Source organism: Streptosporangium sp. NPDC087985 (assembly GCF_044741965.1).
Lineage (GTDB): Bacteria > Actinomycetota > Actinomycetes > Streptosporangiales > Streptosporangiaceae > Streptosporangium.
Window position 1 is genome coordinate 1 of sequence record NZ_JBIUTQ010000017.1, and the last position, 115343, is coordinate 115343.

105 protein-coding genes, 6 pseudogenes and 1 riboswitch (1 of these 112 running past the window's edge) are annotated in these 115343 nt (G+C 69.2%); of the genes and pseudogenes, 58 read left to right on the forward strand and 53 right to left on the reverse strand.

All coding sequences use genetic code 11. The annotated features are described in order from the left end of the window. Positions 1-914: 914 nt before the first annotated feature. Positions 915-2660 (forward strand): annotated as a pseudogene (locus tag ACIN94_RS25265) (Tn3 family transposase). Between the two features lie 618 nt (positions 2661-3278). Further along, positions 3279-4703, forward strand: a complete 1425-nt coding sequence (gene rox / locus ACIN94_RS25270) for a rifampin monooxygenase (protein ID WP_400710994.1) — start codon at positions 3279-3281, stop codon at positions 4701-4703. Positions 4704-4987: 284 nt separating this feature from the next. On the opposite strand, the gene ACIN94_RS25275 is transcribed toward rox, so the two are convergent. Continuing rightward, the gene (locus ACIN94_RS25275) at positions 4988-5641 is read right to left on the reverse strand and encodes a recombinase family protein (protein ID WP_400710618.1); all 654 of its coding nucleotides are present in this window, start codon (positions 5639-5641) and stop codon (positions 4988-4990) included. Between the two features lie 1117 nt (positions 5642-6758). Between ACIN94_RS25275 and ACIN94_RS25280 the strand changes: the two genes are divergently transcribed. The 4 genes from ACIN94_RS25280 to ACIN94_RS25295 all read left to right on the forward strand — a co-directional run bounded on the left by ACIN94_RS25280 (position 6759) and on the right by ACIN94_RS25295 (position 12161). Further along, on the forward strand, positions 6759-8579 hold the full coding sequence (locus ACIN94_RS25280; RefSeq protein ID WP_400710621.1) for an ABC transporter ATP-binding protein: 1821 nt from the start codon (positions 6759-6761) through the stop codon (positions 8577-8579). After that, positions 8576-10291: an ABC transporter ATP-binding protein gene (locus tag ACIN94_RS25285; protein ID WP_400710624.1), complete on the forward strand. Its 1716-nt coding sequence runs from the start codon at positions 8576-8578 to the stop codon at positions 10289-10291. Before ACIN94_RS25280 ends, ACIN94_RS25285 begins: the two co-directional genes overlap by 4 nt. A gap of 126 nt (positions 10292-10417) precedes the next feature. Then, positions 10418-11245 carry an alpha/beta fold hydrolase gene (locus tag ACIN94_RS25290; RefSeq protein ID WP_400710627.1) on the forward strand — a complete coding sequence of 276 codons (828 nt, stop codon included), beginning with the start codon at positions 10418-10420 and terminating at the stop codon, positions 11243-11245. 31 nt (positions 11246-11276) lie between these two features. Continuing rightward, positions 11277-12161 carry a helix-turn-helix domain-containing protein gene (locus ACIN94_RS25295; protein WP_400710630.1) on the forward strand — a complete coding sequence of 295 codons (885 nt, stop codon included), beginning with the start codon at positions 11277-11279 and terminating at the stop codon, positions 12159-12161. Positions 12162-12897: 736 nt separating this feature from the next. On the opposite strand, the gene ACIN94_RS25300 is transcribed toward ACIN94_RS25295, so the two are convergent. Together ACIN94_RS25300 and ACIN94_RS25305 are read right to left on the reverse strand one after the other, a co-directional pair. Continuing rightward, positions 12898-13131, reverse strand: a complete 234-nt coding sequence (locus tag ACIN94_RS25300) for a hypothetical protein (RefSeq protein WP_400710633.1) — start codon at positions 13129-13131, stop codon at positions 12898-12900. A 240-nt stretch (positions 13132-13371) separates the two neighbouring features. Beyond that, positions 13372-13854: a hypothetical protein gene (locus ACIN94_RS25305; RefSeq protein ID WP_400711018.1), complete on the reverse strand. Its 483-nt coding sequence runs from the start codon at positions 13852-13854 to the stop codon at positions 13372-13374. Between ACIN94_RS25305 and ACIN94_RS25310 the strand changes: the two genes are divergently transcribed. Then, complete coding sequence (locus ACIN94_RS25310) at positions 13795-13986, forward strand: hypothetical protein (protein WP_400710997.1); 192 nt, start codon at positions 13795-13797, stop codon at positions 13984-13986. The two genes, ACIN94_RS25305 and ACIN94_RS25310, sit on opposite strands and share 60 nt — an antisense overlap. A 361-nt stretch (positions 13987-14347) precedes the next feature. On the opposite strand, the gene ACIN94_RS25315 is transcribed toward ACIN94_RS25310, so the two are convergent. Beyond that, on the reverse strand, positions 14348-16453 hold the full coding sequence (locus tag ACIN94_RS25315) for a prolyl oligopeptidase family serine peptidase (protein WP_400710636.1): 2106 nt from the start codon (positions 16451-16453) through the stop codon (positions 14348-14350). Between the two features lie 41 nt (positions 16454-16494). Here ACIN94_RS25315 and ACIN94_RS25320 point away from each other — a divergent pair, with 41 nt between their 5' ends. Further along, positions 16495-16791: a hypothetical protein gene (locus ACIN94_RS25320; RefSeq protein WP_400710639.1), complete on the forward strand. Its 297-nt coding sequence runs from the start codon at positions 16495-16497 to the stop codon at positions 16789-16791. Then, a complete protein-coding gene (locus ACIN94_RS25325) occupies positions 16788-17162 on the forward strand; it encodes a hypothetical protein (protein WP_400710642.1) in 375 nt (124 codons plus the stop codon). Before ACIN94_RS25320 ends, ACIN94_RS25325 begins: the two co-directional genes overlap by 4 nt. Positions 17163-17282: 120 nt before the next feature. Here ACIN94_RS25325 and ACIN94_RS25330 read toward each other — a convergent pair whose 3' ends face one another. Together ACIN94_RS25330 and ACIN94_RS25335 are read right to left on the reverse strand one after the other, a co-directional pair. Next, the gene (locus ACIN94_RS25330) at positions 17283-17687 is read right to left on the reverse strand and encodes a Tn3 family transposase (RefSeq protein ID WP_400710645.1); all 405 of its coding nucleotides are present in this window, start codon (positions 17685-17687) and stop codon (positions 17283-17285) included. Further along, entirely contained in the window at positions 17638-19743 is a 2106-nt protein-coding gene (locus ACIN94_RS25335; RefSeq protein ID WP_400710648.1) for a DUF4158 domain-containing protein, read from the reverse strand. The genes ACIN94_RS25330 and ACIN94_RS25335 overlap by 50 nt, the downstream gene beginning before the upstream one ends. Before the next feature lie 226 nt (positions 19744-19969). Between ACIN94_RS25335 and ACIN94_RS25340 the strand changes: the two genes are divergently transcribed. The 4 genes from ACIN94_RS25340 (at position 19970) to ACIN94_RS25355 (ending at position 25587) form a co-directional block, all read left to right on the forward strand. Continuing rightward, the gene (locus ACIN94_RS25340; RefSeq protein ID WP_400710651.1) at positions 19970-23026 is read left to right on the forward strand and encodes a Tn3 family transposase; all 3057 of its coding nucleotides are present in this window, start codon (positions 19970-19972) and stop codon (positions 23024-23026) included. A gap of 339 nt (positions 23027-23365) precedes the next feature. After that, the gene (locus ACIN94_RS25345; RefSeq protein ID WP_400710654.1) at positions 23366-23773 is read left to right on the forward strand and encodes a VOC family protein; all 408 of its coding nucleotides are present in this window, start codon (positions 23366-23368) and stop codon (positions 23771-23773) included. A gap of 252 nt (positions 23774-24025) precedes the next feature. Then, complete coding sequence (locus tag ACIN94_RS25350) at positions 24026-24682, forward strand: CatB-related O-acetyltransferase (protein ID WP_202282908.1); 657 nt, start codon at positions 24026-24028, stop codon at positions 24680-24682. Next, on the forward strand, positions 24679-25587 hold the full coding sequence (locus ACIN94_RS25355; protein ID WP_400710657.1) for a virginiamycin B lyase: 909 nt from the start codon (positions 24679-24681) through the stop codon (positions 25585-25587). The genes ACIN94_RS25350 and ACIN94_RS25355 overlap by 4 nt, the downstream gene beginning before the upstream one ends. A 225-nt stretch (positions 25588-25812) precedes the next feature. On the opposite strand, the gene ACIN94_RS25360 is transcribed toward ACIN94_RS25355, so the two are convergent. Continuing rightward, entirely contained in the window at positions 25813-26787 is a 975-nt protein-coding gene (locus ACIN94_RS25360) for a tyrosine-type recombinase/integrase (protein WP_400710660.1), read from the reverse strand. 669 nt (positions 26788-27456) lie between these two features. Here ACIN94_RS25360 and ACIN94_RS25365 point away from each other — a divergent pair. After that, positions 27457-28188, forward strand: coding sequence for a transposase (locus ACIN94_RS25365; protein WP_400710663.1), 732 nt, complete (start codon positions 27457-27459; stop codon positions 28186-28188). Between the two features lie 73 nt (positions 28189-28261). Here the strand turns inward: ACIN94_RS25365 and ACIN94_RS25370 are convergent, their stop codons facing one another. Together ACIN94_RS25370 and ACIN94_RS25375 are read right to left on the reverse strand one after the other, a co-directional pair. Then, a complete protein-coding gene (locus ACIN94_RS25370; RefSeq protein ID WP_400710666.1) occupies positions 28262-30652 on the reverse strand; it encodes an ATP-binding cassette domain-containing protein in 2391 nt (796 codons plus the stop codon). A gap of 66 nt (positions 30653-30718) precedes the next feature. Further along, positions 30719-31045: a hypothetical protein gene (locus ACIN94_RS25375; RefSeq protein WP_400710669.1), complete on the reverse strand. Its 327-nt coding sequence runs from the start codon at positions 31043-31045 to the stop codon at positions 30719-30721. Between the two features lie 3 nt (positions 31046-31048). Here ACIN94_RS25375 and ACIN94_RS25380 point away from each other — a divergent pair, with 3 nt between their 5' ends. The 3 genes from ACIN94_RS25380 to ACIN94_RS25390 all read left to right on the forward strand — a co-directional run bounded on the left by ACIN94_RS25380 (position 31049) and on the right by ACIN94_RS25390 (position 32060). Beyond that, entirely contained in the window at positions 31049-31297 is a 249-nt protein-coding gene (locus ACIN94_RS25380) for an ATP-binding protein (RefSeq protein ID WP_400710672.1), read from the forward strand. After that, positions 31290-31424 carry an ATP-binding protein gene (locus tag ACIN94_RS25385; RefSeq protein ID WP_400711000.1) on the forward strand — a complete coding sequence of 45 codons (135 nt, stop codon included), beginning with the start codon at positions 31290-31292 and terminating at the stop codon, positions 31422-31424. The genes ACIN94_RS25380 and ACIN94_RS25385 overlap by 8 nt, the downstream gene beginning before the upstream one ends. Before the next feature lie 159 nt (positions 31425-31583). Further along, positions 31584-32060 carry a hypothetical protein gene (locus ACIN94_RS25390; protein ID WP_400710675.1) on the forward strand — a complete coding sequence of 159 codons (477 nt, stop codon included), beginning with the start codon at positions 31584-31586 and terminating at the stop codon, positions 32058-32060. Here ACIN94_RS25390 and ACIN94_RS25395 read toward each other — a convergent pair. The 4 genes and pseudogenes from ACIN94_RS25395 to ACIN94_RS25410 all read right to left on the reverse strand — a co-directional run bounded on the left by ACIN94_RS25395 (position 31992) and on the right by ACIN94_RS25410 (position 35514). Further along, positions 31992-32996: a HEAT repeat domain-containing protein gene (locus ACIN94_RS25395; protein ID WP_400710678.1), complete on the reverse strand. Its 1005-nt coding sequence runs from the start codon at positions 32994-32996 to the stop codon at positions 31992-31994. The genes ACIN94_RS25390 and ACIN94_RS25395 overlap by 69 nt on opposite strands. A gap of 6 nt (positions 32997-33002) precedes the next feature. After that, entirely contained in the window at positions 33003-33671 is a 669-nt protein-coding gene (locus ACIN94_RS25400; RefSeq protein WP_400710681.1) for a HEAT repeat domain-containing protein, read from the reverse strand. Between the two features lie 164 nt (positions 33672-33835). Further along, positions 33836-35039 (reverse strand): annotated as a pseudogene (locus ACIN94_RS25405) (Tn3 family transposase); the annotation flags it as partial. 115 nt (positions 35040-35154) lie between these two features. After that, positions 35155-35514: an ArsR/SmtB family transcription factor gene (locus tag ACIN94_RS25410; RefSeq protein WP_400710684.1), complete on the reverse strand. Its 360-nt coding sequence runs from the start codon at positions 35512-35514 to the stop codon at positions 35155-35157. A 135-nt stretch (positions 35515-35649) separates the two neighbouring features. Between ACIN94_RS25410 and ACIN94_RS25415 the strand changes: the two genes are divergently transcribed. Continuing rightward, a complete protein-coding gene (locus ACIN94_RS25415) occupies positions 35650-36612 on the forward strand; it encodes a cation diffusion facilitator family transporter (protein ID WP_400710687.1) in 963 nt (320 codons plus the stop codon). Positions 36613-36643: 31 nt separating this feature from the next. On the opposite strand, the gene ACIN94_RS25420 is transcribed toward ACIN94_RS25415, so the two are convergent. Together ACIN94_RS25420 and ACIN94_RS25425 are read right to left on the reverse strand one after the other, a co-directional pair. Beyond that, the gene (locus tag ACIN94_RS25420) at positions 36644-36772 is read right to left on the reverse strand and encodes a hypothetical protein (protein ID WP_400710690.1); all 129 of its coding nucleotides are present in this window, start codon (positions 36770-36772) and stop codon (positions 36644-36646) included. A gap of 77 nt (positions 36773-36849) precedes the next feature. After that, positions 36850-37698 (reverse strand): putative protein N(5)-glutamine methyltransferase, encoded by an 849-nt coding sequence (locus ACIN94_RS25425; RefSeq protein ID WP_400710693.1) that lies wholly within the window; start codon positions 37696-37698, stop codon positions 36850-36852. Between the two features lie 376 nt (positions 37699-38074). Between ACIN94_RS25425 and ACIN94_RS25430 the strand changes: the two genes are divergently transcribed. From ACIN94_RS25430 to ACIN94_RS25440, 3 genes are all read left to right on the forward strand, one after another. Beyond that, entirely contained in the window at positions 38075-39139 is a 1065-nt protein-coding gene (locus ACIN94_RS25430) for a sulfite oxidase (protein WP_400710696.1), read from the forward strand. Positions 39140-39564: 425 nt separating this feature from the next. Beyond that, positions 39565-40896, forward strand: coding sequence for an MFS transporter (locus ACIN94_RS25435; RefSeq protein ID WP_400711003.1), 1332 nt, complete (start codon positions 39565-39567; stop codon positions 40894-40896). Between the two features lie 194 nt (positions 40897-41090). Then, positions 41091-41990 (forward strand): hypothetical protein, encoded by a 900-nt coding sequence (locus ACIN94_RS25440; protein WP_400710699.1) that lies wholly within the window; start codon positions 41091-41093, stop codon positions 41988-41990. Positions 41991-42023: 33 nt separating this feature from the next. Here the strand turns inward: ACIN94_RS25440 and ACIN94_RS25445 are convergent, their stop codons facing one another. Further along, complete coding sequence (locus ACIN94_RS25445; RefSeq protein ID WP_400710702.1) at positions 42024-43379, reverse strand: serine hydrolase domain-containing protein; 1356 nt, start codon at positions 43377-43379, stop codon at positions 42024-42026. A gap of 521 nt (positions 43380-43900) precedes the next feature. On the opposite strand from ACIN94_RS25445, the pseudogene ACIN94_RS25450 reads away from it, so the two are divergent. The 7 genes and pseudogenes from ACIN94_RS25450 to ACIN94_RS25480 form a co-directional block, all read left to right on the forward strand. Then, positions 43901-44224, forward strand: a pseudogene (locus ACIN94_RS25450) (DUF4180 domain-containing protein); the annotation flags it as partial. Between the two features lie 132 nt (positions 44225-44356). After that, positions 44357-45040 carry a formylglycine-generating enzyme family protein gene (locus tag ACIN94_RS25455; protein WP_400711006.1) on the forward strand — a complete coding sequence of 228 codons (684 nt, stop codon included), beginning with the start codon at positions 44357-44359 and terminating at the stop codon, positions 45038-45040. Between the two features lie 7 nt (positions 45041-45047). Next, positions 45048-45209: a hypothetical protein gene (locus ACIN94_RS25460; RefSeq protein ID WP_400710705.1), complete on the forward strand. Its 162-nt coding sequence runs from the start codon at positions 45048-45050 to the stop codon at positions 45207-45209. Positions 45210-45358: 149 nt separating this feature from the next. Beyond that, the gene (locus ACIN94_RS25465; protein WP_400710708.1) at positions 45359-46096 is read left to right on the forward strand and encodes a sulfite exporter TauE/SafE family protein; all 738 of its coding nucleotides are present in this window, start codon (positions 45359-45361) and stop codon (positions 46094-46096) included. A 350-nt stretch (positions 46097-46446) separates the two neighbouring features. Then, positions 46447-46947, forward strand: coding sequence for a M15 family metallopeptidase (locus ACIN94_RS25470; protein WP_400710711.1), 501 nt, complete (start codon positions 46447-46449; stop codon positions 46945-46947). A 128-nt stretch (positions 46948-47075) separates the two neighbouring features. Beyond that, positions 47076-47732, forward strand: coding sequence for a L,D-transpeptidase (locus ACIN94_RS25475; RefSeq protein WP_400710714.1), 657 nt, complete (start codon positions 47076-47078; stop codon positions 47730-47732). 311 nt (positions 47733-48043) lie between these two features. Beyond that, complete coding sequence (locus ACIN94_RS25480) at positions 48044-48730, forward strand: phosphatase PAP2 family protein (RefSeq protein ID WP_400710717.1); 687 nt, start codon at positions 48044-48046, stop codon at positions 48728-48730. A gap of 133 nt (positions 48731-48863) precedes the next feature. On the opposite strand, the gene ACIN94_RS25485 is transcribed toward ACIN94_RS25480, so the two are convergent. The 3 genes from ACIN94_RS25485 to ACIN94_RS25495 form a co-directional block, all read right to left on the reverse strand. Continuing rightward, positions 48864-49742 carry an ABC transporter substrate-binding protein gene (locus ACIN94_RS25485; RefSeq protein ID WP_400710720.1) on the reverse strand — a complete coding sequence of 293 codons (879 nt, stop codon included), beginning with the start codon at positions 49740-49742 and terminating at the stop codon, positions 48864-48866. A 156-nt stretch (positions 49743-49898) separates the two neighbouring features. After that, positions 49899-50654: an SDR family NAD(P)-dependent oxidoreductase gene (locus ACIN94_RS25490; protein WP_400710723.1), complete on the reverse strand. Its 756-nt coding sequence runs from the start codon at positions 50652-50654 to the stop codon at positions 49899-49901. Further along, the gene (locus tag ACIN94_RS25495) at positions 50651-50971 is read right to left on the reverse strand and encodes a hypothetical protein (protein ID WP_400710726.1); all 321 of its coding nucleotides are present in this window, start codon (positions 50969-50971) and stop codon (positions 50651-50653) included. The genes ACIN94_RS25490 and ACIN94_RS25495 overlap by 4 nt, the downstream gene beginning before the upstream one ends. A gap of 382 nt (positions 50972-51353) precedes the next feature. On the opposite strand from ACIN94_RS25495, the gene ACIN94_RS25500 reads away from it, so the two are divergent. The 3 genes and pseudogenes from ACIN94_RS25500 to ACIN94_RS25510 all read left to right on the forward strand — a co-directional run bounded on the left by ACIN94_RS25500 (position 51354) and on the right by ACIN94_RS25510 (position 53412). Continuing rightward, positions 51354-51860: a carboxymuconolactone decarboxylase family protein gene (locus ACIN94_RS25500; RefSeq protein WP_400710729.1), complete on the forward strand. Its 507-nt coding sequence runs from the start codon at positions 51354-51356 to the stop codon at positions 51858-51860. Positions 51861-52430: 570 nt separating this feature from the next. After that, positions 52431-52973 (forward strand): annotated as a pseudogene (locus tag ACIN94_RS25505) (DPP IV N-terminal domain-containing protein); the annotation flags it as partial. A 118-nt stretch (positions 52974-53091) separates the two neighbouring features. Next, on the forward strand, positions 53092-53412 hold the full coding sequence (locus ACIN94_RS25510) for an alpha/beta hydrolase family protein (protein WP_400710732.1): 321 nt from the start codon (positions 53092-53094) through the stop codon (positions 53410-53412). Positions 53413-53566: 154 nt separating this feature from the next. Here ACIN94_RS25510 and ACIN94_RS25515 read toward each other — a convergent pair whose 3' ends face one another. After that, positions 53567-54049, reverse strand: coding sequence for an RICIN domain-containing protein (locus ACIN94_RS25515; protein WP_400710735.1), 483 nt, complete (start codon positions 54047-54049; stop codon positions 53567-53569). A 230-nt stretch (positions 54050-54279) separates the two neighbouring features. Between ACIN94_RS25515 and ACIN94_RS25520 the strand changes: the two genes are divergently transcribed. The 3 genes from ACIN94_RS25520 (at position 54280) to ACIN94_RS25530 (ending at position 58889) form a co-directional block, all read left to right on the forward strand. Then, positions 54280-55026 carry a Clp protease N-terminal domain-containing protein gene (locus tag ACIN94_RS25520; protein ID WP_400710738.1) on the forward strand — a complete coding sequence of 249 codons (747 nt, stop codon included), beginning with the start codon at positions 54280-54282 and terminating at the stop codon, positions 55024-55026. 165 nt (positions 55027-55191) lie between these two features. Next, complete coding sequence (locus ACIN94_RS25525) at positions 55192-57408, forward strand: ATP-dependent RecD-like DNA helicase (protein WP_400710741.1); 2217 nt, start codon at positions 55192-55194, stop codon at positions 57406-57408. Positions 57409-57719: 311 nt separating this feature from the next. Beyond that, positions 57720-58889 carry an Ig-like domain-containing protein gene (locus ACIN94_RS25530; RefSeq protein WP_400710744.1) on the forward strand — a complete coding sequence of 390 codons (1170 nt, stop codon included), beginning with the start codon at positions 57720-57722 and terminating at the stop codon, positions 58887-58889. Between the two features lie 65 nt (positions 58890-58954). On the opposite strand, the gene ACIN94_RS25535 is transcribed toward ACIN94_RS25530, so the two are convergent. Further along, complete coding sequence (locus tag ACIN94_RS25535) at positions 58955-59917, reverse strand: radical SAM protein (protein ID WP_400710747.1); 963 nt, start codon at positions 59915-59917, stop codon at positions 58955-58957. A gap of 136 nt (positions 59918-60053) precedes the next feature. Here ACIN94_RS25535 and ACIN94_RS25540 point away from each other — a divergent pair, with 136 nt between their 5' ends. Beyond that, positions 60054-60614 (forward strand): GNAT family N-acetyltransferase, encoded by a 561-nt coding sequence (locus ACIN94_RS25540; protein WP_400710750.1) that lies wholly within the window; start codon positions 60054-60056, stop codon positions 60612-60614. Between the two features lie 60 nt (positions 60615-60674). Here the strand turns inward: ACIN94_RS25540 and ACIN94_RS25545 are convergent, their stop codons facing one another. The 6 genes from ACIN94_RS25545 to ACIN94_RS25570 form a co-directional block, all read right to left on the reverse strand. After that, complete coding sequence (locus tag ACIN94_RS25545) at positions 60675-61802, reverse strand: alpha/beta hydrolase family protein (RefSeq protein ID WP_400710754.1); 1128 nt, start codon at positions 61800-61802, stop codon at positions 60675-60677. A gap of 32 nt (positions 61803-61834) precedes the next feature. Further along, positions 61835-61990, reverse strand: coding sequence for a hypothetical protein (locus ACIN94_RS25550; RefSeq protein ID WP_400710757.1), 156 nt, complete (start codon positions 61988-61990; stop codon positions 61835-61837). A 111-nt stretch (positions 61991-62101) separates the two neighbouring features. Continuing rightward, entirely contained in the window at positions 62102-62962 is an 861-nt protein-coding gene (locus ACIN94_RS25555; protein ID WP_400710760.1) for an aminoglycoside phosphotransferase family protein, read from the reverse strand. Positions 62963-63231: 269 nt separating this feature from the next. Further along, positions 63232-64035, reverse strand: a complete 804-nt coding sequence (locus tag ACIN94_RS25560; RefSeq protein WP_400710763.1) for an ABC transporter permease — start codon at positions 64033-64035, stop codon at positions 63232-63234. 3 nt (positions 64036-64038) lie between these two features. Continuing rightward, entirely contained in the window at positions 64039-64782 is a 744-nt protein-coding gene (locus ACIN94_RS25565) for an ABC transporter permease (RefSeq protein WP_400710766.1), read from the reverse strand. A 16-nt stretch (positions 64783-64798) separates the two neighbouring features. After that, positions 64799-65719 (reverse strand): ABC transporter ATP-binding protein, encoded by a 921-nt coding sequence (locus tag ACIN94_RS25570; RefSeq protein ID WP_400710769.1) that lies wholly within the window; start codon positions 65717-65719, stop codon positions 64799-64801. Between the two features lie 163 nt (positions 65720-65882). On the opposite strand from ACIN94_RS25570, the gene ACIN94_RS25575 reads away from it, so the two are divergent. Then, positions 65883-66431 (forward strand): NUDIX domain-containing protein, encoded by a 549-nt coding sequence (locus ACIN94_RS25575; RefSeq protein WP_400710772.1) that lies wholly within the window; start codon positions 65883-65885, stop codon positions 66429-66431. A gap of 142 nt (positions 66432-66573) precedes the next feature. On the opposite strand, the gene ACIN94_RS25580 is transcribed toward ACIN94_RS25575, so the two are convergent. From ACIN94_RS25580 to ACIN94_RS25610, 7 genes and pseudogenes are all read right to left on the reverse strand, one after another. Next, positions 66574-67173: an HIT family protein gene (locus tag ACIN94_RS25580; RefSeq protein WP_400710775.1), complete on the reverse strand. Its 600-nt coding sequence runs from the start codon at positions 67171-67173 to the stop codon at positions 66574-66576. Positions 67174-67401: 228 nt separating this feature from the next. Beyond that, positions 67402-67941: a GNAT family N-acetyltransferase gene (locus ACIN94_RS25585; RefSeq protein WP_400711009.1), complete on the reverse strand. Its 540-nt coding sequence runs from the start codon at positions 67939-67941 to the stop codon at positions 67402-67404. Positions 67942-68151: 210 nt separating this feature from the next. Then, positions 68152-68388, reverse strand: a pseudogene (locus ACIN94_RS25590) (DUF4158 domain-containing protein); the annotation flags it as partial. A gap of 739 nt (positions 68389-69127) precedes the next feature. Next, positions 69128-70309, reverse strand: coding sequence for an ABC transporter permease (locus tag ACIN94_RS25595; RefSeq protein WP_400710778.1), 1182 nt, complete (start codon positions 70307-70309; stop codon positions 69128-69130). Further along, the gene (locus ACIN94_RS25600; RefSeq protein WP_400710781.1) at positions 70306-70965 is read right to left on the reverse strand and encodes an ABC transporter ATP-binding protein; all 660 of its coding nucleotides are present in this window, start codon (positions 70963-70965) and stop codon (positions 70306-70308) included. Before ACIN94_RS25600 ends, ACIN94_RS25595 begins: the two co-directional genes overlap by 4 nt. Further along, on the reverse strand, positions 70962-72008 hold the full coding sequence (locus tag ACIN94_RS25605) for a peptidoglycan-binding protein (protein WP_400710784.1): 1047 nt from the start codon (positions 72006-72008) through the stop codon (positions 70962-70964). Before ACIN94_RS25605 ends, ACIN94_RS25600 begins: the two co-directional genes overlap by 4 nt. Next, the gene (locus ACIN94_RS25610; RefSeq protein ID WP_400710787.1) at positions 72005-72511 is read right to left on the reverse strand and encodes a hypothetical protein; all 507 of its coding nucleotides are present in this window, start codon (positions 72509-72511) and stop codon (positions 72005-72007) included. The genes ACIN94_RS25605 and ACIN94_RS25610 overlap by 4 nt, the downstream gene beginning before the upstream one ends. 186 nt (positions 72512-72697) lie before the next feature. On the opposite strand from ACIN94_RS25610, the gene ACIN94_RS25615 reads away from it, so the two are divergent. From ACIN94_RS25615 to ACIN94_RS25640, 6 genes are all read left to right on the forward strand, one after another. Continuing rightward, positions 72698-73885, forward strand: coding sequence for a sensor histidine kinase (locus ACIN94_RS25615; protein ID WP_400710790.1), 1188 nt, complete (start codon positions 72698-72700; stop codon positions 73883-73885). A gap of 273 nt (positions 73886-74158) precedes the next feature. Then, positions 74159-74626, forward strand: coding sequence for a hypothetical protein (locus ACIN94_RS25620; RefSeq protein ID WP_400710793.1), 468 nt, complete (start codon positions 74159-74161; stop codon positions 74624-74626). A gap of 92 nt (positions 74627-74718) precedes the next feature. Next, positions 74719-74946: a hypothetical protein gene (locus ACIN94_RS25625; RefSeq protein ID WP_400710796.1), complete on the forward strand. Its 228-nt coding sequence runs from the start codon at positions 74719-74721 to the stop codon at positions 74944-74946. A gap of 504 nt (positions 74947-75450) precedes the next feature. After that, the gene (locus ACIN94_RS25630; RefSeq protein WP_400710799.1) at positions 75451-75693 is read left to right on the forward strand and encodes a hypothetical protein; all 243 of its coding nucleotides are present in this window, start codon (positions 75451-75453) and stop codon (positions 75691-75693) included. A 24-nt stretch (positions 75694-75717) separates the two neighbouring features. Further along, positions 75718-76206 carry a cytochrome P450 gene (locus ACIN94_RS25635; protein ID WP_400711012.1) on the forward strand — a complete coding sequence of 163 codons (489 nt, stop codon included), beginning with the start codon at positions 75718-75720 and terminating at the stop codon, positions 76204-76206. Between the two features lie 374 nt (positions 76207-76580). Beyond that, complete coding sequence (locus ACIN94_RS25640) at positions 76581-77048, forward strand: hypothetical protein (RefSeq protein ID WP_400710802.1); 468 nt, start codon at positions 76581-76583, stop codon at positions 77046-77048. Between the two features lie 49 nt (positions 77049-77097). Here the strand turns inward: ACIN94_RS25640 and ACIN94_RS25645 are convergent, their stop codons facing one another. Beyond that, on the reverse strand, positions 77098-77361 hold the full coding sequence (locus ACIN94_RS25645; RefSeq protein WP_400710805.1) for a hypothetical protein: 264 nt from the start codon (positions 77359-77361) through the stop codon (positions 77098-77100). A 190-nt stretch (positions 77362-77551) separates the two neighbouring features. Here ACIN94_RS25645 and ACIN94_RS25650 point away from each other — a divergent pair, with 190 nt between their 5' ends. Further along, entirely contained in the window at positions 77552-78640 is a 1089-nt protein-coding gene (locus ACIN94_RS25650; protein WP_400710808.1) for a tyrosine-type recombinase/integrase, read from the forward strand. Positions 78641-78751: 111 nt separating this feature from the next. After that, complete coding sequence (locus ACIN94_RS25655) at positions 78752-79057, forward strand: DUF3817 domain-containing protein (RefSeq protein WP_400710811.1); 306 nt, start codon at positions 78752-78754, stop codon at positions 79055-79057. 97 nt (positions 79058-79154) lie between these two features. Here ACIN94_RS25655 and ACIN94_RS25660 read toward each other — a convergent pair whose 3' ends face one another. The 4 genes from ACIN94_RS25660 to ACIN94_RS25675 all read right to left on the reverse strand — a co-directional run bounded on the left by ACIN94_RS25660 (position 79155) and on the right by ACIN94_RS25675 (position 85868). Continuing rightward, on the reverse strand, positions 79155-80204 hold the full coding sequence (locus tag ACIN94_RS25660; RefSeq protein ID WP_400710814.1) for a DUF4037 domain-containing protein: 1050 nt from the start codon (positions 80202-80204) through the stop codon (positions 79155-79157). A 69-nt stretch (positions 80205-80273) separates the two neighbouring features. Further along, a complete protein-coding gene (locus tag ACIN94_RS25665) occupies positions 80274-81026 on the reverse strand; it encodes a GNAT family N-acetyltransferase (RefSeq protein WP_400710817.1) in 753 nt (250 codons plus the stop codon). Further along, the gene (purB, locus tag ACIN94_RS25670) at positions 81023-82453 is read right to left on the reverse strand and encodes an adenylosuccinate lyase (RefSeq protein ID WP_400710820.1); all 1431 of its coding nucleotides are present in this window, start codon (positions 82451-82453) and stop codon (positions 81023-81025) included. The genes ACIN94_RS25665 and purB overlap by 4 nt, the downstream gene beginning before the upstream one ends. A gap of 166 nt (positions 82454-82619) precedes the next feature. Continuing rightward, a complete protein-coding gene (locus tag ACIN94_RS25675; RefSeq protein WP_400710823.1) occupies positions 82620-85868 on the reverse strand; it encodes an efflux RND transporter permease subunit in 3249 nt (1082 codons plus the stop codon). Positions 85869-85982: 114 nt separating this feature from the next. On the opposite strand from ACIN94_RS25675, the gene ACIN94_RS25680 reads away from it, so the two are divergent. Genes ACIN94_RS25680 through ACIN94_RS25690 form a run of 3 tightly spaced genes read left to right on the forward strand, consistent with a single transcriptional unit; the run spans position 85983 to position 88475 of the window. Then, the gene (locus ACIN94_RS25680; protein WP_400710826.1) at positions 85983-86456 is read left to right on the forward strand and encodes a MarR family winged helix-turn-helix transcriptional regulator; all 474 of its coding nucleotides are present in this window, start codon (positions 85983-85985) and stop codon (positions 86454-86456) included. A 19-nt stretch (positions 86457-86475) separates the two neighbouring features. Further along, positions 86476-87249, forward strand: a complete 774-nt coding sequence (locus ACIN94_RS25685; RefSeq protein ID WP_400710829.1) for an SDR family NAD(P)-dependent oxidoreductase — start codon at positions 86476-86478, stop codon at positions 87247-87249. 50 nt (positions 87250-87299) lie between these two features. Beyond that, on the forward strand, positions 87300-88475 hold the full coding sequence (locus tag ACIN94_RS25690) for an MFS transporter (protein WP_400710832.1): 1176 nt from the start codon (positions 87300-87302) through the stop codon (positions 88473-88475). A 572-nt stretch (positions 88476-89047) separates the two neighbouring features. Here ACIN94_RS25690 and ACIN94_RS25695 read toward each other — a convergent pair. The 5 genes from ACIN94_RS25695 to ACIN94_RS25715 all read right to left on the reverse strand — a co-directional run bounded on the left by ACIN94_RS25695 (position 89048) and on the right by ACIN94_RS25715 (position 94040). After that, a complete protein-coding gene (locus tag ACIN94_RS25695) occupies positions 89048-90055 on the reverse strand; it encodes an NADPH:quinone reductase (protein WP_400710835.1) in 1008 nt (335 codons plus the stop codon). Beyond that, positions 90048-90488, reverse strand: coding sequence for a pyridoxamine 5'-phosphate oxidase family protein (locus ACIN94_RS25700; RefSeq protein WP_400710838.1), 441 nt, complete (start codon positions 90486-90488; stop codon positions 90048-90050). The genes ACIN94_RS25695 and ACIN94_RS25700 overlap by 8 nt, the downstream gene beginning before the upstream one ends. A gap of 785 nt (positions 90489-91273) precedes the next feature. Then, on the reverse strand, positions 91274-91828 hold the full coding sequence (locus ACIN94_RS25705; RefSeq protein WP_400710841.1) for a DUF302 domain-containing protein: 555 nt from the start codon (positions 91826-91828) through the stop codon (positions 91274-91276). Beyond that, positions 91825-93213, reverse strand: a complete 1389-nt coding sequence (locus ACIN94_RS25710) for a CaiB/BaiF CoA transferase family protein (protein WP_400710844.1) — start codon at positions 93211-93213, stop codon at positions 91825-91827. Before ACIN94_RS25710 ends, ACIN94_RS25705 begins: the two co-directional genes overlap by 4 nt. 2 nt (positions 93214-93215) lie before the next feature. Further along, positions 93216-94040 carry an enoyl-CoA hydratase/isomerase family protein gene (locus tag ACIN94_RS25715; protein ID WP_400710847.1) on the reverse strand — a complete coding sequence of 275 codons (825 nt, stop codon included), beginning with the start codon at positions 94038-94040 and terminating at the stop codon, positions 93216-93218. Positions 94041-94333: 293 nt separating this feature from the next. On the opposite strand from ACIN94_RS25715, the gene ACIN94_RS25720 reads away from it, so the two are divergent. Both ACIN94_RS25720 and ACIN94_RS25725 read left to right on the forward strand, forming a co-directional pair. Continuing rightward, positions 94334-94828 carry a winged helix-turn-helix transcriptional regulator gene (locus tag ACIN94_RS25720; RefSeq protein ID WP_400710850.1) on the forward strand — a complete coding sequence of 165 codons (495 nt, stop codon included), beginning with the start codon at positions 94334-94336 and terminating at the stop codon, positions 94826-94828. 451 nt (positions 94829-95279) lie between these two features. After that, positions 95280-95780: pseudogene (locus ACIN94_RS25725) on the forward strand (TCP-1/cpn60 chaperonin family protein); the annotation flags it as partial. Between the two features lie 456 nt (positions 95781-96236). Here ACIN94_RS25725 and ACIN94_RS25730 read toward each other — a convergent pair. From ACIN94_RS25730 to ACIN94_RS25740, 3 genes are all read right to left on the reverse strand, one after another. Then, positions 96237-97046 carry an ArsR/SmtB family transcription factor gene (locus ACIN94_RS25730; RefSeq protein WP_400710853.1) on the reverse strand — a complete coding sequence of 270 codons (810 nt, stop codon included), beginning with the start codon at positions 97044-97046 and terminating at the stop codon, positions 96237-96239. 81 nt (positions 97047-97127) lie between these two features. Further along, positions 97128-98339 carry an RNA polymerase sigma factor gene (locus ACIN94_RS25735; RefSeq protein ID WP_400710856.1) on the reverse strand — a complete coding sequence of 404 codons (1212 nt, stop codon included), beginning with the start codon at positions 98337-98339 and terminating at the stop codon, positions 97128-97130. Further along, positions 98336-98707, reverse strand: a complete 372-nt coding sequence (locus tag ACIN94_RS25740) for a YciI family protein (protein ID WP_400710859.1) — start codon at positions 98705-98707, stop codon at positions 98336-98338. Before ACIN94_RS25740 ends, ACIN94_RS25735 begins: the two co-directional genes overlap by 4 nt. 170 nt (positions 98708-98877) lie before the next feature. Here ACIN94_RS25740 and ACIN94_RS25745 point away from each other — a divergent pair, with 170 nt between their 5' ends. Both ACIN94_RS25745 and sigJ read left to right on the forward strand, forming a co-directional pair. Next, positions 98878-99066, forward strand: a complete 189-nt coding sequence (locus ACIN94_RS25745) for a hypothetical protein (RefSeq protein WP_400710862.1) — start codon at positions 98878-98880, stop codon at positions 99064-99066. Positions 99067-99356: 290 nt separating this feature from the next. Beyond that, complete coding sequence (gene sigJ, locus ACIN94_RS25750; protein ID WP_400710865.1) at positions 99357-100280, forward strand: RNA polymerase sigma factor SigJ; 924 nt, start codon at positions 99357-99359, stop codon at positions 100278-100280. 356 nt (positions 100281-100636) lie between these two features. Here sigJ and ACIN94_RS25755 read toward each other — a convergent pair whose 3' ends face one another. Then, positions 100637-101461 (reverse strand): hypothetical protein, encoded by an 825-nt coding sequence (locus ACIN94_RS25755; RefSeq protein WP_400710868.1) that lies wholly within the window; start codon positions 101459-101461, stop codon positions 100637-100639. Then, positions 101458-102240, reverse strand: a complete 783-nt coding sequence (locus ACIN94_RS25760) for a MerR family transcriptional regulator (protein WP_400710871.1) — start codon at positions 102238-102240, stop codon at positions 101458-101460. The genes ACIN94_RS25755 and ACIN94_RS25760 overlap by 4 nt, the downstream gene beginning before the upstream one ends. 385 nt (positions 102241-102625) lie before the next feature. Between ACIN94_RS25760 and ACIN94_RS25765 the strand changes: the two genes are divergently transcribed. The 5 genes from ACIN94_RS25765 to ACIN94_RS25785 all read left to right on the forward strand — a co-directional run bounded on the left by ACIN94_RS25765 (position 102626) and on the right by ACIN94_RS25785 (position 107982). Further along, the gene (locus ACIN94_RS25765) at positions 102626-103027 is read left to right on the forward strand and encodes a hypothetical protein (RefSeq protein WP_400710874.1); all 402 of its coding nucleotides are present in this window, start codon (positions 102626-102628) and stop codon (positions 103025-103027) included. 81 nt (positions 103028-103108) lie between these two features. After that, positions 103109-103540 carry an ArsR/SmtB family transcription factor gene (locus ACIN94_RS25770; protein WP_400710877.1) on the forward strand — a complete coding sequence of 144 codons (432 nt, stop codon included), beginning with the start codon at positions 103109-103111 and terminating at the stop codon, positions 103538-103540. 460 nt (positions 103541-104000) lie between these two features. Then, complete coding sequence (locus tag ACIN94_RS25775; RefSeq protein ID WP_400710879.1) at positions 104001-105755, forward strand: ABC transporter permease; 1755 nt, start codon at positions 104001-104003, stop codon at positions 105753-105755. A gap of 32 nt (positions 105756-105787) precedes the next feature. After that, positions 105788-107167, forward strand: a complete 1380-nt coding sequence (locus tag ACIN94_RS25780; RefSeq protein ID WP_400710882.1) for a nitrate/sulfonate/bicarbonate ABC transporter ATP-binding protein — start codon at positions 105788-105790, stop codon at positions 107165-107167. A gap of 196 nt (positions 107168-107363) precedes the next feature. After that, positions 107364-107533: riboswitch (M-box (ykoK) riboswitch) on the forward strand. A 263-nt stretch (positions 107534-107796) separates the two neighbouring features. After that, the gene (locus ACIN94_RS25785; RefSeq protein ID WP_400710885.1) at positions 107797-107982 is read left to right on the forward strand and encodes a hypothetical protein; all 186 of its coding nucleotides are present in this window, start codon (positions 107797-107799) and stop codon (positions 107980-107982) included. Between the two features lie 37 nt (positions 107983-108019). On the opposite strand, the gene ACIN94_RS25790 is transcribed toward ACIN94_RS25785, so the two are convergent. After that, complete coding sequence (locus tag ACIN94_RS25790) at positions 108020-109009, reverse strand: helix-turn-helix transcriptional regulator (RefSeq protein WP_400710888.1); 990 nt, start codon at positions 109007-109009, stop codon at positions 108020-108022. A gap of 57 nt (positions 109010-109066) precedes the next feature. Here ACIN94_RS25790 and ACIN94_RS25795 point away from each other — a divergent pair, with 57 nt between their 5' ends. Together ACIN94_RS25795 and ACIN94_RS25800 are read left to right on the forward strand one after the other, a co-directional pair. After that, on the forward strand, positions 109067-109825 hold the full coding sequence (locus tag ACIN94_RS25795; protein ID WP_400710890.1) for a DeoR/GlpR family DNA-binding transcription regulator: 759 nt from the start codon (positions 109067-109069) through the stop codon (positions 109823-109825). Between the two features lie 16 nt (positions 109826-109841). Next, entirely contained in the window at positions 109842-111023 is a 1182-nt protein-coding gene (locus ACIN94_RS25800; protein ID WP_400710892.1) for an MFS transporter, read from the forward strand. A 31-nt stretch (positions 111024-111054) separates the two neighbouring features. On the opposite strand, the gene ACIN94_RS25805 is transcribed toward ACIN94_RS25800, so the two are convergent. The 3 genes from ACIN94_RS25805 to ACIN94_RS25815 all read right to left on the reverse strand — a co-directional run. Beyond that, positions 111055-111813, reverse strand: a complete 759-nt coding sequence (locus ACIN94_RS25805; RefSeq protein ID WP_400710894.1) for a TSUP family transporter — start codon at positions 111811-111813, stop codon at positions 111055-111057. A 129-nt stretch (positions 111814-111942) separates the two neighbouring features. After that, the gene (locus ACIN94_RS25810) at positions 111943-113628 is read right to left on the reverse strand and encodes a SulP family inorganic anion transporter (RefSeq protein ID WP_400710896.1); all 1686 of its coding nucleotides are present in this window, start codon (positions 113626-113628) and stop codon (positions 111943-111945) included. Positions 113629-113867: 239 nt separating this feature from the next. Beyond that, positions 113868-115343, reverse strand: the 3' portion of a protein-coding gene (locus ACIN94_RS25815) for a glycoside hydrolase family 13 protein (protein WP_400710899.1). The gene runs 126 nt beyond the window's last position; the window shows 1476 of its 1602 coding nt (coding positions 127-1602); its start codon lies off the right edge, out of view; it ends in the stop codon at positions 113868-113870.

The window sequence follows — 115343 nt, forward strand, 5'->3', positions numbered from 1 at the left end:
CAGGATGCTGCACGTGTTCCTCGTGCCGTCCCTAGGACGGCACCGCGCAGACGAATCCGCAACCTCAGTGATCTGAACCTCGAACAGACCCTAGATGAGGTGGAAAGGCGATGGACTCGTCGTAGGTTCGGCGCGCTTTGAGGCAGTGGCGGAGGCAGCCGATCAGACGGGTGGACCGGATCGTGGGCGCGGGCCGGGCGCGGTTCGAGCGGGAGTTCTGCCTGCACGTGCTGAACGGGTTGTCGGCGGACTCGGCGCGGTCGCTGTGGGAGCTGGCCACGGGCGAGGACGGGTTCCTGCTGGAGCTGAAGTCCGACCCCGGACGGCTGGGGCTGGAGACGCTACTGGAGGAGATCGTCAAGCTCCGGCGGGCGAAGGCGCTCGGCCTGCCGGCGGATCTGTTCGGCGGCTACTCCGACCGGCTGGTGGCCTCGTGGCGGGCGCGGGCGATGGCCTCGCATCCGTCGGACTTTGCGGCGAATCAGCCGCCGGTCCGCCTGACGTTGGTCGCGGCGCTGGCGTGGTCGCGGACGACGGAGATCACCGATGCGCTGGTCGATCTGTTCATCGGTCTGGTGTCGAAGATCAACACGCAGGCGGAGCGGAAGGTCGAGAAGGCGATCGAGGCCGAGGCCAAGAAGGTGCACCGCAAGACCGAAAAGCTGTTCTCGATCGCCGAGGCGTCGCTGGCGGCGCCGGAGGGCACGGTCCGGCAGGTCGTGTTCCCTGCGGTCCCGGGCGGGGAGACAACGCTGCAGGCGCTGGTCGCCGAGGCGAAAGCGGACGCCAAGGCCTACAAGGCCCGGGTCCGCACGGTGCTGACCAGCTCGTATTCGAACTACTACCGGCGGATGCTGCCCAAGCTGCTGGCCGCGATCGAGTTCAAGTGCAACAACACTGCCTACCGGCCCGTGATGGATGCCCTGGACCTTCTGCAGCGGTACGCCGACATCCCCAACACCACCCGCCACTACGACGGTTGCGAGAACGTCCCGATCAAGGGCGTGGTGCCCGACGGCTGGCTGGAAGCGGTCGTCGACGCCGACGGCATCATCGAGCAGGCCTCCTACGAGCTGTGCGTGATCGTGTCGTTGAAGGACGCGCTGCGCCGCCGCGAGATCTACGTCGCCGGCGCCCGCCGCTGGCGCAACCCCGAGGAGGACCTGCCGACCGACTTCGAGGACAACCGCGACGTCCACTACGAGAACCTGCGCCAACCACTGGACGCCAGCGTGTTCATCGAGACGACGAAGGAGGCGATGCGCGCGGCGATGGCGGCGTGCGGGGAGGCGGTCCGCAGGAACAAGTCCGGCGGCACGAAGGTGAAGACGCACCGCGGTGAGTCGCGCTGGCACATCCCCGATCTGGGCAAGCTGAAGGTGCCGGAGAACCTTCGGGCGCTGCACACCGAGGTCGCCGCCCGCTGGGGGATCATCGACCTGCTGGACTTCCTGAAGGAGTTGGACTTCGTCACCGACTTCACCGACGCGTTCACCACGGTCGCGACCAGGGAGGCGACTCCGCGGGAGGTGATCCGCAAACGGCTGCTGCTGGTGCTGTACGCGCTCGGCACGAACGTGGGGATCAAACGCGTCGCCGACGGCGGCCGTCACGGCGAGACCGAGGCCGCGCTGCGCGCCACGAGGCACCTGTTCGTCAACCGCGACAACCTCCGCGCGGCGATCGCGACGCTGGTGAACGCCACCTTGAAGATGCGGGACCCGCTGTGGTGGGGCAACGGCACCGCGTGCGCGTCGGACTCGAAGAAGTTCGGGTCGTGGTCGTCGAACCTGATGACGGAGTACCACGCCCGGTACGGCGGCCACGGCGTCATGATCTACTGGCACGTGGACCGGAAATCGGTGTGCGTCTACTCCCAGCTGTGATCCTGCAACGCCTCCGAGGTCGCCGCGATGATGGAGGGCGTGCTGCGGCACTGCACCGACGCGACCATCGACCGCCAGTACACCGACACCCACGGCCAGTCCCTGGTCGGGTTTGCGTTCTCCCACCTGCTGGGATTCAAGCTGCTGCCGCGAATGAGGAACATCGCCCGGCAGAAACTGGTGAAAGCCGACGCCGGCGACCAGGTCCCGTCCTGCCTGACCGGCATGGTCGCCGACAAGCCGATCGACTGGGAGATCATCGCCCAGCAGTACGACCAGATCGTCAAGTACGCCACTGCGCTCAGGTTGGGAACGGCCGAGGCCGAGCAGGTGCTGCGGCGCTTCACCCGCGGCGGCCCCAAGCACCCCACCTACAAGGCCATCGAGGAACTCGGCAAGGCGGTCAAGAGCATCTTCGTCGCCGAGTACATCTCCTCCCAGGAGCTGCGCCGGGAGATCCACGAGGGCCTGCAGGTCGTGGAGAACTGGAACTCCGCCAACACCGACCTGTTCTACGGCAGCGCCGGCACCATCCCCGGCAGCGACAAGGAGCACCAGGAGGTCTCCATGCTCAGCCTGCACCTGCTGCAGTCCGCACTGGTGTTCATCAACACCCTGCTCGTCCAGTCCGTCCTCACTGACCCCGCCTGGCAGCAGAAGATGACCGACGCCGACAAGCGGGGCCTGTCGCCGCTGTTCTGGTCCAACGCCAACCTCTACGGCACCATCGACATCGACATGGGCCGCCGCCTCGACCTCGGCCTCGCAGCCTGACCATCAGGGCCAGGCCAGTTCGGCCAGGCCGCCGTCGTCCTGTTCGCTCGATCATCGCGTCCGGGCGGGCGGGATGATTTGCTCGGCGTCTTGCTGTGCGTCGTCATCGCGCTGGTCGTCAAGCTTGCCTACGACCAGTTCGCGTAGTGGCCACGAGCGAACCTCATCAGGGCAGCGCCTACCGAGATCCGGTCCGCCTCGGGGCAGCCAGGATCAGACCGTCGGCCGTGACCGGGACCAGCCGGGCCGCCACGCCGGATTCGCCCTGCAACCGCACGGGCCCGTTTGGAGTCGTGATCACGTGGCCGGGAAAGGAGTTGGACGGGATGGTGCTCGGGCTTGTAGCTTGCAGTTGACCGTGACACCGCCCGAGGAGGTGAGACCCATGAACGCTGTATCGATGTGGGTGCTCCCCCTTCCCGTCACGATCGGGCGATTGACGTAGGTGTCGCCGGGAGCGCCTCGCCAACCAGGCACTCCCGAAAGGCAACACCTATGCACTCTCTGCAGGTCACCGCCGAGCCGCCGTCGAACGACAGGGTCGAGCGTGACTCCACGGTGGGCGACGTCCCCGGAGTTCCCTGGTCGCCGGCCTCCGGCGCCGATCGCGCGCCCCTCATCTTCGATGTGATCATTGCCGGGTGCGGGCCGACCGGTGCGATGCTGGCCGCCGAACTGCGGCTGCACAATGTGCGGGTACTCGTTCTGGAGAAGGAAACCGAGCCCGCGTCGTTCGTCCGCATAGTCAGTCTGCATATTCGCAGTCTCGAGCTGATGGCGATGCGCGGACTGCTGGATCGCATTCTCCAGCATGGAAGACAGCGTCCGGCCGGCGGTTTCTTCGCCGCCATCCCCAAACCCGCGCCCAAGGGCCTGGATTCCGCGTACGCCTATCTGCTGGGCATCCCACAGCCGGTCATCGTACATCTGCTCGAAGAACATGCGATCGAACTGGGTGCGCAGGTCCGGCGCGGTTGCGCGGTCGCCGGTTTCGAGCAGGACGACGAGGGTGTGACCGTCGAGCTGGCCGACGGGGAACAGCTGCGTTCGCGCTACCTCGTCGGCTGTGACGGCGGGCGCAGTACGGTGCGTAAACTGCTCGGTGTCGGCTTCCCCGGCGAGCCCTCACGGACCGAGACGCTGATGGGCGAGATGGAAGTGGGCGTGCCGCAGGAGGAGATCGCCGCCAAGGTGACCGAAATCCGCGAGACCCATCAGCGATTCTGGCTCCGGCCCTTCGGCGAAGGGGTCTATAGCGTCGTAGTCCCCGCCGCGGGAGTCAGCGACCGCGCGGAACCGCCCACCCTCGAGGATTTCAAACAACAGTTGCGCACCATCGCCGGAACCGATTTCGGCATGCACTCCCCGCGCTGGATGTCCCGCTTCGGGGATGCCACCCGGCTAGCCGAACGTTATCGGGTCGGGCGGGTGCTACTGGCCGGCGATGCGGCACACATCCATCCACCCACCGGCGGACAGGGCCTCAACCTGGGCGTTCAGGACGCATTCAACCTCGGCTGGAAACTGGCCGCACAGATCCGCGGCTGGGCCCCGGAAACACTGCTGGACACCTACCAGGCCGAACGTCATCCGGTCGCCGAGGACGTGCTGGACAACACCCGCGCCCAGATGGAACTGCTGTCCACCGAACCGGGCCCGCAGGCCGTGCGCAGGCTGCTCACCGAACTGATGGACTTCGACGAGGTGAACCGCTATCTGATCGAGAAGATCACCGCGATCGGCATCCGCTACGACTTCGGCGAAGGCCCCGACCTGCTCGGCCGCCGCCTGCACGACATCGACGTGAAACAGGGCCACCTCTACGGTCTGCTGCATCGCGGCTGCGGCCTGCTGCTGGACCGCACCGAACGCCTGACCGTCGGCGGCTGGTCAGACCGGGTCGATTACCTCGCGGATCCCACTGCGGAACTGGATGTCCCGTGCGTCCTGCTACGCCCCGACGGCCACGTCGCCTGGATCGGCGACGATCAGCAGGACCTGGACGACCACCTCTCCCGCTGGTTCGGCAAGCCCGCCAAGTGATTTCGCCTGAGCAACCGAAAAGGCCCGTGAGAAGGATCGGAACGGCCAGTAGCGACTGACCATCGGAAGACTGGAAGCAGCATCTGCCGTGGTGCTCTGGCGCCAGGGTCGGCCTGCGAGGAGGGTTAGCCTCCGAGTGACGACCGGAAGACGGCGGAAGAGCACCGCTGGGTGGATCGGCGCAGGCGTCCGCGCGTTTCATATAAGGGGGATGACCGAGATACGTCGGAAAGCGGCCATAGCGATCTTGGCTGACGGCGCGGACCCTTGAATGGGCGGAAGTCTCAGTCGATCGGGCTGGGCTGGTCGGGTAGCAGGCCGGTCAACGCGGTCCGCACGGCGGCCCGGCTCACTCCGTGGGCGCGGGCCAGGGCCGCGATTGAGGCGCCGTCTTCTTGGAAGGCCGTCCTCGCTTCTTCGCGCTGGTCGCCGTCCAGCGCGGGCGGTCGTCCTCGATAGCGCCCTTCGGCTTCGGCGGCGGCGATCCCTTCGGCGGTGAGTTCGTTCTGCAGGTCGCGCTGAAACTGCCCGACTGCTGTGATCACGTTGATGAGCAGTGCCGTGGTGGCGTCGTTGGCGGCGAGGTCGTGGAAGTTCGACAGGGGTCCGGACAGGACGCGCAGGGCGACGCCGCGGGCCTGGCACCAGTCGCGCACGTTGTGGATGTCGACCAGGTCGCGGCAGAGCCGGAACAGCTCCGACACCGTGAGGACGTCGCCGGGATGTGCGGCGGCGGCGACCTTGGCGAACGCGGGCCGCTCCAGCGCCGGGATCTTCGACGTGGTCGCCGGGTCCTCGAACAGCAGCACCCCGTCGGCGGGGTGGAACCCCTCCGCGACACCTTCGGTCCGGACCAGGAGGCCAGCCTCGGTGAGGATGTGCCGTTGCCGCAGCAGCGACTGGGTCGCGGTGGACGAGCGGGAGTAGACGATCCGCACCGGCACTCCTCGGGAAGGGTCGGAACCCCCTTCTATCTGTCGGGAAATCCTGTCGTCAATTCAACCCCGAGAACGACCATCCGGGTCGATGTTTTGTCATCTGGTGTCTGGTTTTCCGGGCCTCCGAGAGGCTCGTCGGATGCCTGTCGGGAAACCTTCTAATCCCGACAGGGCCAAGTTTGGCGCCTTGGAACGCCTGACGATCTTCGGTTCCTAATTCGTCGGCCGACCAAGCGGTCACTGACCCGCTACGACCACTGAACACCGGCAAGACCGCTTGGACGCAAGCATCTAGTCAGCACCCTGGCTCATACGGTGCGCTGGGCGCATACTGTGACCACTCCTCCCTGGTCAAAGGTGGTCTCCCGCCAGTCGTGCATGCCGTCGATAGAAGATCGTTCGGCTCACCCCGAACACGCGGCCCTGGTGGCCAGCGAGCGAGGCGCCGATCTGGCTATAGGTGGCCCTGTCCCACCCAATCCGGTACGCAGGTCGGCCCTTCAGAAGACGAGTCCACCCGCCGGGATTCTCCTGGCCGTCTGCCTGCACCCATGGCCGTCCGCCAGGGTCGTCATGGCCGCCAATCCGGGTTTCCCGATGACCGCTAACGCACGGCAACCCCGATCCAGACGATGGTGGCGGACGGTCGGCCTTCGACTCCGCGGGAACATTTGTCCAAGACTGATAGTCGACCGCCCGTGCACAGTCTCCGCATGAATGAGTACGACATCGAGCCGCGTGGTGAAGGCCGCGGTCGAAAGAGCCGCCGACTGGAGAGGGCGGGGTCTTCGTAGACGGGGGCGCCTGCGGCCAGTAGGGCGGTGAGGGCGTGCCGCTGGCGGGCGTCAGTCTGCATGTCTGTGGAGTGCCACAGGCAGACCCGGTCAGCCACGTCCGGCATCCGTGACGGGTGGGTGCGGGTGAAGGCCTGGGCGGTGGGCAGGGCGATGCCCGCGCTGGTAGGGGCGTAGTCACGCCGCTCCTGGGTGTCGGCCTGCCAGGCCAGCTCGACCGGGTCCTCGCCCCCTCATACGCCGACCCCGTATACGCCGCCCCTTATCCACCATCGGCTCGGCCACGGGCCGGGTCGTGACGAGATCGACGAGACCGGAGAACGATGACCACCACCAGCGACCTCGCTCGGGCGACCAAGCAATCGCATGCCGATTCCGCGGCGGGACAGAGCATGACCCGGCTGTTGCGTCCCCATCTGCGAAGCTTCGCGGCCGTGGTGATCTTGCAGGTCATCGGCGCGCTCACGGGTCTGGCCCCGTTGCTGGCGGTCGTCGAACTGGGCCGTGCCCTGCTGTCGCCCGGCCCGATCGATCACGCTCACGTCTGGACTGTGGTGATCGCGGGTGCGGCCGGCCTGTTCGTCCGGCTGCTGTTCACCGCCGCATCGTCGGGGATCGGGCATGTTCTCGACAGCCGGGTGCAACTGACGTTCCGCCGGCAGTTGGCCGCGTCGCTGGGACGCGTCCCGATCGGCTGGTTCTCCCGGCGCCGCACCGGTGAGCTGGCCAAGGTGGTGGGCGAGGACGTGAGTGCCGTGCATCCGTTCATCGCCCACGCCCCCGGCGAGCTCGTCGCCGCGTTCGTGGTGCCGCTGGTGTCGCTGATCTACTTGCTCACCGTCGACTGGCGGCTCACGCTGATCACGTTGATCCCGGTGGTGCTGGCGATAGCGCTGGTCCCGCTGCTGATGCTGCCGGCCAGGACACGCGAGCAGGAGGCCTACGACGCGGCCATGGGACGGATCGCCAGTTCCGTCGTCGAGTTCGTGCAAGGCATCTCGGTGGTCAAGGCATTCGGCGGAGGCGAGCGCGCCCACCGCACGTTCCTGACAGCCGCCGACGACTTCGTCAGCATCTTCTCCCGCTGGGTGCGCGGCATGTCCGTGATCGCCGCCGGGATGCAGCTGGCGCTGTCGCCGCCGTTCGTGCTGCTCATCGCGCTGACCGGCGGCACGGCGCTGATCACCTCCGGCGGCCTGGCCCCGGCGGACCTGCTGCCGTTCCTGCTGCTCGGCCTGGGGCTGACCGCTCCGGTGGCGGCGCTCGGCCACGGCTTCGACGACCTGCAGAGCGCTGGCCGCGCGGTCGGCCGGATCAAAGACGTGCTCGCGGTCCGGCCACTGCCCGAACCCGCCCACCCGCGTCCGCCGCGGGGACACCGGGTGGAACTGCGTGACGTCCGCTTCGCCTACGACGCCGACCACGAGGTGCTGCGCGGCATCGACCTGGTGCTGGAGCCAGGGACGGTCACCGCGGTCGTCGGACCGTCGGGAAGCGGCAAGTCCACGCTGGTCCAGCTGCTGCCGCGGTTCTTCGACCCCACCCACGGCTCGGTCCTCCTCGGCGGCGTCGATCTGCGCGAGATCGGCAGCCGGGAGCTGCATCGGCAGGTGTCCTTCGTCTTCCAGGACGTCCGTCTGCTGCGCGTCTCGGTCGCCGACAACATCGCGCTGGCGGTGCCGCGGGCCAGCCGCGACGACGTGGTCCGCGTCGCCCGGCTGGCCGCCATCCACGACCGCATCCTCCAGCTGCCGCACGGATACGACACGGTGCTCGGTGAAGAGGCCAAGCTGTCCGGAGGCGAGGCGCAGCGGATCTCGATCGCCCGCGCGCTGCTTGCCGACGCTCCCGTGCTGGTGCTGGACGAAGCGACCTCCTTCGCCGACCCGCAGACCGAACAGGCGGTCCGCCGGGCTCTGGCGACGCTGAGCGGCGACCGCACGATCGTCGTCATCGCCCACCGGCTGGAGACGGTCGCCGACGCTGACACTGTCGTGGTGCTGGAGGACGGAGCGATCGTCGAACGCGGCAGGCCCGCCGACCTGCTGACACGAGGCGGAAGGTTCGCCGCGTTCTGGCGATCCCACCAATCCGACGAGATCAAAACCCACGGTGGCGTACTGCGAGGAGACGAGCCCCGATGATCCGAATGCTGCTGCGTGTGCTCGGAGATGAGTACGCCTGGGCGATGCGCCGCACCGTGATCCTGATGACGATCACCGCAGTGGTCGAAGGTTTGTCCTACGCGCTGCTGGTCCCGGTGCTGCGGGCGCTGCTCGGCAGCACACCCGCGGATGCCGTGCCCTGGCTGGTCGCGTTCGGGGCCGCGGTCGCCCTCTACGCCGTGCTGCGCTACATCAGCGACTTGTCCGGCATGCGGGTCGGGACCACCATGTTGCGCGGCATGTATCACCGGCTCGGCGAGCACCTGGCCCGCCTCCCCCTCGGCTGGTACAACGCCGGTCGCATCGGCGAGGTGTCCGCCCTGGCCGGCCGCGGCCTCCTGCAAGCCATGGGCGTGGCCGCGCATCTGCTGGCACCGTTCATCTCCGCCCTGGTCACGCCCCTGACCATCGTGGCCGTGATGACCGCCTTCAACTGGCGGATGGGGCTGGCCGCGCTGCTGGCCGCACCCGTCGTGGCGGCGATCCAGGCCTGGACGGCACGCGCGACGGCCGCCGCCGACGTTGAGCGTCACGAACGCGACCAGGAGGCCGGCGCGCGTGTGATCGAGTTCCTCCAGGCCCAGCCAGTGCTGCGGACCGGCGGACGGACCGGCGAACGCTTCCAGCTGCTCGACGACTCACTGCTGGATGCCCAGCGCGCCTCCCGCCGTACCGTGCTGGCGACGCTGCCCAGCGCCGTGGGGCTGACGCTCACCGTGCAGGCGATCTTCACCGGGCTACTGGTCCTGGGCGCCTACCTCGCGCTCGGCGGGAACATCGGCGCGGCGGAGATCCTTGCGATCCTGGTGCTGGCCGCCCGCTGCGCCGACCCGCTGCTGTCGCTGTCGGACATCGGCGGCAAACTCCGCGGCGCGCGTTCGGAGCTGGCCAGACTCGAGACGGTGCTGCGCACCGAGCCGCTGCGGGAACCCCGCGAGCCGATCCAGCCGGCGCACCACGGCCTGGAGTTCGACGCCGTCGCCTTCCGGCACGGAGCGCTCACGGTGTTCGACGAGGTGTCGCTCACCGTCCCTGAAGGACAGCGGCTCGCGGTCGTCGGACCGTCCGGCGCGGGCAAGAGCACTCTGCTGCAGCTGCTGGCGCGCTTCTACGACGTGGACGCCGGCGCGGTGCGCGTGGGAGGCGTGGACGTGCGCGCGATCAGCACCGAGGCGCTGATGGCGCGGATCGCCATCGTCTTCCAGGATGTCTATCTCTTCGACGGCACGATCGAGGAAAACGTGCGCCTGGGCCGTCCCGGCGCAGGCGTGGCCGAGGTGCGGGCGGCGGCGACCGCGGCGCGGTTGGACGAAGTGATCGACCGACTGCCCGGAGGATGGGCGGCGAAGGTCGGCGAGGGCGGCGCACTGCTGTCAGGTGGTGAGCGCCAGCGTGTCTCGATCGCGCGGGCGCTGCTGAAGAACGCGCCCATCGTGCTGCTGGACGAGGTGACCTCGGCGCTGGACCCGGTCGACGAGGCGGCCATCCACGAAGGCATCGAGCGCCTGATGGCGGGGCGGACGGTGGTGATGGTGGCGCATAGGATGCGGACCGTCCGGCGCGCCGACCGCATCGTCTTTCTGGACGGCGGCCGGATCGTGGAGGAAGGCAGCCACGACGAACTGCTCGACCATGGCGGCCGCTACGCCGGCTTCTGGAACATCTCCATGGCTCCCGCCGCGCGGGAATGAGCCCGCCGGGCCCGTGTTCCGGCCTTGGGACCTCGGTACGGCCGTTATGGTGATGGCCGCCGGTCTTCGACTGCGCGGGAACATATGTCCAAGACTGGCGGCCGGCCGCGCGTGCATAGTCTCCGCATGAGTGAATACGACATTGAACGTTCGCATGGGATGCACGTGGTCCATGACGGCCCGCGGCAGGCGCCACCGTTGTTGCTCATCCACGGGTCGGGGGCCTCGGGCGGTTTCTGGGGTCCGGTGGTCCCGGCGCTGGCCGGTCACCATCACGTCATCCGGGTCGACCTCCCGGGTTGCGGCCAGTCCCCGCCCGCGCCGTCGTATGACGTGCCCGCGCAGGCGGGTCAGGTGGCGGCGCTGCTGGACGACCTCGGGCTTCGTCACGTCGCCGTGGCCGGGCACTCCAGCGGCGGCTACGTCGCCACCGCGCTGGCCGAGCAACGTCCCGACCTCGTGGGTTCGCTTACGTTGATCAGTAGTGGCCCGAGTCCGGATGCGCTCCTCCGGCAGCCGTTCATCCTTCGGGTGCTGCTGGCCCCGCCGCTGGGCCCGCTCATGTGGCCGAGGCGTTCGGATGCGATGATCCGCAAGGGGATCAGCGCGACGGCCGTTCGCCCCGTGGACCTCCCGGACGACGTGGTCGCCGATGTACGGGGCATCACCTACCGCGTGATGAGGACGGTGCTGCGCCAGAACACCGCCTACATCGCCGAACGGAGCGTGCCCGAGCGGCTCGCCGCCCTCGGGGTCCCCGTGCAGGTGATCTTCGGTGCTGCCGATCCCCGTTGGGAGCCTTCGTCGGCGCGCCGATACGATGCGGTGCCGGGCGCGCGGGTCGAGCTGCTACCCGGTGTCGGGCACCTACCCATGCTGGAAGCGCCCGAGACGATCGGCAAACTGCTGCTGGACTTCACGGCGGCGGGGCCGACGACGACCCGTGATCCCTGATGCCTAGACTGGCCATGTGTTGCCTGCCGGAATGCCATCTGACCAGGCGTGGGTGGACATCGCAGTCCCACGCCCGTCGGTTCGGCTGCCGGGGGTCAGCATGGCCGGGTTCTGCCATCGTGCCCCGGCCTCGGTGGACATCTCCATGATCGCCTGCCCGTCCGTCACCCTGTTCGTCGATCTGGGCGAGGGAGAAGGTGTCGTCTACGAAGCCCCTGGCCGGCACGAGCGCGGCAGCGTCGTCGCCGGGCTACTCCCCGGCGATCTCCGGGCAACTGGCCGGGGAGCCGGACAGTTGCTCCAGATCCGGCTGGATCCGGTCGCGGCGGCTGCGTTGCTGGGCGGCGCATCGGCCGAGCTCAGCGGGACGGTGGCAGCCCTTGAGGACGTCTGGGGCCGCGACGCCGGGCAGGCCGAGGACAGGCTGCGCACCGCCACGTCGTGGGACGAACGCTTCACGATAGCGGTGGACATCCTGGGCCGGCGGCTGGGCGACCACCCGCCGGTCGACCCCCAGGTCGCCCACGCCTGGCGGCGGACGCTGTCCAGCCGGGGCCGGGTGCGGGTCGACGGCCTGGCGGACGAGGTCGGCTGGAGTCGCAAGCGCCTGTGGTCCCGCTTCCGGTCCCAGCTCGGCATCACCCCCAAACGCGCCGCCCGGCTGGTGCGCTTCGACCACGCCGCCCACCTTCTCGCGGCGGGTCACGCCGCCGCCCGCGTAGCCGCCGAGAACGGCTACGTCGACCAGTCCCACCTTCACCGCGAGGTCGCGACGTTCGCCGGGCTCACGCCCACGGCTCTGGCGGTCGCGCCGTGGCTCGCGGTCGACGATGTCGCATGGCCGGCTTCATCGCCCGCCGGCGCAGCACGCCTTCCTGCGATGAGCCACACGCGCAAAGCTCCCGCCTCGGAATGACCCTCCCACACCGGCCATCATCAACCCCATGCCCACCAACCAGAACTCCCGTCTCTTCCGCTCGATCTCCGCGGTTCACCCTGACAGCAGCGTCGCTTCGTGGTCCTTGATCGCTGCTGTGACCAGGCTGCGTGCGGCCCCAGATGATGGCCCCCTGTTCGGCCTGGGGGTCCAGGCCGCGGACGTCACGCAGGGCGATCTGCGCCTCCCAGCCGACCGCGACGGTCAGGGCCGAGATCAGGCGCTGAAACGACTCCTCGCTCAGGGTGCCGCGGAGCGGTTCGCAGGGCTCGCTCCAGCCATTCCACCCGGCGGGGGCTGCGTCGCTGGCCGGTCGGCTCTACACCGTCACGACCCTTTCAAGATCATCCCAATGTGGGTTTTGGGCTTATGTGGGCTGTTACCTGACAGGCCAATCCGGCTACGACAAACGCCCCCACAGGGCCCTGCCCCTCCTCAAACGAGCGATCCGAGCCCTGGCGCAAGACACCGCCTGCGGACCAACTCCATATGGGTCGCCGACTCCCACCCCCGTCGAGTGGATCCGACCCCGCCCTCCGCCCGGCCGTCTCCGACCCGAACACGATCAAGTATAAACCCCACCCAGCCACATTCACCGCTCCCAAACGATCACGAACCGCAATTGCGATCGATCACTCCGCTACCTGGCGGCTGGGGACACGTTCGGGAGTGGAAGGCCGAGTCGGTGGCTGGCCAGCTACTTGCCTAACATGCCTTACTCGGCATCAATCCACTGACCAGCAAGAACGCTCAAAGACCCGAGATAACGATCGTGCCGCTCGGCCGCTGTGGTCGAGCGGCACTCAACGGCGTGGTCCTGGCCGAAGAACTCGGCCACGGTGAGCTGAGCGGTTTCCTCAGTCACCTCGATCGGCAGTCGGTCGGGGACGACGAGCCAGCGGTCGCGGGCAGGCAACCACAGAGCAGGCGATACGGGGATGGTGGTCAAGGTGCGGGCGTTCCATCCATGTCGTGGGGGGCGGGCGCCGTCTCGGACGCCCGGCACCAGCCTATGCCCGGCCGGTAGGGTCGCCTTCGACACCGCGTTCCCATCGGAGGCGTGGGACCTTCCTCGTGACGCCTATGGCGGAGACCGCATCGGAGTGGTGGAGCTCGAATGTCAGCCCGGTCGGCGTGGGAGACTCCCCGGATGCGGCGTCGAAGGAGCTGAAGGCCATGCTGTGCTGACCTACATCAGGGCGCGCACGTTCCATCCCTCATCGGCTAGGCGCTCCAGCAGCTCCGCCTGCTGGACTTCGTTCTCGCAGGTCACGACGACTCCCCACACGGTGGCGCGTTCGGACTCCTCGGCGTCTCCGGGCTCCGGCAGCTCCTCGGCGTTCCCGCCGGCGGGCTCGTTGAGGATGTCGCCGGCGAGCGCCGCGTCGAGTCCGGCAAGGTCGTGCAGTGTCCACCCGGTGCCTTGCAGGTCGGGCAGCGCGGTCAGCAGCTCCGCCTGCTCTCCGGCCGCACCAGCGGGCCGGTCTTCCTCACCGACCGGCGGCCCGGCCCGGCCCGCACTCCGGCGGCCGTCGACTTGTGCCCGCTCACCGGACGCGCCCGCCTGTCCTATGAGCGTGCCGAGTACCTGTTCAAGCAGGCCACCAAGAACATCGATCCGACCGGTGCCGGCTACACCCTCCATCAGCTGCGCCACTCCCGGCTGACTCACCTGGGCGAGGATGGCTGGTCATCCTCCATGCTCATGGCTCTGTCCGGCCACCGGAACCTGCGCTCCCTTTGTAGTCCTGCAGGGGGCCGACGGACACTCCGGCCAACGCTTAGTGCCTGTCTTCGAACCTGATCCCTCGCGAGTGGCGGTGGTGCGAGCTCGTATCAAGCGGGTGGCTCGCCGGGATCGGCAGTGCGCCAGCTGGCGATGCGGCAGTAGTCGGCCGAGCGCCTCAAACGACCTTGAGAAGTGGAACCCCGGGCCGGGGGTTCGGTCGTGCGGAGAGCCCGCTTGGTCACGGCTCATAAGGACGAGTTCGTCAGGTGTCCTGAGGACGGAACCTGTCGATGCCAGCCGCGACCGGGCACGAGGTACTCAGCGACGGCACGGCGGCACCAGGCGGTCTTCGGGGGCGTCATCCGCAGGCCGGGATCGAGCGGCCCGCCGGACGACAGCGACGCGACATGACGAAGGGCCCGCTGCTCAGTCGTACTCATCGTGACCCCTCGAAAGAGTGCAACAGGAAGGCCAGCACATCAGCGAGCAGGGCATGTTCCTGCTCTCGGGTCGAGCCGGCGCCGTGACCGCCGTGCTCCTCGACACGCAGCAGCACCGGCCGGCCGGAGGCCGTGGCCGCCTGTAGGCGGGCGGCCAGCTTCGCCGGCTGCCACGGCGGCACCCGCGCGTCGCGCCGTCCGGTGGTCAGCAGCACCGCCGGGTACGGCACGCCGTCCTCAACCCGCAGGTAGGCATCGGCGATCAGCAGGCCGCGCAGGCCGTCCGAGGTGGCGACGCTGCCGAACTCCGGCACGTTGATCGGCCCGTTCTCGCTGAACTCGGTCCGTGTGGCGTTGACCGTCGGCACCTGCATCGCCATGGCAGCCCACAGCTCCGGCCGGCGCACCAGCGCGCCGCCGGTGGGGATGCCGCCGGCGCTGGCGCCCTCGCCCGCCAGCCGTCCCGGCCGGGTGTAGCCCAGGGCGATGAGGTGCTCGGCGCAGTCGATGAAGTCCGTGATGGTGGCCTCCTTGCGCGGGCCGCGCCCGGCCTCGTGCCACTCCCGGCCGTAGGCGCCGCCACCGCGCAGGTGCGCCACGGCGTAGACGCCGCCGCGCTCGTACCAGGCGAGCATCTCGGGACGGAACTCCGGCAGGTCGGCGATGCCATGGGAGCCGTAGCCGGTGAGCAGGGCCGGGTTGTCGCCGTCCAGCTCCAGGTCCTTGTGGTGGATGACGGTGAGCGGGATCTGTGTTCCGTCCCTCGCGGGCACGTGCAGGGTGCGGGCGTGCACGTCGCCGAAGTCGACCAGTGAGCGGGGCGCCGGCCCGGTGTCCTCGAGGGTTTCGCCGTCGTAGCGGTAGAGCCGCGGCGCGTCTGTCCAACCGGCCGCCAGCAGCAGGGCTTCGGGCCGTTCCGGGTGGGTGGTCCACTCCAGGATGGCGCCCTCCACCGGCAGCGGGAGGTCGGCGGGCTCGCCGCCGGACAGGGGCGCGTGCCGTACCCGATGGACGCCACCGTCGAGATCGCGCACCAGCAGCCGGTCGCCGACGACCCGCACCGCCTCCACCACGCGCTCACCCGCGGGCACGACCACCCGGGCTCGGGACAGATCCGGTACGGCAAGCGGAACGGCCAGCACGTGGGAGCGGGGTGCGTCCCGATGGGAGACCAGGTAGAGGGTGTCGTGGCTGGTGGCGAAGGCGGTCACGCCGTCCGCCACGCCCGCTACCTTCCGCCACGGGCAGGTGGCCGGATCGGCGAGCGCGGCTCGTGGCGCCACGTACAGCGAGCAGTCGCTCAACTGCTCGCTGGTCCAGGGGCCGAGTGCGCCGTGGGAGACGACCGCCAGCATCCACTCGCCGTGCGGCGGCACCACCAGGAAGGGCCGATCCTGCGGGGTCAGCTCGACGTGGGGGTTGAGCCCGCGCGCCAGCACCACCTGGTCCTGCGCCGGGTCGGTGCCCAGCCGGTGCAGGAAGGAACGGCTGTCCAGGCGGCGCTCCTCCGGCGGGGCGCCCGCCGGGGGAGCCACGTAGCGGTGGAAGACGAACGACCGGCCGTCCTCCAGCCAGCTCAGGAAGGCGAAGCGCGTCGTGGGTGGGATCGTCTCCCGGATGGCGCCGGAGCCGGAGTCGATGACCTGGATCGTGCTCTCCTCCGACCCGGACGGGAAGACGGCGCAGGCGATGTGGCGGCCGTCGGGGGAGGGCACGTACCAGTCGATGGCGTGGTGCGCCTCGCCGGGCACGGTGTCCGGGTCGAACAGGACCCTGCTCGCTCCCTCGGGCTCACGCACCATCAGCACGGGTACGCGGGCGTCCGGTTCGCGCGCCAGGTAGAAGATGCTGTCGCCCGCCGGCGTGAAGTCCGAGTACTGCGGGAGCGCGCCGCCCAGCTCGCGGATCCGGGTCAGCAGCTCCTCCCGGCGCGGCAGGGTGTCCAGCTGCTCGCGGGCATGGCTGGCCTGGCCGTCGAGCCAGTGGTGGAACTCCTCGCCGTCCGCCTCCATCCACCGGTAGGCATCGTCGAGCGTGATGCCGTGGTGGACGTCGCGCACCACGTCCACTCGGGCGATCGGGGGGCCGGTGATGTCGCTCATCTGCATGATCATAGGCGACGCTCGCGAAGCCGGGTGAGCTGGTGACGGTGACCGAGATCGCCCGCCGTGCCGTCGCGCTCGGCTATGCGAGGTCGATGACGCGGCAGCGGGTCATGCAGCTGGCCACATCCGACCCGGCCTGGCCTGTGCCGCAGGTCGAGTGGCAGCGAGTGGGCCGCTACTGGCTGATCCCCTGGGACGACCGCCTGAAGAGCTATCTCGCGGCGCGCAATTGCAACCCCGGCCCGAAGGGCTGGTCATCCGCCTACTTCAGGTTCGAAGACAGGCACTTGGATGCCCTGCTACCTGGGTCAACTCCGCTCGGGTGTACTTGGTGACAGCTTCCTTAACGACAGGCCTGGACGCCCTCCTTTCGCTGCCCGAGATCGGCGGCCCGGTCGGGTACGAGGGGATGACCGCCATCGGAATACGGCTGGCGGTGGTCGAGCCGCGCATCTCGGCCGCCGTTTTCTTCGGCGGGGGTTTCGTGCCCGACACCCTGTTCGAGGCGGCCCGGCAGGTCACTATTCCGCTGCAGTTCCTGCTGCAGTGGGACGACGAAGGGGTGGAACGGCAGCCGACCCTGGACCTGTTCGACGCCTTCGGCACCAGGGAGAAGACGCTGCACGCCAATCTGGGCGGGCACGCCGGTGTCCCGTGGTTCGAGGTGGACGACGCGGCCCGGTTCTTCGCCCGGCACCTGAAGTGAGGCCGGGCCGTCAGGCCAGCAGCAGACGGTAGGCGGTGTCGGCCAGGATGCCGCTCATCGAGGACAGGTCCCGCAAAGAGCTCTCCTCCACCCCGTGACCAGCCCGGCCGTCGCAGGGGCTCAGGGCGCGAACAGGACGCGGGATTCCAGATCGAGGTGCGTGGTCGGTGCGGCGGCCGGCGGGGTGAGGTTGAGGGTCCAGTTGCCGAACCGGCGGATCACGTGGGTGATGTAGGGCGAGATGGTGGCCAGGTCATCGGGGTCGACAGGACGGCCCTGCGCGGCGATGGCGTTGGCTGCGTCGGTGATGTCGCAGGCGGTGGAGTAGATGACGCAGTTGGCGAGCAGCTCGTTGAACTTGATGATCTTCTCGTGGTAGTCCGGGTCGTTGTGGCCGATGAGCTTGCCGCCGAACATCAGCCAGTCGGCGAACCCATGGAAGGCCTCGTTGCGGTTGGTGACCTGGGTGATCTGCTCACGCAGGTCCGGATCCGACAGGTAACGCAGCAGCGTGATGGTGCGCACCGCGCGGCCGATCTTCTCGCTGGTGGCGTGCTGGTTCGCGCCGCATGTGCGCGGCGACCTGGGCCGGGCCGAGCAGAGTGCCGTAGGTGAACACCGTCAGCACGTACCGGCCAAGCGCTTCCTTGATCTTCGGGTCGGAGCCCGATGCGGGCCCGAAGTGGTGGTGCCAGCCCAGCTGGTAGGCCGTCCGGGTGAGGATGTCGAGCAGGTCCCGCTGCGGCAGCCAGTCGTGCACGGTCTCCTCCAACTGGAGCGCTTCCTTGCTCCGCTCGGCGCCTTTGCGGCGGCGCAGGACGGGACGGCCGCCCTCCAGAACGAGATCGGTGTTGCCCGGGTAGCCGGCGTCCACCGCGGCGGCGGTCTCGGCCAGGAGCTTCTTGTAGTGACCGGTCAGCTCGGCCGACTCCGTCGGGAGGCCGGCCTCGGCGCAGAACTCCCGCACCAGCGGCGCGCACTCCTCCCAGGGCATGAGCTGGTCCTGCAGATTGGCATAGGAGTCCAGCCCGGCCACCGCGATGTCCCCTGACCGCAGCTCCGCGGCGAGGTAGGAGAACACGCACACCTCCAGGTGACGGCGCACCAGCATCCCCGGCCGGGCCGGATCCTTGAGGATCTTCCGCCACATCGCCGAGGCGAACGCGTCCACATCGACCGACAGGGCGATCGTCGCCGGGGCGCCGTCTGGGCCGTCCCGCTCCACCGTGATCCGGTCAGGGACGGATACGGCGCGGGCGTTCCGCTGGGCTTGCAGGTACTCCACCGCGTCCAGGACGCTGCGATCGGCGTTGGTCGACTCCAGGCCAATCGACTCCACCAAGGTGAACAGCGCGGAGCGATGCGAGCGGTAGTGCTGGTCCAGCAGCGGAAGGTAGTTGTTGCCGTGATGCGCTGACACCGCCTCATGCGCGGCCGCCAATGCCTCCAGCCCACCCGCCTGCTCCAGCGCTTTGAGCACCAGACGCCCGGCACGCTCAGCCACCGCCTCCGTGGCCCGGCCGTCTCCCGAAGCATCCATGGCCGGGCCACCCACCGGCTGCTCAGCGGGTGTGACGGCTTCCCTGACGCCGTTCAGGACGTCGCCGAACACGCCAAGGAGCCGCTCGGATTCGGCCCGATGGATCTCTCGCAGCGCCTCCAGCTGGTCGCGGGCCTTCTTGTGGATCGCCGCGATCCGCTTGCAGAACATCGTCACCACGTCGTCCCGCACCCCGGTCCGCACCGTGTGCAGCAAGCTGACGATCAGTGTGAGCCGCTTGTCCTCATCCAGCACCTTGCGCAGGTCCGCGACGTCGGTCACCCGCGCCTCACCCGCGAAATGTGCGATCTTCCCCGGCGGGACCCCCTCCAGCCAGACCTCGGTCGGGCCGAGCGCGTCCAAGTCCCGCAGGAACGCCAGACGGCCCTTGAACTTGCCCAGCGACGCGGCCTGCGCCACGTCCTTCAACCCGTCGTACTCGCGCCGGGTGACCGGATCGACCACCAGCAACCGGCCCAGCCGCGCCCTGGCGGCAGCGTCGACCCGGCTGGACACCAGCGAGAAGAACCCGCGGTTCACCTCCGTGCGGATCTTCTTCGTCAGCTCGTCCAGCGTCGTGTAGCCGGGCAGCTCGCACCGCGCGCGGACCAGCTCATCCAACGCCACGTTGATCAAGTCAGCCGGGTTGTCCTTCGCCTGCGCCGCCTTGCGGATCGCCTCGGCCGCCACTGTCCGCACCCCGGCCGCATTGTAGGTGACGCCCATCCGAGTACGCACGTAGTTCCGGTGCCGCGTGGCCGACCGCTCCGCGGCCTCGGCCAGCACTACGCCCTCCGGCAGGCCGACCACACCGCAGATGTGCTCGGCAACCACCGCCGGCACCTCGGCCAACTTCGGGAAGTACCCCAACCGCTGATAGGCCTTCAACCACACCAGCAAGGCCAACAGAGTCTGATCATCGTGCGTCTTGCCGCGGGCCCACTCCACCTCGCCAGCCGACGGAGTGAACACCTCCACCAGCTCCCACACCGACACCGCACGCGTGAACCTCGGGTACGCCATCCGGTCGATTGATGCCACACGACCCCCCGAAAACCGCCACCAACCAGCGCGAATCCCAGGATTCTAACGACTGATGATCAAGTGCGTGGCCTGTTTCTGCCGTATTCCGGTGGCACCCGGGGGTTGAGGAACATCCATGTCAGATCGTGCGCTAAGCCCTCGCGGCCTCGATTGACCCTTTGACCTGGGCTGATCGTACGGCGCAGCCTTCGCGGGTCGATGTTGTCGATCTTCGGAGGACCTGGTGGTGGTCGAGTTCCTGTCGGATCAACAGGCAGCCCAGTACGCGGCGTTCAACGGAGCGCCGTCGCGTGCGGAGCTGGAGCGGTACTTCTTCCTGGATGACTCGGATCTGGAGAAAGTGCAGGCCAAGCGGCGTCCGCACAACCGGCTCGGCTTCTCGGTCCAGCTGACGAGCGTGCGCTACTTGGGCCGGTTCATGCCGGACCCGCGGCACGTGCCGGCGGAGGTGGCCGAGTACCTGGCCGAGCAGTTGGGCATTGCTGATCCGTCGTGCCTCAAGGAGTACGGCGAGCGGGACGGGACGGCCCGTACGCACGCCGGGGAAATCCAGGAGGCCGGGGGCTGGCGTGACTTCGCCGAGGTGCGGGGCGAGCTGAGTGAGTGGCTGGACGCGCGGGCCTGGACGACTGGCGACGGGCCGAAGTCACTGTTCGACGCGGCGGCTGGGTGGCTGCGTGAGCGCCGGGTGCTGCTGCCCGGGGCCAGCCGCCTGGCCCGGTTGGTGGGCACTGTCCGGGAGGCAGCGAACAACCGGCTGTGGGACACCCTGTACGGCTTGCTGAGCGTCGGTCAGCGGGCGGTGCTGGACTCGCTGTTGTCCGTTCCGCCGGGCGCCCGGGTGTCGGAGCTGGACCGACTGCGCCGAGGACCGGTGCGGATCTCCGGGCCCCAGATGAAGTGGGCGCTGGAGCGGGCGCAGGAGATCGCCGCCTTCGAGATGGGCGAGGTGGACGTGTCCGCGATACCGCCGCGACGGCTGGCGGAGCTGTCCCGGTACGGCATCGATGGCAAGGCATCTCTGCTCAAGCGGCACGGTGACTCCCGGCGCCTGGCCACGCTGCTGGCGACCGCGGTCTACCTGACGTCTCGGGCGGTCGATGATGCCCTGGACCTGCTGGAGGTGCTGATCGCGACGAAGCTGCTGGCGAGGGCGGAGCGGGAGACGGCGAAGGAGAAGCTGAGGACCCTGCCGCGAGTAGAGAGGGCGTCGGCGAAACTGGCCGCCGCGTTCCAGATCGTGTTCGACACCACCAGCGAGCAGATCGACACCGACACCGGAGAGATCAGCCCGCCCGAGGTGGAGACGCTGGAGGCGATGTGGGAGCGGATCGAGCAGGTAGTGCCCCGGCACGAGCTGGCGTCGGCGATCGCTGCGCTGTTCGAGCTGACTCCGCCGCTCGACTCGGACGCGGACGAGGCATGGCGGGCCCAGCTGGTCACCCGGTTCGGCACCGTGCGGCCATTCCTGAAGCTCTTGGTGACGGTGGTCGACTTCGGCGCCACGCCAGACGGCCTGCCGGTCCTGAAGGCGTTGAAGTCGCTGCCGGACCTGATGGGACGCAAGAAGGTCGGCCCCGCCGAGATCGACACCAGCCTGCTCACCGGGTCATGGCGGCGCCTGGTGCTCTCCGCGCCGCACCTGGAGCCGGGCACGGTCAACTGGAAGGCGTACACATTCTGCGTGCTAGAGCAGCTGCACCGGATGCTGCGCCGGCGGGAGGTGTTCGCGAAGAACTCCTCCAAGTGGGGCGACCCGCGGGCGAAGCTGCTCGACGGCGACGCATGGGTGCAGGCGAAGCCGTCCGTGCTCGCCTCGCTCAACCTGCCCGCCGAGGCGGGTGAGCACCTGGCGGCGAGGGCCGCACTGCTGGACGGCACCTACCGCGAGGTCGCCGCGCGAGTGCCGGCGAACTCCCAGATTGTGTTCGACGACGACGGCCGCCTGCACTTCGCCGCCCTGGAACCGGAGCCCGAACCCGCCTCCCTGCGCCAACTGCGCGAGGCAGTGGAGGCGATGCTGCCCCGTGTCGACCTGCCGGAAGCGCTGCTGGAGGTTTTCTCGTGGACCAGTGCCGACCAGGCATTCACCTCGGTCACCGGCGGCGAGGCCCGGCTGAAGGACCTGCACGTGACGATCACCGCGCTCTTGGTCGCGCATAGCTGCAACGTCGGCTACACCCCGGTCATCGGAGCCGCGGACGCGCTGAAGTACGGGCGGCTGTCCCATGTCGACCAGACGTATCTGCGGCTGGCGACGTACCGGGCCGCGAACGCCACGCTGATCGACTACCAGGCAGCCATCCCGCTCACGCAGGCGTGGGGCGGCGGCCTGGTCGCCTCCGTGGACGGCATGCGGTTCGTCGTCCCCGTGCCGTCGGTGTACGCGCGGCCGAACCCGAAGTACTTCGGGCGCCGGGGCGGGGCGACCTGGCTGAACATGATCAACGACCAGGCCGCGGGGCTGGGCGGAAAGGTGGTGGCCGGCACCCCGCGCGACTCGCTGTACGTGCTGGACGTCCTCTACGACCGCGACGGCGGCAAGCGCCCCGAGATGATCGTCACCGACACCGCGAGCTACAGCGACATTGTCTTCGGGTTGCTCACCTTGGCGGGGTTCGCGTACGCGCCGCAGCTCGCTGACCTGCCGGATCAGAAGATGTGGCGCATCGACCGCGCAGCCGACTACGGCGCCTTCCAGGACGCGGCCCGCGGCCGGGTCGACCTCGCCAGGATCGAACGCCACTGGGAGGACATCCTTCGGATCATCGGTTCCATCCACACCGGCGCCGTGCGCGCGTACGACGTGATCCGGATGCTGTCCCGCGACGGCCGCCCCACCCCGCTCGGCGACGCGATCGCCCACTACGGGCGTATCGCCAAGACCCTGCACATTCTGCGCCTGGCCGACGAGCCCGGCTACCGGCGGCAGATCAAGAGCCAGGCCAACCTCCAGGAGGGCCGTCACTCCCTCGCCCGGAAGATCTTCCACGGCCGATCCGGGCAGCTCTACCAGCGCTACCAGGACGGCATGGAGGACCAGATCGGCGCCCTGGGCCTGGTCCTAAACGCCCTTGTGTTGTTCAACACGCGATACATGGACGCCGCGGTGAACGAGCTGCGGGCGGACGGCTTCGACGTCCGTGACGAGGACGTGGCCCGCCTCTCGCCGTTCGTGCGGCACCACATCAACATGCTCGGCCGGTACTCCTTCCAGCTTCCCGACCTGCCGGGCGGCCTGCGTCCGCTTCGCGATCCGGACGCCACCGACGAGGAATGACCCAGGGTCCCTGGCCCGCACCGACGGATGGGAGGACCCTGGAGATATGGCCAGGAGGTACGTCCGGCGGTGCGGCCAGTGCGGCATGGAGCTGCTCAAAGGCAGCGGGCGGTCGCGCCGGTACTGCGACTCGGCCTGCCGTACAAGGGCCTGACGGGTGACGCGGGCCCACTGGGCGGCGATCGACGCCAGCAGTGAGGCGATGCGGACTTCCTCGGATGACGACTCGACAGCGTGAGCGTTGCTGTTTAGGATCACGGGCACGGCATCGCGTGTCGGTCACCGGCTGGGTGAGGCATGGAGGTGCCCGTGAGATTGCCTTGCGGAGGCATTCCACACATGTCAGTTGAGTTGAATCACAGCATCATCCATGCCCGGGACAACCGGGAGTCGGCCGAGTTTCTGGCGCACATCCTGGGGCTTGAGGTCGGGACCGAGTGGGGCCCCTTCATTCCCGTGGCCACCGGCAACGGGGTCACCCTGGACTTCGCCGCCATCCCGCCGGCGGAGTCGATCGTCATGCAGCACTACGCGTTCCTCGTCTCCGACGAGGAGTTCGACGCTGCCTTCGCGCGAATCCAGCAGGCCGGGATCACGTACTACGCCGATCCGCATCTGAAGCAGCCTGGAGAGATCAACCACCACCACGGTGGGCGCGGCCTGTACTTCATGGATCCGGCCGGGCACGGCATGGAGATCATCACACGGCCCTATGGCAGCCACCAGGAGCAGCCGACGGCATCCTGAGGCAGTGGCAGGCCAGGGCACTCCCTGGCCTGCACTCCGTGGCGGGGTTCAACTGCCGTGCGAGCGCCTCTTCCAGGTCACCGACCCCAACGGGCGTGATCGTCCAGTTCGTCGAGTGAGTCACTCCGTCCGCCCCCGAGAACGCCTGAGGTCCCGCCGCGTCAGGCCACATCCGAGCCATGCCCCGGCAACGCCCGGCCCCCGACCGCGTGCGACATCAGTATCCCGCAACCCCCGCAAAGGACCCCGGCCTTGTCACCTGACCCGACCACCGTTCACCCGCTGCCCGCCCACGACCGCGTGGTGTTCCTCAACCCGCTGGTCACCTCACCGAACATCGCCGTGGGCGAGTACACCTACTATGACGACCCGGACGGCGCCACGGACTTCGAGCACCGCAACGTCCTCTACGCCTACGGGCCGGAGCGTCTCATCATCGGCAAGTACTGCGCGATCGCCTCGGGGACCACATTCCTGATGGCCGGTGCCGAGCATCCGGCGATGGGGGTGTCCACGTACCCGTTCACCATGTTCGGCGGCCGGTGGGCCGAGCAGACTCTGGACATCGTCACCGCCATGCCCAGCCGCGGCGACACGGTCGTCGGCAACGACGTCTGGTTCGGCTACCGGGCAACCGTCATGCCCGGCGTACGGATCGGCGACGGCGCCATCATCGCGGCTGGCGCCATGGTCACCGCCGACGTGCCGCCCTACACGATCGTCGGCGGCAACCCGGCCAGACCGATCCGGCAACGGTTCGACGACGCCGGCATCGAGCGGCTGCAGCGCGCCGCGTGGTGGGACTGGCCCGCCGACCTCGTCACCGAACACGCCCGCACCATCATGGCCGGAACCCCGGCCGACATCGAACGCATCGCCACCGAGCACGGATTGGGGAAGCCCCTTTGAGTCATTCGCCCCAGGTATCCATCGAAGAGCACGCGGTGGCCGACAGTACGGCCGGACCCTACGCCCTCACCACGGGACCGGACGGCGCGCTGTGGTTCACCCTCGTCCACAGTGGCCGGATCGGTCGGCTCGTCCCCGGCGAGAAGCCGACGAGCCACCGGCTCGACCCCGACTGCGGGCCGACCGTCATCACCCCCGGCCCCGACGGCGCCCTGTGGTTCACCCAGTACCGGGCGGACCGGATCGGGCGGATCACCACCGACGGTGTCATCGACGAATTCGGCATTCCCACCCCCGGCTGCGGGCCGTTCGGCATCGCGGCGGGACCCGACGGTGCGCTGTGGTTCACCGAGACCGCCGCCGACCGCATCGGCCGTATCACCGTCACCGGCCACATCACCGAGTTCCCGCTGCCCGTCACCGGCGCGTTTCCCTCAGCGATCACCGCCGGTGACGACGGCGGTATGTGGTTCGCCCTCAACCAGGCCAACGCCATCGGGCGGATCGACATGGACGGTGCGGTCACCCTCCATCCCCTGCCGACGGAGGCGGCAGCGCCGGTCGGGATCGCCGCAGGCCGCGACGGAGCGCTGTGGTTCGTCGAGATCGCCGCCGGGCAGATCGGACGGATCACTCCCGACGGGCAGATCACCGAGTTCCCGTTGCCCGACCGCACCGCCCGACCGCACGCCGTCACCGTCGACGGCGACGGCACCGCATGGTTCACCGAATGGGGTGGCAACCGCGTCGGCACGATCACCCCCGACGGTTCCCTCGCCGTCCACGACCTGCCCACCCCTCACTCCGAACCACACGGCATCACCCCCGGCCCCGACGGAGCCCTGTGGACCGCACTGGAGATCGGCGCACTCGCCCGCATCGCCCCAGCGGACAGCACCACCTGACCAGGCTGCCCACTCACTCCCTGGCTTTGTTCACGAGTCGTCACTCATGAGCAATGCCACACACCCCATCAGTCCTCTCGATCGAGGTCACAACCACTCCGCCCCAAGACGAAACCCAACGTCACCACCAACGACACTGGGCCGAACGGGTGCGAGGGATGCTCAACGCTCCGAGATCATCCTGTGGCGGGTTTCTGGTGCATCTGGGTCACACCCCAGCAGGGCTCAGCGGCGCGCGTCGCCAGGCGCGAGCAGGCTCGTCAGCTCCGAGATCGCCTCAGGGGACGGCTTGAAGTAGCGGCGGACGTTCTCCGGCTTCTTGTGCCGGGACTTCGCCATCAGCATCAGCAGGGAGGCGCCCTGCTCGCCGAGGTGGGTCAGGGCGGAATGGCGGTACTCGTGCAGGTCCCAGCCGGTGCCCGGCCCGCGTACGGCGGTGTGCTCGTCCAGCAGCGCGCGGGCCTGGCCGTAGGAGAGGCGGGCCAGGCCGGTGTCCGGGCACACGTCGCGCGGGCTGACGACCTTCCCCGGGCCGGGGCGGCGGTGGGTGACGAACACCGGGCCCCGGGTACGGCCTTTGAGCAGTCGGGGCAGGAGCCGGGCGGTGCCGGCGTCCCAGTAGACGGTCTCCAGGACGAAGTCCTCGCGAGCCTGGCCCCGGCGGCGGGCCTTGCTCCGGGCGCCCTTGGCCTTGACCGGGCAGCGGCGCGCGGCGAGGTCCAGGTCCTCGATGTTCACGCCGAGGATCTCCTCCGCGCGGGCGGCGGTCTCGTAGAGCATCCGCCACAGCGTCTTCTCCCGCAGGTGAACCTCGCGCCGGGCGATGAGTCGGTCCACAGCCATCTTCGAGCGGGCCGGGGTTTCGGAGTCCGGCACCGCCAGCCGCTTCGTCCAGGCCGGGACGGAAGGACCGTCGTAGCCGTACTCCTCGCACCAGCCCAGCCACGACAGCACCGCCGCCCGTCGGGCATTCCAAGTGCTGACCGCCGCGGTGCCCCACAGCAGTTCCAGGGCCTCCCCGATCTCGTCGTCGGCGACCGATCCCAGCGAACGGGCCTCGCCGATCCGCTCAGCGGTCTTGCCGACGCCGGCCGAGTAGCTGCGGATTGTGTTCGGGTTTCCGAGCGAGTCGAGGAAGGCATCGGCCGCCGCGCGGACGGTCAGCACCTTCCCGGTCGGCAGTTGCACGACGGTGGGCACCGCTTCCCCCTTGCCACGGATAATAGGGACGCTTCACGCAGCGGCCCGAGGGCATCACCGCACGTGGCGAATCTTGTTCCCGCAGATAATAGGGTGTTATCCGTGGGACGGCTTCAGGCGGGTCCGGTCGTCGATGCTCCGTCAGACGCCCACCAGGGCCGACGGATCCTTAGCGCACGATCTGACATGGATGTTCCTCAACCCCCTCCGCCGTCACATCCCCACCCCGCCCCGTCCTCGGCGAGGGCCGATCGGCCGGTGCTCGCCGGCGCGCTGCGGCGTCAACCGGCTCTCACCGCGACACACCCGCACCGTCTGTCAGGCAACCCCATCGAGGACGGTCAAAGGTTCGGTGACGGTATGTCATGGGGATATCGCGTCCTGACCCCGATTAAGGTTGCTTGTCCGGAACATTGGAGGGTGACCCACCACGATCCGGCACCCGAACCACCGTCGTCAGCAGTCATTCAGGCGTGGCTATGGCAGGTCCTTCACTTGGCAGGACCACTCTGCGCGATCGTGCCACCAAAGCAGAGCGACGGCGGGGGCTGCCACCAGGGGCAACGCGATCGCGTGTACTGGTGGCCCGTCACCGAATCTTGGAGGGGTAACTGATCTCCGGCGGTGAATCCGCCAGGCTGGCTGCCTCTTCGATGTCGGGAGGTGGTCGTGGCTCGCCGACCGGAAGTGTTCGTCCGGCCGTTGACCATGGAGGAAGGCCACAGGCTGCAGCGGATCACGCGGAGCGCGAAGGATCCGGTCAAGCTGCGGCGGGCGATCGTGGTGATGATGTCCGGCCAGGGCCAAAGCGTCCCGGACATCACCTCGTTGATGCAGGTCAGCGACGACTACGTGCGGGATGTCATCCACGCCTTCAACGAGAAGGGGTTCGACGCACTGGACCCAAAATGGAACGGGGGCCGTCCACGAGCGATCAGTAGCCAGGTGCGTGAGCACATCTGCCTGATCGCCAAGACGGTCCCCGCCGAATGGGGCATCACCGGGCACTCCACCTGGAGTCTGCGCACCCTGGCCGAGCACCTCATCACCCGGGGTGTGGTGGCGGCGATCAGCCGTGAGCACCTGAGGCGGATCCTGCGTGCGGGCGGGGTGCGCCGGCAGACCACCACGACGTGGAAGTCCTCCACCGACCCGCACTTCATCGCCAAGATGCAGCGCGTCCTGAACCTCTACGATCACCGCCCGCCGAATGGATCTGCTCCTGTCTTCGAGGACTCGGGGCGGCGGCTGCGCGAGGTGCTCGACGCTGGGGCAGGAGCTCGAACTGGCGGCTTCTGGGCTCACCTCGGCGATACCCCGTCGACCGGTGGGGTATCGCCGACGATGAGGGATAGTTCCGACACCCAACGGGTCAAGCCACCCCGCCAGGCGGAGAAGTAGAGCACCCTTTACCGGTCAGGACAAGTCGAAACAGAGGAGAGAACTCGTCTCACGGTGTCCGCGAGGGCCTCGGTCAGGTGCCGACGTAGGTCGCGAGGTGCTCGCCGGTGAGGGTGGAGCGGGCGGCGACGAGGTCGGCGGGTGTGCCCTCGAAGACGATCCGGCCGCCGTCGTGGCCGGCTCCGGGACCGAGGTCGATGATCCAGTCGGCGTGCGCCATGACCGCCTGGTGGTGCTCGATGACGATGACCGACTTGCCGGAGTCGACGAGCCGGTCGAGCAGGCCGAGCAACTGCTCGACGTCGGCGAGGTGGAGGCCGGCGGTCGGCTCGTCGAGGATGTAGACACCGCCCTTCTCGGCCATGTGGGTGGCCAGCTTGAGCCGCTGCCGCTCGCCGCCGGACAGCGTGGTAAGCGGCTGGCCGAGACTGAGGTAGCCGAGCCCGACGTCGGCGAGCCGGCCGAGGATGGCATGCGCGGCCGGCGTGCGCGCCTCGCCGGCGCCGAAGAACTCCTCGGCCTCGGTCACCGACATCGCGAGCACCTCGCTGATGTCGCGGCCGCCGAGGTGGTGGTCCAGCACCGATGCCTGGAACCGCTTCCCCTCGCACTCCTCGCAGATGGTGGTGACGCCGGCCATCATCGCCAGGTCGGTGTAGATGACGCCGGCGCCGTTGCAACTGGGACAGGCGCCCTCGGAGTTGGCGCTGAACAGCGCCGGCTTCACACCGTTGGCCTTCGCGAACGCCTTGCGGATCGGGTCGAGCAGTCCGGTGTAGGTCGCCGGGTTGCTCCGTCGCGAGCCGCGGATCGCGCCCTGGTCGACCGACACCACACCCGCGCCTGCGGGGATCGACCCGCGCACGAGCGAGCTCTTGCCGGAGCCGGCGACGCCGGTGACAACGGCGAGCACCCCGAGCGGGATGTCGACGTCGACGTCGCGCAGGTTGTTCGCCGTCGCGCCGCGGATCTCCAGCGTGCCGGTGGGCTTGCGCACCTTCTCTTTGACGGTGGCCCGGTCGTCGAGATGGCGGCCGGTGATGGTGCCGCTGGCCCGCAGCTCCTCGACGGTGCCCTCGAAGCAGACGGTACCGCCCGCCGTACCGGCGCCGGGGCCGAGGTCGACGACGTGGTCGGCGATCGCGATCGCCTCCGGCTTGTGCTCCACGACGAGCACCGTGTTGCCCTTGTCCCGCAGCCGCAGCAGCAGGTCGTTCATCCGCTGGATGTCATGGGGGTGCAGGCCGATGGTGGGCTCGTCGAAGACATAGGTGGTGTCGGTGAGCGAGGAGCCGAGGTGGCGGATCATCTTGACGCGCTGTGCCTCGCCGCCCGACAGCGTGCCCGACGGCCGGTCGAGCGAGAGGTAGCCCAGCCCGATCTCCACGAACGAGTCGAGGGTCTGCTGCAAAGTCGCAAGCAGCGGCGCCACCGACGGCTCGTCAAGGCCGCGGACCCATTTGGCCAGGTCGCTGATCTGCATCGCGCAGGCGTCGGCGATGTTGATCCCGCCGATCCGCGACGACCGGGCCGCCTCGCTGAGCCGGGTGCCGCCGCACTCGGGACAGGCGGTGAAGGTGACCGCCCGGTCCACGAACGCCCGGATGTGCGACTGCAGCGCCTCCTTGTCCTTGGAGAGCATCGACTTCTGGATCTTCGGGACCAGGCCCTCGTACGTCAGGTTGATGCCGTCGACCTTGATCTTGGTCGGCTCCTTGTAGAGCAGGTCGTGGAGCTCGGCCTTGGTGTACTTGCGGATCGGCTTGTCGGGGTCGAAGAAGCCGCAGCCGCTGAAGATCCGGCCGTACCAGCCGTCCATGCTGTAGCCGGGGATCGTGAGCGCACCCTCGTTGAGCGACTTGGAGTCGTCGTAGAGCTGGGACAGGTCGATGTCGGTGACCCGGCCCATGCCCTCGCAGCGCGGGCACATGCCGCCGGTGATGCTGAAGTCGCGCCGCTCCTTCACACTCTTCCCCCCGCGCTCGAACGAGACCGCACCCGCTCCGCTGATGGAGGCGACGTTGAAGGAGAAGGCCTGGGGCGAGCCGATGTGCGGCCGGCCGAGCCGGCTGAAGAGGATGCGCAGCATCGCGTTGGCGTCGGTGACGGTGCCGACCGTGGAACGGGGGTTGGCCCCCATCCGCTCCTGGTCGACGAGGATCGCGGTCGTCAGTCCTTCGAGTACGTCGACCTCGGGCCGCGCCAGCGTCGGCATGAAGCCCTGCACGAAGGCGCTGTAGGTCTCGTTGATCAGCCGCTGCGACTCCGCGGCGATCGTGCCGAACACCAGCGAGCTCTTGCCCGAGCCGGAGACGCCAGTGAACACCGTCAGCCGGCGCTTCGGGATCTCGACGCTGACATCCTTGAGGTTGTTCACGCGCGCGCCGTGCACGCGGATCAGATCGTGGCTGTCGGCAACGTGCAACGCGGGCGACGGTGTGTCGGTCCTCGTGGCCTTGCTCATCGTGTCTCCATCATCTCGTGGGCGGGGGAGCGCCTTCGCGGTCTCGTCGGCGTCGCCTGGCTCGATCTAACCAGCTTCGAGCAGTACGCCTGGTTCTTCTTCGTCGGCGCGGTCGGACAGCTCGTTCACCTCGCGCCAAGCCTGGATGCGGCGCGGGGAGATACGGAACCAGCGGTACGGCGTGGCCAACGCACGCGGGTCGAAGCCGGTGCGCGCGGCGAACCGGTCACCCCGCTCCTGTGGCAGCGCGTCGATCTCGAGGACCTCGACCTCGCCATCGATCATGGACACGTCGCGGGCCGGCGCCTCGACATCCAGCGGCTGCGTGTACACCCGGTCGATCCGGTCACGGACATCGTGCCGCATGGCGGGTCCGGTGAGCAGGCTGGCCACAAGGTGCGGTACTTCACCACCGCCGACCTGGTCGAGACCCTCTATCGAGGGCTGGCCGACAACTCCGTCGGTCGCGTGATCGAGAACCTGCTCCTTGCTGATCTGGTCGTCATCGACGAGGTGGGGTTCGCCCCGCTGGACGATACCGGCGCGCAGTTGCTGTTCCGGTTCGTCGCGGCTGCTTACGAGCGCCGCGCGTTGGGGATCGGCTCGCACTGGCCGTTCGATCAGTGGGGGGCGCTTCCTGCCTGAGCACACCACCGCTGTCAGCCTGCTGGACCGCCTGCTGCATCACAGCATCGTCGTGGCCATCGAGGGTGAGTCCTTCCGCATGCGACAGGCCCGCACCCGAGGCGCAGGACGCCTGGCCAAGAAGTAGTCAACTACGAAGGAGCGGGGACCTCTATCTGGCCACCAGCGGCGACACGCACGGCTCCGGCGCAAAGTGTGTGGTGCGGTCACGGATCGTGACAGAGAGATGTGTCCGAGACTGATCGCGATGGGATAACGGTCCGCGCATGGGTGCGGCCGCTCGGTGATGATCGGGTTCGACCAAGAACTTGATCGTCAACAGGCGGCCGCGGAGTTCATTGTGCAGCATGCCGTGCCCCCGGCAGGCGAAGCCTGTCTGCGGGTCTTCTTCCCCCACCTGACCGAGCCGGCTGTGGAAGAGCTCATCGATCGCGGCGGCTATGTGCTGGTCAGGGCGGGGACAACCGGAGGGCCCATCCGCTGCCCGGGATGCGGGGTGTCATCGGCCCGGCTGCACAGGCATTACCGCCGGCGCTGGGTCTTCCCGGGCGATGCCGCCTACGACATACTCACCCCGCTGTACCGCGCGGCGGTGAAGCGCGGTACAGCCGGAGTCCTCGGCGATGCCGTGGCCCTGTCGGCGGTGACCGGCAACAACTGGGCCCTACGCACACAGCACCCCAGGAAAGATCCGTTATCGTGCGTTGCGTATCCCGAGAATGTATGCCGCAGTAAGCGCAACGGCACGGTCTTCGTCATGTGACAGCTCTGCGAGGGCACGTGACGCTGTGATTCCCGGGATATCCGCGAGCGCCTGTGTCAGCCGTCGACGTGCAGACGATTCAACGGTGCCGTGGGCGAGGCAATCAACGAGCCTGGTGGCGATCTGATCCGCCAACGCGGGACGACTCGCCAGCGCGCTCAGTGCATCGGCTGCATCGACGTCATTCGTCCCCTCGACGACCATATCGATGAGCGTCGGGACCGCGTCGGCTACTCCACGTGCCCCGAGCGCCAGAGCTGCATATCTGCGGACCACGATGTCGGGGTTCGCGAGGGCGTCCTGCAGCAGTGCGGTCGCCTCACCGTTCGGAATCTCGGCGATGGACTGGACTGCACGTTTCCGCACCTCGGCTGCTGGTGAGCCGAGGCCCTCCGCCAGCAGCGCCAATCCGCCATCGCCCAATTGCGCCAAAGCCCATCGAAGGGCTCCGGCGACGTTCGGGTCCGTCTCGCTCAGCGCTGCCTCGACCAGTGCTTCCACTGGCACCGGAACCTCTTCAACTGAGGACAAGGCCGCGCGCTGGCGCTTCCCAGCGCTCTTTGACTCCAACGCCTGGAGGAGTGCAACGATCTGGAGGACGTCCTCCCAGCCGGCGGGTTCCGCGGCACCGATCCGACGGAGTCGCGTGAGCAGCTCCGTCTCACCTGCAATGCGTTCTCGCGTCTGGCGGATGAGGTCGTCGACGAGCTCTGAGGGCGTGAAGCCGGGATCATCGAGCGCGCGCCTGACTTCACGCAGCGACAGCCCCAATGACCGCAGGCTCTCGATATGGAAGATCCGCCGGATGTCCTCGCTGGAGTACTCTCGATAGCCAGCGTCGGTACGACCCGTTGGCCGCACCAGGCCGAGCGAGTCGTAATGCCTGAGCATGCGGGCGCTGACCCCGGACCGTCGTGCCACATCACCGATCAACACTGCCTATCACCCCTCCTGGCTGGTCCTGCCGAGGGCTACGACGCGCTTCGCCTCCTCGATCGCGAACTCGAATCCGGCATCCGGGTCGCGCAACAGCCGTTCCGTGGCGATCGCGTGCGCGCGCACGCGAGGGTCGAGATCCGTCATCGCAGCGCGCAGAGTTGGCAAAATCACCTCACCGAGCGCGATCAGCGCCCGGCTGAGGCTCCGCTGCATCTCACGTTCGCCTCGCCCGAGCTGTGTCGACAACACTGCGGCCAACTCGGGCTCTTCACCTTCGGGCACGAGCACGACCGCTGCCCGCCAAGCGCTCCGCGCCACCTCATCGTCGGCATCGGACAGAAGCGCCCGTGTGATCGCCGGCCACGCTTGCCGATCCCCGATCTTGGACAGCGTGTGCAACGCCTGGCTTCGTGCCTGCGCACGCTCCGAGCGGACTTCATTGAGAAGCTCTGGGACCGTCATTGACGCTGAGTGGCGGGTGAGTGCCCACGTCAGCATGTCGCGCACGTAGAATTCGGGTTCGATCGCGCATCGTTCGATGAGCTTGTCGATGAACCGCGGGTCAGGGGTCGTGCCGACCGCTAGCGCTGCCCGCAGCCGCACTGACGAGCGGCTGTCCTCCAGCCCCTGGAAAGCTCGAATCGTATCCGTGTCCTGTTTCGGCATGGTCATCGGGACCACCTCCTTGGCTACAGTGAAGACCTTGTCACCGTGTCAAGGTCAAGCGGGGTCACGCCGCGAGATCACCAGGCACCCTCTGTCCACCGAGTTCGGTGCCTGCCAATTCAGATGAGACGTGCGTGACGTTATGAGGCACGTTCACGTGCACGCCGACATCACGCAACGTCACGAATCACGAGTTGTGACACAGGCACTCGGCCTTCGGCGTCCTCGTCGTCGACGTCGGTCGCGTCCGGGTCACGCAGGGGTCGCAGGCCCTGCGCTGGGCCGCTCGCCGCAATGTTGAACAGATAGCGGCCCAGGAAGTTGATGTGCCGGTCCTTCAGCGGCGACAGGCGGACCACGCCCTCATCCTTGATCTCGTGACCCTCGGCGCACAGCCGGGCGACGGCGGCGTCCAGATAGCGGGTGTTCCAAAGCACCACGGCGTTGAGGACGAGCCCGAGCGCTGCGAGCTGGTCCTCCTGTCCGTCCCGGTAAGCCTGGCGGATCTGCCCGCGGCCGCCGTGGCAGATCGCGCGGGCCAGGCGGTGGCGGGACTCCTGGACGGTGAGCTGCCGGTTCATCAGCCGCCGGGAGGTGTCGTCCACCGGGGCGACCAGGGCGGGCAGGTGCATTGTTTTGTCGATGCGGCCGTACTCGGCGAACGCCGCTCCCAGCGGCGTGGGGGTGCCCCTCGCGGCCGAACATCCGCAGCAGGTCGTACGCCTTCACCTGGTTGGTGATCAGCGACCCGGCCACCCGCAGTATGTCCGGCCAGTGCGTCTCGATCCGCTTGAGGTTCACCTTGTTACGCGCGATGGCTTCGAGCGGCCCGTAGTCCCCGGCCGGCTCCTCGCCTTCCGGCACGGGCACGTCCGCGCGCCAGAACCGCTGGTCGGCCAGATCGCGGAAGCGCGGGGCGAAGCGGAAGCCGAGCATCTTGTACGGGCCGAAGGCCATGTCGGAGTACGAGGCGTTGTCGGTCGCGACCATCTCGGGGCGGACGCCGCCGTCGAGGTCCAGCAGCGTGTCCAGGGTGAACAGGCTGTCGCGTGGGGTGCCGCGCACGACCATCGCACCGATCCCTCCGCTCCCTCCGCCGCCCCACCTCTGCGCCAGCTCGATACGGCCCTGAGCGGTGATCAGCGCCGCGTTCGCCGCGGCGATGGTGTCGGCACGCAGGTAGTTCTGGTCCACGTGCGACAGGCGCGAGCGGGTCAGCACCCGCTCGTTCGGGTCACACATCGGCGTCAACCCGATGTTGCAGCTCTCCGACACCAGCAGCGCCACCAGGGAGACGAGCAGCCTCTCCGTGCGCGTGGGCCGGGCGGACACGTGCTTGAAGGCGTCCAGGAACCCGGTCCAGGAGTGCACCTCGAAGCCTTCACCGCGATCCACGCCGTGCAGGCGGACTGAACGAGCCGATGAACCGTATCCATTCTGGCCTGTGATTGATCAAGCGGTTTGTGGTGGCATCCAAGGGGCGATGGCCTCAGTCCTTGTGGCGGGGGATGCCGGAGACCTCGTGGCCGGCGTGGAAGAGGGCTTCGCCGATGAGGCTGCGCACGTGGGAGTCGCGGGCGCGGTATAGGACGCGGCGGCCGTCCCTGCGGGTGCGGACCAGACCGGTCAGGCGCAGCTTGGCCAGGTGCTGGGAGACCGAGGGGCGGGCGGTGCCGATGGCCTCGGCCAGGGAGTTGACGTCGTATTCGCCGGAGGACAGCAGCCACATCAGGCGCAGCCGGGTGGCGTCGCTGAGCATGCGGAATGCCTCGACGGCGGCCTCCACCTGCGCGCCGGTGGGTTGCTCCTGCGAGGGGTTGGCACCTGAGACATTGTCGCGTGCGTACATGACTACGTATACTCCGGGAAAAGGGCACCGGCCGCAAGTGAGGTAGCTATGCCTGACCAGCAGGATGCCGATTCTTTGTCCCCCCATAGGCCCCACGGGCATGGAGAGCCGACCGGAAGGGGCCGGCTCAGGCGTTTGACGGCGCGGGCCGGCCATGCCTTCACCCCGCACAGCCACGACAGCGCCGACAAGACCGATGCGGCGCTGGAGTCCAGCAGCCGGGGAATGCGCGTATTGGCCACCTCTTTTGCCGCGCTTATGGTGACCGCCGTGGCCCAGGCGGTGATCGTGGCGCTCTCCGGGTCGGTGGCGCTGCTGGGCGACACGTTGCACAACTTCGCCGACGCCCTGACGGCGGTGCCGCTGGCGATCGCGTTCTCTCTGGGGCGGCGGATGGCCACCCGCCGCTTCACCTACGGCTACGGCCGGGCCGAAGACCTGGCGGGGATCATCATCGTGGCCGTCATCGCGGGTTCGGCCGCGTTCGCCGGGTATGAGGCCGTCAAGCGCCTGATCAACCCCCAGGACGTGCAGGCACTCGGCTGGGTCGCCGCCGCCGGAGTGATCGGCTTCCTCGGCAACGAGTGGGTGGCCCGCTATCGGATCAGGGTCGGCCGCGAGATCGGCTCGGCCGCGCTGGTCGCCGACGGCCTGCACGCCCGTACCGACGGCTTCACCTCACTGGCCGTGCTGCTGGGCGCGGGCGGCGCGGCGCTGGGATGGTCACTCGCCGACCCGATCGTCGGCTTGGCGATCACCGTGGCAATCTGCTCCGTGCTGCGGGACGCGGCCCGGGAGATCTACCACCGGCTGATGGACGCCGTCGATCCGGCCCTGGTCGAGCGCGCCGAGCACATTCTCACCGCCACTCCCGGCGTGCGGCGGGTCGGATCGCTGCGGCTGCGCTGGATCGGTCATGACCTTCGCGCCGAGGTCGACATCGTGGTCGAGCGCGACCTGTCGCTGGTCCAAGCGCACGCCGTGGCGGTGCAGGCCGAGCACCAGCTGATCCACGACCTGCCTCGCCTGCGCGCGGCCACCGTGCACGCCGACCCCGACGGCCCCGACCATCATGCTCTCCTGGCCTCCCATCGATAGCCTGCTTTTCATCCGGGGAGTCGGCCGTGCCCTACCGGCAGCTTGCCACCGGTCTCCTCTCCTCGAAGCAGGGGAGCACGTGCTCGGCGCAGCCAGTGGCCCAGAGCACCACTGCTCCGTGGTCCCGCTTGCCCGGAATCTCTTCAACCGACTTCTTCATGGTTCCTCCTACGCTCGTCGGCGCACCGGGTAGTACGGCGACCGCGGCCCGGACGATACGCGCCTGTTCTGCCTGGGTCAGCGGCTCGGGCCCAGTTGGAGGGCGGGCCTGGTTCCGATGACGACGGTGGCGTCCAGTTCCTCGGAACCGGCCACCTGCGGGATCAGCCCGTTGCGGGCGACGGTTTCGGCGGTCTGCGGCGCTTGGCGCTCGCTCGTCTCGATCAGCAGGTAGCCGCCTGGTGCCAGCCATAGCGGCGCCGCGGTGATCACCCGCCGTACGATGTCAAGCCCGTCCGCGCCACCGTCGAGCGCCACCCGCGGTTCGTGCACGCGGGCCTCCGGGGGCAGCAGCCCGATCGCCTCGGTGGGTACGTAGGGCGGGCTGGCGACCAGGACGTCGACGCGGCCCCGCAGCGTGGCGGGCAGCGGCTCGTAGAGGTCACCTTCGTATACCTGACCGCCGGTGGCGGCGAGGTTACGGCGGGCGCACCGCACCGCGGCGGGATCGATGTCGGTGGCGTGCAACTCCACCCGCTCCAGGGCCGCGCCCAGCGCGGCGCCCATCGCGCCCGAGCCGCAGCACAGGTCCACGACGACAGGGCGCGGCCGGGGGAGTGCCTGGCCGGCGGGACCGGCGGCCTGACGGATGAGGGCGGTGGCCTGACGGATGAGGAACTCGGTGCGGGGGCGGGGGACGAAGACCGCGGGGTCCACGGCTATCCGCAGGCCGCAGAACTCCGCCCAGCCGAGGACGTGTTCAAGGGGCAGGCCGGCGGCTCGCCGGTCCACCATGGCGGCGAGGTCGGCCGGCGTCCGGGCCGCGGCGATGAGCAGCCGGGCCTCGTCCTCGGCGAAGACGCAGCCGGCGGCCCGGAGTGCGGTGACGATGGGGGAGGGAGGGGACGATGACGGGGGAAGCGACACGAGAGCCTTTCGGGATGCCGAAGGGCGCTCTCTCGGTCACCTATGCCGGGTGGACCGCGCGGCCGTGAGGTGAGAGCACCCGACCTGATACAGCGGTAATGGGTCCCACCTCCTTCTCGGTACGTCCACTGCTGGGGACGGCAACATTACCAGCCGCCTGCGACGGACAGACCCGGCGGGCGGACCCGGGTGCGCTCCGGTGCCGCTCGCAGGAGCGCCACGCCTGCGGATCCACCCCGGCCGCCTGGGCGAGGTGGCCGCCGCGACGCCCGCACGCCGGTGACCGAGGCAGGCCGGGTGACCTGGCCGGACGTGCATCACCCAGACCAGCACCGGGTACCCGAAAAGTATGACGAAATGGGGTAAACGGGATGACATGGTGGTGCATGAGGAGGAGCCGTTCAACGCCGAACCGCCTCCGGGGGCGCTGGCGGATCAGCTGATCACCCCGCTGGAGGCCTTCTACAGCCGCAACCACGGCCCCGTTCCCCACCTCGACGCAGCCACCTGGCGACTGGTGGTGGACGGACTGGTCACCCAGCGGTTACAGCTGTCGCTGCAGGAGCTGCGCGGCCGCTTCCCCGAGCGGGAGGTGGTGGCGACACTGCAGTGCGCGGGCAACCGCCGCGCCGGGCTGATCGAGGTCCGCGACATTCCCGGGGAGGCACCCTGGGGGCCCGGCGCCATCTCCACGGCCCGGTGGACCGGGGTGAGCCTGGCTGATGTCCTGGCCGAGGCGGGCCTGCGGCCCGAGGCCGCGCACATCGCCTTCGCCGCCCCCGACGTCTCCCCGCTGGCCGACCCGCCCCAGCCCTACGGCGCCTCCATCCCCGCGGCCAAGGCCACCTCGGGCGAGGTCCTGCTGGCCTGGGCGATGAACGGCCGCCTCCTGCCCGCCGTCCACGGCGCCCCGCTGCGCGTGGTCGTCGCGGGCTGGATCGGTGCCCGCAGCGTCAAGTGGCTGCAGCGCATCACCGCGCAGGCCGAACCGTCCGGCAACTACTTTCAGGCCGTCGCCTACCGCCTCCTGCCCGCCTGGGCCGACCCCTCCCAGGCCGGCCCGGAAGAGGGCATCAGCCTCGGCCCGGCGGCACTCAACTGCGCCATCCTGCGCCCCGGCGAAGGCGCCCGCCCGGCCCCCGGGCCGGCCGAGGTCACCGGCTACGCCTTCGCCGGTGACGGCCGGAGCGTGGCCCGGGTGGACCTGTCCATCGACGGCGGCCGTACCTGGGCCCAGGCCCGGCTGGACAAGGCGGCCGGCCCCTGGGCCTGGCAGCACTGGCGCACCACCGTCGAGCTGCCGGAGGGCGAGGTGGAGATCACCGCCCGCGCCTGGGACCATACCGGTGCCGTACAACCCGAATCACCGGCGTCCCTGTGGAATCCCCAGGGCTACGCCAACAACTCCTGGGCCCGCCTGCACCTCACCTGCTCCCGCTGAACGCGGCGGCACCGCCTTCGGCGAGGCCCGTGAGCCTCCAGGACGGTGATGTCCTCCGCACGAGATCATCGGCAGGCGGCGGGCGCCCCCGAGACGAGGAAGCCCGCCCCGCTCACCGGGGCCACGGGGCGGAATAGACTGAAAAGCGGTTCTGACGCAGAACCACTGGTGATGGGGACACCAACGCCTCCCAGGCCCGGCGGGCACGCCCCGCGGGCACGGAACGTCGGTGACTGGCCGGATTGGAGATCCCGCCGGTGAAGACCGCCCGCGCGGCGCAGCTCGTCTCGCGTCCGCTGACAGCTACCGGTAACCGGTACGACTCCCGCGCGAAGCCGCCCGGACGCTGAGCGGTGCCTGGGCTGCTGGGAGAACGAGCCCGCCCCGCCAGGGTGCGAGAACATCGGTATGCGCCCTTGTTCGCGGTGGGCTCGGTGTGCATCGGCGCGTTCATGGGGCAGCTGGACGCCAGCATCGTCACTTTGATCTTCCCGGCGCTGCAGCGCGAGTTCCACGCCGCCCTGGCGGCGGTGCAGTGGGTGTCACTGGCCTATCTGCTCGCCCTGATCGCCCTGCTGATCGGGGTGGGACGTCTGGCCGACGTCGCGGGCCGCAAGCGGGTCTACCTTTATGGATTCGCCGTGTTCACCGCGGCGTCGGCGGCCTGCGGGTCCGTACCGTCGCTGCCGGCGCTGGTGGCCTGCCGCCTGGTGCAGGCGGTGGGCGCGGCGATGCTCCAGGCCAACAGCGTGGCGCTGGTGGCGACCAGCGTCTCCCGGCGGCGGATACGGACCGCACTGGGGGCGCAGGCCGCCGCCCAGGCACTGGGCCTGGGCGTGGGACCCACGGTGGGCGGGCTGGTGGTCGCCGCGGCCGGCTGGCGATGGGTGTTTTGGATCAACGTGCCGGTCGGGCTGGCGGCCATCGCCGCCGGCCGCTACCTGCTGCCCCGTACCCGCCACTACAGCCGGGGCGGCCCGTTTGACTGGGCCGGGTTGATCCTGCTCTCCGCGGCCACGACCAGCCTGTTGCTGGCTCTGTCGGCGGCAGCCGGACTGGGACTGCCCTCATGGTCGATCGCGGCTCTGCTCGCCACCGCAGCCGCCACCGCCACCGGCTTCTGGATCTGGGAACGCCGTCCGGCATCCCCCCTCATCGACGTCACCGTGGCGCGCACGGCGGCGGTGGCGGCCGGCCTGGCCGGGGCATTGTGCGGCTACCTCGCCCTGTTCGGCCCGCTGGTGCTCATCCCGCAGGTCCTCGTCAACGGCGGCCTGGGCGAACTGCACGCCGGTCTGCTGCTGAGCGCGCTGCCCGGAGGGTTCGCCCTGGCCGCGCTCGGCGCCGACCATCTGCTGCCGCGCCGGTGGGGCAACCGGGCCCGGTGCGTGGCCGGCACCCTGGTCGCCGCCGCGGCAACCGCCCTGCTGGCGATCGCCCCCGCCGAACCCGGCCGGCTCGTATGGCTGCTGGCGCTGCTCGGCCTGGGCCTGGGGGTGTTCGTGCCGACCAACAACACCGTCGTCATGGCCGCCCTGCCGGCACACATGTCGGCAACCGCCGGGGGCATGATCAACATGACGCGCGGCATCGGGACCGCGCTGGGCATCGCCGCCGTCACCCTCGCCCTCCACCACGGAGGAGGGCCGGGCATCGCCGGGGCCCGGACCGCCCTGGCCCTGCTCACCGTCGCATCCCTCCTCGCCGCGCTCACCGCGCTCACCGCCCGCGCCGGCCGGGGCCCGGACAAGAAATAGCAGTTCACCAACCTGCGCGGCACCGGCACGCCCCACTCCGTCGTGCGCCCGCACCGCCGGCACTTTGCATGCGTTCAGATGGATTCGCTCCGTGATCCCAGCGACAGGCCCGCAAGAGCATTCCGTTATTCCCCACACACGGTGCGTGAGTTTCGGCACGCTGGGGCAGATCAGACGTGACCACGGGAGGCGAGATGAAAAACGACCAGGACTCGACTCGCAGACGCGACCCGAGCACAGGCCCCCGTGGCCGCAGGCCGTACGGCGGGCCGCCGGGCTCACCCCCCGCCCTGGTGACCCCTCCAGGCGCGCCACAGGCCGAGGCCTGCGGCGGCGCCGGCGACCCGTTCGTCTACGGCTCACGGGTCAGCCTCGACATCCGGCCGACCCGCTCGCCCGCACTCCCGCCCCCGCTGGTGCCGCTCCGGTTGCACCGGCCGTGGCCGTCAGCGCGGATATCGCGTGACCGGCTCCTGCGGCCCGCGCTGACCTGTGCGTTCCTCGCGGCCGCCGGAGTCGGCCTCTGGTCGTCGGGGTGGTCACCGGTGTCTGGGCCGTCCCCCGTGGAGGTCGCCGCTGCGGCCGACCCGTCACCGGTGGCCGGCCACGACCTGGCGGTCCCACCGGCGCAGACGGACCCGCCGGCCACCGCTCACGCGCCCGTGGCCGCACCCCAGGCCATCACCCCGGCAAGGACCGTCCGCAGCCTGAAAGCGGCCCCGCCGCACGCGATCGAGCGACCCCGCAACCGGACCGTCCTCGGCGCCCAGGGCCGACGGCACCACCACGAGCCCGGCGCGCCGCAGACGGTCCGGAGGCCATCACCCCAGAGCGCCGGCCCGAAGGCGCCGGAGACCTCACAGACACCTCCGCAGGCACCCCGGGATAAGAGGGGTAACCGCCGCAACACCGCAACCCTCGCCGCCCCGCACACTCCCAGGACCGCCCCCATCCCCGACACCTCCGTCCTCCCCGACAGCCCCGACACCCAGGCCGGCACCTCTCCCTGCCGGCGTTTCCGGCGGGAGGACTGGCGCCACGACTACTGCGTCAGGGTGTGGGACGACTACAGAAAGCGCCACGGCCTGCCGTAGTCACGGCCCTGCCGGGCAGCGCCGTACAGCCGCTCAGCCGCGCCAGCCGCCGGCGTCCACCCCGCCCGGCACCTCGGCCGAGGGATCGTAGGGGGTGCGGGTGAAGACGAAGGTGTTGAGGTCGAGGTGGCTGGGCGAGCCGTCGGCCCGGCGGACCAGGCGCAGCGTCTCACCGGCGTAGTAGCCGTCCAGGCCGAGCCAGGTGCCGTCGCCCTGGGCGACGAACCGGGAGGCACGGCCGGCGCCGCCGATCGGGGTGAGGGACAGCCCCCGGCCCGGCAGCGGCCGCAGCGCGTACGCGCTCGGTCCCCAATACCACGGGCCGGCCAGCTCCAGCAGGTCGGCGTCGACAGCGGCGGGCTCCCACTCGGCCGGCAGGCGCGGCTCGTGCTCGTCGAGGATGGCCAGCAGCTCGCTCAGCAGGGTACGGCTCACCCCCGAAGTGGAGTTGGCCATGAACAACACGCCCACCCTGTCGGACGGGTCGGCCCAGACCGTGGCCAAAAAGCCCGGCATGGAGCCGGTGTGACCGGCCAGGCGGCGGCCGTTGACCCGGGCCAGCTGCAGGCCCAGGCCGTAACCACCGGTCCAGGCGTCGCCGTCATCGACGGTCGCCGGCTCGCGCATCTCAGCCACCGTGGCCGGGGCCAGGACATCGCCGGTGTCTCCGGCCACGAACGCCGCCCACCGGGCCAGGTCGGCGGGGGTGGACCACAGCTGCCCGGCCGGGGCCATGGCGAGCGCGTCATGCTCGGGCTCGGGCAGCAGCACATCGGCCCACGGGTGCACGGCGTAGCCGCGTGCGTGCGGGGCACGCGGCCGCGCCGTGGTGTCGCGCATGCCCAGCGGCTCCAGGATCTCCGCCTGCACGGCCCGCGCCCAGTTCACCCCCCGGTGCCGGGCCACCAGCTCACCCAGCAGGGCGAAGCCCAGGTTGGAGTAGTGGAAGCGGCGGCCGGGCCGGTGCCGGGCGGTCTGCGGGCCGAGCAGCGCGATGAGCTCCTCCACCGGCATGCCCGGGGTCCGCTCCCACCACTGGCCGGGCGGCTCCGCTGTCAGCCCGGCGGTGTGCGACAGCAGCTGGGCCACCGTCACCTCGCCGACCGGCGTGCCGGGGACGTGCTTGCCGACCGGATCGAGCAGATCCACGCGGCCCTCGTCGCGCAGCCGCATGACCACGGTGGCGACCATGCTCTTGGTGATGGAACCGATCCGGTACTGGGTGGTCTCGGTGGGGGCTGCGTCCCCTGCCTTGCCGCGCGCGCCGAACCAGGCGAGCCGCCCGTCCCGGATCACCGCCGCCGCCAGGGACGGCAGTCGCGACCCGGCCTGCTCCACCGCGATCCTGCGCAGCAGCACCCGGGCCGTACTCTCCAGAACCGGCGACATCGGTCACCCCTCTCCGACACAACGACAAGCGCCCCCAGGCTAATGCCGCCCCAGCCTCGCCGGCATCTCCGCCAGGCCGGGGAGACCCGGGGAGGCCGGAGATGAGGGATGGAGGGGGCCGGTGGGAAACGGTTCCGGAGACGGGTCGGCGAAGGCCCACAATGCGGCTTTCGAAGGCGGAGATCCGCGAGCCGCTTTCGGCGATTGACGTCGCCGATACCCACTGCTATTTTCATTTTGAAAAATGAAGATCAGGCGTGAATTTCACGACCGCCTGAAGACGAGGCAGTCAGGAGCCGGACGATGGACAGGAAGGTGGCGACCATGGTGGTCTGCTCCGCCTGTGATCCGGCCGCTCCGTCCTGTTGTCGCGCCTGACGCGCGACTCTTCTCATTATTGCCGCTCCACAGCCGGTTCCTCTCGACGCGACCAAGTGACGTCGCGTATACCTTCGGTTTCCTTCACCTTCCGAAAAGAGCGGACGATCATGTCTGAAACCATTTCTGAAATGCTTTTCCCTATGCACGGATTTCGTGTGCTCATGTGCCGTCCTGATGGGGAGGTGATTCAGGGCGAACGCGCCGCCGTCGATCTGGTGGGCGAGGCGCTGGGGCAGCGCGCCGAGGTGGTCGTCATTCCCGCCGAACGGCTCGACGACGCCTTCTTCCGGCTCCGCACCCGTATCGCCGGTGACATCATGCAGAAGTTCACGACGTACCGGTTGCTCCTGGTGATCATGGGTGACATATCCCGGCACGCGGCGGCAAGCTCGGCCTTGCGGGACTTCGTTCATGAGACGGGCCAGGGGGATCACGTCTGGTTCCTGTCCAGCCTGGAGGACCTCGGCGAGCGTCTGGCCCGGCGCCCCGGCGCCCCGGCGCCTGACCCCCTGCCTGCCCTGCCGTGTGCCCGAGTAGCTTGGGACGGATCTGTGATGAGCCTTGAATCGACGCCACGCCAGGCGATTGCCGAGCGCATGATCGGGATCCCTGCCGGGGAGATCGTCCTGAGGGACGAGGGCACGGAGACGGACTGGAAGGTCGAGGTCGGGGCCTTCCGGCTGGCGCCGTATCCCGTGACCCGTGAGCTGTACCGCGCCGTCCGAGGCGAGGTGCCCGCGAGTTCGGCGGGGCCGCGGACGCCGGTGACCGAGGTCTCCTGGAAGGAGGCCGTCCGGTTCTGCAACCTGCTCTCGCAAGCGACGGGGCTCGACCCCTGCTACGCGATGGGTGATGACCCCGACGGGCAAGACGTGGTCTGCGACTGGGAGGCCGACGGCTATCGCCTCCCGTCCGAGGCGGAGTGGGAGTACGCGTGCAGGGCCGGGACCTGCGGCGTCCGCTACGGAGAGCTGGACGAGATCGCCTGGTACCGGGAGAACTCCGGCGGAGAGGTGCACGACGTCGCGACCAAGGCGCCGAACGCGTGGGGCCTCTACGACATGATCGGCAACGTGTGGGAGTGGTGCTGGGATGTCTACGATCCCAGGGTCTACGGCCCGTACCGCGTATTCCGCGGCGGGGGTTCGCATGATCGGCCCCGAGGATGCCGGGCGTCGTGCCGCCGCAAGAGCCACCCGGCCTTCCGCGTCGACGACCTCGGGTTCCGGCTCGCCAGATCGCTATGGACTGCGGGTGCTGTGGGTCGGTGTCAGGTGTGAGAGCACGGTGGCCGCAGGCCGAGAGGTCGCCCCGGGCGATCGGGTCATCGGGATGGCCGCCTCACAGGCGGAGATGGTCCACCAAGGCGTGTTCTATGACCTGGAGGTGGACACGACGCGTGCCGAGTCGATGGAGTGCGCCCGGACCATCGCCACTCATGTCACATGATCGACGGCCCGGCCACCGGAGGGCCCCTGCCACCACCCCGGAGGGTTTCGAGCACTCGGCCGGGGTTTCCCCGGCCCGCACATCATGTATGGTCGCCCCTGTCTTTGACATCCGGTACGCGCCCTTGTGCCCTCTTTTCGGCGAGACCGATGCCCTCCCTTGACGTCGCCCAGTGGGCGGTGCTGCTGGCCGCCCTGTTCCTTGTGGGCTTTTCCAAGACCGGTGTCTCCGGTACGGGGACGGTGGCGATCGCCCTGTTCGCGCTCGTGCTGCCGACGAGACAGTCCACGGGCATGCTGCTGCCGCTGCTGCTCGTCGGCGACCTGGTCGCCGTGCTCTCCTACCGGCGCCACGCCGACTGGCCCAGGCTGATCAGGCTCTTGCCGTGGGTCGCCGGGGGTGTGGTCGCCGGCGCCGTCGTGGTGCGCTGGGTCGACGACGCGCAGATGAGGCGGCTCATCGGGGCGACCCTGCTGGTGATCATCGCCGTGCACCTGTGGAACCGGCGCCGGGCGCCGGAGGACTCCCTCGCCCACCGCCGCCCGGTGGCCGCCCTCGCGGGTGTCTTCTCCGGCTTCGCCACCATGACGGCCAACGCGGCCGGTCCCATCATGGCCGTCTACCTCCTGGCGGCAGGCCTGCCGATGCTGGGCTTCCTGGGCACCAGCGCGTGGTTCTTCCTGACGATCAACGCCTTCAAGGTGCCGTTCAGCGTCGCGCTCGGCCTGATCACCCCGGCCACTCTCGTCTTCGCCGCACTGGGCGCCCCGGCGGTCCTGGCCGGGGCCGCGGCCGGTCGTGCCGTCATCGGCCGTATCGACCGGACGCTCTTCGAACGGGTCACGCTGGGGCTCACCCTGCTCGCCGCGGTGCGCCTGCTGGTCTGACGTCCGCCACAGCGACCCTCCCCGGTTCGCCGCCCAGCCGCCCAGCGGGCCGCGCCACGCCCGCCCGGCCTTATCCTGCCCCTGAGCAGAGGTGAAGCGTCGGCCGGTCACATCTGATCGATAAGCGCCGGCAGCTGAAGGGTGCTTACTCTGAGGAGATGGCATTCATCCCACAACGCACGCCGGCTGCAGCGGCACTCGTTCTGCTCAGCGTGACCGGCATCGCTACGACAACGGCTGCGACGTCCCCGTCGGCGGCCCCTTCTCCCGGCACATCACCGCCGTTCACCGCCACGGTGAGGCCGGTGTCCCCGGACCAGCTGCGCTATTCCTGGCGCCGAGGATGCCCGGTGCAGCCTGGCGACCTCAGGATGATCAGCATGACCTACTGGGGTTTCGACGGCAGCCCCCACACAGGAGAGCTGGTGGTCAACAGATCAGTGACCGACCAGGTCGTCTCGGTCTTCAAGCAGCTGTACGGCCATCGCTTCCCCATCCGGCAGATGCAGCCGGTGGACGTCTACAAGGGCAGCGACGACGCCTCCATGACAGCGGACAACACCTCGGCCTTCAACTGCCGGCGCGTCAAGACCAGCGGCACGTGGTCGCAGCACGCCTACGGCCTGGCGATCGATGTCAACCCCCGGGAGAACCCCTTCATCCACCCCTATCCGGGCGGCACCGTCGAGCCCGCGAACGCCAAGGACTATGTCCGACGGCCTCTGGAGCGGCCAGGAGTCATCAATCCCGGTGACGACGTGGTGAGCGCGTTCAAGAAGATCGGCTGGGGCTGGGGCGGATCCTGGTCGAGTGAGAAGGACTACCAGCACTTCTCCCAGAACGGACGGTGACCTCTCCGCGACCGCTACCGGGGGAGCGGGGGCGCCCTGCCGGGTACGCCTCGCGCCTGGCTAGCGTGAACTGTATGGATAACGCTCCTCGGAGAGCGGCTGCGGACCCGAGAATGGCTTCCGTACGTGTGAGTGCCGCTCTGCTTGCGCTCGTCATGATTTTCAGCGGGTTTTCCGGCGCCCGGCCCGCCTCCGCGTCTGAGGCCGCTCTGCCGCCCCCGTCGCCGGGACGGCAGCTCATCACCGTGACGGCCGACGCCTACCACAAGACCACTGCCACACTGGTCGCCTACACCGCGGAGGGCGGCCGCTGGGTGAGGACGTACGGGCCCTGGACAGCGAACGTCGGCCAGAGCGGCATCGCCCCGCCAGGCCAGAAGCGGGAGGGCGACGGGCGCACCCCGTCCGGCACCTACGGGTTCGACTTCATGTTCGGGATCAAGCCCGACCCCGGGGTGAGGTTCCCCTACCGGCAGGTGTTCTCCTACGACAAGTGGGATGACGACCCCACCAGCCCTCTCTACAACGAGTGGGTGGACGCCCGCCACGCCGATCCGGGGGCCGGCCCCGAGGACATGATGATCTCCCCGGCCTACGACCATGGCGCCGTGATCGCCTACAACACCAAGGACCGCATCCCCTACCTGGGTAGCGCGATCTTCCTCCACGTCAGTACCGGCGCGCCCACCGCCGGCTGCGTCAGCCTGCCGGTCGGCGAACTGCTGCAGGTACTGCGCTGGATGGATCCAAAGCGCTCCCCGCAGATAGATATCGGAGTCGCCTGACACAGGGGTGATGACTCATCCGCGCGTCGGCGGATGTCAATGATCACGTAATTCAACGTGATCGTTCGCACGCTCGCACCCGCCGGTGGTGTCCTGGAGCTCGCCGGATAGCCGCCCGGGGTGGCGAGTGCCGAGGGACCTGAACCGACACCCGGGCTATACACTGGATGGCACGTTGAGCGCGGGCCGGCGTCAGGGGTGACCGAGGCCGATGGGCGCAACGTTCCAGCCCGAAGACGGTCCCGGCTCGTGCCCACACACCCGCGATGCCCCTCCTCGTCGTCAACCAGCAAGGACCTCACCTCGATCTCATGACATTCAGGCGATGGTGGGGGATTCCGCGTGACGGCGTGCTCGGCGTACCGAGGTGGCGGCTGCCCACGGCGGTGGGTTGCCTGGCTGTGATGGTCGTCGTGGTGAGCACGGTGGATGTGCTCATCGATGGCCCGTTGCGACGCTGGGATCAGCGGTTGATGCTGGGTGTCCACGGGCTGGAGGTGACGGGCTGGCCGCACGCGGTCTGGCGGGTGATCGTGGTCGGCGGCCAGTTCTGGCTGGTCGGTTCCCTGGTGATGATCGCGGCTGTGGTGGCGGCCTGGCGGCGGCGCGCTCTGCTGCTGGTGCCGGCCGTCGGCGGGTGGCTCGCCCTGATCAGCATGGTGATCTGGTTGTTCAAGCAGGCGCTCGGGCGCACGCCTCCCGGATCAGGCGTCGATCTGCTGGCCACGGCCGGCCAGTCCTTTCCCTCCGGCCATGCCGCCCTCGGCGCGGCCTGCCTGCTGGTGATCGCCGCACTGACGGCGGGCACCAGCAGGCGGTACCTGATCGGCGGAGCGCACGTGCTGGCCGCGGGGGTCGCGACGGCGACCGTGACGCTGGGCTACCACTGGCCCAGCGACGCCATCGCCGGCTGGGCGCTCGGGATCGTGCTGGGCCTGGCCGGCCGGCGCGTCGTGACAGGGCCCCCGCTCGGGTCCGTGTCACGAGCCCCAAAGTAACTATCTGTAATCGCGGTCACGTTCTGTATTGCAGGCGCTGTGGCACTGCTGGATGCCGAGCAGCTGATGCGCTGCGCCAGTCTGCTGCCCACCGCTCTGCCTGCGCTTCGGCAGCGCCGGCGTCGCCGGGCTCCTAGGGTGCGGTGGTCGCGGTGCGGTAGAACTCGGCTGCGGTGACGGTGGCGGGGACGCCGAGTTCGGCGGCGACCGCGGTGATCGCGGTGGCGCCGACGGCGAGGTCGGCTTGGCCGTCGGTGGTGAAATACGGTGCGATGAACGTCTCGTAGTGGGCTCGGGCTTCGTCTGCGGTGTGTCGGCCGAGGAACGTCTGGATGTGCCGCACCGTGGTGTCGGGTTCGTTGTGGATCACCTGCAGGGCGCGCCGGTGGGCTCGTACGACGGCCTGGACCGCGGGGCCGTCCGGGTGGATGTAGGTGGGGTCGACGGCCACGCCTACGGTGGGGATCTGGAAGTGGTCGCCGACCCAGGCCAGCACCTGCCAGCCGTGCTCGGCGGCTATCGCCTCCGGGGCCATGGTGCTGCCGACCAGGGCGGCGTCGATTCTGCCGTCGTGCAGCCAGCGCAGGTCCATGCCGTAGTCGCCGGGCGGGCGGACGATGGGGTGGATGTCGCGGTCCGGGTCGAGGCCGGCCTGGCGCAGCACGATCCGGGCGAAGCACCCGGGTGCGGTGTGGGGGGCGTGTACCGCCAGCCGCCGGCCGACCAGGTCGGCCAGGGAGGTCAGGCCGGGGCGGGCGAGGAACCAGAACAGCGGGCGGTGGGTGTTGACATTGAGTGCGACCCAGGGGATGCCATCGGCCAGTCGCGACAGCAGCGCCCGGCCGAGCCCGATGGTGGCGCCGTGGCGCAGCCGCTCCTCGCCCCAGGAGCAGCCGTCGCGCAGCGCGACGTGGACGCCCTCGTCGGCGTAGTAGCCCTGCTGGTCGGCGATGTAGGCGACCAGTTCCTCGTGCAGGCCCCGCCCGACGTAGACGAGATCGATCGTGTACATGAACGTTTTCCTTGATCGTGCCGCCGCCATGCGCCCGCGCGTGCCGCGGGCCCGGCTGCTGCGGCCCATGGTGCTGAGGTGACGGTGTGCCGGATGCGGTCCGGCCGTCGGCCGGACCGGGCCGGTATGGCCCCGTGTGCGGAGGACAGCGGGGCGTCAGTACATGGACATCCCGCCGTTGACCGCGGCCGTGGTGCCGGTCATGAAGGCGTTGTCCTCGCTGGCGTAGAAGGCGACCGCTTGGGCGACGTCGCCCGGGTGTGCCAGGCGGCCCAGGGGGGTAGCGGCCACCTGCCGCTGCTTGTGCTCCTCGTCGAACACATCCGCCATGCGGGTGTCCTCCACCGGGCCGGGCTCGACGACGTTGACCGTGATGCCCCGCGGGCCCAGTTCCTGGGCGAGGTACCGGGCGAACTGCGCCAGCGCGGCCTTGGCCGTGCCCAGTGCGATCATGCCCTCCCGGGGCCGGCGGCTGAGACCGGTACCGAGATAGATGATGCGTCCCCAGCCCTGTTCGGTCATGGCGGGCAGGACGGCTTTGGTGACCGCGAACGCCGCACGCATCTCGTCGTCGAGCTTGCCGCCCAGTTCTTCCCACGTCATGTCCTGGAACGGTTTGATCACATACGGGATGAGCGCGTTGTGCACGAGCACGTCGATGCCGCCCCACGCCGCCTGGACCTGCTCGATCATGCTCTCGATCGCCGCTGCCTCGCGCACGTCGGCCTGCACGGCCATGGCCTGGCCGCCTGCGGCCTCGATGCCGGCCACGACCTCCTCGGCTGCCGTGCCGCTGCGGAGGTAGTTGACCACCACGCGCATCCCTCGCGCGGTCAGAAGGCGCGCGGTGGCCGCACCGATTCCGCTGCTGGCCCCTGTCACCAATGCCACCCTGCCGGTTGCCCCAGTCACGGGCCCACCTCCTGCTCATCATCGCGGGCCGTCGGCATGACCGTCCGGAGTTGTTCATCGTCGATGCCGGGGTGTGCTGAGTGGATCGCCCCGTAGAGCACGGTGCCGACGGTCGCCCGCAGCAGAGCGGCCGAGGTCCAGTCGAGTTCGCGCGGCAACTGCGAGGTGAGCAGCTGCTCCAACGCGCCGCGGGTGATCTCACTCAGCAGCTCAGGCGGCGCCGGCAGCAGTCCCCGCCGGTGCCCGTCCCGGAACAGCTCGTCGAGCCGCCGGTAGGCCACCGCGTCCACACGCTGTTCCACGTACTGGCGCAGCATCGCATCGCCCCAGCCCTACGCTATCAAGGCACGCCTTCCAGGCCCTCTGCTCGGGTCGGTGTCATAGACCGCAAGGTAGAGGCGTATCCCCAGGTCAGAGCAGTGCACCGACGCCTGTCGGAATCCACTCACCGATTCGTTTACCGACGTTGATTCTCGGCACGAGTTCTCGACGCTCACCACCTGCGACCTCGCGGATGGGGTGGTCATGGTGTCCCCGACTTCCTTCGTCGCATCCGCCCTCACCAGATCGACGACACAACCCCTCGGAATGTGAGGTCGACGCGTCGCCTCACATTCCCAGCAGTTGTTTCGTCGGACTACTGAGACACCGGGTCGTAAGTCTCAAACACCGCTGAGACTGAGAAGGGAAAACCTCGCCATGTCCACGCCCACGACGACCGAGCAAGACAACCTCCAGTCGCGTCTGCCCGACCCCAGCCAGTTCTTCCCCGAGGTGGCAACGATCGCCGGAGCCATGTCCAAGGCCACCCTGAACGGTGCGATTCCGCAGACCACCATCAGCCTGGTCCAGCTACGCGCCGGGCAGATCGTCGGCAGCACGTACCACACCGTCCGGCAAACCGGCCTCCTCCGCAAGGCCGGGGAGACAGAGGAGCGCATCACCGCCGTGGCGTCATGGCAGGACGCCCCCTACTTCACCGACGCCGAACGGGTCGCACTGGAGCTCGTGGAGGCCGTCCTCACCCCGAACCCGTCCGGGGAGCGCGTCCCCGACGAGCTGTACGCCAAGGCATCCGCCCACTATGACGACAAGGCGCTCTGGACGCTCACCATCGTGATCGGCCAAATCTGCTTCTTCATCCCCGTCGCTCTTATCGGCAAGCCGATCCCCGGTAAGGCCCCCGGGAAGAATTACAGCAGGTAACGTCCGACAGGTTCAGGGTGAGGACACGGCAACCGTGCCTCACCGTAGCGGTCCAGCAGCTTCAGCGTGTCCATGACCGGCTGGAAGGTGGTGTTGTTGCAGCAAGAAGGTGAGCGCGCGCAGCCGCTCCCGCAACGTCTCCACCGGCTGCTGGGACACCAACCCGGGGATTCCGGGCCGGTACGACCTCGACGAGTTTGCCGGACTTTACACATGTGTGCTAATAATTCCCCTGCAGGCCGTGCTCCGGTAAGGAGGGCGGCCAAGCTGCTTTCTGCCGCAAATTCCGGACTTGGGAGCAGCTTGATGTCGAACTCCTCGCTTCCCGGGCAGCTTGCCCGTACCCACCGATTCACCCTTGGCACTCCACGCCACGTCACCGTCTCCCCTGACGGCCAGACCGTGTACTTCCTCCGTGCCAGGGCAGGCGACGACCCGGTCTCCTGCCTGTGGGCACTCAACTGCGCCACCGGCGCGGAAAGCCTCCTCGTGGACCCCGCCGACCTCCCCACCGGGCACGGCGGGTTGCCTTCCGCGGAGGAACCGGCCAGGCGCAGGCGCGCCGGGGAGATGTTCCCCGGGATCGTCGCCTTCACCGCCGACGGAGCGTGCGAACTGCTGGCGTTCGCGCTGTCGGGACGGTTGTGGACGGTACGTCCGGCCACCGGCGAGGTACGCCACCTGGACACCCCTGGCCAGGCCGTAGCCCCTCGCCCCGACCCGACAGGACAGCGCGTCGCCTACGTCAGCCGCGGCGCGCTACGCGTCAAGCAGGTCACAGCCGCCGAGGACGACCGCGCGGTGGCCGAGCCGGACGGACAGGAGGTCACCTTCGGGCTCCCCGAGCACGTGGCCGCCGGGGAGATGGGGCGCGACCGCGGCTACTGGTGGGCGCCGGACGGCCGGTCGCTGCTGGTCACGCGGGTGGACGCCACGCCCGTCCAGCGGTGGTACATCGCCGACCCGGCCGATCCCGCCCGCCCGCCCGTAACCATCCGCTATCCGGCCGCCGGTACGGCCAACGCCGACGTGTCCCTCTGGATCGCCGGTCTGGACGGCACCCTCGTCCCGGTGGCCTGGGACACCCAGGCGTTCGAGTACCTGACCGCCGCCGGCTGGGATGCCTTCGGCCCGTACGCCGCCGTGCAGAGCCGTGACCAGCGGCACCTGACTGCGCCGGCCGGACGTCTTCCACGCCGCCGTCGCCGGTGCTCCCGTCACCGACCAGCGCATGTACAACACCCATTTCCGCGAACGCCACCTTGGTCATCCCGCCGAGCATCCCGAGGCCTACGACCGCTGCTCGCCCATCCTGGAGGCGGCCTCGCTGACCCGGCCGCTGCTGCTGGTGCACGGGCTCGCCGATGACAACGTCATCGCCGCTCACTCTCTGCGGCTGTCGGCGGCGCTGCTGGAGGCGGGCAGACCGCACGAGGTGCTGCCGCTGTCTCGCGCCAACCACCTGGTCATGCGGGAAAACCTGCTCCGCCACGAGCTGGACTTCCTGCGCCGAGCCCTGAACCTGCCCGCCGCTTCAGGAACGGGTCGCTGATGAGAACCGGCCCGGATGCCGTCAGCGAGTGAGCACCGGGCCGGGTACCGGCCGAACGTCAGGCCACCGGCGCGACCGCCGGAAGGGCCCTCAGGGACGAGCCGGGAACGGTTGAACGATCAGATCGACGCCGCGGGGTGCCTCGCGTCGTCGATCACATCGCCCGGAGGGTCCAGTGCTGGCCCTCCGGGCGGGGCTCCAGCAGTACGGTGGGGCGGTTGTCGCCCATGTCGGTCAGGTAGGAGGAGCCTCTCAGGGAGATGGTGACCTGGCCGTCGCCTGCATCGGCGAGGGTCCACGCGCTCCCCTGGGTCATGTCGCAGGGCAACGTGGCGGCGAGCGGCGGGTAGATCCGTTCCAGGGCGACGGCCAGGCAGTTGCCCGTGGTCGCGTGCGTGATGGTGAAGCCGCCGTCATGGCCGCTGGGGGCCACCTTCCACCTGGTGTCGCACGCACCGACCGGCGCTTTGGAGTTGAAGGCGCCTTCGCTGCGCAGGCAGTGTCCATCGGTGTTGACGATCTCGTAGGTGCCCGGCTCCACGGGGGAGAGCGCGGACGCCAGGGCATCAGGGGCGGCCAGGGCGACGGGGGCGGCTGCGGCCAGAACGCCGGCAGCGAAGGCGAGGCGGATACGCACGGACGGTTTCCTTCCCTGTGGTAACGGTGAGTGACCAAGCATTGCACATTGTGTTCACTGATGCGGGAATCTTCCGGGCGGCCGGTCGCGACACCGCCCGGAAGGGCCTCCGGGACACCCCGGAGGAGGTGGGCAGGGGTGCGCCGATGCGACCGCGCCACCCCTGATCCGGACTCCATACCGTCAACTTCGGGTTGACGATCTGAGCGTCGTCAACCTATGGTTGACACATGACGAATCCTGTCCAGATGACGAACCCCGTCCGGCTCGACGACCTGATCGAGGCCATCAAGAAGGCGCACTCCGACGCTCTCGAACAACTTTCCGGCGCGGTCATCGTCGCCGACCACCTCGGCGACGTGGCCGACCATCTGATCGGCCACTTCGTCGACCAGGCACGACGCTCGGGCGCGTCCTGGACCGACATCGGCAGGAGCATGGGAGTCACCAAACAAGCCGCGCAGAAACGTTTCGTCTCCAAGGCCTCCGGCCAACCATCGGATCTCGACCCCAGCCAGGGATTCAGCCGGTTCACCGAGCGGGCGAGAAACGTCGTGATGGCGGCCCAGAACGGAGCCCGCGCGGCGGGCAACGACGAGATCCGTCCCGACCACCTGGCACTGGGACTGCTGAGCGAGCCGGACGCGCTGGCCGCCACGTCGATCGTCGCGCAGGGCGTGGCACTGGAAACCGTCCGGCAGGCCGTCACCGCGGCGCTGCCGCCGGCGGCCGGCCAGGTGCCCGATCTCATCCCCTACGACCCGCAGGCGCGAAAGGCACTGGAACTCACCTTCCGGCAGGCCCTGCGGATGGGCCACAACTACATCGGGACCGAGCACATCCTGCTGGCGCTACTGGAACTCGAAGACGGCGCGGGCGTCCTCGCCGGCCTCGGCGTCGACAGAGCCGCCGCCGAAGCCCACATCACCGCCGCCGTGGCCGCCGCCCTGGCCGCCCACGAGCAGAAGACGCCCTGAGACCACCCCAGGTTGCGGCCGCCGCCGCAACACCAAGCAGGCGCGGTACGGCCGAGTCGGCGCCGGCACGGCCGTCGTGGACGGCGAGCTCGTCGCGGGCAAGACACGCGGAAACGAGCCGCTGTCCTACACTTGCGCCAGCGGATTCAGGGCGGAGGAGGCGGCGTGCGGCAAGGGGAACACGGCGTCTCGGGCACCTGCCTGGACGCGGTCCTGGAACGCATCACCTACGCCAACGAGGAGACCGGCTACACCATCGCCAGAGTCGCCACCGAACGCTCCGGCAGCGACCTGCTGACCGTGGTCGGGCCGCTGCTCGGCGCCCAGCCCGGCGAGTCGCTGCGGCTGACCGGGCGATGGACCTCCCATCCGAGGTACGGCAAGCAGTTCGAGGTGTGGTCCTATGCCACCGTGCTGCCCGCCACCGTCCAGGGCATCCAGCGCTACCTCGGCTCCGGCCTGATCAAGGGCATCGGGCCGAAGATGGCCGAGCGGATCGTCGACCACTTCGGCGCCGACACCCTCCAGGTCATCGAGACCGCCCCCGAGCGGCTGGTCGAGGTCGCCGGCCTCGGCCCCAAGCGGACCAAGATGATCGGCGCCGCCTGGGAGGAACAGAAGATCATCAAAGAGGTGATGATCTTCCTGCAGGGGGTCGGCGTGTCGACCTCCATCGCGGTACGCATCTTCAAGCAGTACGGCGACGCCTCCATCTCGGTCGTCAGGAGCGAACCGTACCGGCTGGCCGACGACGTGTGGGGGATCGGTTTCAAGACCGCCGACACCATCGCCCAGGCCGTCGGCATCCCGCACGACAGCCCCGAACGGGTCAAGGCGGGCCTGCGCTACACCCTGTCGCAGGCCGCCGACGACGGCCACTGCTACCTGCCGGCGCCCAACCTCGTCGGCGACGCGGTGAAGATCCTGGAGGTCCCCGCCGAACTGACCGCCCAGTGCCTGGAGGAGCTCATCGCCTCAGAGGGAGTGGTCCGCGAGGAGGTGCCCGCGGGCGACAGCGTCGTCCCGGCGGTCTACCTGGTCCCCTTCCACCGCGCCGAGCTGTCGCTGGCGGGTTCGCTGCGCGCTCTGCTGACCTCCGGTCACGACCGGCTGGGCGCCTTCGCCTCAGTCGACTGGGACGTGGCCCTGGAGTGGCTGCGCAAGCAGACCAACGCCGACCTCGCCGCCGAACAGGCCCAGGCCGTACGGCTGGCGCTGAGCGAGAAGGTCGCGGTGCTGACCGGCGGCCCCGGCTGCGGCAAGAGCTTCACCGTGCGCTCCATCGTCACCCTGGCACGGGCCAAGAAAGCCAAGGTGATCTTGGCCGCGCCCACCGGCCGGGCCGCCAAGAGACTCTCCGAGCTGACCGGCCACGAGGCCACCACCGTGCACCGGCTGCTGCAGCTGCGCCCCGGCGGGGAGGCCACCTTCGACCGCGACAACCCCCTCGACGCCGACCTGGTCGTCGTCGACGAGTCCTCGATGCTGGACCTGCTGCTGGCCAACAAGCTGGTCAAGGCGATCGCCCCGGGCACCCACCTGCTGTTCGTGGGGGATGTTGACCAGCTGCCCTCGGTCGGCGCGGGCGAGGTACTGCGCGACCTGCTGGCGGCCGAACAGGAGATCCCCCGGGTACGGCTGACCCACATCTTCCGCCAGGCACAGGAGTCGGGCGTGGTCGTCAACGCCCACCGGGTCAACACCGGCCTGCCCCCCGCCCTTTCGGGCATGAACGACTTCTTCCTGTTCCCCTGCGAGGAGCCGGAGGAGATCGCGGCGCTGACCGTGGACGTGGTGGCCAACCGGATCCCGCGCAAGTTCGGCCTCAACCCGCGCCGCGACGTGCAGGTACTGGCGCCGATGCACCGCGGCGCGGCCGGGGCCGGCAACCTCAACACCGCCCTGCAGGAGGCACTGACGCCCTCACGGGAGGGCATGCCCGAACGCCGCTACGGCGGCCGGGTGTTCCGGGTCGGCGACAAGGTCACCCAGCTGCGCAACAACTACGACAAGGGCGCGGCCGGGGTGTTCAACGGCACCGTGGGCCTGGTGGTCGACATCAAGCCCGACGACCACAAGCTGACCGTGCTGACCGACGAGGACGAGAACGTCGAGTACGCCTTCGACGAACTGGACGAACTCGCCCACGCCTACGCGGTCTCCATCCACCGCTCCCAGGGCAGCGAGTACCCGGCGGTGGTCATCCCGCTGGCCACCAGCGCGTGGATGATGCTGCAGCGCAACCTCCTCTACACCGCGATCACCCGCGCCAAGAGACTCGTCGTCATCGTCGGCTCGCGCCGGGCGCTGGCGCAGGCGGTACGCACCCGCGGCGCCGGGCGGCGCCACACCAGCCTCACCCACCGGCTGCGCTCACCCTGAGCCCCCGCCGGTGAGCCCGGCGGGAAAACCTCCCGGCGGGCCCGGCGGCCCGGCCGCGCCTTCACCTCTGCCGGCCCGTCCTGCCGCGCTGGTCAGACGCGGTGGAGGCCCGCCGGAGCACGCCGGGCGCACCGGGCCGGCCCCGTGCCTTCCCCTGATTTCCGGCCGGCATGCATCGACCTCACAAAGTGACCCAAACGTTATCGAACTCTCCTGAACTATACGCACTCCATATACGTCCCCTATTAGGGTTTTAAACGCGGTTTGCTGTAGTGGGGGAGAGAGCTGTGCTGAATATCGAACACCGAAGCGTGAGGACACCACTGGCCGGGCTGGCGGTGGCCGCCACCCTCCTGGTCACCTCCTGCTCCAGCGGATCGGCCTCAACGGGCCCCGCCGCCGCCGGCGGCGGCGTGAGCGCCGAGAACACACCGGCCCCGCCGGTCATCAAGATCAGCCCCGCCGAAGGCGGCGCACCCGTACGCCCGGACAAGAAGGTCGTCGTCACCGCCGCCAACGGCTCACTCGAACAGGTCACCGTCGAAAGCGGCGGCAAACCGCTGACCGGCACCTTCGACAAGAGCCGGACCAGATGGGTGTCCAAGACCCCCCTCAAACCCTCCAGCCAGTACACCGTCTCGGCGCGCGCGGACGACGGCACGACCGCCAGTAGCACGTTCACCACCCTCCAGCCGAAGATCGAACTGAAAGTGGCCGACGTGACCCCCGCGCTGAAGGGGGAGAAGGTCGGCGTGGGAGCACCCCTCATCGTCACCTTCAACCAGCCCGTCACCCAGAAGGCCGCGGTGGAACAGGCCCTGGAGGTGCAGTCGGAAAAACCCTCCAAGGGCGCCTGGCGATGGATCAACGACACCACGGTGATCTACCGGACCGCCACCTTCTGGCAGCCCCACCAGAAAGTGACCTTCACCGCCCACCTCGACGGCGTACAGGGCGGCAAGGACATGTACGGAGTCGAGGACTTCACCAAGAGCATCCAGATCGGCGCCGCCCAGATCGCCACCATCGACACCCGCACCCACAAAATGATCGTCAAACGGGACGGCAAGATCGTGCAGACCATGCTGATCAGCGCCGGCAACGCCACCACCCGCGAATACACCACCACCAGCGGCATCCACCTGGCCATGGGCAAAGCCAACCCCGAACGGATGATCTCCCCCGGACGCAAGAAGGGCGACCCGGGCTACTACGACCTGATGATCAACCACGCCGTACGCTTCTCCAACAGCGGCGAATACGTCCACGCACTCAACAACCTATGGGCCCAAGGCCGCCAGAACGTCAGCCACGGCTGCATCAACTCCCGCCCCGACCAGGCCAAATGGTTCTACGACCAGGTCCAGCGCGGCGACGTGATCACCATCACCGGCACCAACCGGCAGATGGAATGGAACAACGGCTGGGGTTTTTGGCAAATGCCCTTCACCCAGTGGAAACAAGGCAGCGCCCTCGCCTGACACCCCCGCGGGTCCGGCCCGGCCCCACCCCCCGGGCAACCGGGGACGGACCCGCACCCCCGGCGTCACCACAACCCCAACTGCCGATGAGAGGGCAACGCCAGCGGCAGAGGCTGCTCCGCCCGGACCGCCCCCAGACCGTAACGGGCCGCCAGCCGCAGCACCTGACCCGTGACCCGGCGCACATAACCCGGCTCGGCATCCGGCCCCCCGCCGTACAACTCCCCATAACGGGCGACCAACCCCGGATGACGATCACCCAGCCACGCCAGATACCACTCCCGCGCACCAGGCGGCAGCCGCAGCACCCGCGGGACGACACTGACGGCCCCGGCCCCGGCGACACGACGCACGGTGGCGGCGAGCTGGTCGGGGGAGTCGGTCAGCAACGGCAGGATCGGCGCCATCTCCACCCCGCACGGCACGCCCCGCTCGTTGAGCCCGGCCACCAGCTCCAGACGTTTCTGCGCCCCCGCAGCCCCCGGCTCCACCGCACGGCGGACCTGATCGTCGACGAAGGCGATCGAGACCACCACACCCGCCCCCGGAGCCCCCGCCAGCACAGCGGCATCCCGCAGGATCAACGTGCTCTTGGTATGCACGGTGAACGGCGCCCCGGCCTCCCGCAGAGCCGCCACCACCCCGGGCATCAACCGGTAGATCTCCTCAGCCCCCTGATAACAGTCACCGGCCACCCCCACGGTGACATGCTCCCCATCCCACCGGCCCGCCAGCTCCGCACGCAACCGCCGCACGACGTTGGTACGCACCACGATCTTCGAATCGAAGTCACCACCGGCGTCCAACCCCAGAAACCGGTGACCCCGCCGCACCGCACAATACCGACAGGCCTGGTCACAACCCCGGTAAGGACTGACGGCCCACCCCCCGGCGGTACGCTCCAGCGCCCGGCGCGCCTGCACCTCATAACAGGTCAGCGCACCGTGAACCCGGATCACCGCGGCCCGCTCGATCCGCGGCCGGACCCGCGGGCCACCGGAAAGCAGAGCGGACGCCTCCCATCGCATGCCGCTCAGTGGAACACGCTTTCGACACCACCCGCAAGGGAAACCCCCTTCACCCCCCGGAACCACCCACCCCACCCAGGGAAAACACCACAAAAACACGTTGTCCCACACATCCCGGAAGACCTAACCTGACCGGATGCTGAAGCCCTCCTACCCCATCCGCACCGACCGCCTGATCCTGCGCCCCTTCACCCCCGACGACCTCGACAGCCTGCACGCCATCCACTCCCGGCCCGACGTCGCCCGCTACCTCTACTGGGAACCCCGCGACACCGAACAGGTCGCCGAGGCACTGAAAACGAAGACCACCCAGTCGGCGCTGCTGGAACCCGGACAGGCCCTGGCCCTGGCCGTGGAACTGGCCACCACCGGCGCCCTGATCGGCGACGCCATGCTGTTCTGGCACAGCGACCAGCACCGCAGCGGAGAGATCGGCTACATCTTCCACCCCGGCCACCACGGCAGAGGCTACGCCACCGAAACAGCCGAAGCCCTGCTGAGACTGGGCTTCGACGGCCTGGACCTGCACCGCATCACCGGCCGCCTCGACGGCCGCAACGACGCCTCAGCCCAGGTACTGCAACGCGTCGGAATGCGCCGCGAAGCCCACCTGGTGGAAAACGAGATGGTCAAGGGGGAGTGGACCGACGAACTGATCTACGCCATCCTGCAGCGGCAGTGGCGCGCCCGCCACTGACCACCCCCCACCACAGCGATCCCACGCCCCCTCCGGCACCCCCATGGCCACGACGAGCCGTCAACCGTTCCCGAGGCGCCTGACGCCGGAAACCAGCCGAGCGATCTTCCCCCGGCCCGGCGCCAACCACCCGGCGATGTCGGCGACGACGGCCGGGTCGACGTGTCGCGCGGGTCCGTACTCCGCAGGCGTGGACGGACCCGCGCCGGGAAAAAACAGGTGGTTGTCAGCATCGTAGACGCGGATCGTGACATCCGGCCGGCGAGCGAGGCCCGCCCTCCACCGCGACAGATCGTCCGCGACCGTCACCTGATAGTCACGGCCACCCTGAAGAATGAGCATCGGCCTGCCCAGTGCCGCCGCGGTCGAAACCGGGTCGTAGCCGCGCAGGTCGAGCCAGTACGAGGCCGACAGGCCGAACGGCAACGCTCCGGCCGGTGTCGAAGGTGACAGCTCAGGACCGTCGACCAGCGCGGCCTGCCGCGTGATCGCCTCGACAGCACCGTCCGCGCTCGGACCGGGATCCAGCGAGGCGAGGTAGCGGGCGACACGGACAGCGGACCGCTGCATCGGCTGCGCCTCACCGGCCAGGATCACCAGACCGGCGACGGACGCCTCGGCGGCCGCCACACGCGGGGCGACCTTGCCCCCCATGCTGTCGCCGAGAACGAAGACCCGCGCGGGATCCACGACCGGCTGGCGCCGGAGCAGGTGAACGGCAGCGACCGCGTGCGGCACGTACTCCTCGGCCACCGTGAAACCGGGCGCGTCCGCCACCCGGCTGCCATGGGTGTAGGTCACCTTGTCGAACCGCACCACCGCCACGCCGCGGCTGGCCAACCCCCACGCGAGATCCTTGAGCGGTCTGTTCGGCCCGCTGGTCTCGTCACGGTCGAACAGCCCCCCTCCGCTGAGCAACACGACGCCCGGCCGCGGGCCGCGCCCACGCGGCAGGCTCAACGTGCCGGACACGGCAAGCGGAGCAGAGCCGACCGTGACGTCGTGCTCATCGAACCTCTTCGGAGCGGCGTAGGACGGCGGCTTCCACGACGCGGTGGCCGCAGGCACAAGCCGCAGCCCCTGCAGCTTGCCGGCGCCATCGACCGACATGACCACCGTGAGCGCTCCCTGCTCGCAGATCACCGGGACACTCACCCGGACCAGCCCCGCCACGGCCGGCTCGCTCACCGGCTCCCCGACGGCGGAGACCGATCCGTTCCTTACCCTCTCGGCCCCCAGGCGACCCGCAGCGTCTCCGCGGACACAACCGCCCGCAGCGGCGGTGCGAACAGATCCTCAATCTCGGCGAAACGCCCCTCGCACGCCATCTCAACGACCGCGACGGCAGTCGCCACCGGGTCGGCTCCCACCGCCATCCCCAGCCCACCTTTCTCTCATCCTTGATAGAAGTAACACATAAGAGATCAGAGGGGTATAGACACAGTGGAGCGCCGACCGAGCGCCCCATCGGGCACTGCCTAACACCTCTAGGTGAGAAGCACCTGGTCGAGGACGTGATCGCCGATGGCCGCCATACTGGGGTTATCGGCCGAGTAGGCGGCCAGAGCAGTGCCCATGGCAAGGGCCCAGCCCCGTGCGCGCTCCCAGGTCACCTCGTCGGCGTCCACGCGTGATCGGAAGACCTCGCGCGCGTTCTCGTCGAACACCAGCCACGCGGCGGCCAGGTCGGTGGCGGGATCGCCGCTGGTGAGATCACCGAAGTCCAGGACAGCCGCCAGCCCTTCCCTGTTGAGCAGGAGGTTTCCCGGGTGCGGGTCGCCGTGGAGCCAGAGCGCGGGGCCCTGCCAGGGCGGGAGGGTGGCCAGTTTCTCCCAGAGAGGGAGGAGCTCAGCTGACCGGGGAATGGACTGCAGGCGTTGCCGTACCGCTTCGTCGCGGGCGGCGAGCGGGACGCCGCGGACGGGGTTACGCGGTGCGTCAGGCGGTGCGGGCCGGTGCAGGCCCGTCATGAAGCCGGCCAGCGGGACGGCGATGCTGAAGCGGTCGGACGGCGACACGTCGGCGACCGTGCGGCCTTCGAACCAGGGCGCGATCGTCCACGGCCACGGGTAGCCCTCGCCGGGCACGCCGGCCCTGACGGGTACGGGCAGCGCGACCTCGACGTACTCGGCCAGGACCGGCAGCCAGCGTTGCTCGTTGACGATGAGGTCGACGGCGACCTGGCGGCGCGGCAGCCGTACGGACAGGTCCGTCCCCAGGCGGTAGATGACGTTGTCCCAGCCGTTGGCGACGGGGGTGAGCGGGCCCACCAGATCCGGGCACTGCGTGCGGATCAGGCGGTCAACAAGGTCGTCATCGATGTCGACTTCCGCCGCCGGGGTGTTCATGCCGCAACGATAGTTCGGGATGGCCTTGACAGACGTAGGCGCTGAAGCCGGATATGCCTGGTTGTCTCCGTGATGCGCCTGGCGACCAGTGTGAGGACATCGTGCCTGCCGACCGAGGAGCCGTCCCGTTGGGTGACGCCGGCGTCTCAGCGCACGTCACCGTAGACGCCGTCGTGCCAGGAGATCTGCTCGGCCCCCGAACCCGAACCCCACCGCCACGCCCCGCCGAGCCGGCCGTGACGGCCACTACCAGCCCCCGGAAAAGGCCGTCACCGGCACAACGTCCGCTGGATACGCCGCGCCGCGAACACCAGCCCCGCAACCGTCATCACCACCAGATACCCCGCATGCCCCAGCAGACCCCAGCCCAGCTCACCGATCGCCAACCCCCGCACCAACTCCACCGCGTGATACAGCGGCGTCACCCCCACCACGATCTCCATCACCAGCGGATAGTCCTGCACCGGCGAGAACGTCCCCGAAAACAGAAACAGCGCGAACTGCCCCGTCGTCAGCAGATCGAAATCCTGCCAGCCCCGCATCAGCGTGCTGATCGCCATCCCCACCCCGCCGAACGCCAGCCCCACCAGCAACGTCGCCGGAAACGCCGCCAGCGCCCACCCCACACTCGTCAGGCCCAGCGCCACCATCACCACCAGGAACGCACCCGTGTAAACACAACTACGCACCATCGCCCACACCAGCTCACCCAACGCGATCTCCAACGGCCGCACCGGCGTCGCCAGAATCGCATCGAAGGTCTTGGCGTACTTCATCTTGAAAAAGAAATTGAACGTCGTCTCCGCCAACGCCCCCGACATCGCCGAGACCGCCAGCATCGCCGGAGCCACGAACACCGCGTAGTCCACCACCCGGCCACCCGGCAACGTCAACTCACCGACCAGCGCCCCCACACCCACACCGATCGACAGCAGATACAGCACCGGCTCGAAAAACCCCGACACCAGCACCAGCCAGTACGACGGCCCCGAACGCAACGCCCCCACATTACGGTTGACCACCGCGCCCACCCGGGAAGGAGAAATCCGGGCCGCCACCATCGCAGAAACCATGCCCTAGTCCTGAAGTCGCTTATGGAAGGCGGCAACCGCCCAGACCATCCCCGCCCCGGCACACGCCAGCAGATACCCCACATGCACCCACACCGGCCACGCAGGAGCCACCCCCAGCGTCGCCGCCCGGCTCAACTCCACCCCATGCCACAACGGCGACACATACGCCAGCGGACGCACCACCCCGGGCAACTGCTCCACCGGGAAGAACACCCCGGCGAACAACGCCGAGGGAATCATCACGAACCGAAACAGCAACGCGAAGTAACTGTCATGCTCGATACTCGCCGCGAACGCCGTCACCGGAGCCGCCGCCGCCAACGCCACCAGCGCCGCGACCACCGGCGTCAGCACCGCCCAGCCCGAACGCAACGCGCCGAACAACCCCGTGACCCCCAGGAACACGACCGCCGCGATCTCCACCCGCAACAGCACATACAGCAACCGGCCCACGATCATGTCGCCGATCCCGACCGGGGTGGCCCGCATCGCGTGATACGACCGCACCCACTTGAAATCACCCAGCACCGAATACGTCGACTCACCGATCGCCATCTGAAACGCCGTCGAGGCCATCACCCCCGGCACGATCCACGCCAGATAACCCACCCCGCCGACCTCGCCGACGTACCTGCCCACCCCGATCCCGATACTGACCAAAAACAGCACCGGCAGCACGAAAGAGGAGAACACCGACGCCCGCCACAGCCGCCGATACAGAACCAGATGCCGCTCCAGCACCGCCACCGTCGGATGAGCCATCTCAATCCACCAACGTCCGGCCGGTCAGCTGCAAAAACACATCCTCCAGCGACGAACGGCGCACCAGCACACTGGAGGGAGCCAGCCCCCGCCGATGCACCTCCGCCACCGCCGCATCCCCGTCGTCGGCATACAGCAAGAGCCGATCCGGCAACGGATCGACCCGCCCGATCCCCTCCAGCTTGCCCGCGTAGTCCGCCCCGTCGGCGAACCGCAACTCCACCACCTCAGGAGTGGAGTACGTCGTGATCAGCGACCGCGGCGACCCCTCCGCCACGATCCGCCCGCCGTCCATCACCACCAGCCGATCACACAACTGCTCGGCCTCGTCCATGTAATGCGTCGTCAACACCAGCGTCGTACCCCGCTGCTTGAGCCGGAACAACCGCTCCCACAACAGATGCCGCGCCTGCGGATCCAACCCCGTCGTCGGCTCGTCCAGCAACACCAGCTCCGGCTCGTTCACCATCGCCCGCGCGATCGTCAACCGCCGCTTCATCCCCCCCGACAGCGGCTCCACCTGACTGTCGGCCTTCTCCTGCAGCTGCGCGAACTCCAGCAGCTCAGCCGCCCGCCGCCGCGCCTCCGACCTCGACAACCCGAAATACCGGGCATACGTCGTCAGATTCTCCCGGACACTCAGATCCGGATCCAGATTGTCCAGCTGCGGGCACACCCCCAGCCGCGCCCGGATCCGCGACCCCTCACGCCGCGGGTCCATCCCCAGAATGCGCAACTCCCCGGAGGTCGGCATCGACACACAACTGATCATGCGCATCGTCGAGGACTTCCCGGCCCCGTTCGGTCCCAGAAACCCGAACGCCTCGCCCGGCGCCACCTCCAGATCGATCCCGTCGACCGCGGTGAAGTCACCGAAACGTTTGATCAAACCACGCGCGCGGATGAGAGGTTGTTCAGACACGCACCGGACCGTAACAGAGGACCACGACAGTTCCGCAAAGGGTTTTCCAGCCCCGGCCACCAACACCCCCCCGGATGACAGCGGCACCCGGCGCACCCTCCACCGGCAAAGCACCCCGCAACCAGCCACCCGGCGCACCCGCCCCCCAGTAGGCTCCTGCGCCATGACCGACCCACAGCAGCCCACGATCCGCACCCTCGCCTCCACCGTCGTCTACACCAACGCCTGGATCGCCCTGCGAGAAGACCGCATCCAACGCCCCGACGGCTCCCACGGCATCTACAGCGTCCTCGACCGGCCGGACTTCGCCCTGATCATCCCCATGGAGAACAACGGTTTCCACCTCGTCGAGGAATACCGCTACCCCATCGGCCGCCGCACCTGGAGCTTCCCCCAGGGCGGCGTCCCCGGCAGCCCCTCACCCCAGGCCACCGCCCACACCGAACTCGCCGAAGAGACCGGCCTGACAGCCACCTCCATGACCAGCCTCGGCCGCCTCGACAACGCCCACGGCACCACCGGCCAGCGCTTCGACGTCTTCCTCGCCACCGGCCTGACCCCCGGCACCCCCCACCGCGAACACACCGAACAGGACATGCGCCAGAACTGGTTCCCCCGCGCCGAACTGGAACAGATGATCCTCAACGGCACCATCACCGACAGCTGCTCAATCGCCGCCTACACCCTGCTCCTGCTGCACCCACCTCGCTGAAACCGTTCACTGATTCTCAATGTTTCCCGGTGAGGGCCGGCAGGCTGCCGCGTTGCCGGGGTTCGTTTCACCGGAGCGCGCCCGGCACGGGCGCCGGGTCTTACCGCCCCTCCACGGGCGTTTACCGCCTCCCCGCTGAGGATCACCCGCCCCCGCCGCTCCCGGCCAAGGCCGCGCGGAGACGCTCGGCGAGAGCGGAGGCCTGCTGCACCGACCAGGGAATGACCCCGTTCTCGGTCATCAGGGCGTGATACTGCTGCCGCTCGTAGGGGGTTCCGGGGGGCAACGGGGCGATGTGCCAGTGCAGGTGGGCGTTGCCCTGCCGGCTGCCCAGGGAGAGCAGGTAGGTGCGTTCGGAGGGGACGACCTCCTCCACGGCGAGCGCGATCCGGCGCACCGCCCCCATCAGCCGCAGATAGGCCTCCTCGTCGAGATCACCGACGACGTGCTCGACGTGAACCTTGGGCGCCACCAGGACCTTACCGACCATTGTCGGATAGCGATCCAGGAAGGCGATGTGATGCTCGTCTTCGGAAACGACCTGCTCAAAATCGTAACCGGGACTGCCGGCCAGGACGGCACAGATGAAGCACGGCCCACCCTGGGTGCGCCGAACGTAGCCGGCCAGATCAAACGCTTCTCTCCGCCGGGGGAGGGACTCGTCCTGAATGGTGTCCTCCGTGAGTACTCGCAGGGGCGTCCAAGTCCGCCGGACCCGCCACGCCGTCCGGCATCCTGACACGGACCGTCACCGGTCTCTGCCTTCGGGTGCGACGGACCCACCGGAGTGATCACGCAGCTGGATCTGGACGGTGCGCGATGCGCCGCCACGCGGGAAAGACGACGGTTCTTCATTCAACAGCACTCACGGCGCGCGCGTCATCGGCCTAACGCCGGTGATTTACGAGCTCGACACTGCCCACCTGCGCATCCGCGATCACCAGGGCAAATGTTGACAGACGGTCGTTTGTCAACACTCCAGCGCCGTATGAGGGTCGGATAAGCGAAAGATCAGCTCGTACTCGACTTGCTCGATCGGGTTGCCATCACCGAAGTCGTGGCCACGGACCGCACCTGACTCCATGAAGCCGCTCTTGGCGTAAAAGCGGCGTGACTGAGGCGTGTCACGTAGCGTCCACAGATGGACCCGCCTGAAGCCTTTCTCGCGGATCCTGTGCAGGGAAGCGGTCATCAGGGCATTCGCGACGCCGGTTCCCCAGCCATCCGGGTGACCGTAGAAGCCGAAGATCTCCGCCGACTCCAGCCGCATCGGCGAGGATCCGAAGTAGGAGAAGGCCAGCCGTCGCCCGTCCAACGCGGCGAGCATGACGGTGTCCTCGCCCTCAGCGAGCACGCCGTGCCATTTGTTGCGCCGATGCCTTACCGCTTCGTCAAAGAACTCCTGAGGGAAGAAGCCGGCGTAGGCAGCCTTCCAAGACTCCGCGTGGATCTCACCCAGCACATCCCCATCGCCTGAAGAAGCTTGGAACACCGTGAAGACTCCGGTCACAAGATCATAGTAATAGAGACATCCGAGGGACGGGACTGCCGCCAAAACCTGGTCCGACTCTCCCCAGAGGCCCCTTGGGCCCGATGCCCTGGAAAAGGAGTGCGGTCCACCTCGTTCGTGTCGCGGAAGTCCGAGGGGCACATCTTGATCGCCCGTGCCCGCCACGCGGTCACCAGCTTCTCCGAGCAGTCGGCGAACAGCCCCTCGGGCAGCCCGAGTTTGCGCACCGCGGTCAGCGTTCGCCCGAGTAGAAGGCCGGAACCCCAACGCCTCGCGGGTCTGCCTGCGGTGGTACTCGGCCGTCCGGCCGGTGAACGTGTACTTCGCGAACTCCGTGGCCGGCACCTTCACCAGCTCCGCGACGTAGTGGACCGCGGCTTGCGGGATCTCTTCAACGAACTTCCGGGAACCGGCCTTTTGATCGCGGTATTCTTGTGGGGGGCCCACTGACCGGACACGATCAGCCCACGTCGGGCACTGCGTTGACGCTGGTTCATCACCGTCCGCGGCAAGCCGGCCAACATCCTCGCAGGCAGCGGGGGAGCGGGGGAGAACTTTCCCAGGTGCTCAAATCCAGTCGACGCTGGCAGGTGGACGAGCTGGACCACGCTGACCTGCCCGTGCTCGTCCGCCAGCCGGACCACCGTGCCCGAAAGGCCGATGACCGTCTGAGTCTCGCCGTCGAATCACGCCTGTCACCAAAGACAGTGATCTCAAACGGGGATTCGAGGACGGCAACAGCCGCTGTCGTCGAACGGCCCATCACCTCACCATGGATTCGATCAAGGAAAACCTTGATCGCAGACCGTCATGACGCCAGAGGAAGGTGCCCGACAGGGCAGATCAAGTGAGACGGACAGGTGCGGTCGGGTAGATCGTTTGGGGCGACCATGATCACAGAGCGGGTCGAGTGAACCGCGAGAGCTGACTCGCGCTCACGGGGTGGCCTTCATCGAGCAGGACAAGCGAGACACCGGGCAGGTCGTTCGGGACAGGGTGCGGGACATCCGGCGAGACAGGAAAACGATCATCGAGTGATCTCATCGGACATCAAAAATGTCATACCGGACAGAAGCTGAATTCTGTCCGGTATAGAACATGTCTGTATTTAGAGCATCTTCAACGTGTTTGTCCCTGTGTGCGTCTCGCGCAGCCCAGCCCCCGCCTCACCCGGACCACCCCCCTGTCAGGTCGTGGACAGAGCGACGGTCGGAGACAGACGGGCGGCGCGCATGGCGGGATAGATCCCGGCGACGGTCCCGATGACCAGGGTCGCACCGAGCGCGCCGCCGACCGCCCACGGCGGCACGACAGGAGGCCAACCGCGAGACAGGGCGTAGCCGACGGTCGCCAGGGCACCCAGGACAGCCCCGCCAACACCACCCAAAGCGGACAACAACAGGGACTCTGATAAAAACTGGACCCGGACCTGGCCGCGGGTGGCCCCCAGGGAACGGCGCAGGCCGATCTCCCGCCGGCGCTCCAGCACCGAGATCACCATGGTGTTCGCCACACCCACCCCACCGACCAGCAGAGCGACCGCACCCAGACCGAGCAGCAGGTTGGTGAAGGCCCCAGCGGCGGCGGCCCTGGCGGCCAGCGCGTCAGAGGGCCTGCTGACGTTCACCTCCCCCGGATTCCGCGGGTTGACCGTACGAGGCAGGACCGCACGCACATCCGTCACCGCCTCCTCCGCCGACCGCTCGTAGATCGTGGTGGGATGCCCGTCGAAGCCCAGCAGCTCCTTGGCCGCAGGGAACCCGACAAGCGCCGACCGTTCGATCTCGGGCGCGAGCGGCATCGGATTCAGGACCCCGATGACGGTGAACCACCGGTTGCCCATCCACACCCGCACACCGGTCCTGCTGATGCCCAGCCGCTCGGCCGACTTGGAGCCCAGGACGACCGCCGGTTGCCGCTCGGTGGCGGCGTTCAGCCAGGTGCCGCTGTGGACGGTGCCCTCCAGCGTGCGTAGCAGTTCAGTGGTGGCGGCCTGTACGGCGATGCCCCCGGTGACCGCTTCGGAGATGTAGCCCGTCCGACGCACGGACGCCTGGACCTTTCCGGTGGCCGAGGCGGTGTGCACCGGGCCGATGCGCTTGACCATGGCGACCGCCTCCTCGGGCAGCTGGGCCTCCTGCCCGAAGAGCGTCTGGCCCGGCGCCACCGTCAGCAGGTTGGTGCCCAGCCGGTCGAGCTGGCGCAGCAACTCCTCCCGGGAGGAGGAGGAGATCCCGATCACCGCGACCATCGTGGCGATGCCGATGGCGATGCCGAGCGCGGACAGGATCACCCTGGCCGGGCGGCTCCGGAGCCCCGCCGCGCCGACCCGTAGCACGTCGGGGAGGCTGAGCCGGGCGGGTTTCACGTCAGCACCTGCCCGTCTCGGACCCGTACCTGCCGGGGGCACCACTGGGCGATCTCGTTGTCGTGTGTGATGATCGCGATCGTGGTGCCTCCCTCGTGGAGTTCGCGCAGGATCTGGAGTACTTCGGCTCCCGAGGCGGAGTCGAGGTTGCCGGTCGGCTCGTCGGCCAGCAGCAGCGGCGGGTCGCCGACGACCGCCCTGGCCACGGCCACCCGTTGCTGTTCTCCGCCGGAGAGTTGGTGGGGCCGGTGGTCGAGCCGGTGCCCGAGGCCCACCCGCTGCAGGGCCTGTGAAGCCCGGGCGCGTCTGTCGCGCAGTGGTGTGCCGGTGTAGAGCAGTCCGTCGGCCACGTTGTCCAGGGCGCTCACCCCCGGTGCCAGGTGGAACTGCTGGAAGACGAACCCGAGGTGGCGGGCGCGCAGCGCCGACAGCTCGCGGTCCGACAGGGTGGCGATGTCATGGCCGGCGATGCGGACGGTCCCGGAGGTGGGCCGGTCCAGGGTTCCGATCATATGGAGCATGGTGGACTTGCCCGAGCCCGACGGGCCGACGATGGCCAGCAGTTCGCCCGCCTCGACCAGCAGGTCGACCCCGCGCAGCGCCTGGACGTGGCCGTTGTAGGTCTTGGTCACCTCGCGTAGCTCGATGATGTTCATTCCGCCGGCACCCCGACCTTCATGCCTTCCCTGAGCCCGTCCCCGGTGATCTCGACCTTGCCGCTGCCGAACGCCCCGACCTTCACCGGTGCCAGCCGGGTGAGGGAGCCCTCGACGATCTCGACGCCGAAGCCGCCTTCGCGTAGTGCGAGCAGCGCCTCCACCGGTACGGCGAGTACGTTCCGGCGCCGTTGGCTCACCAGCTCCACCTCGACGGGGGCTTGGTCGAGCTTGGTCTTCGGATTCTTGGTGAGTGTGATCTCGACGTCGATGACCGTTTTTTCCCCGGAGCTTCTGGCCACGGTGCCCACTTCGGTGATCCTCCCTGTTGCCTTCTCGCCGCCCGGTAGCTCCACGGTGACCTTCGCGCCCTTCTCGGCGAGTGTCTGGTCGTTGCTGTCGAGGTCGAGGTGGACCAGCCGGTTGAGGTCGCTGACGGTGAGGACCTGCCGTCCTGGCGCGGTCCTGGCGCCGACCGGGGCTTTGACGTCGGTCACCCTGACCGCCGAGGGCAGGAACACCACCTGGGTGTCGTCCACCTGGCCGGTCTGGGGCAGCCCCCGGTCGTGCTGCCAGTTGAGTAGCGCGAGGTAGGTGGCGTGGCTGAAGTGGTCATCCACGGTGAGGTCTTCGCCGTAGCCCAGCGCTTTGAGGTTGCGTTCGAGCTGTTTGACGTCGGGTCCGTCGGAGACGCCCAGGTGCAGCGGCCGGTAGAGGGGCAGCGTGCCGTACATCAGGGTGACCGGTTTGCGGTCGACCTTGAGCAGGGAGCGGCCCCGCCGTACCACCGCGCCGTCGTCGGGTACCCAGGTCACCGTTCCGGCGGCGCCGGTGGTGAGGTGGCGCCGGCCCGAGTAGGTCAGCGCGCCGGTCAGGGTCTTGGTGTCCACGAGGTCCTGCCTGGTGATCGCGGTGGTGGCGGTGGCCTGTGCCGTGGCGGGCGTGGCCGCTCCGGTGCCGCCGTCGGCCAGTACGGCGATCGCCGCCCCTGCGGCGACGACCGCCAGCAGGGCCGCCCCCGACAGGGCGAGTCCCCTTCTCACTGCCCGTTCCTCAGGTCGGGGGCGAACTCCTTGCAGGCCGCCTCGGCCGCCTTCATCTTCTGCTCGCCGCCTTGGGGTAGCTTGAGCCTGAGCCGGCCGTTGGGGTCGGGGTCGGGGATGTCGATGCCCTGCTCGCGCATGCACTGCACGTATTTGATCATCTCGTCGCGTCGTTTGGGGTCGGGGGCCGCGCCCTGGTCGCCGATCGCGTCTTCCATGAAGTGCTGGCACTGCTTCATCGCCTTCTCCGTCTTGGCCTCCTCCCCCTTGTGTGCTTTGAGGCGGATCTGCCCGCTGCCGTCGGGGTCGGCCATGTCGACGCCGTTCTCGCGCATGCACTGGGCGAACCTCAGCTGTGCCTGTCCCCGGTCCACCGGAGCTGAGGCGGTGGGGTTGGGGCCGGCGGTGCCATCTGCGGCGCTGGCGACGCCTGGGGTGGTCGGAGCCGCGCCGCACCCTGTGAGCAGCAGTGGTACGGCGAGCAGCAACAGCCGGGCTTTCACGGTGATCTCCTTGGGTTGGTTGCGGGGCCAACTTCAACGGAGGTGGTGTTAAACCCGGGTAAGCCGCTTACCGGGGTTTAACGCCCGGTGCGTCACTGTCGTCATCATGGGAGTGTTGATTGTGGAGGACGGAGAGCGGCCGGCCGGGGTCGTCGTGCGGGGCGTGCGTCGTGATGGGTGCCGGTTGTGAGGCTCGGGCTGCGCCTGCGGCTGACCTTGCTGTACGGGGCGTTGTTCTTCGTGGCCGGCTCGACGCTGGTCTGGTTCACCTACCTGTTGACCGCCAAGGCGCTGGACCAGCAGTTCACCGTGGGACACCAGAAGATGCTCATCCGGTCGGGGGGAGATCTGCCTCCTCAGGAGGCCATCACGGGGATGCTGATGCGGGATGTGGGGCAGCGGGCGAGCAGCGTCCTGGACGAGATGCTGCGCTCCTCACTTTTGATCATGGTTCTTGTGGGGATCGTCGCGGTGGCGGTCGGGTATCTGGTGGCCGATCGCGCGTTGCGTCCCCTCGACCGGGTCACCGAGACCGCGCAGCGGCTGTCGGAGAGCAACCTGCATGAGCGGATCGCGCTGCGCGGGCGGCCTCAGGACGAGATCAAACGGCTGGCCGACACCTTCGACGCGATGCTCGACCGGCTGCACAGGGTGTTCGACGCCCAGCGGCGGTTCATCGTCAACGCCTCGCACGAGCTGCGCACCCCGCTGGCGATCAACCGCACGGTCTTGGAGGTGTCGCTGGAGGAGCCTGAGGCCTCGCCGGATCTCAAGGCGCTGGCCCGCGCGCTGCTGGGTACCAGTGCCCGCTACGAGCGGCTGATCGAGGGGTTGCTGCTGCTGGCGCAGTCGGAGCAGGAGCTGACCTCGCGCAGGCCTGTTGAGCTCGATCAGGTTGTGCGTGCCGCTCTGGACCAGTTCGATCTGCAGTCGCGCAGACGGCCCGTCACCATCCACCAGGACCTGAGTCCGGTGACGGTCGAGGGTGATCCGCTTTTCCTGGAGCGCGCCGTCTTCAACCTGGTGGAGAACGCGATCAAGTACAACGTGCGGGACGGGCAGGTGTGGGTCTGCTGTAAGGAGGGTGGTCTGGTCGTGGAGAACACCGGGCAGGTGGTCCCGCCGTATGAGGTGGAGGATCTGTTCGAGCCTTTCAGGCGGCTGCAGGGCGACCGGGTGCGTTCGGCGCGTGGTGCGGGGCTCGGGTTGTCGATTGTCCGTGCCATCGTGGACGCCCATGGCGGTACGGTCACTGCCGTCTCGCGTCCCGAGGGTGGTCTGCGTGTCACGGTCGGCCTGCCTTCGCCTTCGCTTTCTTCTTCTTCGTCTTCGGTTCTGGTGGCCGGTCCGGGCGACCCGCGCCGGGGTCGGTGATCAGAGCAGGGGGCTTTCGCGGAAACCCCGCGGTGTTGATCAGGGCGCGACTATGGTTGTTTTTTGTCTTTTCCGTATTGGTGGTGCCGGCCTTTTGGGAAATGCGTGGTCGCGCCTGATCTCTCCGCGGGAGCTTGAGCATTGGCCAGCCGGAGCACAGGACGGCCCGGGTGGTTGCATGTCGGCCCGCTGGAGTCGCGGCTTACGCGGGGCTGGGATCCGGACACGTTTCCTCATGCGGAGAACCTGCTGTCGGTCATGACGTTGGCGGCGGTGCCTCACGCGCTTGCCGTGAGGCTGGCCGCTCACCTGACCGGCGGCATCTACGTCGGTGTCGGCTCGGTCCCGGATCTGAGCGGTTTCGAAATGCTGCGGAGCGCCCGGCTTCCTGTCCAGGACGCTTCGTGGGATCGCAGTCCCGGTGTCTACGATCCCGGGCTGCGGCGTATAGGGGTGGGCACCGTCGCGTCGTCGAGTGTCAGTGTCGCCGGCCATGAGCTCGGCCACGCGACCGATCACATGGACGGCCTGCCCTCTGGGACAGGGTTCTGGGCGGGTCTGCGGGAGCGGTGCCACGACCGTCTGGGGCAGCCGTACCGGGGGGATGTGACCGAGCTTTTCGCGGAGTGTTTCGCCTGTGTCCTCACCCGGCGCGTCTCGCGGCTCATCCGGCTGCTGGGAGATGAGAGCGCGGCCGAGCGGGCCTACCACTGGCTGTCTGGACGTTATGGAGTCGGCTGAGGCGGCGCGGGGCGGTGTTTCTGGCTGGGGGAAGGCCGCGACGCTATGCTGACGGCAGCCGGCTACCCCCACCGGGACAGAGAGGAACGGCCATGACTGTGATCATGTTGCCGGGCGGTGTGCTCCGCGTTCCGTGGGCGGTCACGTTGCTGGACGGCACCAGAGCCGAGGGGACCCGCGATGTGCGTCCGGTGGATGCCGACTATGAGCAGTGGCTGGCGTATGCGCTGACGGAGGATGAGGTGCGGCGTCTGGAGACGGAGGAGACCGCTCGGGACGTCGAGATTCTCGCTCGGTGGCGGGCGCGTAGGAGCGCCTGACGGCTGTCCGGTCTCGGGAAGGCACGGGGGGTCGGCAAGCCCGTGGCAGGGCTTGCCCCGGTGGGGCGTGTCCGGGTTTCTGGCGTGGCGTGGTGACTGTTCAGAGCCTGCTCCGGCCCCTGCTCCCCTGCTCCCCTGCTCCCCCGGTCTCTGGCCTGGTGGGGGTACGGGCTGGTAATTCCATGGGGCGTCTTTTCGGCCTCACTGTAGTCCTGGGGAAATTTCCAACGGACTTTGCCTGACCTGCACTGATGCGAGTTCGGTCCCCGCGATGCGGCTCAGCACGGTGTCGGCGGCCTGCGCCCCGAGCGGCCCGGCGGCGTAGCAGCTCAGGCCCGCCGCCGCATCCGCGCCGCGCAGGCTCCCGCGGCTCCGGCAGCCCGGCAGGCCCGGATCGTCAGGGACTTCAAGCAGGCCTGGGAGGCCAAGGACATCGACGCCCTCATCGGCCTCCTCGCCCCCGACGCCACGGCCACCGGCGACGGTGGCGGCCTCGCCGCCACCGTGCTCCGCCCGATCGAAGGCGCCGAGCAGATCGTGCGCTCACTGCTCAATCTCGCTGGCAGGCTACGCAACCTGACGATCCTGGAGCGTACGGTCAACGGCCAACCCGGCCTGATCGCCCAGCAGGACGGCGTCACCGTATCGGTGTGCGCGTTCGAGGTCGCAGGCGACCAGATCAAGCACATCTGGGCGATACGCAACCCCGACAAGCTCCGGCCGTGGACGGTGGGACCACAGCACTAGGAGACTATCGCCGGACTGCTGCTGCTGGCCGGGCATGAGACGACCTCGAACATGCTCGGCCTGGGCACCCTGGCCCTGCTGCGGCAGCCGGACCAGCTCGCGATGATCCGCGACGATCCGGCGCTGATCGAGCCCGCCGTCGAGGAGCTGTTGCGCTGGCTGTTCATCGTGCAGTCGCTGCCGCCGCGCACGACCACGACGGATGTGGAGATCGCCGGGCATGCCATCCCCGCGGGCTCGCTCGTGATCCTTTCGCTTCCTGCCGCCAACCGCGACCCTGCCTTCATCGACGATCCCGAGACCCTCGACATCACCCGGGGAGCCGCCGGTCACGTCGCCTTCGGCCACGGTGTGCACCACTGTCTCGGGGCGCCGCTGGCGCGGATGGAGATGCGCATCGCCTTCCCGGCCCTGCTGCGGCGCTTCCCCGGCCTCGCGCTGGCCGGCCCGTACAAGCAGATCGACTTCCGGGTCTTCAGCGTCGTGTACGGCTTGCACGCGGTGACCTGGTGAGCGGACGACCGCCCGCCCAACTGAACTCCACCAGCCCGGCACCGCGCAAAGCGTCACGGATCCGTTCGGCGTCGCGATCGCGCGCGCTCCACGGCGGCCGCCGTCCCCGGCCGTAGCCGAACCTCGGCTCATCATCGCTCATGGCCCGCACCGTAAACGCCCTGCGAATCACAGTCCCAGGGCGTCCGCATCAGTGCAGGTCAGGCAGATCCGTTGGAAATTTCCCCAGGACTACAGCGAGGCCTTTTCGGCGGGTGGCCTGCGGAGAGTCCGGTGAGGGTGCCGGTCGCGGTGGACGCGCCGGGCGTGGATGAAGTCACTGAGATTGTCGGTGCGACATCCTACGATGGGCCGACTCGTGAAGGGAGCTGCTGATGCTGGACTCGCTGATCGTGCCGCTGCTGGTCACCACCGATCTGCCGCCGGATACGGACTTGGCTGAATTCGGGCGGTTGCTGGCCGATGCGGTGCGGAGGCTGGAGCACGGCGACGCCTCTTATGCGGGGTTTTTGAATGGTGGGGTGTTCTGGCTGGATCGGCCCCGTACACCTGCGCAGGACGGCGGCCCCGAGCTGTCGCCGGCCGAGGAGCTGCGATTTGCCGCACTGATCGGTTACCTGTCGATTTCAGATTCGCGCCGGTCGCCCAAGGAGGTGGTCGCCGACGCGGGCGGGGCGATCACGGAGGCGGTGGCCGTCCGATACGGGGATCTGGGCAGTCCTCCGGCGGTGATGGCGATCAGGGCCGAGGATGTGCGGGAGAGAACTCCGGTGTCGGCGCTGCCGGTCAGGACCACCGGTGCCGGCGCCGGACTGGTGGCGGTGACCCGCTCCTACCTGTAGCCCCCCCGTGGGGCGGAGGCCGGCCCGGCGGCCCGCTGTCGACAGGCGGTCAGGCCTGGATGGATTCGACGAAGCGCTGGGCGTCGGGTCCGCTCATGCCGGTTTCGCCGCGCACCAGCAGGACGGCCTGTTCGGCGCGGCCGACGTCTTTGAGCAGACGTACCCGGGTGGCCAGGTCGGCGCTGTGCCCGGAGGGCAGGGGCGCCGGTGGGCGTGAGCCCCGCCGTACCAGGACGATGACGATCGTCACGGTGATCACCAGGACGGGTAGAACGAGCAGGATCAGCAGTTCCACAGGTCCGAGGTTCGGCATGGGGTGATCATAGGGTTCGAAGGCGAGGGGCACCACCCGGTTACCGGGGCTGTGGAGGAGCGGGGCTTTACGGCCGGAAGGTGGTGAGGTAGTCGGTAGGGGCACCGGGCGTCCGAGCGCACCGCGGGCAGGCGGATTGTCGGTGCCGGCCGCTACGGTCGGGATGAACGAGGAAGGGTGTCTGTGAAACATGCGGCCAGCGGATCTGAACCGTCTCACCGTGCAGGAGTCCGCCGATCGGTATGTGGAACTGATCCGCGCCAAGATGCTGACGGGTGCGCTGTCGGCGGCGACGGCGGAGGTTTACGCGCGGGATGTGGCCACGTTCGTCCGGCTGGCGGGTGAGCGGCAGGTTCTGGATGATCTGACCGGCGAGGACGTGGATGCGATCTTGCTGGCTTTCGCCCGTAAGCCCGATGAGCGGCGGGCCGAGCCCGTCGCCGGCGGCGTGCAGTCGGCCTCCTCCCAGGCGCGCTTCCGCCGGTCGGTGTCGGCGTTGTTCAAGCATGCGACGCTGACGGGCTGGGTGCAGGTCAATCCGATGGCGCTGACGACGGTGACGGCCAAGGAGCGAGGGGGGCTGCGGCCGCAGCGGCGGGCGCTGACCCGGGAGCAGGCTCAAGGGCTGATAGGCGCGGCGCGTGATCTCAGCGGCAGCCCCGGATCGCCGGTGCCGGACGGCGCGGCCGCTCCGGTTGCCTCCGCTGGTGCGACGGGTGCGGCGGACGGCAAACGCGGCCGGCGGCGTGACCAGCGCACCGAGCTGCGGGACGCGCTGATCGTACTGCTGCTGTCGACGATGGGGCCGCGGGTCTCGGAGCTGGTGCGGGCGAACGTGGAGGATTTCTACACCAACGACGGGGTGCGTTACTGGCGGATCTTCGGTAAGGGCGGTAAGACGCGCGATGTGCCGCTGCCCGGGGACGTCGCCCGGGTGCTGCAGGCCTATCTGGAGCGGGGCCGGCCCGAGGCGGCGGACAAGGCGCTGTTGTTGTCGTGGCGGGGCAGGCGGCTGGCGCGGGGGGACGTGCAGGCGGTGATCGACCGGGTGCAGCGGCAGGTGGATCCCGACCGGCGGCGGTCGGTGACACCGCACGGCCTGCGACATACGACGGCCACCCACCTGCTGGCCGACGCGGTGGACATGGACGCGGTGCGGCGGGTACTGGGCCACAGCGACCTGGCGACGCTGGGCCGCTACCGCGACGAGCTGCCCGGGGAGCTGGAGGTGGCGATGCGGGCCCATCCGCTGCTACGGGGGCCGTCCGGCGGCCGGTGAGATGACGGTCGGCCTGGTCTCCGGCCCCAGCCCGGCGCCGGCTGCCGGACGGGCCGGCCTGAACGCCCTCTAGGCTGAAGGGCGTTCCCGGATCTGAGAGAGGTGCCCGCTGTGCCGTCCGCACTGCGTCTGTTCCGTTATGTGGCGATCGCTGAGGCGTGTTCGTGGGCGGGACTGCTCACCGGCATGTACTTCAAGTACATCGTGGAATCAGGCGACCTCGGGGTGAAGATCTTCGGCCCGATCCACGGCCTGCTGTTCGTGCTGTATGTGGCCGGGGTACTGGCCGCGGCCCGGCAGGCCCGCTGGAGTGTTGGCACGGCCGTGCTGGGCCTGGCGTGCGCGGTCCCTCCGTTCACCTCGCTGTGGTTCGAACGGCGCATGCTGGGCGGTGACCGCGAGCCGGTCACCGTCTGACCCGCCGCGCTGTCGGGTGCGGGAGCCGTCGCTCCAGCCTGGCCCGCGGCCGAAGACCGCGGGCCCGGCAACGGGGTGAACGTTCACGACCGGTGCGCTAAACAAGCGTGATCCGCAGATCACCGGGCTGTTCCTCCAGTACGGCCCGCGTCGCCGCCCGGCTCCGCCGCGGACAGGTCAGCATGTCGGTGGAGTCGCCGAACTGGTCGGCCGCACCGACCGGCGGCAAGGCCCGCACTCTGGGGTCGGCGATGGCGGCGCCGAGCGCGTCGGCGAACCGCTGCGCGCCGATGACCTGAAACGGCCGGTCGTGGAAATTCCGGGTCGTGGGCTGCAGGGGCTCGCTCAGGCCGAGCCGGTTGTGCAGCGCGGCCACCCGCTCATAGGCGCGGCCCAGGTGCTGTTGCCTGGTCCGCCACTCCAGCGCGGCGACCGCCCGCGCCAGGGCCTCTCCCAGCTCGGCCGTACCCGTCAGTCGGGCGAAGGCACTGCCGAGCCATTTGCCGTACGGCGGGTAGCGGCGGCGCATCAGCAGCACCAGCCGCATCAGGTCCCGGGCCAGGCCCGCTGTCAGCACGGCCGAGCCGAGCTCGTCACCGACCTCCCCGCACCGGCCGGGGAAGGCCTCCCGCTGGGCCAGGCGCCTCCACTGGCAGGCCAGCACATAACGCCACAGGTCATCTGGATACCAACGCACGGCTGAGCGGGCCCGCTCCAGTGTGCCCAGCCCGTCGTGGAAGACCTCCCCGCAGGTCACCTCGGCCAGCCGCTGCCAGGGGGTGGCCAGCCAGTCCAGCGCGGTGACCCCCCGCAGCGGATCGAAGCCGAGCCGGTCGTGAAACCAGGCCGCGGCGCCGGCCACCTCAACGCCGTGCCCGGTGCCGAACACGGTCGGGTAGCCGCCGAAGGTCTCCGGCAGGCCGGCGGTGATGGCCGCCCGCAGTCGCCGGGCCTGTTCGGGGGCGACGAACAGCACCACCCTGGGGCCCCAGTCGTGGTCGGTGGAGCGTTCGGTGTCGAACGCCAGCACCTCCGAACCGGGGCCGAGCAGTGCCGCGCTGTGCGGTACGTCGGCGACCAGCGGCTGCACGACCTGCGTATAGAAGGCACGTGAAAGCTCCAGACCAGGCACAAAACTGGACATCATTTCGTCCACTTTGCCGGGCGTCGCCGCCCCGCGCACCCGATTTTCCCCGCCCAGACCGCCGGGACTGCCTTAGTGGCCCAGGGCAGCCGCCGCCACCGGCCGCACCCGCATGCCCAGCCGTCCGTAGAGACCGAGCGCAGCCCGGTTGTCGGTGTCGACCATCAGCGCGACCCGCCCATGCTCGGCGGCCAAGGCGTCGAAGACGAACCGGCACACCGCCTGCCCGTAGCCCCGGCCACGCACAGCCGCAGCCGTGGCCACCCCCGCGACGAACCCCACCCGCGGGCACGACCAGGCGTCGGCGGCCGTGGCCACCAGCTGCCCGCCGGGCGCACGCAACCCCGCCCAGCGGCGGATCCCCGGCAGGCCGGGCACCGCCCACGCCGACGGCGACGCCTCCGCCAGCAAGACGCCCACCTCCTCGTCGGCGCCCTCCAGCCATTCCACCCCCAGCTGCTCCATGCCGCCGGCCGCCCCGGCGGGCAGCGGCCGGTCGGTGTCCATCCACTCGAATCCGTGCGGCGGCCCGGCCCCGGCCAACCGCCCGGCCAGCTCCTCCACCAGCGGCCGGTCCCCCATCAGCCGGTACGACGCTCCCAGCTCCGGCCACACCAGCCCTACAAGCCGCGCCACCTCAGAGGCGTTCCCGCGCACCGTCAGCCGGTCGCGGCGGTTCAGATCCGGGCTGGCCACCGCCACCGCCTCCCCCAGCACCCAGGCCCGCACCCCGCCCCGCATGCCCTGGGCCGCCCACACCAGCAGCGGGTCGTCATCGCAGGCGGCCACCACCTCGTCCATCGTGGCCAGCTCACGCGCACTCACAAGATCGCCCCTGGCGTGTAGGCGGCCGCACCCGGGTAGCGGGCAGTGATCTCACCGATGCGCTCCACGACCGTCTCGACCTGCTCGGCGGCCGCCCCGGTGAAGACAATCCGCTGCTCCAGCAGCCCGGCCAGCGCCGCGGCGTCCAGCGGGAACCGCTCATCGGCCGCCAGCCGCTCCAGCAGCTCGTTGCCCGCGCCGCGCTCCCGCATCGCCAGCGCCGCCGCGACCGCGTGCTCCTTGATCAGTTCATGGGCGCTTTCGCGGCCCATACCGGCCCGGACCGCGGCCATCAGCATCTTCGTGGTCGCCAGGAACGGCAGATACCGGTCCAGTTCGGCAGCGATGACCGCAGGGAACGCGCCGAACTCCGAAAGCACGGTCAGCGCCGTCTCCACCAGCCCGTCAAAGGCGAAGAACGCGTCCGGCAACGCCACCCGCCGCACCACCGAACAGGACACATCCCCCTCGTTCCACTGGTCGCCCGCCAGCTCACCGACCATGGAGGCGTATCCCCGCAAGATCACCGCCAGCCCGTTGACCCGTTCACACGAGCGGGTGTTCATCTTGTGCGGCATCGCCGAGGAGCCCACCTGCCCCTCGGCGAACCCCTCGGTGACCAGCTCATGGCCTGCCATCAACCGGACCGTCTTGGCCAGCGAGGAAGGAGAGGCGGCCAGCTGCACCAGCGCCGTGACCACCTCGTAGTCCAGCGAACGCGGATAGACCTGCCCGACGCTGGTCAGGCAGTGGGCGAACCCCAGGTGGGCCGCCACCGCCTCCTCCAGCTCGGCCAGCTTGCCCCGATCACCACCCAGCAGGTCCAGCATGTCCTGAGCGGTGCCGACCGGGCCCTTGATACCCCGCAGCGGGTAGCGGCCGATCAGCTCCTCCAGCCGGGCGAAGGCCACCAGCAGCTCATCGGCCGCCGACGCGAACCGCTTGCCCAGCGTGGTCGACTGCGCCGCCACGTTATGCGACCGCCCCGCCATCACCGTGCCCGAATGCTCGACGGCCAGCGCACCCAGACGGGCCAGCAGCGCCACACACCGCTCCCGCATCAGCAACAGGCTGTCACGGATCTGCAACTGCTCGACGTTCTCGGTCAGGTCCCGCGACGTCATGCCCTTGTGCACGTGCTCATGCCCGGCCAGGGCGTTGAACTCCTCAATACGGGCCTTCACGTCATGACGGGTGATCCGCTCCCGCGCGGCGATGGAGGCCAGATCCACCTGCTCGACAACCTTGTCGTAGTCGGCCACCGCCTGCACGGGGACCGCGATCCCCAGCTGCGCCTGCGCGGCCAGCACGGCCAGCCACAGGCGGCGCTCGGCCACCACCTTGTACTCGGGAGACCACAGACGGGCCAGCTCCGCCGAAGCGTAACGGGCGGCCAGGACATTGGGGATACGCGGCTTGGCAGTCACGTTGCGTCAGTCTATTCGGCTGCGGCCACCACGCCCGCGCAGGGGCACCCCTGGCCGTTCACCCCCGCGGGTTCCGGCCGCCCCGGCGGGCCGCCCGCCGGGGCGGCCGGGCGCCGCACGACGCAGGACCGTCCGTGCGACACCCGGTGCCCACCCCGCCGGGGACCTACCGGGCCGGGGTCAGCTCACCGGCGCCCGCCACCTCCACCTCGGCCCCATGCTGACCGGCCTTGGGCGTCCGGCGGAAACGTTCCTTGGCCCGCTCCACCATCACATACAAGGTCGGCACCAGCACCAGCGTCAGCAACGTGGACGACAGCAGGCCGCCGATCACCACGATCGCCAGCGGCTGGGAGATGAAACCACCCGACCCCGTCAGGCCCAGCGCCATCGGGATCAACGCGAAGATCGTCGCCACCGCGGTCATCAGGATGGGCCGCAACCGGCGCCGGCCCCCCTCGATCACCGCCTCCACCACGCCCAGTCCCTGCTCCCGATACTGGTTGATCAGGTCGATCAGCACAATGGCGTTGGTCACCACGATGCCGATCAGCATCAGCATGCCGATCAGCGCCGGAACACCCAGCGGAGTCCCGGTGGCCAACAGCAGCCCGATCGCGCCGGTCGCCGCGAACGGCACCGACACCAGCAGGATCAGCGGCTGGACGAAACTGCGGAACGTCGCCACCATGATCATGAAGACGATCGCGATGGCGGCCAGCATCGCCAGCCCCAGCTGGCCGAACGCCTCAGCCTGATCGGCGCTCACCCCGCCAAGAGCGAAACTCGCCCCCGCCGGCAGTGACAGCGCCTCCAGCCTGGTCGTCAGCGCCGCGGTGACACTGCCCAGGTCGCTACCGGTGGCGGTGCCCGACACCGTCGCGCTGCGCTCCCCGTCGATCCGGGTCACCTGCGGCGGCCCGTCGACCTTGGCGACCCTGGCCACCTCCGACAACCTGACCTGCCCGGTCGCCGCCGGCAGCCGCAGCTCACCGACCGCCTTCACACTCTGCGGCGCCTCAGCCGTCCGCAGGATCAGATCGCCGGCCCGCCCGTCCAGCGTGACCTGGCCCAGGGGCGCCCCGCGGAACCACTGCGCGACCATCTGCCCGATCTGCGCCTCTGTCAGCCCCTGGGCCGCCGCCTTGCGGCGATCCACCTGAACCTCGACCCGCTGGGCACTGGCCTCCAGGTTGGAAGACACATCCCGCAGCCCCTCCAGACCCGCCATCGCCCCGCGCACCGCCTCGGCCGCCTCACGCAGCGTCGCGGCGTCCGGCGCCTGCACGATCACCTGAAGCTGGTTGGCCGAACCACCACCCGGACCGCCCTGGGCGCCACCGACGGTGACCTCACCGGCGTCCTTCAGCTCCGCGAGCCGCTCGCGCAGCGCACTTTCCACCACGGCCGCATCGGCGCTCTCGGAGACCGTCACCGAGTAGGAGGCCCGATCGCCACCACTGCCGCCGCCCATGCCCATGAACCCGCCCCCGGAGCCCACGTTGACCTGGTAGCTCTCCACCTCCGGCACAGAGCCCAGCACCTTCTCCACCTTCCGGGCCGCCGCGTCCGTGGTGGCCAGATCGGTACCGGGAGGCATCTTCTGGCTGAGGGAGAGCGTGTTCTGACCGGAGGAGTCGATGAAGTTGGTCTCCAGCCGCCCGGCCAGACCCATCGTCCCCGCAAAGATCACAACGCCGACCAGGACAGTGCTCAGCCGCCGCCTGGTCGCGAAACGCAGCACCGGCAGATAGGCGCGCTGCAACGGGCTGCGCAGTTCCTTGGCCTCGGCCTCCTGCCGCACCACCCGCGCCTGCTCCGCGCTCAACACCGGCGCCTTCAAAAACCAGTAGGCCAGCACCGGGATCACCGTCAGCGACACCAGCAACGAGGCCAGCAACGCCACCGCCACCGTGATCGCGAACGGCGCGAACAGCTGCCCGACCATGCCGCCGACCACCGCGATCGGCAAGAACACCGCCACCGTCGTCAACGTCGAGGCCGTCACGGCCCCGCTCACCTCACGCACCCCTGAAAGCACGGCCTCACGCTTGGCCTTGCCGTACCCCAGATGCCGCTTGATGTTCTCCAGAACCACGATGGAGTCGTCCACCACCCGCCCGACCGCGATGGTCAGCGCCCCCAGCGTGAGCATGTTGAGGGAGTAATCCCCCACCCACAGGGCGATCAACGCGATGACCACCGACAACGGGATCGACATCGCCGTCACCAGCGTCGAACGCACCGACAACAAGAAGACCAAAATGACCAGTACCGCGAACACCAGACCCAGCAGGCCCTCGGTGGTCAGATCCTCGATCGACCGCTCCACATACGGGGCCTGGTCGAAGACCACCGTCACCTCGGAGGAGTCACCGATCGCGCGGACCATCTCCGGCCGCATCTCACGCACCGCGTGCGAGATCGCCACCGCGTTGCCGTCCGCCGTCATCGTCACCGACACGCCCAGGCTCGGCTTACCGTTGGTGCGCGTCAGCGAGGTACCGGCGGCCAGTGACCACTTGACGTCGGCGACGTCGCCCAGCTTGACCGGCCTCGGCGCCGCCCCGGCACGCTCTGCCTGCTGCGGGACCTGCTGCGCCTGGACGGGGTTCTGCGCCGCTGCCGCCGCCGGCATCTGACGCCCCTGCTGCGCCTGCGCCGGTGCCGGAGCGGCGGGAATCAGATACAGGTTCTTCAGACCCTCCAGCGAGGCGATCCGGCTGCCGACCTGAACCGTCAGCGACGTCTGGTCCTCCACCAGGCTGCCCGCCGGAACGGGCTGACCGTTGGCCCGCAGCGCGTCGGTCACCGCGCTCGGCGCCAGCCCCCGCGCGGCGAGCTTGCCGACGTCCGGGGTAATCACCACGGTCTCGTTGCGGGTGCCGGTCACCGTGGCCTCGCGGACACCGTCGATGCCCTGCAGCCGCGGCACCACGGCCCGCTGCAGCTTGTCGGCCATGGCCCGCTCGTCGTCGCCGGCCGCCACCGCCAGCACCAGCACCGGGATGTCGTCGGTGCCGCCGGACAGCACCTGCGGATCCACCCCGGCCGGCAGCCGGGCGCCGAGCCGCGCCACCGCCTGCTGCATCTTCGCGACCGCCGCGTCGATGTCGGTGCCGTACTCGAACGCCACCTGAACCTGCGACATCCCCTCCCTGGAGGTGGAGGTCACCTTGGTGACGCCCCCGATGCCCTGGAAACTGTCCTCGATCGGCTTGGTGACCTGATCTTCCACGATCTCGGGAGCGGCCCCCGGGTAGGGGGCGACCACGAACGCCCCCGGGAACGAAAGCGAGGGCAGCAGCTGTTGTTTCAGCGAGGGGATCGCGAGGGCGCCGAACGCGCTCAACACGACCGCGATCATTATCACGAGGCTGCGGTTGGCAAGGCTCAACCTGGCCAGGGCGGTCATGGGGGCGGACTCCTAGGGGGACGTCACAATAAGTTTCACCCACACTAACACTTCGCCTAGTACGAATATTTAGCGAAGCTTTGCAATCCTGATAACCTTCTCAGGAAGCGAGAGGTGAGTGTGAACGACGAACGCGACCGGCTGATCGACCAGATCGGCGAAATACAACGCGACCTGGGACGGCTCTTCGCCCACCACCGCGCCCCCTCCCCCCTCTTCGACTCCAACCTCACCATGCGGCAACTCAAAGTCGTCATGATCCTGTCCTTCCAGCACTCCGCCTCCGGCCAGGACCTCGCCCACCACCTCGGCGTCAGCCTCGCCACCGTCACCGGCATCGTCGACCGTCTCGTCGGCCACGGCCTCGTCACCCGCCGCGAAGACCCCCACGACCGCCGCGTCCGCCGCGTCGAACTCAGCCCCGCCGGCCGCACCCTCACCGAACAGATCGCCGACGCCGGCCTCGCTGACTTCCGCCGCCTCCTCCAGCACCTCGACACCCCCACCCTGCGCGACCTCTCCAACGCCATGAACAAGATCCAAGCCGCCGCCACCACCCTCCACACCGAACATGCCCCCCAAAGGTAGGATGATAGGTTCCACCGGCATGTCCACCTACACCGAGGACCTCTTCTCCCTCACCGGCCGCGTCGCCCTCGTCACCGGCGGCAGCTCCGGCATCGGACACACCATCGCCGAAGCCCTCGGCCGCGCCGGCGCCGCCGTCATCATCGTCGCCCGCCGCCCCGCCCAACTCGCCGAAGCCACCACCCGCCTCCAAAACCACGGCATCCGCACCGCCTCCATCAGCGCCGACCTCGCCAACCCCGCCGACCTCACCCGCATCCGCCAGCAGGCCGCCACCTTCTACGGCGAGATCGACATCCTCGTCAACGACGCCGCCAACAACATCCGCCGCCCCATGGCCGACCTCACCACCGCCGACTACGAACAGACCATGGCCGTCAACCTCACCGCCCCCTACCTCCTCGGCCAGCACTTCGGCCCCCGCATGGCCCAACGGGGCTGGGGCCGCATCATCAACCTCGGCTCCCAGCAATCCATCAGCGCCTTCGGCGACAGCGGCGCCTACGGCATCTCCAAAGCCGCCATCACCGGCCTCACCCGCTCCCAGGCCGAAGCCTGGTCCCGCCACGGCGTCTGCAGCAACACCCTCATCCCCGGCTTCGTCCTCACCCCCCTCACCGAACCCGCCCAAGCCGTCCCCGGCCGCGTCGAGGCCCTCGCCGCCCGCTCCATGACCGGCCGCAACGGCACCCCCGCCGACTTCGCCGGCATCGCCGTCCTCCTCGCCAGCCCAGCCAGCGCCTACATCACCGGCCAGACCATCTGTGTCGACGGAGGCTTCTCCGTCCACTGAACCTCCATGGTTAAATAACGCCCCCGAGCCGAAACCCCCCGGGGGCGCCCATGAACCACCCCACGACCCGCCAGACCGCCCGCGCCCGCCGCGCCGTGTCGTTCTTCTTCATCCTGCTCGGCACCCTCTCCGGCGTCTGGGCCGCCCGCATCCCCGCCGTCAAACACGACCTCGGTCTCAGCGACGGGCAGCTCAGCTACGGCCTGTTCGCCGTCGCCGCCGGCCTCGTCACCGGCATGCGCTTCGCCGGACGGCTCACCGACCGGTTCGGCAGCGCCCGCGTCGTCACCCCCGCCGCCGTCGCCACAGCCCTCACCGTCATCCCTCCCGGCTACGCCCCCACCCTGCCCCTGCTCATCGCCGCGCTCTTCCTGTACGGCCTCGTCAACGCCTCCCTCGACGTCTCCATGAACGCCCACGGCGTCGAAGTCGAACGCGCCTACGGCCGCCCCATCATGTCCTCCTTCCACGGCATGTTCAGCATCGGCGGCCTCCTCGGCGCAGCCCTCGGCGGACTGCTCGCCTGGCTCGGCCTCAGCGCCGGCGCGACCCTGGCCGTCACCGGAATCCCCCTCGCCCTCCTCGCCCTCTACGCCCGGCGTCACCTCCTCCCCTCCGCCCCCCTCCCTACCCCCAGCGCCTCCGCCCCCCTCCCCACCCGCGCCCGCTGGTCCAGCTGGATCGTCCTCATGGGAGTCGTCGCCTTCGCCGGACTCGTCGGCGAGGGCGCGGCCGTCGACTGGACCGCCGTCTACCTCTTCGACGACCTCGGCGCCTCCCCGGGCATCGCCGCCCTCGGCTTCGCCGTCTTCTCCACCGCCATGACCATCGGCCGCTTCGCCGGAGACCACCTCGCCCGCCGATTCGGCCCCGTCCGCCTGGTCCGCTACTCCGGCGTCGTCGCCACCGCCGGTCTGATCACCGCACTGGTCATCGGCCGGGTCCCCGTCGCCATCGCCGGCTTCGCCCTGTTCGGCCTCGGCCTGGCCACCATCGTCCCCCAGGTCTTCTCCGCCGCGGGAAACCACGACCCCGCCCGCGCGGGAGAGTCCATCGCCCAGGTCGCCACCATCGGCTACGCCGGGCTCGTCGCCGGACCCGCCCTCATCGGCGGCGCCGCCGAGATCATCACCCTGCCCGGTGCCCTGGTCATCCCCGCCCTGCTGGCCGCCTTCATGGCCGCCTCGGCCGGTGCCCTACGCCCCCGCGCCCAGCTCACCTCCTGAAAACGTCGCCGACCACCGTCCGCCCCCACCCCGAACGCCCGTGCCGCCCCGAGGCCGGAGACACCCGGTAGCGGCCCAGTACGGCCACGCCCGCGTGAACGCAGCGCGAGCCTCTTGTTTTTGGTGGTTTATGAGTCTTTAGTCCGTTTTGTTATGTTTTTGGACCGACCGACCGCCTTTACATTGTAGATTAATACCGGCTACCGGCCCCTGCGGAAGGCACGTCCCGGACCACACCTGCGGCCGATGCCGGTTCGCGAGAAGGCGCAACAGGTGAGCAGCCGTCCGCCCCAACGACTGCTCACCTGCTCGGGATGCTGTCGGTCCTGGCCGTTATCTCAAGCTCTCCGATCAACAACCGCCCACGCTTCTCGAAGCGCACGATCACCAACACCGTGCCTGGTCCGCGGCCGTCCCCCGGAGACCACACGCGGTTACCAACAAGCCCCCCGCTGCCGAGAACTGGCGACAGTTGAGTACGCGAGCTCACCAGTACCGAGGCTCGTCACCTGGTGGTTGAGGCCGGTCGCTGGGTGCGTCGCTGTCGGTGCATGGCAAGAGGATGTGGGGGCTCAGTCCTCCGGCAGGAGGACGATACGGCCCCTCCCCCGCTTTTCCTCCAGTATCATGTGGGCTTGCGCGGCCTGCGAGAGCGGCAGAGTCTGGACCTCCCGTGCACGGAGCGTTCCCCGAGCGAGCAGAAAGTTCAGTGCCACTGCGGTGTCCGCTAGTTCGCTCGCTGAGGCATTGGAGATCGCGAAGCCTTGCAGGCTCGCGTCGCGGGTGTACAGCGGGCCGACCGGGAGAGGAGTGTGGCCGGTGAGGGCGGCCATAATGATCATTCTGCCGCGGTGGGCGAGAAGGGGGACGGTGCTCTCGAGGTCATGGTGGCCGGAGGTGTCCCAGTACACGTCGACACCTTCGGGCGCGGCGTGTCGGATGCGCTTGGGAAGGTCGGGAGCCTTGTAGTCGAATACCTCATCGGCGCCGTTTGCCCGGCACCACTGCGCGTCGTCGGGCCGCGCGGTGGCCAGGACCCTCGCTCCGGCAGCAGAGGCGAGTTGCAGGACTGCGCCTCCCACCCCGCCGGCCCCTCCCCCGACGACAACGGTCTCGCCGATGCGCAGGTGCGCTTCGCGGAAGAGTCCGAGGTAGGCCGTTGCGCCGGTGTGCAGTACCGCGGCAGCGGCTACCGGGTCGACATCGCCCGGCAGGTGGTAGAGGCGTTCGGCCGCGACGGCGGCATAGGTCGCCGAAGGTCCTTGCCGACCGCCGTGGCCGAGGCTGTTGCACCACACGGTGTCGCCTCCCTCGAAGCCGGACACGCCGGCTCCGACGGCGGCTACCGTGCCGACCGCGTCGCGGCCGATGACGAAGGGGAAGGTGAGTGGCGTCGGGTACGCGCCGGATCGCACGTAGGTGTCGACGTGGTTGACCGCGATCGCCCGGGTGCGGATCAGGACCTCGCCGCCGCCGATGGTGGGCATGGGCAGCTTCCCGACGTGGATCCGACTCGCTGGGCCGGTCGCGTCGATGTATGCGGCGGTAACCGTTGCGGGTACGGTGACACGGCTACTCATGTGTCAGACCGTATGTGGCGGACCAGGCGCGTTTCAGGTCCTCTTCACTCCAGTGCCCGAACGTGTAGGCGGGCGATTCCACCGGCAGTGCCCGTTCCACCCGGATCAGCACCGCCTCGTGGCACGGATACTCAGGGCCGTGGGTGTCCAGCACCCATTGGCGGGACCACGCGTATACGGGGTCGCCCTCCCCGCGGAGCTCGGCGGTGCCCTTGAACCGGTAGCCACGCCTGAGGAGGAAATCGATCACATTCACCTCAAGCCGGGGATCGCGCCCTAGGTTCGCCACCGTCGTGGGTGAGGCCATGTTCATGAACACCAGGTGATCGTCGTCGTAGACGAGCAACGACCCTTTCGGGGACAGATTCGGGGAGCCGTCCTCGCAGACCGTCGCCACGAACGCGAGTTTGGCACTGTCGACAATCTTCCGCATGTCCTGCGTGATGATTCCCACCATTTCCCGCCTTCGCTCGCGCTGTGACCGCTGCATCGTAATTCATCGAGTGCCCGGATCCGCTGGAGCCCTTCCGCGCCGTGTCGTACTCGACGATCCCCAGGCACCCCGATTGCCGTCAGCTCTCGGCAACGGATGAAAATTTCAGCCGCCGCCGACATCAGCGGCTTCCGGGCTCTCTGCGCTGTTACGGGTACCTTTCGATGTGTCGGATAACCGTTTGCCGACACTCGGCCCGGCACAACGGGGCCCTCGATCAAGCCACCGCCCCAGCGAGCCGAGGCGGGCGGAGTTGCCGCCATCCACCGTTCCGATGTCGGTGGGTGCGATGTACGCGCTGGGCGTCGAAGAATCGAACGATTCTCAATACCTTGTCCGAAGTCCTCTTTATGTCGATTTTCGAAGTCGTGTGCACGGATGACCTGGGGCTATGGGTCGATGCGCAGGGAAGTGTGGAATTCGTGCTGTCCGTAGTCGTGTGCACTACCGTTGATCTCTGTCTGTACTCGTGTGCGCGACGGTGAGGTCCGGGTTTGGACGGCGGGCAGGTGGAGGTCGTTGAGCGGAGCGTGCTGACGGTCTCAGATGACGTGTGGGCCGTCGCGGTACGGCGTGCGGAGGTGATCGGCCCTCTGGCCGAGGCGAGGACCGTGGGCCGGGAGACCGCTAAAGCCGCCGCTGCTGAGCTGGGGATTTCGGGGGTCGAAGAACAACGAACCTGCGGGCGGCGGCCGGTGCGGGCCGGAAAGGATGCGACAAAGCCCTCACCCATGGGACACCCGTTCCTGGACGAGCTCGGCCGGTACGGGTGCGTCGAGGTGTTCCAGCAGGGCGGCGAGCTTGCGGTCCAAGTCGAGGCCGACCCTGGTGATGTCGGGGTTGCCGAAGCTGGAGAAGCGGGTGCTGGGCTGGTCCACGGCGAACCGGGTCACGCCGTCGGGGCCCTGGTAGATCTCCGTGCGCAGCGGCGCGTAGAGCATGACGGCCGGATCATGGTGGAACATCCGCTGGGCGATCGTGTGGTTTCCCATGAGGTAGTGCACGCAGAGCCACCGGTCGCCGGCCAGCCGCATCAGTGACGTGGTGTCGTGGCGCCAGTAGATGAGGAACCCGTGTGGCGCGCCCTCGGCCGTCGCCCGCAGAACGGTGTCCCAGTCGGCGTCGTCCTTGATGAGCTGCTCGAAGCGTCCGGCGTCGACCTCGGGGACCGCGCGCTCGTAGCGGTCGCGAAACCCCTGGAACGTGTCGGGAACGTCGACGGTCAGACGGTTCACCTCGTGCGGGACGCTGTGGATTCTGGTGTCTGTCTGCTGAGTCATGATCTCTCCGGTGATGCTTCGTGGCTGTTGGCGCCCTGGTGGGTGCGAGGGACGGTGTGACGGTCCGCCTGAGCCAGGCCTCTTTCCTCCTCGTGGGCTCGCCCGGGGTCGCTCGCCCGGTCGCGCCCGTTTCCGTCGCCTCGGCTGGGTTCGGTGAGCGCGCCCAGGCGCCGCAGCGAACCGATCTCGTCTTCGTCGAATCCCAGTTCACGCAGGACGTCGTCGTTGTGTTCGCCCTGCCGGGCGGGCACTCTCGCCGGTGAGGAGGGTTCGCCGTCGGCGCTTTCCGGTGAGGCAGGCTCGCCGTCGGCGCTGAAGTGCCAGGGTGGCCCGGGTACGGTGATCTGGCCGCCGTTGCGGTCGGGGACCGAGCGGGTGGCTTTCCACTCGCGGGCCCACTGGCCGCCGACGAACTCCCCGACGGTGCGCAGCTGTCCGGTGGCGATCTTCGCCTCGTCGAACTGCACGTCCAGGGAGGCCATGTCGTCGAATGTCCAGATCCATTCCTGGATGATGGTGTGCAGTTCGTCCAGATGCTCCCGTCGTGTTTCGGGCGTTCGGAATCGCGGGTCGTCGGCGAGGTCGGAGCGCCGCATGGCGGCGAGGTAGAAGGGAAAGGTCGCGCTGCCCACCAGGCTCATCGGGCTGACGAAGGTTTTCCCTTCCGGGCCGGCGAAGAACGGGCAGTCCGTGGCGCCCAGGATCGGGACTTCTGCCCCGAGGTCCTGGCCCGACAGGTCCACGTGGACACGCTCGTCGATCGCGAGCATGACCGCGGCCATGGCCACGTCGATGTACTGCCCCTGGCCGGTGCGGTCGCGGTGGTCCAGCGCGGCCAGGACGGCGATGGCGGCGTGCAGCCCGGAGTAGACGTCCGCGTGTGACAACGAGTCGGTGCGCGGCCGTCCCCCGGGAGCGCCGAACTGGTCCATGGTGATCGCGGTGATACCGGTTTCGGCCTGGATGGTCGGTGCGTAGGCCGACCGCGAGCGCCACGCGCCGTGCTGGCCGTAGCCGCTGATCGAGGCGTAGACGACGCGCGGGTTACGTGCGGCGACGGTGTCGTAGTCCAGTCCGAACGAGGGCAGCGTGCCCGGCCGGAAGCTTTCCACGATCACATCCGCGCGATCACACAGGCGCAGCGCGACCTCCCGGGCGCCCGGCGCGTTGAGATCGATCGAGACATTGCGTTTGCCGGCGTTCTGCTGGGCGTAGTAGCCGGAGATCTCGGCCTCGCGGGGGAACGCCCGCCGGGACAGGTCGCCGCCCGGGGGTTCCACCTTGATGACCTCGGCTCCGAGCTCCAGCAGCGTCTGCGCGCAGAGCGGTCCGGCGAGTACACGGGAGAAATCGACGACACGGATGCCGGTCAGTGGTGCGGGCACGGTCAACACCCCCTGAAGCGCGCCATGCCGGGACCGTTCTGGTTGAGCGAGTCCACCCCGGCGCGGAAGTCCGCGGAGCGGAAGATCGGTTCCTGGATCTCGGACATGGCCTCGTCGGCCGCGCGGACGCCCTGGCTGATGGCTGTCGACACCAGTCTTTTCGTCGCCGCGTGCGCCACCGTCGGTCCCGCCGCCAGCTCGCGGGCCAGGGTCATCGTCGCCGCGCTCAGCCGCTCGTCCGCGACGACCCGGTTGACGATCCCCCAGCGTTCCATCGTGCGCGCGTCGTAGCGGCGCCCGAGCATGGCCATCTCCTTGGCCCGCGCGGCACCGGCACGTTGCGTGATGCGCTGGATCGCGCCCATCAGGGGATGCAGGCCGATGGTGGCCTCCACCGAACCCAGCTTGGCGGACTCACTCGCGACGATGAGGTCACACGCGAGCGCCACCTCCAGCCCGCCTCCGACGCAGATTCCGTGCACGCTCGCCACGATCGGGAGCGGCAGCTCGTCGAAGGCGCGCAGCACGTCGAGCAGCTGCCAGTCGAGCACGCCGTTCCCCTCGGTCGCGGCGGCCAGCATCGCGTTGAGATCGGCGCCCGCGGAGAAATGGCGCAGCCCGCTCTCGATGATCACCGCTCGGGCGCCCTCGGCCCACGCCCAGTGGAGCGCTTCGACGATCTGCCCGCTGAAGGCGGCATCCAGCAGGTTGTAGGGCCGATACTGGAGTGTCAGTACCGCGACGGAACCATCGGTTCGGCGGCCGATCGGCGCCTCCTCGGCGTCCGGCGAGAAGGTCTGGTCTGCTTCGGTTTTCTGGTCCGGCATGGCTGTCTGTTCCTGCCTGGCAGGGCCGCCGTCCCCTGGCGGCGGCGGTGATCGATGACACGGCCGGCGGTCCATTCGGCCAGGCGCCGGCGGTGCGGGCACCCGCGCTCAGGGCCGTTACGGGCGGGCCCGGGCACCGACCTGCTGTGGCCGTCGGCATCGTGCTCTTCGCTCGCGACCCCGGGAGCGGCGAACGAACCTCTAACTTGCAGTTTGATAGTCAGATATGCGACAAACCATATGCAGTAGACTTGCTTATCGCAAGCCAGCTATGGGTGGAAGGGGTTAAAGCCTTGGCAACCGACCGAAAGGTGCGTGCGGGTGCGCCCTGCCCGATCGGCCGGGCCATCGATGCCGTGGGGGAACGGTGGACATTGTTGATCCTGCGTAACGCCACGCTGGGCATGACCCGCTTCGAGGACTTCCGATCGGACCTGGGCATCGCCGACAACATCCTGTCCACCCGGCTGGCCCGCCTCGTCGAGCGCGGCCTGCTCACCCGGGTGCCCTACCGCGACGGCGGACGCACCCGCAACGAGTATCGCCTCACTACCGCGGGCGCCGACATGCTCCCGGTGCTGCACGCCCTTGCCGCCTGGGGCCACGAACACACCACGCCCGACGAACCCGCCGAACCCATGCGGGTCATCCACCAAACCTGTGGACACGCCACCACCGCGGGCGGCCGCTGCGACCACTGCGGGCAACCCGTGCGCCGCGAGGAGGAAGCCTGGATACGGCCCTGGCGATCGCTCGAACCAATTCCCCTCGCAGGCCCCGTCACCTGAGGGCTGGCCGGCCGGTGCGCCGAGCGCCTCGGGTTGCGTCCACGGACATTGCCCTCTTCTCCTTGACTGACACGCTGCCGCCCTGGCCGGACGGGTCGCGGGGAGCGAACCCGGATGGTTCCCACGTTCACTGCTGTCCGGTCGACGAGTTAGGCACCCGGCTATACCCCTGCGGTCTCGCCACGACTACTCCGTAGTCCTTCACCGTGGCCTCCCAGTCCAGACGCGCAATGCCCGACCAAGAGTTCCCCACCCGCAATGAGGAGTGGGTACGCACCGCCGACCAGCCCATATCCACCGGGTTTGAGCTGGCGTCGCCTCAAGAGGCGTAACAACACCGGTTCCTCGCGTATACCTTCTCGTCTCGCTCACCGGGCCCGGCCCATCCGGCAGTGCCAGGCCGACCCGACTTTGTCGAGGCTGCTCCCACCCTCACCGGCAATCCCCGGCTTCGGCGGTGGCGAGGCTGGAGGAACTGATCGCGGTCGAGCTGAAAGAGCGCAAGCACCGCATCGAGGACGCCGTCCGCAACGCGAAGGCGGCCGTCGAGGAGGACATCGTCCCCGGCGGGGGCGTGGCGCTGCTGCAGGCGGGCGCCAAGGCGTTCGACAAGGTCGAGCTCGTCGGCGACGAGGCCACCGGTGCCGTGATCGTCAAGAAGGCGCTTGAGGAGCCGCTGAAGCAGATCGCGGTCAACGCCGGCCTCGAGGGCGGCGTCGTGGTGGAGCGGGTCCGCAACCTCATCCCGGGTGAGGGCCTGAACGCGGCCACGGGCGAGTACGTCAACATGTTCGAGGCGGGCATCATCGACCCGGCCAAGGTGACGCGCTCCGCGCTGCAGAACGCCGCCTCCATCGCGGCGCTCTTCCTCACCACTGAGGCCGTCATCGCCGAGAAGCCCGAGAAGAACCGGACCGCTCCCGCCATGCCCGGCGGCGACATGGACTTCTAGTGCCGTATCAGCTTGGGTTTGCCTCGTTCGTAGCACGCTGCCCGGGTCTCTCTCGGGCGGCGTGACTGACAGACTCTGCGTGTGGCTGAACGGATTCGCGTACGCGATATCGATCCCGGCGAACCGGCCAGGTTGTTGAAGCGAATTATTGAAGATATTCCGGCCCTCTGCAGCCCGATCGGAGCAATCTTCAAGAAACGACGGTTTGTTGAAGAGGGCCGCCTGGTCTGGCTCCCAGCAGCAGCATCGACTGCCCGCGTTTCTCAAGTCCTGATGCGATCACGTACGGACGCGCGGTCGATGCCCAGATGTGCCATCAACTCTGCCGCAGCCGCTCGGCGGCAGCAGCGTCCAGCAGCGCGGGGTAGGCGTCCCGAAGCGGGGTGGTGTCCATCGTGTCTTCTATCTGTAGCCGTGCGCGGAGTGAATGCGGGAAGGGCTGCGGCGGCTGCCGTCTCAGGCGTGCGCGCGAGACATCTCCCATGGCGCCTGCGGGAGGACCTCGCCGGTTTCAAGCAGCGACTTGAGGTTCGCCAGCACGGCCGGCCATCCGTGCGAAATTCCGCTGAGCATCGCCGGGTTGGCAAGATTCTCGTGGGTCACGGTGAGGCGGACGATGTCGTGGTGCGGTTCGACAAGAAAGGTGACGACCGACGGTTCTCTTGGCGATTCGGCGCCAGGGGCATCGTCGAAGGTGATGACCAGGCGCGTCGGGGGCTCGGCCTTGATTACTCGACCGACGACATCGATGACGCCTGATCCGTCGACGCGTTGGTGTTCCCAGATCGAGCCCGGCTGCCAGTCCGAAACGTTGGCGTGTCCCCAGTAGCGCGCCGTCAGGTCCGCGTCCGTCAGGGCTTGCCACAACTGCTCCGCGCTTGCGTGGATGTAGGTGACATAGACGTAGGTCGGCACGGACGTGGGTCCGTTGGTCATGGCGTACTCCTCTGCCTGGTTCTTGATGGCACTGATCGTTTGCAGTCGGGGCTTGTCGAACTCCGAGATCCAGCGCTCCTCGATCTCGTGGATCGGTGCCGGGTTGAGGTAGTGAAGCCGTTCCCGTCCGCGCCGTACGACGGTGACGAGGTTGGCTCGCTCAAGGATGTCGAGATGCTGTGTCGCAGACTGGCGCGCCATGTCCAAGCGTTCGCACAGCTCGCGCAGCGTCTGGCCGTTGTGCTCGCGCAGACGGTCAAGCAGGCGTCGTCGGGTGGGGTCGGCCAGCGCTTTGAAGACCGAGTCCATCGCTCTCGCTTCCAGGCTCACACCCCTATTATGCAGGTAAACACCTGCCTATTGTCAATAGTGAGTCATCTTTGGCCGTGAGCTCAAGGCGATCATCGGAATCTAAGTTCTCACCCGGCTGGCCCGGGACTCCAGGTAGCGTTGCTCGGCGATGCTGGCGGTGGACTTCGCGGCGCGCCGGTAGTGCTCGTACGCCCCGGCCGTGTCGCCGGTCTTCTCCAGCAGATACGCCCGAACGGACAGCAGCCGGTGATGCCCGGCCATCCGCTCGTCACTGTCCAATGTGGACAGCAGGGCCAGCCCGGCCGGCGGGCCCTCGGTCTCGGCGAGCGCGATCGCCCGGTTGAGGGTGACCATCGGGTTGGGTGCGATCCGTTCCAGGATCAGATAAAGCACGTGCACCTGCGGCCAGTTGGTCTCCTCGGCCGTGGCCGCGTCGGCGTGCGTGGCGGCGATGGCGGCCTGCAGCTGGTAAGGCCCCAGCGCCGGGCCGGCCAACGATGCCTTGACCAGCTCGATGCCCTCGTCGATCAGCTCGCGGTCCCACTTCGTACGGTCCTGCTCGTCCAGCGGCACCAGGTCGCCGGCCGCCATCGTACGTGCCTCCCGGCGGGCGTCGGTCAGCAGCATCAGCGCGAGCAGCCCGGTCACCTCGCCGTCCTCGGGCAGCTGCGCGTGCACCATCCTGGCCAGCCGGATCGCCTCGTGTGCGAGATCGGCTCGGTGCAACTCGCTGCCCGAGGAGGCGGTGTAGCCCTCGTTGAAGATCAGGTAGAGCACGTGCAGGACGACCCGCAGCCGCTCCTCGCGCTCCGCGCCGTCCGGCAGGCTGAACGAACTGCCGGCGGCCTTGATGCGCTGCTTGGCCCTGCTGATCCTGGCCGCCATCGTGGCCTCCGGCACCAGGAACGCGCGGGCGATCTCAGCAGTGGTCAGGCCGCCGACCGCCCGTAGCGTCAGGGCGGTCTGGGAGGCCGCGGTCAGCGTCGGATGGCAGCACAGGAACAGCAGGACGAGCGTGTCGTCGGTGTCCGGTACGTCCTCGGGAACCGCCTCGGTGGCCATCGCCGACTCCCGCTCGCGACGCGCGCGGTCGCTGCGCATCTGGTCGATGAGCCGCCGGGACGCGACAGTCACCAGCCAGCCGCGCGGGTTGTTCGGCACTCCCTCGGCCGGCCACTGCACGGTGGCGGCGAGGACAGCCTCCTGTACGGCGTCCTCACACCCCTCGAACTGACCGTGCCGGCGTACCAACGCGCCGAGGACCTGCGGCGTGAGCTCACGCAGCAGGTCCTCGATGGCTGGTGCCGTCATGCCTCCAATTGTCCGTCAGCGAACATCACCTGCCGCACCTCGACCCCCAGGCCCTCGATCGTGGTGTCCGGGATCTGAGCCGCCAGCTCGATCGCCCGCTCCTTGTTCTCGCAGTCAATCAGGTAGAAGCCGCCCAGATACTCCTTCGACTCCAGGAAAGGGCCGTCGGTCACCACCGGCTGGCCGTTGCGTACGGACACCACAGCGGCCTGTGACGGGTCGACCAGCGCCTGCGTGCTGATCAGCTCGCCGGACTTCTTCAGCGCCTCGATGAACTTGCCGTGGCCGTCGCCGATCGCCGCCTTCTCCTCGTCGGTCAAGGCGTCCAGCACGGCCGGGTTGATATGCAGGCTGATCAGGAACTTCATCTCGTGCTCCTCGTGATTCGCGAGCCCCGGCTGGGCCCTTCGACCGGTTGGTCGGAGCCGCCGCCGTCGTCTTGACATCCCCCCCGCCAGAACTATCGACGGAGCGGCGTTCGCGGTGCTGTCGGTCGTGGCCGCCTCCGCGGTCAGCCCGCTGATGCTGATCGTCGCGCGTGCACTGCTGGGCGGCGTCGGAGACCGGCAACTACTTCGGCAGTTCGCTCGGCTTCGCGCTGCTCGGCGTCGTCGCCGCGGTCATCTTCGCCGGGCTGGCCGTACTGATCCTGACCATGCGCCCGGCAACCCGGACCACCCCGGCCGCACTCCCCAACTATGAGGCGACTCGCTCGACGATGGCCTGAAAGTCGGTCATTGGTTTCCTTCTCGTCTGTGTTCACCACGCGTGCGCCACCTGCGGGACGGTCGTGGCGGCCCATCGCCGGATATGGGCGTGGGTGCCAGTGAGGCGATATCGCAGGACGGGGAAGTCGGTCATGATGTCGCTGAGCTTTCCTGTTCGCGGAATGTGTTCGTCTCAGTAGTACGACGAAACAACTGCTGGGAATGTGAGGCGACGCGTCAACCTCACATTCCCAGGGGTTGTGTCGTCGATCTGGTGAGGGCAGATGCGACGAAGGAAGTCGGGGACACCATGACCACGCCATCCGAGCCAGGAAACGGCCGGCTCGATCCGAGCCTGCGCGCGATCATGAGTGAGCGGCGTCAGCTGATCAATCTCGCCTACCGGCTGCTGGGCTCCCTGGCCGAGGTCGAGGATGCCGTCCAAGAGACCTACGCCCGCTGGTACGCGATGTCCCGACAGCAGCAGCAGGCCGTCGAATCCCCCGGCGGCTGGCTGACGAAGGTCGCCAGCCGCCTCTGCCTCGACCTGCTCGGCTCGGCCCGGGCCCGGCGCGAGCGCTACGTGGGCGCATGGATCCCGGAGCCGCTGCCCGACCGTACGGAATGGATCAACGGGCGGCCGGGCGGCACGGCCGACCGGGTCACCCTGGACGAGTCGATCAGCATGGCCTTCCTGGTCGTGCTCGAGTCGATGACCCCGGCCGAGCGTGTCGCGTTCATCCTGCACGATGTCTTCCGCTACCCCTTCGCCGAAGTGGCCGAGATCGTCGGCCGTACCCCGGCGGCCTGCCGCCAGCTGGCCTCCTCGGCCCGCCGCCGCATCCGCACGTCGCAGGCTCCCGCGGCTCCGGCGGCCCAGCGGGCCGGCATCGTCAGAGACTTCAAACAGGCCTGGGAGGCCAAGGACATCGACGCCCTCCTCGGCCTCCTCGACCCCGACGCCACGGGGATCGCCGACGGCGGCGGCCTGGTCAGCGCCGTGCTCCGCCCCATCGAAGGCGGCGAGCAGATCGCGCGCATCTTCGTCGATATCGCCGGCAGGGCACCCAACCTGACGATCCTGGAGCGTACGGTCAACGGCCAGCCCGGTCTGGTGGCCCAGCAAGACGGCGTCACCGTGACGGTGATGGCGTTCGACGTTCCAGGCGACCGGATCAAGCGCATCTGGGCGGTACGCAACCCCGACAAGCTCCGGTCCTGGACGACGGGCTGACGCGCGCTGCTCACCCGGGGATGGCCACGGCCTGAGTCATCGAGGCCGATCATCAGGTCAACAACGGCGTGGAGAAATCTGGCCGCCGTGGGGCACCTCAGCCTGCCCTGCCGCGAGGGAGACGGCCCCAACCTCAACAGCCTGGCCGCAGCCGGATTCCTCGTCCGTGGCCGGTTGCGGACCCGCCGTGTCCGATGAACGAACAGACAACCCGCGCATACGTGAGCGCCGCGACACCGCGGTCCGGTGCTGCGGGGGCGACTCGGTAACGTTATGTGTCGCATCGCCTTCAGGAGGGCGGGTCCCGTGTCCGTCGTGGCTTTCCCTGCCAGCCCGACCCGGCGACCGCTGCCTGGTCACCCCGCGTCACGGGCTCGTCTGATCGCGGCAACCGCGGCGTCCGGGTCGTCGGCGTAAACCCGGAGCCGCCGGGCCGTGACGGTGGCTCCCAGGGGGCGCACCGCGGTCACCGGTTCCGCCAACTCGACGACCAGGTTCGTCTGGGACGACACAGCCAGGGAGAGTTCGGAGCCGGTCACCTGCAGGAGACGCTCGTGGCTGTAGCGCCGGTCCACCCGTACGGACTCGATCAGCGGGACGGGCACGCGGAGATCGAACAGGGCACACCAGCGGAGCCGGAGCTCGGCCGGGCCGACGACGTGGGGCCGGGTGACACCGGCGGCCGTCACCGACAGCACCATGACCACGGTGTACACACCGAGAACCAGCACGACCGCGTGAACCACGGGCCAGGGCAGCACAATGGCCAGAACCACCACCTCGATCACGCATACCACGAGCAGGGCGATCATCATGGGGGTCTGCTCACGGGCGTAGCCGATCGCGACGGCATCACCGCGGACACCGTTCCGCCGCCCGGTGACCAGGTAGCCGATGCTTGCCGCGGCTCTCGCCTCATGCGCCATCAACCGCAGGACCGGCTCGGGAACCAGATCCCGCAGCGCCGCCCCGGCCGCCCCGGCCACCGTCAGGCCACCCGACCGGTGTCTCCTGAAAGCCCCGGCCAGCAGGAGCGCCTCCACGCAGACGAGAACGGTGACGGCCGCCTCGGCCGCCACGATCACCGGCATCGGGACGGAGACTCCCGCCAGCAGGCACAGCACCAAGGCCACCTCCGCGGGGAGCACCGCGTAGGCGACCCCGCGGACTCCCCGCCTCACGGCAGCCGCCCGGCGAGAAGGCGCAGCGTTTCGCGCAGGACTCCGGCCTGGGCCGGGGGAAGTTCCGCGAAGAACGCCTCACCGACTGGATCGGTGGTGGCCTGCGGCAGACCGGGCGCGAGGACGGCCAGCAGGTCAGCCGGGATGTGGTCGGCGAACTCGGCCGCCAGCGCGGGGATCCGCGGATCGGTGATGTCCGCGCTGGCCAGCTCACCGAGCCTGCGGTAGAGGTCATAGGCGCGGGCGACGGCAGCGGGGTCGGCGGCCATCGGCTGCAGGGCGGCGAACAGCCGGTCGCGATCCTCCGGGGTGGCGGTCGTGTCCATCAGCGTGAGCAGCTCGCGGTCCCAGGCCGCCAGCGCGGGCTCCGGCAGCTCACCCACCGAGGCCGACAGCGCGCCGAACAGGCCTGCCAGCCCCGGGGACACCACGTCGTCGGGGGCGAGTTCACAGTCGGCGGCCTCCGTCAGTAGCACCGCCAGCCGAGACCGGCGCTCCTGGATCGCCCGCTCCTGGCGGGCGAGGTCGGCGTCCAGTTCGAGCAGCACCTCGTGCAGGTCACGGCCCCGGTCGTCCGCCAGGGCGTCGCGCACCTCTTCAAGGGTCAGGCCGAGCTCGGTGAGCCGCCGTATCCGTGCCAGTTCGACCGCGTCCCGCAGACCGTACTCGCGGTAGCCGTTGGTCCGCCGCGGTGGTTCGGGCAGCAGGCCCTGATGGTGGTAATGACGCACGGCGCGGGTGGTCATGCCTGCCAGTGCCGCGACCTCTCCGATTCGCATGTCCCCCATTACAGACGTTGACGTCGCGTCAAGGTCAAGCCGGACGCCTCGGAGGACAGGCCAGGACGGCGGATGCCCGGCGAAGACGTCAGGCGTCCTGGCATGCCGACCTCCGCCGTGGCGTGGCAGGACCCGGCCGGCATGGACGGCGACCGGGGGAACTCCTCTCGTCGAGAAGGTCGGTCAGTCGGCGATACCGCCGGTCGCCGCGAAGATCACGAGTTTCACCTGTTGCTCCCTGTATCTGTGAGTGTCTTTCCCCCCGGATGCTCGGCTCGCTGAGCGAGGCCGACGACGCGGTCCAGGAGGCCTGACTCCGGCTCAGCCGCTCCGGCACCGGCGGCGTGGAGAACCTGGGCAGCTCACCAGCCGCGCACGCCGCCGGGTGCGGGGAACGGTCCCGGCTCCCGAGGCCGATCTCACCCGCCGGCGAGAAGTCGTCGACGCCTTCCTCGCCGCGGCGCGCCGCGGTGATTTCGACGCCCTGGTCGCGGTCCTCGACCCGGAGGTTGTGCTCCGCGTCGACTACGGTGCCGTGCCCGCAGGCGTCTCGGGGGTGATTCGCGGAGCACAGGCCGTGGCCAGGCAGGCGCTCATCTTCTCGCGATTCGCCCGGTTCGCCCGGCCGGTGCTCGTGAACGGAGCCGCGGGACTCCTCACGGCTCCAGACGGACAGCCGATCTCGGTCGTAGGTTTCACGGTCAGGCGCGGGAGGATCGCCGGAATCGACATTCTCGCCGACCCCGCGCGTCTGCGCCGGCTCGACGTGACGATAGCGGACGACTGAGCATTTCCCTCCTCCCCCGTGTCCGTCACCGACGCGTCATTTCCGGTGGGCAGAGACCGGCTTCCCGCATAGAATCTTTGCATGGTTGCGCAAGTTCTTCAGGGGTCGCCGGTCGTGTCGGTAGAGGAGATCGTGGAGGTGTTGAAGGCGATCGCCGAGCCCACCCGGTTTCAGATCCTGTATGCCGTGTCGGATCACGAGCGCAAAGTGAGCGAGCTCGCCGAGCTGGTGGGCGCGCATGTCGCGGCGGTGTCGCAGCATCTGGCGAAGCTGCGTGCGGCCGGGCTGGTGAGCTCACGCAGGGACGGGACCCGTATCTTCTATCGCGCGGCCAACTCCCATGTGGCCGGGCTGCTGGCCGAAGCGGGAATGCTGACCGGTTACGTGACCGGCGTCATCGACTCACCGCCGGAGGCGGAGGCCGCCTCCACCGTGCCGGAGGCAGCTCGTCCAGCCTGGCTGCTCCATCCCGGCGGGCTTCGCCTGTCCGCACTTCCTCATCGCTCGCGGTAGTCCCGCCTGATCCGCGGCCACGATGGTACTGGTCAGCGCCTTTCTGCGGTTCTGGCAGGAGTTCCGCTCGACAAGGGAGGCCCAGGCGCTCAAGGCACTGGTGACCACAACGGCGACCGTCGAACAGACCGGGGAATGACGGCTTGACCTGGGGTTTCCCTGGGCGTCACATCCACCCCTGCTTATTTGCAGACTTGCGTAAGTATGTGTCAGGCTTGTTCCGGCCATGAAGGCCACGGCGACCAGGCAAGTGGGCAGCCGATGGACGGCGGACCGCATGGTCCCGGCTGCCTCGCGGGCGGCGTCTGATCTCCGATCCAGAGCGCGGCCCCGCCGGCTCGGCGGCCGTGTCCGGGGTCTCTCCGCCCTGGGGCGGAGGCGGCCGGGGGGGCGCCTTCCCGCGAGGCGGTGATCCGAAGCTTCCTTTTTCGTTGATCACTTCGCAGGAAGGGTCCGCGGCATGAGCGTTCCACGTCCTTTGGCCGGTCGGGCTTCGCTGTCCAGCCGGGTGGCCGGGCGGCTGGCCGAGTTCTCCTGGGTGGATCTCGTCGTCGCCCTGGGCGTTCTGGTGATGCTGTACGTCGTGGTGCGCGTCGGCCGGGGGACCACGGTGTCGTTCTCCCCATCCCAGGTGATCACGGTCGACACCGACCCGGCCAGGCTGCCGTACTACGCGGTGCGCAGCCTGCTGCGGATGTTCGCCGCGCTCGGGTTGTCGCTGGTGTTCACCATGGTGTGGGCCTACACCGCCGCGCATTCCCGCCGGCTGGAGCGGGTGCTGATCCCGGCGCTGGACATCCTGCAGTCGGTCCCCGTGCTCGGGTTCCTGACCGTGGCGGTGACAGGGTTCGTCGCCCTGTTCCCGGGGTCGCTGCTCGGGCTGGAGTGTGCCGCGATCTTCGCGATCTTCACCTCGCAGGCGTGGAACATGACGTTCGCGTTCTATCACTCGTTGATCACTACTCCCCGGGAGATGGACGAGCTGTCGCGCAGCATGCGCTTCACCCGCTGGATGCGGTTCTGGAGGGTGGAACTACCCTCCGGAGCGATCCCGTTGGTATGGAACGCCATGATGAGCTTCGGCGGCGGCTGGTTCTTCCTGGTCGCCTCCGAGGCGATCAGCGTGCTGAACCATAGATACGCGTTACCCGGCGTGGGCTCCTACGCCGGCGCCGCCATCGCCGCCGGCGACCTCGCGAAAGTCGGCTGGGCGATCATCACCATGGCGATCATGGTCGTCGGTGTGAACTTCCTGTTCTGGCGGCCCCTGGTGGCCTGGGTGGAGAAGTTCAAGGTCGAGCAGTCCGAAGCCGTCCACGTTCAGCGTTCTCTCGTCCTGGACTTCCTTCGCCACTCACAGTGGCCACGCACCCTGGGCCGGGCGCTCACGCCCGCGCGCGAGACGGTCAACCGCTTCGGGCGCGTCTTCGGCCTCGACGATCGGCCGCTGCGGATCGACCCGCGCCGCCGCCGGGCCGGCGACATCGTCTTCGCGGTCGCGGCCTGCGTGCTGATCGGCTGGGGTGTGCTCAACCTGCTGGCCTACCTGGAGCTGCGCACGGGACTGGGGGTGTTCGCCGAGCCGCTGCTGCTCGGCCTGGCCACCCTCGCCCGGGTGGTGGTGCTGGTCACGGTGGCCACTCTGGTGTGGGTGCCGATCGGAGTGAAGATCGGATTCTCGCCCAGGCTGACCCGCATCGCTCAGCCGCTGGTGCAGATCCTGGCCAGCTTCCCGGCCAACTTCCTGTTCCCTCTGGCGACCTGGTTCTTCCTCAGGACCGGGCTCAGCCTGAACCTCGGCGGGGTGTTGCTGATGGCGCTCGGCGCCCAGTGGTACATCCTGTTCAACTCCATCGCCGGCGCGATGGCCATCCCCAGCGACCTGCGCGAAGCCATGGACAACCTGGGCATTCGCGGCTGGCTGCGATGGAAGCGGTTGATCATCCCTGGCATCTTCCCCTCCTGCGTCACCGGGGGTATCACCGCCTCGGGAGGCGCGTGGAACGCCTCCATCGTCTCGGAGATCGTCACATTCGGTGGCACCACCCTCACCGCGACCGGTCTGGGCGCCTATATCGCCCACGCCACCGGGACCGGCGACTACCCGAAGATCATCGCCGGTATCGCCGTCATGAGCCTGTATGTGGTCGGGCTCAACCGGCTGGTGTGGCGCAGACTGTACCGGCTGGCCGAGTCCCGGTACTCGCTCGGCTGACCCGCGCACGCCCTGTGATAAGGAATGAAGAGATGGCGACAATCATCCCCACCCCGGCGGGCCAGGAACTACTGTCGGTACGCGCGCTGACCAAGAGCTACGCCGGCGCCGACGGCGACCTTCCGGTGCTGGCCGGCATCGACCTGGACATCCGCGAGGGCGAGATCGTCGCCTTGCTGGGAAAAAGCGGATCCGGCAAATCCACGCTGCTGCGCTGCCTGGCCGGGCTGATTCCGCCCAGCTCCGGCACCGCGACCTATCGGGGCAGACCCCTGACCGGCGCCAACCCGGGCACCGCCATGGTGTTCCAGACCTTCGCGCTGTTGCCGTGGCTGACCGTCCAGCAGAATGTGGAGGTGGGACTGGAGGCGCGCGGCATGAGCGCCACCGCGCGCAGGGAGGCGGCTCTCAAGGCCATCGACCTGATCGGATTGGATGGATTCGAGTCGGCCTACCCCAAGGAACTGTCCGGCGGCATGCGCCAGCGGGTCGGATTCGCCCGCGCGCTGGTGGTCGAGCCGGACGTGCTGCTGATGGACGAGCCGTTCTCCGCACTGGACGTTCTCACCGCCGAGAACCTCCGCGGCGAACTGCTGGAACTGTGGGCCTCCGGCGAGTTCCCCACCCACGCCATCGTCGTGGTCACCCACAACATCGAGGAGGCCGTCCTGATGGCGGACCGGGTGATCGTGCTCGGCTCCCGCCCCTGCGGCACCATCCGGGCCAGCTACGACATCTCTCTTGATCGTCCTCGCGACCGCGGCGCGGCGGAGTTCGGCAAGCTCATCGACGCCATCTACCGCACCATGACCGGCCGCCCCGCCGACAGCCCCCAGCCTCTCCCGGGCCTGCCCGCCGAACCGGCCCGGGGCAGGCGGACCCCGGCCAACACCCCGCTGCCCGCTGCCAGCGTGGACGGACTGTCCGGCCTGGCCGAGATCCTGCAACGCCACGACGGCCGCCTCGACCTGGCCGAACTGACCGACGAACTCGGTCTTGAAGTCGATGACCTGCTTCCTTTGATCGACGCCCTGGAACTGCTCGGCTTCGCTCAGGTCGAGGGCGCTCAGGTCGGGCTGACCGGCCAGGGGCGGGCTTTCTCTGAGGCCGATGTGCAGACCTCCAAGCAGATCTTCGCAGACGCCGCCGTGGAGGTGCCCCTGATCCGCTTCATCACCACCAGTTTGGAAAACAGCGCCGATGGCGGGCTGCGCGGCGGCTTCTTTCGCGACGTGCTCGCCCACCACTACACCAGCGAGCAGGTCACCCAGCAACTGGAGGTCGCCACCGGCTGGGGCCGCTACGCCGAGCTGTACTCCTACGACGCCAACCACGAGGAATACCTGCTCGATCCGGCCCGCGCCGCCAAGCGGCTCCCCGGCCCCGGCACCTCATGGACCGGTGGTTTCTGAGCCTCCTGCCCCCCGAGACTCAGAAGCCGCCCCCGGCGGGACACGATCGTGGCGATGCGCTCCATCACCTCGGCCACCACGGACGGGCCGTGGCGATGCCGCCATGGTCCGCGTCCTTGCCCGAGGCACACCGCTCCACCCTTTCTTACTTGCGCAACTGCTTGACAAGATGCCGGGCCGTAGGTTTACTGAAGTTGTCGCACCTCGTTCGGTGAGGCTTCTGTGTGGACACAGGCCACTGACCCCATTCGTCGAGAGACGTCCCGGGTCAGGACAGGTCTCCCCGGCTTAAGGGGTGACCCCAGGTGGCTTCCCCTGCGGGGATCACGCCATGCAGTGCCGAAGCTCTTACGTGAGGGGTGCGTCCGCGGTGAGCACCGTCCGGCGCCTTCGGCCACGCGTTTCCCGAGGGCCTGGCGTGAACGCGAGGAGGTGAGCGGGATGAGTCCCGACAGCAGTCATCATCATCATCATCTGTCCCACCATTCCGTTGCACCCGACGCGTCCGACGCGCCTCGGCTGACCTGACTCCCTCTGAGATCGGTCGGCTTCGAACGGGGTTCAACCGGCACATCGCGTGACGGGTGCACATCGAGCCGCCGCATAAGGCGCGGACGGGAGGATCCGTCATGACGATTACCATCACGATTCCGTGGCTGGCGCTGCAGGGTGACCTTGCCGAGTCCACACGCTCCCTGCTCCCGCTGGTGGAGACTGTCACGCTCGCGATAGCCGGAGCCTGCGGAGCGGGGATTCTGCTCCAGCTCGGGCTCCAGCTCGGGCTGAAGCTGGCCCAGCATGCCCTGCAGAGCTGAACACCCACACACACCCACGCGGGCCCGGGTGGCGGGCCTAATCCGGGAGCGCACCGCCGTACAGCCCGGCGAGCTCGGCGACCGTGGCGGCCATCCGGGCGCGCAGCTCCGCAGGCTCCAGGACCTCGATGTCGGCCCCCAGGCGCAACAGCAGCCAGTGGGCGTGCCTGACGGACTCGATCGGCAGGCGCAGCACGACCCAGCCGTGCTCGTCGGGCGGACCGGCCTCGGCCAGCGCGGCGTTGCCGACCTCGGCGCCGACGGTGTGGCGCAGCATGTCCTCGATGCCGGGCGCCATCCGCACCAGGGCCTGCCCGGTGTACATCCGGGTCTGGAAGTCGGCCGTGTAGCTCTCCCAGTAGGCGGCCAGGTCGAAGCCGCCGGGCCGGTCGAAGCGGCCGTCGAGGAGCTGGGCGGCGACGATCCGCGACACCCGGTAGGTGCGCGGCGCTCCCCCGCCGTCGGCGACGGCCACCATGTACCACGACCCGCCCTTGAGGACGAGGCCGTAGGGATGGGCCAGGCGCTCGACATCGCGCGGGCCCCAGCGGCGGTAGGTCATGCGCACCGGCCGCTGGTCCCACACCGCCTCGGCGACCTCTCCCAGAAAGGGCGCCTCGTCGGCGCCGCGGTACCAGCCCGGGACGTCCAGGTGGAAGCGCTCGCGCATCCGGGCGGCGTGAAACCGCGGCTCGGGGGGCAGCGCGGCGAGCATTTTCAGCTCGGCGGCCGCGGCCGGCTCACCCAGCCCGAGCTCGGCGGCCGGACCGGGCAGCCCGGCCAGAAACAGCGAGGAGGCCTCCTCGGCGGTCAGCCCGTTGAGACGGGTGCGATAGCCGTCCAGCAACCGGTATCCCCCGGCGGGACCACGCTCGGCGTAGACGGGGACGCCGGCCGACGACAGGGCCTCCACGTCCCGGTAGACCGTCCGGATCGAGACCTCCAGCTCCTGGGCCAGCTCGGTGGCCGTCATCCGCTCCCGGGTCTGCAGGAGCAGCAGGAGTGACAACAGACGACTCGCGCGCATGACGGTCATTGTCCCGCACGATTGCCAATCTCACATTCACCGTGTTCAAATGAACACGTGGAGAGTGTTGATCGGATTCGAGCGATCATGTCCGCGCTGCGCGTCAGCGACACCGTGTCGGTGGCGGAGCTGGCGGCCGAACACGCGGTGTCGGAGATGACCATCCGCCGCGACCTCGACGAGCTCGCCCAGCAGGGCGTGGTGCGCCGGGTGCGCGGCGGCGCGGTGAGCCTGCTGCTGCGCGGGGAGGAACCGCCCTTCGGGGTCCGCGAGCGCGAGGCGGTGGAGGCCAAGCGGCGCATCGCCACCGAGGTCGCCTCCCTCCTCGTCGACGGCGAGGCCGTGCTGCTGGACGGCGGCACCACCAACCTGGAGATCGCCCGCGCGATCCGCGACCGCCGCCTGACCGTCCTGCCACTCTCCCTGCAGTCCGCCCAGGAGCTGAGTACGGCGCCGCGGATCCGCCTGGTGCTCTCCGGAGGCGAGGTGCGCCCCGGCGAGCTCAGCTTCTCCGGCCCCCTGACCGAGAACGCCATCCGCTCCCTGCGCTTCGACACCGCCGTCATCGGCTGCTGCGGCCTGTCGGCCGAGCACGGCGTGACCGCCCACGACCTGCCCGACGTCGCCGTCAAGCAGGCGGCGATCGCCTCGGCCCGCCGGGTGGTCGTCGCCACCGACTCCGGCAAGTTCACCCGCACCGCCTTCGGCGCCGTCTGCTCCCTGGACCGCCTCGACATGGTCGTCACCGACACCGCACTCCCCCCGGCCGAGCACGACGCTCTCACCGCGGCGGGCGTGATGGTCCGCACCGTCTGACTGGAGCCCCCCCTTCATGCACGTCACCGCCTTCGAGCGCGGCACGCTCGTCCGTGGCCGGGTCGCGGCCTGCCTGCTCTTTTTGATGGCCGGCATGGCCATCGGCACCTGGACAGCACGGATCCCCTCCATCAAACAGGGGCTGGAGCTGAGCGACGGCCGGCTCAGCCTCGGACTGCTCGGCATCGCCGCCGGGGCGATCACAGGCATGCAGGTGGTGGGCCGGCTGATCGGCCGCTACGGCAGCGTCAAGGTGATGCTGCCAGTGGCCTTCGCACAGAGCGTGGTCCTCGTCGTCCCGGCCTTCATGCCGAACCTGACCGGTCTGGCGATCGCGCTGTTCGCCTTCGGCATGGTGCACGGCATCCTCGACGTGGCGATGAACGCCAACGCCGTCGAGGTCGAGCAGGCGGCGGGACGGCCGCTCATGTCCTCCTTCCACGCGGTGTTCAGCATCGGCGGGTTCCTCGGCGCGGCGGTGGGCGGGCTGCTCGCGCACGCCGGGCTCACCCCCGCGGCCACCTTCACCATCGTGGCGGCCGTCATCGCCGCGCTGGCGCTGTGGGCCTCCCGCTGGGCGCTCACCCTCACTCCCGAGCCCTCCCGGCAGACCGTCGCCGACGGCGCCCCCGGCACGGCGGGTAAGAACCACGGCCTGCTGCTCCTGGGCGTGCTGGGGATCTGCTGCACGATCGGCGAGGGGGCCTCGGCCGACTGGAGCTCGGTCTATCTGCGCGACGACCTCGGCAGCTCAGCCGGGTTCGCCGCGGCGGCCTATGCCGCGTTCTCCGTCATGATGACCGCCGGCCGCCTCGCGGGAGACCGGCTGACCACCCTCCTGGGTCCGGTGACGCTGGTGCGCGGCTGCGGCCTGCTGGCCGCCTCAGGACTCGGGCTCGGCCTGCTGATCGATCATCCGGTGGCCGGGGTCATCGGCTTCGGCTGTTTCGGTGCGGGTCTGTCGTGCATCGTCCCCCAGGTCTTCTCCGCCGCCGGGCGCCGCGATCCGGCCCGCGCCGGGCAGGCTCTGGCCCGGGTGGCGAGCCTGGCGTATGTGGGCTTCCTTGCCGGCCCGGTGCTGATCGGCGGCGTGGCCGAACTGGTGGGCCTGCCCCGCGCCCTCGTCATTCCCGCACTGCTGGCGGCTTTTGTGGCGGTGGCGGCGTCCGCGCTCCGACCCACGGCCTTTACAAAGTAGATCAATAAGGCAGGGGTTGGCCGGGACGCGGTCACGCCAGGAACGTCTCATAACCGAGCTTGGCCGCCATCGCGACCACCACGCAGAGCAGGACGGCGCGCACGAACCCGGCCCCTCCACGCAGGGCCATCCGAGCCCCGAGCTGGGCGCCGGCGATGTTGCAGACGGCCATGGCCAGTCCGAGCAGCCACAGCACGTGCCCCTGGTAGGCGAAGACCAGCAGGGCGCCCAGATTCGTACAGGAGTTTATGATCTTGGAGTGGGCCGAGCCCGCCACGAAGTCCATGCCCAGGATCATGGTGAAAGAGATGATCAGGAAGGTGCCCGTGCCGGGGCCCAGGATGCCGTCGTAGAAGGCGACCCCCGCGCCGGTGACGGCGATCGCGGTCAGGGCTCTGGCACGGGTGCGCAGATGAGACTGGGGATGGGTACCGAAGGCCGGGCGGAAGGTGACGAACAGCGCCACGCCCACCAGGGCGATCATGACCAGCGGAATGAGCACGTCCCTGGAGATCGCCGCCGCCACCGACGCGCCGAGCCCGGCGAAGACCACCGCCCCCAGCCCGGCGGGCACCGCCACCCGCCTGTCGATCTTGGTGGTCCTGGCGTAGGTCACGGCCGCCGACGCCGTGCCGAAGATGGCGGCGAACTTGTTGGTGGCCAACGCCTGGACCGGCGAGAGGCCGGCCATGATGAGCGCGGGAAGCTGCAGCAGCCCTCCCCCGCCGACCACGGCGTCGACCCATCCCGCCCCGGTCGCCGCCACGCACAGCAGCACGATCTCCGCCATATCCACACAGAGCCCCCGAATCACCTGTCCGCCGGGCAGAGCGTATCGGCACCTCCCCCGCCGGGGAAGGCGGTCCCCCCATCGCAGGACGGCCGCGCCCCCACCCCCGCGCCTCAGCGGGGCGGGGGATCACACCGACGGCGCCGGGGAGAGACCGGTGACAAGGCCGCGCGCGTGCTTGATGGCGGTGGGGGTGTCGGGGAAGATCAGACCGTCTTGGCGCAGATGGTCGGCCACCCCGAGCGCGGCCAGGACGTGATCGTGACCGGGCCGGATGCCCGACAGCAGCACGGTGATGCCGCGGCGTTCCAGCCGGGTGATCACATCCCCCAGGACCTGCGCGCCAGTGGCGTCGATGGTACTTACCCGGGACATGCGCAAGATGACCACGCGCACGTCGGCGACCTTCGACAACTCCAGCAGGAAACGGTGGGCGGCGGCGAAGAACAGCGGGCCGTCGAAGCGGTAGGCGACGATGTGCTCGGCCAGCAGCCGCTGTTCCTCCTGGCTGTGGTCGCCGGCCTCCAAAGGCACCTGCTCGACCTGCACGGTCCGGGCGATCGCACGCAGCGCCAGGACGATCGCCACGCCGATGCCGACGGCGACCGCGGTCACCAGGTCGAGCGCGACCGTGACGATGAAGGTCAGCGTCAACACCAGCGCATCGCCCCGCGTCGCCCGGGCGATCGCCCGCATGGAGGCGACCTCGACCATGCGCACGGTCGTGGCCAGCAGCACCCCGGCCAGCGCGGCCAGCGGAATGCGCCCGACAAGCCCGGAAGCGGCCAGCACGATCACCGCCAGCACCACCGCGTGGGAGAGGGCGGCCAGCCGGGACTGGGCGCCGGAGCGGACGTTGACCGCGGTACGGGCGATCGCCGCGGTGGCCGGGACGCCGCCGAACAGCGGAGCCGCCAGGTTGGCGATGCCCTGGCCGAACAGCTCTCTGTCGGGATCGTGTTTTTCGCCGACGCTCATCGCGTCGGCGACCGAGGCGCACAGCAGGCTCTCCAGCGCGGCCAGCGCGGCCACGGCCAGCGCGGAGGGAAGCAACGCGGAGAGCGTCCCGAGGTCGACGAAACCCAGCGACGGAGCGGGCAACGTGACCGGCAACGCTCCGATCCGGGCCACATCCAGCCCACCGGCCTCGGCGATCACCGTCGCCAGGACCACACCGATCAGCGAGAACGGCACGCCGGGCCGGCGTCGGCCCCCGGCCAGCATGAGCCCGGCCACCGCCAGCGCCATGACCAAAGGCACCGGGTCGGGAGTGGCGACGTAGCGGGCGGCCGCTTCGAAGGCCACCTGCCAGACCCGCTCACCGTCCACCCCGGCGATCCCCAGCGCGGCGGGGACCTGCTGCAGAGCGATCACCACGGCGATCCCCGCGGTGAACCCCTCGATGACCGGAGCAGGCACGAACTGGATAAAGCGGCCGGTCTTCGCCACGGCGAGCCCAACGAGTATCGCCCCGGCCAGCAGTCCGACCATCAGCACACCGCCGGCGCCGAACCGGTGCACGATCGGCACCAGCACCACGGTCATCGCGCCGGTCGGTCCGGACACCTGCAGGTTGCTGCCGCCGAAGACGGCCGCAAGGATCCCGGCCACGATCGCGGTGGCCAGGCCTGCTTGAGCACCCAGCCCGGAACTGACCCCGAAGGCCAGCGCCAGCGGGAGCGCCACGATCGCCACGGTCAGCCCAGCCAGCAGGTCACGGCGCGGATTACGCCGCGCGGGCGTCCAGTCCGCCCGCCGGGGCAGCAGGCCGGCCAGGACGGCGCGCGCCCGCGCGCCGGGGACGGTCTGCCTCATCAGCGGGCCCGCGCGCGCAGCTCGGCGTCGACCTCGCCGATGCGTGCCCGTAGTTCTGCCGCGAACTCGCTCATGCCCTCACCTGCCGTATGTCAGCTCAGCTCCTGCGCACCACGGCACAGTATCATTATGAAGTAGTTAATTGCGCAATTCTTCATATTGTAAGTCAGCGGGCGGAGTGTTCCCGACGGTCTGAGCAGCCGCAAGGGCAGTGGCGCTCCAGCCCTGGGAGGACACGCTCATGCCGGCGTTTCCCCCGAGGGTGCGAAGGCCGGCCGCTCCGGCTCCGCCCGGAGCCACACGGCGGTGTCGGCGGGAAGCCGCTCACCGGTGAGCGGGCCGCTGGCCAGCAGCACCTCTCCGCGGGGCGGCAGCCGTACCGGCTCGGGACTGAGGTTGACCACGCAGGTGAGGCCTGACTCGCGGGTGAAGGCCAGCACGCCGTCTTCGGTGTCGAGCCAGTTCAGCGTGCCGTCGCCGAGCTCCTCGCGGCGCACCCGCAGCGCGCTCCGGTAGAGGGAGAGCATGGAGGCGGGATCGCCGGTCTGGGCCTCGGCCGTCAGCTTCTTCCAGGCGGCCGGCTGCGGCAGCCAGGGCTCGCCTGTGCCGAAGCCGAACGGGCGCTCGTCGCCGGACCAGGGCAGCGGTACCCGGCAGCCGTCGCGGCCGGGGACGGTGTGCCCCGAGCGGGTCCAGATGGGGTCCTGGCGCAGCTCGCCGGGGATGTCGTCGACCTCGGGCAGGCCCAGTTCCTCGCCCTGGTAGACGTAGACACCGCCGGGCAGCGCCATGGCCAGCAGCGCCGCCGCCCTGGCCCTGCGCTCGCCCAGCACCAGGTCCGACGGCGCTCCGTCGCGGCGCTCGCCGTGGTCGAAGGAGGTGATCTCCCGGCCGTACCTGGTCACCGGGCGCGGGACGTCGTGGTTGGACAGCACCCAGGTCGGCGGAGCGCCGACGGGGGCGTGGGTGGCCAGCGTGGTGTCGATCGAGCGGCGCAGCGCGGCGGCGTCCCAGGAGCAGGACAGGAAGTCGAAGTTGAACGCGGTGTGCATCTCATCGGGCCGCAGGTAGAGGGCGAACCGCTCGTGGTCGGGCAGCCACACCTCACCGATCAGGATCCGCTGGCCGTACTCCTCGGCCACCTGACGCCAGGCGCGGTAGATGTCGTGGACCCCGTCGTGGTCGGTGTAGGACTCCTCGGCACTGTCGAAGTCCTTGAGGAGCACGGCGGCCGAGTCGATCCGGATGCCGTCGACGCCCCGGTCGAACCAGAACCGCAGCACGCCGTGGAACTCCTCGACGACCTCCGGGTTGGTCCAGTTGAAGTCGGGCTGCTCGGGGGCGAACAGGTGCAGGTACCACTCCCCGTCGGCCACCCGGGTCCAGGCCGGGCCACCGAAGATCGACTGCCAGTCGTTCGGCGGCAGCTCCCCGTGCTCGCCGCGGCCGGGGCTGAACCAGAACCGTCCGCGCTCGGCGGAACCGGGGCCGGCCGCCAGCGCCTGGATGAACCAGTCCTGCTGGTCGGAGCCGTGGTTGGGGACGATGTCGATGATCGTCCTGATGCCGAGGGCGTGCGCCTCCTCGATGAACTTCTCCGCCTCGGCGAGCGTGCCGAAGGCCGGTTCGATGTCGCGGTAGTCGGCCACGTCGTAGCCGCCGTCGGCCATCGGCGAGGGATACCAGGGGTTGAGCCAGATCGCGTCGACTCCCAG

Coding starts and splice junctions, on each gene's coding strand:
- ACIN94_RS25280 (WP_400710621.1), top strand. CDS start 6,759: ATGACCACCACCAGCGACCTCGCTCGGGCGACCAAGCAATCGCATGCC.
- ACIN94_RS25285 (WP_400710624.1), top strand. CDS start 8,576: ATGATCCGAATGCTGCTGCGTGTGCTCGGAGATGAGTACGCCTGGGCG.
- ACIN94_RS25290 (WP_400710627.1), top strand. CDS start 10,418: ATGAGTGAATACGACATTGAACGTTCGCATGGGATGCACGTGGTCCAT.
- ACIN94_RS25295 (WP_400710630.1), top strand. CDS start 11,277: ATGCCATCTGACCAGGCGTGGGTGGACATCGCAGTCCCACGCCCGTCG.
- ACIN94_RS25315 (WP_400710636.1), bottom strand. CDS start 16,453: ATGAGCGACATCACCGGCCCCCCGATCGCCCGAGTGGACGTGGTGCGC.
- ACIN94_RS25345 (WP_400710654.1), top strand. CDS start 23,366: ATGTCAGTTGAGTTGAATCACAGCATCATCCATGCCCGGGACAACCGG.
- ACIN94_RS25370 (WP_400710666.1), bottom strand. CDS start 30,652: ATGAGCAAGGCCACGAGGACCGACACACCGTCGCCCGCGTTGCACGTT.
- ACIN94_RS25390 (WP_400710675.1), top strand. CDS start 31,584: ATGATCGGGTTCGACCAAGAACTTGATCGTCAACAGGCGGCCGCGGAG.
- ACIN94_RS25400 (WP_400710681.1), bottom strand. CDS start 33,671: ATGACCATGCCGAAACAGGACACGGATACGATTCGAGCTTTCCAGGGG.
- ACIN94_RS25410 (WP_400710684.1), bottom strand. CDS start 35,514: ATGTACGCACGCGACAATGTCTCAGGTGCCAACCCCTCGCAGGAGCAA.
- ACIN94_RS25420 (WP_400710690.1), bottom strand. CDS start 36,772: ATGAAGAAGTCGGTTGAAGAGATTCCGGGCAAGCGGGACCACGGAGCA.
- ACIN94_RS25430 (WP_400710696.1), top strand. CDS start 38,075: ATGGTGGTGCATGAGGAGGAGCCGTTCAACGCCGAACCGCCTCCGGGG.
- ACIN94_RS25440 (WP_400710699.1), top strand. CDS start 41,091: ATGAAAAACGACCAGGACTCGACTCGCAGACGCGACCCGAGCACAGGC.
- ACIN94_RS25445 (WP_400710702.1), bottom strand. CDS start 43,379: ATGTCGCCGGTTCTGGAGAGTACGGCCCGGGTGCTGCTGCGCAGGATC.
- ACIN94_RS25455 (WP_400711006.1), top strand. CDS start 44,357: ATGATCGGGATCCCTGCCGGGGAGATCGTCCTGAGGGACGAGGGCACG.
- ACIN94_RS25465 (WP_400710708.1), top strand. CDS start 45,359: ATGCCCTCCCTTGACGTCGCCCAGTGGGCGGTGCTGCTGGCCGCCCTG.
- ACIN94_RS25480 (WP_400710717.1), top strand. CDS start 48,044: ATGACATTCAGGCGATGGTGGGGGATTCCGCGTGACGGCGTGCTCGGC.
- ACIN94_RS25485 (WP_400710720.1), bottom strand. CDS start 49,742: ATGTACACGATCGATCTCGTCTACGTCGGGCGGGGCCTGCACGAGGAA.
- ACIN94_RS25495 (WP_400710726.1), bottom strand. CDS start 50,971: ATGCTGCGCCAGTACGTGGAACAGCGTGTGGACGCGGTGGCCTACCGG.
- ACIN94_RS25500 (WP_400710729.1), top strand. CDS start 51,354: ATGTCCACGCCCACGACGACCGAGCAAGACAACCTCCAGTCGCGTCTG.
- ACIN94_RS25510 (WP_400710732.1), top strand. CDS start 53,092: ATGTACAACACCCATTTCCGCGAACGCCACCTTGGTCATCCCGCCGAG.
- ACIN94_RS25520 (WP_400710738.1), top strand. CDS start 54,280: ATGACGAATCCTGTCCAGATGACGAACCCCGTCCGGCTCGACGACCTG.
- ACIN94_RS25535 (WP_400710747.1), bottom strand. CDS start 59,917: ATGCGATGGGAGGCGTCCGCTCTGCTTTCCGGTGGCCCGCGGGTCCGG.
- ACIN94_RS25540 (WP_400710750.1), top strand. CDS start 60,054: ATGCTGAAGCCCTCCTACCCCATCCGCACCGACCGCCTGATCCTGCGC.
- ACIN94_RS25550 (WP_400710757.1), bottom strand. CDS start 61,990: ATGGCGGTGGGAGCCGACCCGGTGGCGACTGCCGTCGCGGTCGTTGAG.
- ACIN94_RS25555 (WP_400710760.1), bottom strand. CDS start 62,962: ATGAACACCCCGGCGGCGGAAGTCGACATCGATGACGACCTTGTTGAC.
- ACIN94_RS25560 (WP_400710763.1), bottom strand. CDS start 64,035: ATGGTTTCTGCGATGGTGGCGGCCCGGATTTCTCCTTCCCGGGTGGGC.
- ACIN94_RS25575 (WP_400710772.1), top strand. CDS start 65,883: ATGACCGACCCACAGCAGCCCACGATCCGCACCCTCGCCTCCACCGTC.
- ACIN94_RS25600 (WP_400710781.1), bottom strand. CDS start 70,965: ATGAACATCATCGAGCTACGCGAGGTGACCAAGACCTACAACGGCCAC.
- ACIN94_RS25625 (WP_400710796.1), top strand. CDS start 74,719: ATGACTGTGATCATGTTGCCGGGCGGTGTGCTCCGCGTTCCGTGGGCG.
- ACIN94_RS25640 (WP_400710802.1), top strand. CDS start 76,581: ATGCTGGACTCGCTGATCGTGCCGCTGCTGGTCACCACCGATCTGCCG.
- ACIN94_RS25645 (WP_400710805.1), bottom strand. CDS start 77,361: ATGCCGAACCTCGGACCTGTGGAACTGCTGATCCTGCTCGTTCTACCC.
- ACIN94_RS25650 (WP_400710808.1), top strand. CDS start 77,552: ATGCGGCCAGCGGATCTGAACCGTCTCACCGTGCAGGAGTCCGCCGAT.
- ACIN94_RS25660 (WP_400710814.1), bottom strand. CDS start 80,204: ATGATGTCCAGTTTTGTGCCTGGTCTGGAGCTTTCACGTGCCTTCTAT.
- ACIN94_RS25675 (WP_400710823.1), bottom strand. CDS start 85,868: ATGACCGCCCTGGCCAGGTTGAGCCTTGCCAACCGCAGCCTCGTGATA.
- ACIN94_RS25685 (WP_400710829.1), top strand. CDS start 86,476: ATGTCCACCTACACCGAGGACCTCTTCTCCCTCACCGGCCGCGTCGCC.
- ACIN94_RS25690 (WP_400710832.1), top strand. CDS start 87,300: ATGAACCACCCCACGACCCGCCAGACCGCCCGCGCCCGCCGCGCCGTG.
- ACIN94_RS25695 (WP_400710835.1), bottom strand. CDS start 90,055: ATGAGTAGCCGTGTCACCGTACCCGCAACGGTTACCGCCGCATACATC.
- ACIN94_RS25700 (WP_400710838.1), bottom strand. CDS start 90,488: ATGCGGAAGATTGTCGACAGTGCCAAACTCGCGTTCGTGGCGACGGTC.
- ACIN94_RS25705 (WP_400710841.1), bottom strand. CDS start 91,828: ATGACTCAGCAGACAGACACCAGAATCCACAGCGTCCCGCACGAGGTG.
- ACIN94_RS25715 (WP_400710847.1), bottom strand. CDS start 94,040: ATGCCGGACCAGAAAACCGAAGCAGACCAGACCTTCTCGCCGGACGCC.
- ACIN94_RS25735 (WP_400710856.1), bottom strand. CDS start 98,339: ATGACGGCACCAGCCATCGAGGACCTGCTGCGTGAGCTCACGCCGCAG.
- ACIN94_RS25740 (WP_400710859.1), bottom strand. CDS start 98,707: ATGAAGTTCCTGATCAGCCTGCATATCAACCCGGCCGTGCTGGACGCC.
- sigJ (WP_400710865.1), top strand. CDS start 99,357: ATGACCACGCCATCCGAGCCAGGAAACGGCCGGCTCGATCCGAGCCTG.
- ACIN94_RS25760 (WP_400710871.1), bottom strand. CDS start 102,240: ATGCGAATCGGAGAGGTCGCGGCACTGGCAGGCATGACCACCCGCGCC.
- ACIN94_RS25770 (WP_400710877.1), top strand. CDS start 103,109: ATGGTTGCGCAAGTTCTTCAGGGGTCGCCGGTCGTGTCGGTAGAGGAG.
- ACIN94_RS25775 (WP_400710879.1), top strand. CDS start 104,001: ATGAGCGTTCCACGTCCTTTGGCCGGTCGGGCTTCGCTGTCCAGCCGG.
- ACIN94_RS25780 (WP_400710882.1), top strand. CDS start 105,788: ATGGCGACAATCATCCCCACCCCGGCGGGCCAGGAACTACTGTCGGTA.
- ACIN94_RS25785 (WP_400710885.1), top strand. CDS start 107,797: ATGACGATTACCATCACGATTCCGTGGCTGGCGCTGCAGGGTGACCTT.
- ACIN94_RS25790 (WP_400710888.1), bottom strand. CDS start 109,009: ATGCGCGCGAGTCGTCTGTTGTCACTCCTGCTGCTCCTGCAGACCCGG.
- ACIN94_RS25800 (WP_400710892.1), top strand. CDS start 109,842: ATGCACGTCACCGCCTTCGAGCGCGGCACGCTCGTCCGTGGCCGGGTC.
- ACIN94_RS25805 (WP_400710894.1), bottom strand. CDS start 111,813: ATGGCGGAGATCGTGCTGCTGTGCGTGGCGGCGACCGGGGCGGGATGG.
- ACIN94_RS25810 (WP_400710896.1), bottom strand. CDS start 113,628: ATGAGGCAGACCGTCCCCGGCGCGCGGGCGCGCGCCGTCCTGGCCGGC.